This window comes from Haladaptatus halobius (genome assembly GCF_020618475.1).
Taxonomy (GTDB): Archaea; Halobacteriota; Halobacteria; order Halobacteriales; family Haladaptataceae; genus Haladaptatus; species Haladaptatus halobius.
Genome location: NZ_CP085336.1, coordinates 1 through 115,343, shown reverse-complemented (window position 1 = coordinate 115,343; position 115,343 = coordinate 1). Strand labels below are relative to the sequence as shown.

Annotated in this window: 95 protein-coding genes and 8 pseudogenes (1 of these 103 running past the window's edge); 52 read left to right on the top strand and 51 right to left on the bottom strand. The window is 52.4% G+C overall.

Going from position 1 to position 115,343, the window contains the following annotated elements; translation table 11 throughout:
- The 7 genes from LIW51_RS17195 to LIW51_RS17165 all read left to right on the top strand — a co-directional run.
- On the top strand, nt 1–771 hold the 3' portion of the coding sequence (locus tag LIW51_RS17195) for a 3-hydroxyacyl-CoA dehydrogenase family protein (protein ID WP_227377695.1). It extends 105 nt beyond the left edge of the window; the window shows 771 of its 876 coding nt (coding positions 106–876); the start codon falls outside the window, past its left edge; the stop codon is at nt 769–771.
- An 8-nt stretch (nt 772–779) separates the two neighbouring features.
- Nucleotides 780–1,595: an enoyl-CoA hydratase/isomerase family protein gene (locus LIW51_RS17190; RefSeq protein ID WP_227377694.1), complete on the top strand. Its 816-nt coding sequence runs from the start codon at nt 780–782 to the stop codon at nt 1,593–1,595.
- Between the two features lie 199 nt (nt 1,596–1,794).
- On the top strand, nt 1,795–3,444 hold the full coding sequence (locus tag LIW51_RS17185; protein ID WP_227377693.1) for an acetate--CoA ligase: 1,650 nt from the start codon (nt 1,795–1,797) through the stop codon (nt 3,442–3,444).
- Between the two features lie 244 nt (nt 3,445–3,688).
- On the top strand, nt 3,689–4,189 hold the full coding sequence (locus LIW51_RS17180) for a hypothetical protein (protein WP_227377692.1): 501 nt from the start codon (nt 3,689–3,691) through the stop codon (nt 4,187–4,189).
- Complete coding sequence (locus LIW51_RS17175; protein ID WP_227377691.1) at nt 4,189–5,691, top strand: UbiD family decarboxylase; 1,503 nt, start codon at nt 4,189–4,191, stop codon at nt 5,689–5,691. The genes LIW51_RS17180 and LIW51_RS17175 overlap by 1 nt, the downstream gene beginning before the upstream one ends.
- Nucleotides 5,688–7,073 (top strand): UbiD family decarboxylase, encoded by a 1,386-nt coding sequence (locus tag LIW51_RS17170; protein ID WP_227377690.1) that lies wholly within the window; start codon nt 5,688–5,690, stop codon nt 7,071–7,073. The genes LIW51_RS17175 and LIW51_RS17170 overlap by 4 nt, the downstream gene beginning before the upstream one ends.
- A gap of 3 nt (nt 7,074–7,076) precedes the next feature.
- Nucleotides 7,077–7,985 carry an MBL fold metallo-hydrolase gene (locus LIW51_RS17165; protein WP_227377689.1) on the top strand — a complete coding sequence of 303 codons (909 nt, stop codon included), beginning with the start codon at nt 7,077–7,079 and terminating at the stop codon, nt 7,983–7,985.
- A 16-nt stretch (nt 7,986–8,001) separates the two neighbouring features.
- Here the strand turns inward: LIW51_RS17165 and LIW51_RS17160 are convergent, their stop codons facing one another.
- On the bottom strand, nt 8,002–9,417 hold the full coding sequence (locus LIW51_RS17160; RefSeq protein WP_227377688.1) for a zinc ribbon domain-containing protein: 1,416 nt from the start codon (nt 9,415–9,417) through the stop codon (nt 8,002–8,004).
- The gene (locus LIW51_RS17155) at nt 9,414–10,589 is read right to left on the bottom strand and encodes a thiolase domain-containing protein (RefSeq protein ID WP_227377687.1); all 1,176 of its coding nucleotides are present in this window, start codon (nt 10,587–10,589) and stop codon (nt 9,414–9,416) included. The genes LIW51_RS17160 and LIW51_RS17155 overlap by 4 nt, the downstream gene beginning before the upstream one ends.
- Before the next feature lie 112 nt (nt 10,590–10,701).
- Here LIW51_RS17155 and LIW51_RS17150 point away from each other — a divergent pair, with 112 nt between their 5' ends.
- Both LIW51_RS17150 and LIW51_RS17145 read left to right on the top strand, forming a co-directional pair.
- Nucleotides 10,702–12,153, top strand: a complete 1,452-nt coding sequence (locus tag LIW51_RS17150; RefSeq protein ID WP_227377686.1) for an aldehyde dehydrogenase family protein — start codon at nt 10,702–10,704, stop codon at nt 12,151–12,153.
- A gap of 229 nt (nt 12,154–12,382) precedes the next feature.
- Nucleotides 12,383–13,537: an acyl-CoA dehydrogenase family protein gene (locus LIW51_RS17145; RefSeq protein ID WP_227377685.1), complete on the top strand. Its 1,155-nt coding sequence runs from the start codon at nt 12,383–12,385 to the stop codon at nt 13,535–13,537.
- 357 nt (nt 13,538–13,894) lie between these two features.
- Here LIW51_RS17145 and LIW51_RS17140 read toward each other — a convergent pair whose 3' ends face one another.
- Entirely contained in the window at nt 13,895–14,749 is an 855-nt protein-coding gene (locus tag LIW51_RS17140) for an enoyl-CoA hydratase/isomerase family protein (protein WP_227377684.1), read from the bottom strand.
- Nucleotides 14,750–14,825: 76 nt separating this feature from the next.
- Here LIW51_RS17140 and LIW51_RS17135 point away from each other — a divergent pair, with 76 nt between their 5' ends.
- Nucleotides 14,826–15,260: a pyridoxamine 5'-phosphate oxidase family protein gene (locus LIW51_RS17135; protein WP_227377683.1), complete on the top strand. Its 435-nt coding sequence runs from the start codon at nt 14,826–14,828 to the stop codon at nt 15,258–15,260.
- Here the strand turns inward: LIW51_RS17135 and LIW51_RS39935 are convergent.
- Genes LIW51_RS39935 through LIW51_RS17115 form a run of 5 tightly spaced genes read right to left on the bottom strand, consistent with a single transcriptional unit; the run spans nt 15,257 to nt 17,706 of the window.
- Nucleotides 15,257–15,442, bottom strand: coding sequence for a PaaD-like zinc ribbon domain-containing protein (locus LIW51_RS39935; RefSeq protein ID WP_438267385.1), 186 nt, complete (start codon nt 15,440–15,442; stop codon nt 15,257–15,259). The two genes, LIW51_RS17135 and LIW51_RS39935, sit on opposite strands and share 4 nt — an antisense overlap.
- Nucleotides 15,443–15,447: 5 nt before the next feature.
- Nucleotides 15,448–16,212 (bottom strand): Phenylacetic acid catabolic protein, encoded by a 765-nt coding sequence (locus tag LIW51_RS17130; protein WP_227377682.1) that lies wholly within the window; start codon nt 16,210–16,212, stop codon nt 15,448–15,450.
- Nucleotides 16,209–16,418 (bottom strand): phenylacetic acid degradation PaaB family protein, encoded by a 210-nt coding sequence (locus tag LIW51_RS17125; RefSeq protein ID WP_227377681.1) that lies wholly within the window; start codon nt 16,416–16,418, stop codon nt 16,209–16,211. The genes LIW51_RS17130 and LIW51_RS17125 overlap by 4 nt, the downstream gene beginning before the upstream one ends.
- Nucleotides 16,415–16,789 carry a metal-sulfur cluster assembly factor gene (locus LIW51_RS17120; protein WP_227377680.1) on the bottom strand — a complete coding sequence of 125 codons (375 nt, stop codon included), beginning with the start codon at nt 16,787–16,789 and terminating at the stop codon, nt 16,415–16,417. The genes LIW51_RS17125 and LIW51_RS17120 overlap by 4 nt, the downstream gene beginning before the upstream one ends.
- Nucleotides 16,786–17,706 (bottom strand): Phenylacetic acid catabolic protein, encoded by a 921-nt coding sequence (locus LIW51_RS17115; protein ID WP_227377679.1) that lies wholly within the window; start codon nt 17,704–17,706, stop codon nt 16,786–16,788. Before LIW51_RS17115 ends, LIW51_RS17120 begins: the two co-directional genes overlap by 4 nt.
- A gap of 363 nt (nt 17,707–18,069) precedes the next feature.
- Here LIW51_RS17115 and LIW51_RS17110 point away from each other — a divergent pair, with 363 nt between their 5' ends.
- Together LIW51_RS17110 and LIW51_RS17105 are read left to right on the top strand one after the other, a co-directional pair.
- Nucleotides 18,070–18,552 carry a GNAT family N-acetyltransferase gene (locus tag LIW51_RS17110; protein WP_227377678.1) on the top strand — a complete coding sequence of 161 codons (483 nt, stop codon included), beginning with the start codon at nt 18,070–18,072 and terminating at the stop codon, nt 18,550–18,552.
- 2 nt (nt 18,553–18,554) lie between these two features.
- On the top strand, nt 18,555–18,836 hold the full coding sequence (locus LIW51_RS17105; protein WP_227377677.1) for a 2Fe-2S iron-sulfur cluster-binding protein: 282 nt from the start codon (nt 18,555–18,557) through the stop codon (nt 18,834–18,836).
- A gap of 571 nt (nt 18,837–19,407) precedes the next feature.
- Here the strand turns inward: LIW51_RS17105 and LIW51_RS17100 are convergent.
- From LIW51_RS17100 to LIW51_RS17085, 4 genes are all read right to left on the bottom strand, one after another.
- A complete protein-coding gene (locus tag LIW51_RS17100; RefSeq protein WP_227377676.1) occupies nt 19,408–21,060 on the bottom strand; it encodes an acetate--CoA ligase in 1,653 nt (550 codons plus the stop codon).
- Between the two features lie 78 nt (nt 21,061–21,138).
- Nucleotides 21,139–21,915, bottom strand: coding sequence for a CoA-transferase subunit beta (locus LIW51_RS17095; RefSeq protein ID WP_227377675.1), 777 nt, complete (start codon nt 21,913–21,915; stop codon nt 21,139–21,141).
- Entirely contained in the window at nt 21,905–22,801 is an 897-nt protein-coding gene (locus LIW51_RS17090; protein ID WP_227377674.1) for a CoA transferase subunit A, read from the bottom strand. The genes LIW51_RS17095 and LIW51_RS17090 overlap by 11 nt, the downstream gene beginning before the upstream one ends.
- 264 nt (nt 22,802–23,065) lie before the next feature.
- Complete coding sequence (locus tag LIW51_RS17085) at nt 23,066–23,908, bottom strand: acyl-CoA thioesterase (RefSeq protein ID WP_227377673.1); 843 nt, start codon at nt 23,906–23,908, stop codon at nt 23,066–23,068.
- A 281-nt stretch (nt 23,909–24,189) separates the two neighbouring features.
- Here LIW51_RS17085 and LIW51_RS17080 point away from each other — a divergent pair, with 281 nt between their 5' ends.
- The 3 genes and pseudogenes from LIW51_RS17080 to LIW51_RS17070 all read left to right on the top strand — a co-directional run bounded on the left by LIW51_RS17080 (nt 24,190) and on the right by LIW51_RS17070 (nt 26,343).
- Nucleotides 24,190–24,966 (top strand): enoyl-CoA hydratase/isomerase family protein, encoded by a 777-nt coding sequence (locus tag LIW51_RS17080; protein WP_227377672.1) that lies wholly within the window; start codon nt 24,190–24,192, stop codon nt 24,964–24,966.
- 173 nt (nt 24,967–25,139) lie between these two features.
- Nucleotides 25,140–25,730 carry a GPR1/FUN34/YaaH family transporter gene (locus LIW51_RS17075; RefSeq protein ID WP_227377671.1) on the top strand — a complete coding sequence of 197 codons (591 nt, stop codon included), beginning with the start codon at nt 25,140–25,142 and terminating at the stop codon, nt 25,728–25,730.
- Nucleotides 25,731–25,837: 107 nt separating this feature from the next.
- Nucleotides 25,838–26,343 (top strand): annotated as a pseudogene (locus LIW51_RS17070) (gamma carbonic anhydrase family protein).
- A 145-nt stretch (nt 26,344–26,488) separates the two neighbouring features.
- On the opposite strand, the gene LIW51_RS17060 reads toward LIW51_RS17070, so the two are convergent.
- The 3 genes from LIW51_RS17060 to LIW51_RS17050 all read right to left on the bottom strand — a co-directional run bounded on the left by LIW51_RS17060 (nt 26,489) and on the right by LIW51_RS17050 (nt 28,775).
- Nucleotides 26,489–26,932: a MaoC/PaaZ C-terminal domain-containing protein gene (locus LIW51_RS17060; protein WP_227377670.1), complete on the bottom strand. Its 444-nt coding sequence runs from the start codon at nt 26,930–26,932 to the stop codon at nt 26,489–26,491.
- A gap of 120 nt (nt 26,933–27,052) precedes the next feature.
- Complete coding sequence (locus LIW51_RS17055) at nt 27,053–28,039, bottom strand: MBL fold metallo-hydrolase (protein ID WP_227377669.1); 987 nt, start codon at nt 28,037–28,039, stop codon at nt 27,053–27,055.
- A gap of 145 nt (nt 28,040–28,184) precedes the next feature.
- On the bottom strand, nt 28,185–28,775 hold the full coding sequence (locus LIW51_RS17050; protein WP_227377668.1) for a hypothetical protein: 591 nt from the start codon (nt 28,773–28,775) through the stop codon (nt 28,185–28,187).
- Between the two features lie 418 nt (nt 28,776–29,193).
- On the opposite strand from LIW51_RS17050, the pseudogene LIW51_RS17045 reads away from it, so the two are divergent.
- The 5 genes and pseudogenes from LIW51_RS17045 to LIW51_RS17030 all read left to right on the top strand — a co-directional run.
- A pseudogene (locus LIW51_RS17045) lies at nt 29,194–29,289 on the top strand (IS5/IS1182 family transposase); the annotation flags it as partial.
- A 243-nt stretch (nt 29,290–29,532) separates the two neighbouring features.
- Nucleotides 29,533–29,799, top strand: a pseudogene (locus LIW51_RS39185) (cupin domain-containing protein); the annotation flags it as partial.
- A 39-nt stretch (nt 29,800–29,838) separates the two neighbouring features.
- Nucleotides 29,839–30,099: a winged helix-turn-helix transcriptional regulator gene (locus tag LIW51_RS17040; protein ID WP_227378259.1), complete on the top strand. Its 261-nt coding sequence runs from the start codon at nt 29,839–29,841 to the stop codon at nt 30,097–30,099.
- 164 nt (nt 30,100–30,263) lie between these two features.
- On the top strand, nt 30,264–30,872 hold the full coding sequence (locus tag LIW51_RS17035; RefSeq protein ID WP_227377667.1) for a trimeric intracellular cation channel family protein: 609 nt from the start codon (nt 30,264–30,266) through the stop codon (nt 30,870–30,872).
- A gap of 479 nt (nt 30,873–31,351) precedes the next feature.
- On the top strand, nt 31,352–31,642 hold the full coding sequence (locus LIW51_RS17030) for a PadR family transcriptional regulator (RefSeq protein WP_227377666.1): 291 nt from the start codon (nt 31,352–31,354) through the stop codon (nt 31,640–31,642).
- 452 nt (nt 31,643–32,094) lie between these two features.
- Here the strand turns inward: LIW51_RS17030 and LIW51_RS17025 are convergent, their stop codons facing one another.
- Nucleotides 32,095–34,056: an archaea-specific SMC-related protein gene (locus LIW51_RS17025; protein WP_227377665.1), complete on the bottom strand. Its 1,962-nt coding sequence runs from the start codon at nt 34,054–34,056 to the stop codon at nt 32,095–32,097.
- Nucleotides 34,057–35,103: 1,047 nt separating this feature from the next.
- On the opposite strand from LIW51_RS17025, the pseudogene LIW51_RS17020 reads away from it, so the two are divergent.
- Both LIW51_RS17020 and LIW51_RS17015 read left to right on the top strand, forming a co-directional pair.
- A pseudogene (locus LIW51_RS17020) lies at nt 35,104–35,289 on the top strand (orc1/cdc6 family replication initiation protein); the annotation flags it as partial.
- 234 nt (nt 35,290–35,523) lie between these two features.
- A complete protein-coding gene (locus LIW51_RS17015; RefSeq protein WP_227377663.1) occupies nt 35,524–36,948 on the top strand; it encodes an alpha-L-fucosidase in 1,425 nt (474 codons plus the stop codon).
- 85 nt (nt 36,949–37,033) lie between these two features.
- Here the strand turns inward: LIW51_RS17015 and LIW51_RS17010 are convergent.
- A pseudogene (locus tag LIW51_RS17010) lies at nt 37,034–38,026 on the bottom strand (aldo/keto reductase).
- Between the two features lie 325 nt (nt 38,027–38,351).
- Here LIW51_RS17010 and LIW51_RS17005 point away from each other — a divergent pair.
- Nucleotides 38,352–39,764 carry an alpha-L-fucosidase gene (locus LIW51_RS17005; protein WP_227377662.1) on the top strand — a complete coding sequence of 471 codons (1,413 nt, stop codon included), beginning with the start codon at nt 38,352–38,354 and terminating at the stop codon, nt 39,762–39,764.
- A gap of 6 nt (nt 39,765–39,770) precedes the next feature.
- Here LIW51_RS17005 and LIW51_RS17000 read toward each other — a convergent pair whose 3' ends face one another.
- The 8 genes from LIW51_RS17000 to LIW51_RS16965 all read right to left on the bottom strand — a co-directional run bounded on the left by LIW51_RS17000 (nt 39,771) and on the right by LIW51_RS16965 (nt 47,645).
- On the bottom strand, nt 39,771–40,952 hold the full coding sequence (locus LIW51_RS17000; protein WP_227377661.1) for an ABC transporter ATP-binding protein: 1,182 nt from the start codon (nt 40,950–40,952) through the stop codon (nt 39,771–39,773).
- A gap of 42 nt (nt 40,953–40,994) precedes the next feature.
- Nucleotides 40,995–41,342 carry an L-rhamnose mutarotase gene (locus LIW51_RS16995; protein ID WP_227377660.1) on the bottom strand — a complete coding sequence of 116 codons (348 nt, stop codon included), beginning with the start codon at nt 41,340–41,342 and terminating at the stop codon, nt 40,995–40,997.
- A 72-nt stretch (nt 41,343–41,414) separates the two neighbouring features.
- Nucleotides 41,415–42,287 (bottom strand): amidohydrolase family protein, encoded by an 873-nt coding sequence (locus LIW51_RS16990; protein ID WP_227377659.1) that lies wholly within the window; start codon nt 42,285–42,287, stop codon nt 41,415–41,417.
- Between the two features lie 4 nt (nt 42,288–42,291).
- Entirely contained in the window at nt 42,292–43,098 is an 807-nt protein-coding gene (locus LIW51_RS16985) for an SDR family NAD(P)-dependent oxidoreductase (RefSeq protein WP_227377658.1), read from the bottom strand.
- 104 nt (nt 43,099–43,202) lie between these two features.
- A complete protein-coding gene (locus LIW51_RS16980) occupies nt 43,203–44,342 on the bottom strand; it encodes an alpha-L-fucosidase (RefSeq protein ID WP_227377657.1) in 1,140 nt (379 codons plus the stop codon).
- Nucleotides 44,343–44,409: 67 nt separating this feature from the next.
- A complete protein-coding gene (locus LIW51_RS16975; RefSeq protein ID WP_227377656.1) occupies nt 44,410–45,273 on the bottom strand; it encodes a carbohydrate ABC transporter permease in 864 nt (287 codons plus the stop codon).
- On the bottom strand, nt 45,270–46,214 hold the full coding sequence (locus LIW51_RS16970; RefSeq protein ID WP_227377655.1) for a carbohydrate ABC transporter permease: 945 nt from the start codon (nt 46,212–46,214) through the stop codon (nt 45,270–45,272). Before LIW51_RS16970 ends, LIW51_RS16975 begins: the two co-directional genes overlap by 4 nt.
- A gap of 3 nt (nt 46,215–46,217) precedes the next feature.
- On the bottom strand, nt 46,218–47,645 hold the full coding sequence (locus LIW51_RS16965; protein WP_227377654.1) for an ABC transporter substrate-binding protein: 1,428 nt from the start codon (nt 47,643–47,645) through the stop codon (nt 46,218–46,220).
- Nucleotides 47,646–47,890: 245 nt separating this feature from the next.
- Between LIW51_RS16965 and LIW51_RS16960 the strand changes: the two genes are divergently transcribed.
- Nucleotides 47,891–48,163, top strand: coding sequence for a hypothetical protein (locus LIW51_RS16960; protein ID WP_227377653.1), 273 nt, complete (start codon nt 47,891–47,893; stop codon nt 48,161–48,163).
- An 8-nt stretch (nt 48,164–48,171) separates the two neighbouring features.
- Here LIW51_RS16960 and LIW51_RS16955 read toward each other — a convergent pair whose 3' ends face one another.
- Both LIW51_RS16955 and LIW51_RS16950 read right to left on the bottom strand, forming a co-directional pair.
- Nucleotides 48,172–49,269, bottom strand: coding sequence for a Gfo/Idh/MocA family protein (locus LIW51_RS16955; protein WP_227377652.1), 1,098 nt, complete (start codon nt 49,267–49,269; stop codon nt 48,172–48,174).
- Between the two features lie 9 nt (nt 49,270–49,278).
- Nucleotides 49,279–50,451 carry an enolase C-terminal domain-like protein gene (locus tag LIW51_RS16950; protein ID WP_227377651.1) on the bottom strand — a complete coding sequence of 391 codons (1,173 nt, stop codon included), beginning with the start codon at nt 50,449–50,451 and terminating at the stop codon, nt 49,279–49,281.
- Between the two features lie 142 nt (nt 50,452–50,593).
- Between LIW51_RS16950 and LIW51_RS16945 the strand changes: the two genes are divergently transcribed.
- The 7 genes from LIW51_RS16945 to LIW51_RS16915 all read left to right on the top strand — a co-directional run bounded on the left by LIW51_RS16945 (nt 50,594) and on the right by LIW51_RS16915 (nt 60,000).
- On the top strand, nt 50,594–51,439 hold the full coding sequence (locus LIW51_RS16945) for a fumarylacetoacetate hydrolase family protein (protein WP_227377650.1): 846 nt from the start codon (nt 50,594–50,596) through the stop codon (nt 51,437–51,439).
- A 122-nt stretch (nt 51,440–51,561) separates the two neighbouring features.
- Complete coding sequence (locus LIW51_RS16940) at nt 51,562–52,341, top strand: IclR family transcriptional regulator (protein ID WP_227377649.1); 780 nt, start codon at nt 51,562–51,564, stop codon at nt 52,339–52,341.
- A gap of 1,234 nt (nt 52,342–53,575) precedes the next feature.
- Nucleotides 53,576–54,250, top strand: coding sequence for a coiled-coil domain-containing protein (locus LIW51_RS16935; RefSeq protein ID WP_227377648.1), 675 nt, complete (start codon nt 53,576–53,578; stop codon nt 54,248–54,250).
- A gap of 84 nt (nt 54,251–54,334) precedes the next feature.
- A complete protein-coding gene (locus LIW51_RS16930; protein WP_227377647.1) occupies nt 54,335–54,745 on the top strand; it encodes a hypothetical protein in 411 nt (136 codons plus the stop codon).
- Nucleotides 54,746–55,459: 714 nt separating this feature from the next.
- Nucleotides 55,460–56,644 (top strand): M24 family metallopeptidase, encoded by a 1,185-nt coding sequence (locus LIW51_RS16925; protein WP_368411815.1) that lies wholly within the window; start codon nt 55,460–55,462, stop codon nt 56,642–56,644.
- Nucleotides 56,645–56,696: 52 nt separating this feature from the next.
- Nucleotides 56,697–57,890, top strand: coding sequence for an NAD(P)/FAD-dependent oxidoreductase (locus tag LIW51_RS16920; protein WP_227377645.1), 1,194 nt, complete (start codon nt 56,697–56,699; stop codon nt 57,888–57,890).
- 496 nt (nt 57,891–58,386) lie between these two features.
- Complete coding sequence (locus tag LIW51_RS16915; RefSeq protein WP_227377644.1) at nt 58,387–60,000, top strand: BCCT family transporter; 1,614 nt, start codon at nt 58,387–58,389, stop codon at nt 59,998–60,000.
- 621 nt (nt 60,001–60,621) lie between these two features.
- Here LIW51_RS16915 and LIW51_RS16910 read toward each other — a convergent pair.
- Entirely contained in the window at nt 60,622–61,560 is a 939-nt protein-coding gene (locus LIW51_RS16910) for an IclR family transcriptional regulator (RefSeq protein WP_227377643.1), read from the bottom strand.
- A gap of 234 nt (nt 61,561–61,794) precedes the next feature.
- On the opposite strand from LIW51_RS16910, the gene LIW51_RS16905 reads away from it, so the two are divergent.
- Nucleotides 61,795–62,253, top strand: a complete 459-nt coding sequence (locus LIW51_RS16905) for a cupin domain-containing protein (protein ID WP_227377642.1) — start codon at nt 61,795–61,797, stop codon at nt 62,251–62,253.
- A 152-nt stretch (nt 62,254–62,405) separates the two neighbouring features.
- On the opposite strand, the gene LIW51_RS16900 is transcribed toward LIW51_RS16905, so the two are convergent.
- Entirely contained in the window at nt 62,406–63,311 is a 906-nt protein-coding gene (locus LIW51_RS16900; protein WP_227377641.1) for an arginase family protein, read from the bottom strand.
- Nucleotides 63,312–64,510: 1,199 nt separating this feature from the next.
- On the opposite strand from LIW51_RS16900, the gene LIW51_RS16895 reads away from it, so the two are divergent.
- From LIW51_RS16895 to LIW51_RS16880, 4 genes are all read left to right on the top strand, one after another.
- Nucleotides 64,511–65,386 carry a ParA family protein gene (locus LIW51_RS16895; RefSeq protein ID WP_227377640.1) on the top strand — a complete coding sequence of 292 codons (876 nt, stop codon included), beginning with the start codon at nt 64,511–64,513 and terminating at the stop codon, nt 65,384–65,386.
- Nucleotides 65,383–65,796: a DUF7970 domain-containing protein gene (locus LIW51_RS16890; protein WP_227377639.1), complete on the top strand. Its 414-nt coding sequence runs from the start codon at nt 65,383–65,385 to the stop codon at nt 65,794–65,796. The genes LIW51_RS16895 and LIW51_RS16890 overlap by 4 nt, the downstream gene beginning before the upstream one ends.
- 518 nt (nt 65,797–66,314) lie before the next feature.
- Nucleotides 66,315–67,628 carry a Cdc6/Cdc18 family protein gene (locus LIW51_RS16885; RefSeq protein ID WP_227377638.1) on the top strand — a complete coding sequence of 438 codons (1,314 nt, stop codon included), beginning with the start codon at nt 66,315–66,317 and terminating at the stop codon, nt 67,626–67,628.
- A 1,354-nt stretch (nt 67,629–68,982) separates the two neighbouring features.
- The gene (locus LIW51_RS16880; RefSeq protein WP_227377637.1) at nt 68,983–69,219 is read left to right on the top strand and encodes a hypothetical protein; all 237 of its coding nucleotides are present in this window, start codon (nt 68,983–68,985) and stop codon (nt 69,217–69,219) included.
- Nucleotides 69,220–69,284: 65 nt separating this feature from the next.
- Here LIW51_RS16880 and LIW51_RS16875 read toward each other — a convergent pair whose 3' ends face one another.
- Entirely contained in the window at nt 69,285–69,542 is a 258-nt protein-coding gene (locus tag LIW51_RS16875) for a HalOD1 output domain-containing protein (protein WP_227377636.1), read from the bottom strand.
- 711 nt (nt 69,543–70,253) lie between these two features.
- Nucleotides 70,254–70,442, bottom strand: a complete 189-nt coding sequence (locus LIW51_RS16870; RefSeq protein ID WP_227377635.1) for a hypothetical protein — start codon at nt 70,440–70,442, stop codon at nt 70,254–70,256.
- An 860-nt stretch (nt 70,443–71,302) separates the two neighbouring features.
- On the opposite strand from LIW51_RS16870, the gene LIW51_RS39930 reads away from it, so the two are divergent.
- Both LIW51_RS39930 and LIW51_RS16865 read left to right on the top strand, forming a co-directional pair.
- Nucleotides 71,303–71,461 carry a DUF7563 family protein gene (locus LIW51_RS39930; protein WP_438267384.1) on the top strand — a complete coding sequence of 53 codons (159 nt, stop codon included), beginning with the start codon at nt 71,303–71,305 and terminating at the stop codon, nt 71,459–71,461.
- Between the two features lie 364 nt (nt 71,462–71,825).
- Nucleotides 71,826–71,993: a hypothetical protein gene (locus tag LIW51_RS16865; protein ID WP_227377634.1), complete on the top strand. Its 168-nt coding sequence runs from the start codon at nt 71,826–71,828 to the stop codon at nt 71,991–71,993.
- A gap of 311 nt (nt 71,994–72,304) precedes the next feature.
- On the opposite strand, the gene LIW51_RS39180 is transcribed toward LIW51_RS16865, so the two are convergent.
- Both LIW51_RS39180 and LIW51_RS16855 read right to left on the bottom strand, forming a co-directional pair.
- On the bottom strand, nt 72,305–72,472 hold the full coding sequence (locus tag LIW51_RS39180) for a rubrerythrin-like domain-containing protein (protein WP_227377633.1): 168 nt from the start codon (nt 72,470–72,472) through the stop codon (nt 72,305–72,307).
- A gap of 125 nt (nt 72,473–72,597) precedes the next feature.
- Entirely contained in the window at nt 72,598–72,885 is a 288-nt protein-coding gene (locus LIW51_RS16855; protein ID WP_227377632.1) for a hypothetical protein, read from the bottom strand.
- 971 nt (nt 72,886–73,856) lie between these two features.
- On the opposite strand from LIW51_RS16855, the gene LIW51_RS16850 reads away from it, so the two are divergent.
- Nucleotides 73,857–74,753 (top strand): NAD(P)-dependent oxidoreductase, encoded by an 897-nt coding sequence (locus tag LIW51_RS16850; RefSeq protein WP_227378258.1) that lies wholly within the window; start codon nt 73,857–73,859, stop codon nt 74,751–74,753.
- Between the two features lie 98 nt (nt 74,754–74,851).
- Here the strand turns inward: LIW51_RS16850 and LIW51_RS16845 are convergent, their stop codons facing one another.
- The gene (locus LIW51_RS16845; protein ID WP_227377631.1) at nt 74,852–75,136 is read right to left on the bottom strand and encodes a hypothetical protein; all 285 of its coding nucleotides are present in this window, start codon (nt 75,134–75,136) and stop codon (nt 74,852–74,854) included.
- 14 nt (nt 75,137–75,150) lie between these two features.
- Nucleotides 75,151–75,372, bottom strand: a pseudogene (locus LIW51_RS16840) (transcription initiation factor IIB 2); the annotation flags it as partial.
- 586 nt (nt 75,373–75,958) lie between these two features.
- Here LIW51_RS16840 and LIW51_RS16835 point away from each other — a divergent pair.
- Together LIW51_RS16835 and LIW51_RS16830 are read left to right on the top strand one after the other, a co-directional pair.
- A complete protein-coding gene (locus LIW51_RS16835; RefSeq protein ID WP_227377630.1) occupies nt 75,959–76,327 on the top strand; it encodes a hypothetical protein in 369 nt (122 codons plus the stop codon).
- Nucleotides 76,328–76,634: 307 nt separating this feature from the next.
- A complete protein-coding gene (locus LIW51_RS16830; protein ID WP_227377629.1) occupies nt 76,635–77,300 on the top strand; it encodes an MBL fold metallo-hydrolase in 666 nt (221 codons plus the stop codon).
- A gap of 580 nt (nt 77,301–77,880) precedes the next feature.
- Here LIW51_RS16830 and LIW51_RS16825 read toward each other — a convergent pair.
- The 3 genes and pseudogenes from LIW51_RS16825 to LIW51_RS16815 all read right to left on the bottom strand — a co-directional run bounded on the left by LIW51_RS16825 (nt 77,881) and on the right by LIW51_RS16815 (nt 80,002).
- Nucleotides 77,881–78,123: a hypothetical protein gene (locus LIW51_RS16825; protein WP_227377628.1), complete on the bottom strand. Its 243-nt coding sequence runs from the start codon at nt 78,121–78,123 to the stop codon at nt 77,881–77,883.
- Nucleotides 78,124–78,168: 45 nt separating this feature from the next.
- Nucleotides 78,169–78,648, bottom strand: a pseudogene (locus LIW51_RS16820) (ImmA/IrrE family metallo-endopeptidase); the annotation flags it as partial.
- A 20-nt stretch (nt 78,649–78,668) separates the two neighbouring features.
- Nucleotides 78,669–80,002: pseudogene (locus LIW51_RS16815) on the bottom strand (cytosine permease).
- A 98-nt stretch (nt 80,003–80,100) separates the two neighbouring features.
- Between LIW51_RS16815 and LIW51_RS16810 the strand changes: the two are divergent.
- Nucleotides 80,101–81,384 carry a cytosine deaminase gene (locus tag LIW51_RS16810; protein WP_227377626.1) on the top strand — a complete coding sequence of 428 codons (1,284 nt, stop codon included), beginning with the start codon at nt 80,101–80,103 and terminating at the stop codon, nt 81,382–81,384.
- Nucleotides 81,385–81,899: 515 nt separating this feature from the next.
- Here LIW51_RS16810 and LIW51_RS16805 read toward each other — a convergent pair.
- The 3 genes from LIW51_RS16805 to LIW51_RS16795 all read right to left on the bottom strand — a co-directional run bounded on the left by LIW51_RS16805 (nt 81,900) and on the right by LIW51_RS16795 (nt 84,312).
- Nucleotides 81,900–82,499 carry a thiamine pyrophosphate-dependent enzyme gene (locus LIW51_RS16805; RefSeq protein ID WP_227377625.1) on the bottom strand — a complete coding sequence of 200 codons (600 nt, stop codon included), beginning with the start codon at nt 82,497–82,499 and terminating at the stop codon, nt 81,900–81,902.
- Between the two features lie 14 nt (nt 82,500–82,513).
- The gene (locus LIW51_RS16800) at nt 82,514–83,026 is read right to left on the bottom strand and encodes a thiamine pyrophosphate-binding protein (protein WP_227377624.1); all 513 of its coding nucleotides are present in this window, start codon (nt 83,024–83,026) and stop codon (nt 82,514–82,516) included.
- Nucleotides 83,027–83,292: 266 nt separating this feature from the next.
- Complete coding sequence (locus LIW51_RS16795; RefSeq protein WP_227377623.1) at nt 83,293–84,312, bottom strand: dipeptidase; 1,020 nt, start codon at nt 84,310–84,312, stop codon at nt 83,293–83,295.
- Nucleotides 84,313–84,652: 340 nt separating this feature from the next.
- On the opposite strand from LIW51_RS16795, the gene LIW51_RS16790 reads away from it, so the two are divergent.
- Both LIW51_RS16790 and LIW51_RS16785 read left to right on the top strand, forming a co-directional pair.
- Complete coding sequence (locus LIW51_RS16790; RefSeq protein WP_227377622.1) at nt 84,653–84,802, top strand: hypothetical protein; 150 nt, start codon at nt 84,653–84,655, stop codon at nt 84,800–84,802.
- Between the two features lie 2 nt (nt 84,803–84,804).
- Nucleotides 84,805–86,271: a sodium:solute symporter family protein gene (locus LIW51_RS16785; protein WP_227377621.1), complete on the top strand. Its 1,467-nt coding sequence runs from the start codon at nt 84,805–84,807 to the stop codon at nt 86,269–86,271.
- A 172-nt stretch (nt 86,272–86,443) separates the two neighbouring features.
- On the opposite strand, the gene LIW51_RS16780 is transcribed toward LIW51_RS16785, so the two are convergent.
- The 7 genes from LIW51_RS16780 to LIW51_RS16750 form a co-directional block, all read right to left on the bottom strand.
- The gene (locus LIW51_RS16780; RefSeq protein ID WP_227377620.1) at nt 86,444–87,151 is read right to left on the bottom strand and encodes a maleate cis-trans isomerase family protein; all 708 of its coding nucleotides are present in this window, start codon (nt 87,149–87,151) and stop codon (nt 86,444–86,446) included.
- 499 nt (nt 87,152–87,650) lie between these two features.
- Entirely contained in the window at nt 87,651–89,681 is a 2,031-nt protein-coding gene (locus LIW51_RS16775; protein ID WP_227377619.1) for a hydantoinase/oxoprolinase family protein, read from the bottom strand.
- Nucleotides 89,678–91,429 carry a hydantoinase B/oxoprolinase family protein gene (locus LIW51_RS16770; RefSeq protein WP_227377618.1) on the bottom strand — a complete coding sequence of 584 codons (1,752 nt, stop codon included), beginning with the start codon at nt 91,427–91,429 and terminating at the stop codon, nt 89,678–89,680. The genes LIW51_RS16775 and LIW51_RS16770 overlap by 4 nt, the downstream gene beginning before the upstream one ends.
- 42 nt (nt 91,430–91,471) lie before the next feature.
- A complete protein-coding gene (locus LIW51_RS16765; RefSeq protein WP_227377617.1) occupies nt 91,472–92,491 on the bottom strand; it encodes an LLM class flavin-dependent oxidoreductase in 1,020 nt (339 codons plus the stop codon).
- 1,299 nt (nt 92,492–93,790) lie between these two features.
- Nucleotides 93,791–94,570 carry an IclR family transcriptional regulator gene (locus LIW51_RS16760; RefSeq protein WP_227377616.1) on the bottom strand — a complete coding sequence of 260 codons (780 nt, stop codon included), beginning with the start codon at nt 94,568–94,570 and terminating at the stop codon, nt 93,791–93,793.
- A 55-nt stretch (nt 94,571–94,625) separates the two neighbouring features.
- Nucleotides 94,626–95,756, bottom strand: a complete 1,131-nt coding sequence (locus tag LIW51_RS16755) for an ABC transporter ATP-binding protein (protein WP_227377615.1) — start codon at nt 95,754–95,756, stop codon at nt 94,626–94,628.
- An 80-nt stretch (nt 95,757–95,836) separates the two neighbouring features.
- Nucleotides 95,837–98,059, bottom strand: a complete 2,223-nt coding sequence (locus LIW51_RS16750) for a glycoside hydrolase family 31 protein (protein ID WP_227377614.1) — start codon at nt 98,057–98,059, stop codon at nt 95,837–95,839.
- 243 nt (nt 98,060–98,302) lie between these two features.
- Here LIW51_RS16750 and LIW51_RS16745 point away from each other — a divergent pair, with 243 nt between their 5' ends.
- The 6 genes from LIW51_RS16745 to LIW51_RS16720 all read left to right on the top strand — a co-directional run bounded on the left by LIW51_RS16745 (nt 98,303) and on the right by LIW51_RS16720 (nt 106,784).
- On the top strand, nt 98,303–100,573 hold the full coding sequence (locus tag LIW51_RS16745; RefSeq protein WP_227377613.1) for a glycoside hydrolase family 3 N-terminal domain-containing protein: 2,271 nt from the start codon (nt 98,303–98,305) through the stop codon (nt 100,571–100,573).
- A 107-nt stretch (nt 100,574–100,680) separates the two neighbouring features.
- Nucleotides 100,681–101,943, top strand: a complete 1,263-nt coding sequence (locus tag LIW51_RS16740) for a mandelate racemase/muconate lactonizing enzyme family protein (protein ID WP_227377612.1) — start codon at nt 100,681–100,683, stop codon at nt 101,941–101,943.
- 343 nt (nt 101,944–102,286) lie between these two features.
- Complete coding sequence (locus LIW51_RS16735; RefSeq protein ID WP_227377611.1) at nt 102,287–103,267, top strand: YeiH family protein; 981 nt, start codon at nt 102,287–102,289, stop codon at nt 103,265–103,267.
- Between the two features lie 129 nt (nt 103,268–103,396).
- The gene (locus LIW51_RS16730; protein ID WP_227377610.1) at nt 103,397–104,713 is read left to right on the top strand and encodes an ABC transporter substrate-binding protein; all 1,317 of its coding nucleotides are present in this window, start codon (nt 103,397–103,399) and stop codon (nt 104,711–104,713) included.
- A 141-nt stretch (nt 104,714–104,854) separates the two neighbouring features.
- The gene (locus tag LIW51_RS16725) at nt 104,855–105,838 is read left to right on the top strand and encodes a carbohydrate ABC transporter permease (protein WP_227377609.1); all 984 of its coding nucleotides are present in this window, start codon (nt 104,855–104,857) and stop codon (nt 105,836–105,838) included.
- Nucleotide 105,839: 1 nt separating this feature from the next.
- Nucleotides 105,840–106,784 carry a carbohydrate ABC transporter permease gene (locus LIW51_RS16720; protein ID WP_227377608.1) on the top strand — a complete coding sequence of 315 codons (945 nt, stop codon included), beginning with the start codon at nt 105,840–105,842 and terminating at the stop codon, nt 106,782–106,784.
- A 410-nt stretch (nt 106,785–107,194) separates the two neighbouring features.
- Here LIW51_RS16720 and LIW51_RS16715 read toward each other — a convergent pair whose 3' ends face one another.
- Nucleotides 107,195–108,100 carry a dihydrodipicolinate synthase family protein gene (locus LIW51_RS16715; RefSeq protein WP_227377607.1) on the bottom strand — a complete coding sequence of 302 codons (906 nt, stop codon included), beginning with the start codon at nt 108,098–108,100 and terminating at the stop codon, nt 107,195–107,197.
- 88 nt (nt 108,101–108,188) lie between these two features.
- Here LIW51_RS16715 and LIW51_RS16710 point away from each other — a divergent pair, with 88 nt between their 5' ends.
- Nucleotides 108,189–109,667: an aldehyde dehydrogenase family protein gene (locus tag LIW51_RS16710; protein WP_227377606.1), complete on the top strand. Its 1,479-nt coding sequence runs from the start codon at nt 108,189–108,191 to the stop codon at nt 109,665–109,667.
- A 39-nt stretch (nt 109,668–109,706) separates the two neighbouring features.
- Here LIW51_RS16710 and gfo6 read toward each other — a convergent pair whose 3' ends face one another.
- Nucleotides 109,707–110,792, bottom strand: coding sequence for a D-xylose 1-dehydrogenase Gfo6 (gfo6, locus tag LIW51_RS16705; protein WP_227377605.1), 1,086 nt, complete (start codon nt 110,790–110,792; stop codon nt 109,707–109,709).
- A gap of 97 nt (nt 110,793–110,889) precedes the next feature.
- Between gfo6 and LIW51_RS16700 the strand changes: the two genes are divergently transcribed.
- The gene (locus tag LIW51_RS16700) at nt 110,890–112,077 is read left to right on the top strand and encodes a threonine synthase (RefSeq protein ID WP_227377604.1); all 1,188 of its coding nucleotides are present in this window, start codon (nt 110,890–110,892) and stop codon (nt 112,075–112,077) included.
- Nucleotides 112,078–112,165: 88 nt separating this feature from the next.
- Here the strand turns inward: LIW51_RS16700 and LIW51_RS16695 are convergent, their stop codons facing one another.
- Nucleotides 112,166–115,240 (bottom strand): FAD-binding and (Fe-S)-binding domain-containing protein, encoded by a 3,075-nt coding sequence (locus tag LIW51_RS16695; protein ID WP_227377603.1) that lies wholly within the window; start codon nt 115,238–115,240, stop codon nt 112,166–112,168.
- Nucleotides 115,241–115,343: the final 103 nt, after the last annotated feature.

The window sequence follows — 115,343 nt, the reverse complement described above, 5'->3', positions numbered from 1 at the left end:
CTTCTCGATGGTGTCGAGTCGATTGAGTCGAACCTCAACGGCGCCATTGAACGGGACAAACTCACCGAAGGGGAGAAAGTAGCCGTGTTAAACAGAATAGAGACAACGATATCGCTTGCAGACGCTGTAGCAGACGCTGATCTGGTCGTTGAAGCGGTGCCGGAGGATCTAGATATTAAACAAGAAACGTTTGACGATGTCGCGAAACATGCTCCGGCAGACGCGATCATCGCGACGAATACCTCTTCAATTTCTGTGACGGAGATTGCAAGCGTTCTCGATAACCCGGAGCGAGCGATCGGTCTCCATTTCTTCAACCCAGTACACATCATGCCATTGGTTGAGGTTGTCGTCGCCGAGCAAACGAACCAATCGACCGTCGAGTCTGCCACTGACTTCGTCGACAATATCGATAAGAATCCAATTGTCGTGCGTGACTCGGCCGGGTTCGCCTCATCCCGCCTGGGTGTTGCGCTTGGCGTTGAGGCAATCCGAATGGTCGAGGAAGGAATCGCTGATCCGCGCGACATTGATAACGCAATGAGCCTTGGATACAATCATCCGATGGGGCCACTTGAGCTTACTGACGTAGTCGGTCTTGATGTCCGCCTAGATATCCTGAAGTACTTGCGTGAGGAACTTGGTGAGCGATTCCGGCCTCCTCAATTATTGCGGCAGAAAGTTCGGGCTGGTAACCTCGGGAAAAAGACCGGCGAGGGATTTTATGTTTGGCAGGACGACGAAATCTCCGGAGTTAGCGGAAAGCGGTGAGATAACTGATGACTGATCTCGAAAACACCGTAACGGATTGCGAGTCTGTCAAAGTCACGGTGGGTGAGCGAGTTGACGGCGTCGTTACTGTAACGCTGTCGCGGCCCGCCGCGCGGAACGCACTCAACACACAGATCCGAGACGAATTGGCGACAGTGCTCGCTACCATTGAGCAGGATAACGCGTGCCGAGTGGTCGTTGTGACCGGGGACGACGAGGCTGGGACGTTTGTGGCCGGAGCCGACGTGAAGGAACTCCGCGAGCGGAATGCCATCGAACAGCGCGAAGTAAGCAAGCGTCCGCGCATCTACGAGCGTGTGGCGAACCTCTCGAAGCCTGTGATCGCTCGAATTAACGGACACGCGCTCGGTGGTGGCTGCGAATTGGCGCAGGCTTGCGATATTCGGATTGCCGCGGAGAGTGCGAAGCTCGGTCAGCCGGAAATCAACCTCGGACTCATCCCTGGGGGTGGCGGAACGCAACGTCTTTCGCGATTAGTGGGTGAGGGTCAGGCTATGCGGCTAATTCTCTCCGGGGAGCTCATTGATGCTACTGAAGCTGCCAACATTGGACTTGTTGATGAGGTTCATTCCGACGACGATCTTGACAAAGCAGTATACGGTCTGGCTGAGTCCATAGCCAAGAAAAGTCCAGTCACGTTGGGGTTCGCCAAGACTGCAATCCAAGCCAGCAGTGAAATGGAGATGAAAGCCGGGATCGAGTATGAAGCGGAGTTGTTCTCACAGTTGTTCGCCACGGAAGACAAGGATGAGGGTATCGACGCGTTCTTCGAGGATCGTAAACCCGAGTGGAAAGGTCGATAGAGATTAATTTGATCCGTTGAGACGCACAACCACTCTATGGTTTTTCGAAAATTCCGTTATAGAACACATCCATTGCCGTTAGCAGGCCATGATGGCAATAATGTGTTGCAAGACGACATTTCAGAGATGGAAAAATCTTCTCTGCCCTCACTATCTACCGCAAGCTATTTCATGGTTAACTAGGTTCATTTAGTTGGCTATGCAAGCGAATATCCCACAGGGATACCTCCCAAGTGCGGATACGAGTCCGAATTTCGTTCACACACTACCCGAAGTACACTACCCGCAGAAAATCAACGTTGCAGCCGAACTTGTGGATTCACATGTCGATGAGGGACGAGGAAGCAACGTCGCAATTCGGTTCGGGGACAATGAATTCACCTACAACGACCTACAGAAGCAGATAAATCGTCTTGGTAACACTCTTTTGAGTAAAGGCGTCGAATCGGGCGACCGTGTCATTGTTCGCTTCTCAAACCGGCCTGAAGCGATCATCTCTTGTCTCGCAATCCAGAAGATTGGGGCAGTAGCACTCCCCTCAATGAAGCTCCTCAGAGCGAAGGAACTGACGCATATCGTTAACGATTCGGAAGCGAAAGTTGCTATCGTCTATGATCGGCTACTCGACGAACTTGACGTGGCGCTCAATGATCTCGACACGCTTGAGGAGGTAATCGTTGTCAATCAGTCAAATGCTGAACACGACCATGAAGACTACGACAAACTGCTCAAAAGTTCGTCTACTGACCTTGATCCGCACCGAACAGACCGCGATGATCTCGCGCTCATGCTCTACACCAGTGGCACCACTGGTCGGCCGAAAGGGACATTCCACACACATCGTCAGCTGCTTGCAACGGCCGATGGTTATGCGCGATATTGTCTTGAACCGACCGAAGACGATGTTTTTGGGGGGAATTCACCGCTTCCGTTCGCATTCGGTTACGGAGCTCTCGTCACATTCCCCCTACGGTTCGGTGCGACGACAAGCCTCGTCGAAGATGCGAAGCCCGAACAATTACTTGAGACAATTGAGAACCACGGCATTACAGTTCTCTGCTCAATTCCAACGGCCTTCAACCAAATCCTCGCGAAGTATCCAGACGGTGCGGAGCAGTATGACGTGTCGTCGCTTCGGGTTGGAATGAGTGCAGGCGAACCGCTGACGCCAACGACTTTCGATAATTTCGAAGAACAGTATGGTATCACGTTGCTTGACGGTATCGGTACGACGGAGATGCTCCACGTCTTCGTCAGCCACCGGCATACAGGGGATATCGACCCAGATGCAACCGGATTTCCAGTACCGGGGTACGAATGTAAAATCGTCGATCCAGATACGTATGAAGAGGTTCCTCGGGGAACGCCAGGCTTATTAGCGGTTCGTGGGCCGACCGGTATGACCTATTGGAACCGTCCCGATAAACAGGATGAAGTCACCGCTGACGGATGGTCTTTGCCGGGGGATATATTCGTTCAGCGAGAGGATGGACGCTTCAAATACAAATCCCGACGTGGTGATCTCATCATCTCCAGTGGCTACAATATTCCGGGGCCAGAAGTCGAGAGTGTACTCGAAAGTCACGATGCTGTCGCAGATGTCGCTGTCGTTGGCAGTCCAGATTCAGAGCGGGGACAAATTGTCAAGGCCTTCATTGTCCCAAGTCCCGATACTGAAACCGGTGAAGCGCTGGTCGCGGAACTACAAAATCTCGTCAAAACTACTCTGGCACCATACAAATATCCACGAGCAGTAACCTTTGTCGAGAATCTTCCTCGAACAGAAACAGGGAAAATACAACGGAAGAAACTTCGGGATCAAGAACGAAAACTACAGTCTACTCAATAGGAAAATCGCCATTTAATACAACTATTATAGAATGATAAATTAAATAAAGAACTATAGATAGGAAGTCTTCGTTCTTAAGAATTTACACTACACAAAGGTTCCAAATATCACTATCGCGAGTGACAGATATATTTTGGATTGGCCGATCATTGGATCTGGCGCTGTAGGAAGAACTTATGTACCGTCACACAGTGGTGTCTGACATGTACTGGATCTCGTCCTCAATCGATGGGAGGTGGGGACAATGACCGCTGCGTATACCACCTCTGAGGAATACCTCCCAGAGGATCCCAAAGGCGAGGTTACGCTCCAAGTGACTCATAAAGAGACAAAGGAGATCTTTACGACGCGAGCACGTCTGGCACAGAGTTCCGATGAGCTAGCTAACCCTGAACAACTTACAGTCGTCCGTGGTCCCCATGAGAGTGTCGAGGAACAGTGGTACATCGAAATATTGGAAACGGACATCGATGACCTAGAAATCAATCGAGAAGTACTGTGGGAATGTATCAAACGGAGCCGCGAGGAATCTAATATTATTAATGCTCGATCGGACGAGCTTCGAACGCTGCTGCTCTATTTAGTTGAAACGAATAGTTATGGATCTGTTTCAGAAGCCGTCCGTGGGTTGCTACGAGACCATCTCTCCGATCAATTTCCTGAACTCGTCGATGAATATGTTGACGTTCGGACGGAATATGAGCGTGAGGAGATATCTTCTCAGTTAGGAGGTCATAGAGAATAATGAGTGTTGAAAGTTTTCGCGACTACCTTTCGCTTCTCGATGATATAGATGAAACAACACGGGTATCGAAACCTATTTCGTGGAATCTTGAGGCAAGCGCGGTCACGATGATGGCAGATCTTACTGATGCCAATATTCCAGTATTTGAGACGGTTGAGGATCAGAAGTTAGCAAATGCGCGCCTCGTCGGAGATCCGTATCGCGGTGAACGATATCGACCATGGGATCGGGTTGCTGCCGCCCTCGGTCTGCCCACGGGATTGACTGGTGACGAGTATTACGATACGGTCATGAATCGACTCCGCTCACCGATTCCTCCAACGACCATCGATCGTGAATCTGCTCCGTGTAAGGAGGTAGTTCGGACAGACTCAGAGATTAATCTGTTTGAGTTCCCATGGCCATACATACACGCTGGAGACGGTGGACGGTACTCCAACCTGCACACAGTGATTACAACTGATCCTGATTCGGAGTGGGTGGACTGGTCGTACCACCGTACGATGATTCATTCCCCGACGAAGGCGAGTGTTCTCTTACTTGCCGGGGAGCAGACGCCAAATCTCTACTATTATAAGTACGAGCGACGCGATGAGCCAATGCCGATCGCAATCGCTATTGGGGCAGACCCAGCTGTTTACTTTTCGTCGGTCATGTGGATTCCAACTGGGCGCAATGAGGCAAACTTTGCAGGAGCATTGAAAGGTGAACCAATCGAATTAGTTGAATGTGAAACGAATAACCTCCTTGTGCCAGCCAGTGCGGAGATTGTTATTGAAGGGACAGTACAACCTGGTAAACGGCTTGACGAGGGGCCGTTCGGTGACTATTTTGGGTATATGCATGGTCCTCGACGTTCAATGCCTGCATTGGAAGTAGACGCCATTACACACCGAAAACATCCGTATATCCCTTTTTGTGTGGAAGGTATTGGAGTAGGCCATACATTTAATTCAAGCACGACGATGGAGGTGAGTTGTGTTGGCCCTGATGCGACGCTCGGGCTCCAGACTGCTGGGTTCGATATTGAAAAATGTGTTCCATGGCGATTCACCCCGCGAACGGCATATACGGTCTCCACCAAGAATCCCCGGCCAGGTTACCTCCACGACCTCGCAAACTTCATCTTCACGACATGGGGGATGCTCCATATCGACTTCTTTGTCTTCGTCGACACCGATGTCGATCCACTAGATCAGCGCGCCGTTCTTGAGGCGATCGCGATTAACGCCGACCCCGATCGAGATTTTCACCAGTTTGGCGTCGAGACGATGCCGAAAGTACCGCTCAACATCTACCAGACTCCCGAGGAGAAAGGGAATATCGAGACTGGAACCTCTAAGACGAAGACAGCGAAGGCATACATCGACGCCACTAGCGACACTTCGCAAGCACCATCGGCATACCTTGACGACAACGAGGTTGTCCATGAAGCTCGCAAAACTCTCGAGAGCGCTGGCTTGTCGATTACCACGGAGTCATCACAGGAGAATCACCAATGAGCTTCAGAGAACATATATCGACGCTCAATTCGAATGGGGATCTATTGAACATCGAACAGAATGTTCATTGGGCCGACGAACTACCGGTTATAGGAGCAGAGGCAGCACGAGAGAACGGTCCAGCGATTCTCTTTGAAAAGGTCCCCGGGAAGACACGAGTAGTGAGTGGAGCGTACGGCGGGCCAGATCAGATGATTCCACGAAAGAAAACCCCATGGTCGCGGCTCGCGATGGCTATCGGATTGGAGAGCGACGTACCGTACGACCAGTTCGTCCGTCAACTATCGAAGGCACCAAACGACGATTCCTTACCACCACAGGGATCGCTCAAAGCGACACCGGCTGAGGTCGATCTTTATTCGCTTGGACTGCCAGCAGTCTCTGCGGGAGTACCAACGATCACTCTTGGACTTCTGGCGGTATCCGTTGAGGGGGAGACGACGTGGGCACCCGTTCGAGCGCTCGTCGACGGTCACGAAAGTCTGATAGCCTCCATCCCCTCATCTCTCGCAACACAGCTCTCATCTGGTGTCGATGTCACCGTGGCTCTCGGCGTACCAGCGTCGTGTCTTATCGCTGCCGAACTACGTTGGATGGGCGAGACGAGAGCGAGTGACCCTCTGGAGACGGCTTGGTTGTACGACGATATAGAGATTGCCGATGGATTAGGTGGTGCAATTCCCGCGAGCGCCGAAGGAATTATTGATGGAACTGTATCCACTATCGACAGTCGGCAGACGAGTCCGACCGAGGGATGGGAGAAGGCCACGGAGACGACGACCCTCGAAATTCGCGTTACCGGACTTGCCTTACGAGACGAACCGATACTCCCCTTCTCACCGGTCGGCGCACCGCTTTCTGACGATATTCACCTCGCGAGTATCGTTGAGTCGGTGCGATTGCTTCGTCGAGTGAATAACTATTGGGGCGTAACGCCAGTAGAATGGATTTACCTCCCCGTAGAAACACGACTCGGCATATGTCTCGTGGCGACTGAAATCCTCTATGCTGGATTTGAGTGGCAGCTCGCTAACACCCTGTTTTCGTTCTCACGGCTATTCGACAAAGTACTCATTCTCGATGAAGATACACCACCAGGGGATCTTGCGAGAGCGTTCGACGATATGTGGATTAAAGCTCACCCATCGCACGACTGGCACTTCAGTGAACCCCAAGCTCCAGCCGCCACAGCGACTACCTATAGACGTGACGGAACGACCGGCTCGCGATTATTCATTGACGCAGCGTGGGATCCACGGTGGGACGATGAGTTCATTGCACCGCGGGTTGACTTCGAATCATCGTATCCAGAGGAAACGAGGTCGTTCGTCCGAGACAACTGGGAAGAGATGGGTTTCTCAACTGACTCAGGAGGGTCATAACAGATGTACCGAATCGCCGTTGGCGAAGGCAGTCCCGAGGGGACGAATAGTGCATACGTCTTCCCCGATCAGGGAGTAGTAATAGACCCTGGGCCACCAAGCGACATCGCTTGGCAGCATCTACGGAATGGACTCAAAGATGTTAGTTTACAACTGAATGATCTCCATACGATTTTCGTATCACATTGGCATATTGATCACATTGGACTTGCACCACGATTGGCTGATTTGACTAATGCTACCATCTTCATGCATGAGGCAGATGTTCCGCTGGCTGCGGAATACAAGGTTGAACGTGAGCGGCGGATCAAGCGTGATACGCGTCATCTCAAACGATGGGGAGTACCGGAGGATGTCACGCAGTCAGTACAGGATCATGATACGCCGTCTCCATTTCCAGATCAGGTCCCTGTTCAGGCGCTCTCGAATGGCGATCAAGTCGCAGGTTTCGAAGTGGTACACACCCCTGGTCATACACGTGGCCATGCAGCATTTGCAACGAATGAACAAATTTTCGTTGGCGATGCTGTTCTTCCGACGTATACTCCGAATATTGGCGGTAGTGATACACGTACCAAACGACCTCTCGAAACGTATCGTCAGACGCTCAATCGGCTACAAACGCGGGAGGGAAGGGCGTATCCCGGGCATGGTACAGAAGTCTCACTCAGGAGCCGCATTAATGAAATCATCGCTCACCATGAGAAGCGTTCAGAGCGTGTCTTGACGGTCGTTCAGCGGGATGAACCGGTCACACCGTGGGATGTTGCGAGAATCCTCTTCGGAGAGATGAGTGGGATCCACATCAAGATGGGTGCCGGCGAGGCGGCTGCGCATCTTACAGCACTATCCGAATGTGGCTGTCTCCGGCGTATCGACGATAATCCGCAGACGTTTACTTCAATAAACTAGAATAAGACGAGTAGGGCTACGATTCAGTCGGTATGAATTTCACGCCGTACCGAGGAACGCCCTCTTGTGTATATATTTTGCGGATTAGCGCCCGGACTTCGTTCCCGACTTCGATCGCATTGGGGTCTGTGTCCGTAAGTTGTGCCGGGAGTGTGACGGTCTCCTCATCATCGACTCCAAGTTCGACAATAGCAACACCGTACTCCCCGTCTCGACGCTGCTGCTCGGTAAACTCCGGTGGTGCACCACCCTGTCCAATTACTGTTACTGCGCGAACCATTCCTGTCCGAGGGAGTTCGACTTGTTCGAACTCAATATCACGGTGACATTCAGGGCATGTTCCTTCCGGCGGAAACGCGAGGGCGCGGCACTCCGGGCATCGTCCTGCTAAGAGGCGATACCGCTGATCGAGTGTCCGCCGCCAAGAGGGAAGGCTGACATGCGCGCCGCCGCCTGATACGTCGACCGTTCCAATGTATCCTCGCTCACGAAGATACGTGGAGTATGAGATCTCCTCGGTATCAGGAACACCGCCAAAATCACCGTCAATCCCTCCCCGAAACAACATCGCAGTCGCACCGCCGCCACTTCCGAAGAACACTGCGAGCGTCTGTTCGTTACCCTCAACCGACGAGAAACTATTGACCAACCCGAACGGAACGCCGGCGGCACCCGCGTCACCGATTTCGTTGACAACTGTGCCCTTGGTCACAGCTTCTTCATCGATTGATATTCCGCTGATAACACGCGATGGAAAGCGAGCGTCGGGTTGGTGTATTGCCGCAGCACTCACTTCGTCAAGATCGCTATCAAGTTGTGAGACGGCCTCTGTTACACACTGTCTGACTTCTTCACGCTCATATGACGTTATTTCGAGCCCCTCAATCGCATCACTACCTCGTTCTCGGTATCGGATACCTGGGAGTTCGTCGGCGAAACTAGCCGTCGCAAGGTGTTCGACCGTCGGCGAATCCGTAACGAGAAAGGCCGCAGCACCGGCTCCGAACGGGTGATCCGTGTCAGCTGGCTCACCTCGTGGCGCATCCGAGGCAATAACGAGAGCCACACCGTCGGCGTCGAGTGCGGAAGCGAGCGCTGACGCTCCTGCACGAGTACTTTGCGTGAACATCCGTGCTGACACTGTTTTAGGAAGACCGAGCATCCGAATGAGGCGCGGAATGAGTTCTTCCTCCGCAAGTGGCGGAGTGGTTGTCGCGAAATGGACTGACGTGATGGCGTCAACATCGACGGTACTCTGATCGAACATAGTTTCAACTGCTTCGATGGCCATTGTCAATGCGTCCTCGTCCGCCGCAGGAACCCGCTTGGCCTCGATACCAGAGCCATCATAGTGACCCCACGATTCGGCGACAGTTTCTGAACTGATTTGGAAACGAGGGAGATAGCTCCCCATCGCCGCGATTCCTCTCATATTGTTCCCCCCACCGTGCGTTCGAACAGATGGACGGTCGCACTTCCCCCGCTCCCACCGACATTATGCGCGAGTCCATAGCGCGGATCTTCGACTTGCGTATGGGCATCGCCTTGGAGCTGTTCGAATACTTCGACAATTTGGCCGGTGCCAGTCGCACCAATGGGATGGCCTTTTGACTTCAGACCCCCACTCGTATTAACCGGCAATCGACCGCCAGGCTCCGTCTCCTTCTCGCGAAGGAGCTGCCCTCCATCGCCGCGTTCACAGAACCCCAAATCTTCGTACGCCATGATCTCTGCGATGGCGAAACAGTCGTGAACCTCCGCGAAATCAATTTCTTCAGGGCCGATATCAGCATCATTGTACGCGCGTTCAGCCGCTCGCGCACTTGCAGGGATACCAGTGAATGTATCACGTTGAAACAAGCCAACTCGGCCACTTGAGGCACCCATACCAGCGACACGGACTGCGGTTTCGCTCATTTCCCGAGCAATCTCCTCATTCGCGATCAGTACAGCACTCGCGCCATCCGTCGTTGGGCAACAGTGATAGAGATTGAGTGGATCGGCGACGGTCGGTGCTGCCATCGCATCCTCGAGAGTACACTCAAATCCTAGTTGTGCATTCGGGTTTGATGCTCCATTACGATGATTTTTCACCGCAACTCGGGAAAGATCTTCAACGGTTGTCCCATAGGCAGCCATATGTGCGCTCGCCATTTGTGCGTACACGCCTGCAAACGTCGTACCTGAAAGTCGCTCCCACTCTGTTTCGCCGCTCACACCGAGCCACCACTTCGTATGGTCAGAACTCATGTCCGTCATTATTTCGTACCCGCCCGCCAATACGAGGTCAGCGAGACCGGCTCGAACGGCAGCAACGGCGTTTCTAAATGCATAGCCACTCGCAGCGCACGCGTTCTCTACTCGCGTTGTCGAAATCCCGTGAAGTCCGATGTGCTCAGTGACGGCTGGACCACTCAGACCGAGCTGTCGTCCGCCAACTCCGAGTGTTCCAATAAACGCCTCCTCAATTCGATTTCGATCAATACGGGTATCGATACTGTCGAGTGCGCGATTGAATGCTGTCTCGAACAGGGATCGATAGCTCTTGTCGGGGAAGGATCCAAACGGTGACTGGCCAGCCCCGATAACATATGCCTCTGTCACACCATTACAATGGAAAAGCATGGTAAAAAACACATGGGGAATGGCACGATCCACTATATAAAATGTGGCCGGAACCCCAACTGATTATAGGGTTGAGTGTCAATAGCACGATGTGAGTTACTCAGGTCCGACAGAGCTGTATATCGACGGAGAATGGACATCGGCCGACGACGAGACAACCATTGAGACGCTCAATCCGGCGACTGAGGAGGTATACACGACAGTTGCGAAAGCGGGTGAGAAAGACGTCGAACATGCCGTTTCCGCAGCTAAACGGGCAGTCGATCGCGATAGTGAGTGGCGCCAGCTCGCTCCCGGAGAGCGTGCAGATTATGTCAGAGAGTTCTCGGCCGCGCTTGACTCGATGCGGGATGAAATTGTCTTGACAGAGTCATATGATAATGGGAAAACACCATTTGAGGCACAGATCGACGTCGAGACTGCAATTAATACATTCCAGTACTATGCTGGCTGGGCCGATAAGATCGAAGGTGAAACGATCCCTGTCCCGGGAGATCGCCTTGATTATACCCGTCGTGAACCGATCGGGGTGACCGGTCATGTAGTTCCTTGGAACTACCCGTTCCAGCTTGCCGGACGAAGTCTCGCACCGGCACTCGCTTGTGGAAACTCCCTTGTGGTAAAGCCGTCAAGTACGACCCCACTTACGGCGCTCTATTATGCAAAAGCTGCCGAAGAAGCAGATCTCCCAGATGGCGTCATAAATGTCATCCCTGGCTCAGGAAGTGACGCCGGTGCTGCGTTAGCATCACATCTAGATGTCGACCATATTGCATTTACTGGAAGTACAGGTGTTGGAAAGGGTGTGATGGAGAGCGCCGCGAATAACATCACAGGAATCACGCTTGAACTCGGTGGTAAGGGCCCAAACATTGTTTTTGAGGATGCTGATATTGAGGCTGCGGCGCGGGGTATTCATAACGGAATCTTCATGAATGCCGGTCAGATGTGCTGGGCAGGGTCACGACTCCTCGTGCATGAGGATATTCATGATGAAGTCCTTGATCTAGTGGCGACCCGTGCTGAACAGACGCCTCTCGGAAGCGGTATTGATGATGACGCCCGAATGGGTCCAGTTGTAAGCGAGAGCCAGCGCAAAGAGATCCTCGAATATATTGAAATCGGGAAAGAAGAAGGGGGAACGCTGGTGACCGGGGGTGGTATCCCATCTGAAAAAGATCGGGGGTACTTCGTTGAACCGACGGTGTTCACTGACGTCACAAACGACATGACCATTGCTCGTGAGGAAATCTTTGGGCCGGTTCTTTCGGTAGTTACGTTTGAGGACGAAGAGGAGGCTATTGAGATTGCTAATGACTCTCCATATGGCCTCCTCGCTGGCGTCTGGACGTCTGATTTGACTCGCGCACACACCGTCGCAGAATATCTTGACTACGGGATGGTGAGCGTCAACGAGTACCCGGTCACGTTCCCGCAAACTCCCTTCGGGGGATACAAAGATAGCGGATATGGTCGTGAGCAGGGCCGTGAAGCAATCAACGAGTACACGCAAGTGAAAAACATCAACGTCAACCTTAGTTAGAGTTCAACTGAATCAAGAGATTTGTATCCAAACTCGTCGATTGTGATTCACTCGCTTCCTTCCGGGGCAAGGCTTTCCGAGATTCCTTGATGCTCTCCGCAATTTAGATGACTGTTGATCTCCAGTTCTTGACCGATAACAGTGGCAGTCATCTACTACTGAACAAGTCCGAGATCTCTCCCACACGAAAGGGTGAAGTTTTAGCCCCTGCACTGGACTACATGAGTATATGGCTCTCATTGAGAGTGCGCTATCAGCAGAGAATCGAGAAGTGCGCGATCAGGCAGCCGAGTTTGCAACGGAGGTCGTCGCCCCACGTGCAGAGGAAATTGAGGAAACCGACGAGTTTCCACGGGATGTGATGGAAGCTGCTGGAGATTATGGGCTTCTCGGTATCCTCCTTCCAGAGAAGTATGGCGGACTGGATTCGGATTTCGTCTCGTACTGTCTGGCAGTCGAGGAGGTTGCCCGGGAGAGCGGTGCCGTCGCAGAAAGTATTCAGGGTCACACATTCGCCACCGTCCCAATTGCACAGTTTGGCACGGAAGAACAACGTGAGACATATCTTCCCGCGATGATCAATGGCGAGGCTGTCGGTGCAATGTTACTGACAGAGCCAGGAGCAGGCAGTTCACCGTCCGAACTTGAGACCGTTGCCGAAGAGCGTGACAATGGCTATGCTATCTCCGGCGAGAAAGCCTTTGGCACGAATGCCGGCATCGCTGATGTTCATCTTGTCGTCGCACGTGTGCGGCCGACGCCAGATGATTCTCACGGCGTGAGTGTCCTGCTTGTACCAGGTAGTGATGAGGTATCCGGCTTTGAATTCGGTCGAACAGAGTTTATGGGTATGCGCGGCCATGTTACTGGTGACTCATCGCTCGATGATGTTATCGTTCCTAAAAACGCACTCCTCGGTAATGTCGGGCAGGGATTCCGTCTTGCAATGGGAACCATCGATATGGCTCGAACAGGGCTTGGGGCTATTGGTATTGGAATCGCCGGAGCAGCGTTCGACTGTGCAATCGAATATGCGAGTGAGCGCGAGCAAGGGGGGCAATCAGTTGGAAACTATCAAGCCGTTCAGGTGCTCATCGCCGAGATGGACGCTCATCTCGAAAGTGCACGTCACCTTGTATATGACTCTGCGACCATGATCGCTGACGAGAAAGGCGATACACGCGCATCCAGCAAGGCGAAGTTCGTCGCGAGCAACGCTGCCGAATTCGTGACACGTAACGCCATTCAAATCCATGGAGGGAAAGGATACAGAAAGGATCTCCCGCTAGAACGGTACTACCGGGACGCCAAAATACTGAGCATCATCGGCGGAACAAGCGAAATCCAGAAGACAACAGTCGCAAGTGCTGTGCTCGGAATCTAATTGACACTGCTCAAAATGGTTGGGACATAACTTTCTCTCTCGATTTTACCCGCAATGGGTTTTTGCTTCACTGAGCCCGTATTTCTAGGCGTTTTTCTATATAGCCTGCAGTCGTCCCCCGTGGAAGGATTCAGGGTGTTCACTTTCCACCCACTTATTTCCGTAAGAAAATCAGGTATACACGTGAGCGCTGCGTTCTCCGCACAGCACGTCAGGCGCTCATTGATGATGGGACTCGATCTCTTTGGTTCTCTGTTTCAGCTATGGGACTGATTGACACTCAGCGCTTGCCAGAGCGAGGTTGATCTATGGGACAGATGATCTGGATGGGTGTCCAGAGGGATGTCTTCCATTGGATCAGCGTTCGGATTCGACTTTTGAGAGTTCTTTAACGTCCTTGTCGCCAAGCTCGGCTTCAACGAAGTCTGGGTCACGCTTTTCAAGGAATGCAGCAATACCTTCCTTCGCACCAGGGGTCTCGAAGAGCTGATTCTGGAGTTCACGCTCATGCGCAAGGGCATCCCACAGGGGGAGTTCCATTCCTTCGTTGACGGCGAGTTTGTCGAAGCCGACTGCTTTGTTCGGGAGTTGGGCGATCTCATGCGCAAACTCAAGTACTTCCTCTTCCGCTTCACCCACTTCAGTGAGTTCGTCAAATAGCCCAATTTCGTGTGCTTCTTCGGGGGTAAGCGTTTCACCGCTAATCATCATTTTGAGTGCTTTCGACCGACCGACGTAGCGGGGAAGGAGTTGCGTCCCTGCTTCACCGGGGATGAGTCCCAAGTCAACCTCAGGCACGCCAATATTGTACTCGTCATCGTTACCGATGTACCGCATGTCACATGCGAGGGCAAATTCGAGACCACCACCCATGCAGTGACCGTCGACGGCGGCGATAAACAGGGTGTCCGTCGTCCGCATCTTCATGATCGCTTCCTTGCTCGTCTGACTCGCTTTACCAATGTGGCTGCCACTTTCCTCTTGTAGCACCTCAATGTCAAAGCCGGTCGAGAAGAATCGGTCGTTCGCGCTGGCGAGGACGGCAACACGGACATCCTCGTCGAATCGAACACTCTCGATGGCCGACTGAAGTTCGATTATCATATCGAGGTCGTGGGCGTTCGCCGGCGGTCGGTCGATACGAAGGATTCCCACATGGTCATCCATCTCAGTACTGAAGTTCTCTAACTCGAGGTCAGCGAATGACTCCATACACTAATTCAGTTATCACCCACCCATATATAAGTTTGGTAGGTAGACTGAAGAGCTTCAGCCACCAATTTCCGATGTGACCCGAGATTACGACAAAATCGCACTTACCCAAGATGAGCGAGCAGAGTTACTCGGTCAGATGCCAGTGATGCGATTTGCAAGCATCGGATCTGACGGACTCCCGCACGTTGTTCCTGTAGCCTTTGCAGAGCTCGATGGAATGCTCTGTTTCGAAACCGACAATGACGCTGTCAAGACGAAGAACGTCAGGGCGACAGGAAAAGCCGCGGCGGTTGTTGATGCAGGTGCCGACGATTACTCACAACATCGAGGAATCATGCGGCGCGGAGATGCCTCAGTAGTGAATGACCGTGAAGTCGAGAAAAAGATTGAACGCGCACTTTTTGGGACGGTTAAGTCCGTTCCGGGTGCCGGCGGGCACAAACGGGTCAAAATCGCACTAGAACCAAACTCGGAGATTTCGTGGGACTTCCGAAAGTTGCCGCTCTAGCGGCCTGTGTCTGGCCGCTTGCCGTCATACTTGAGCCGTTCGAACATAGTTTGACAGTTATGACAGTAATACTGGGCTTTGGAAATCTCCGACCCGAATGCAGACTCTCGCTCGACGTCACTCGACCTACAGAAGGGACAGGTTGGTTCGAATGCGTCTTTCCCAGTCGAAGGCTCATTCATGGCACTCATTCCACGGCGAACTCCTTGTTCTGGACACCTGTTAAGGAGTCAACAACCGATTGACTAATCACTCCATTTTCGACTCGCCGCCGGGTAGCATCCCACTCGTCGGGTGGTGGAGCCTCCCGATTGACATCGTCAAGTGAAACGGCCATCCCATCAAAGAGCTTCTCATAGTGGGACAGTAGCGCTGTTCGTAGTTCCGCGGCGGATCGGTCTACGAACCCCGCTTGAACGAGAGGATCCGAATCGGTGTTGTAGGACACTGGACCGATGAACACCAATGTCTTCGACAGTGCATCCTTGAAGGCCGATTCCAACTCATTAGGCCGATTTCGTGCGAGCGTCGCCAAGCGAGCATCATGGTATTCGAGGTGGAAGTATTCGTCCTCACCTATCTTCTCGACTAGTCCTGTGAAGTCATCAGACGTGATCGAATCGAGCAAATACCAGGCTGCGCGATCTGCCGTAGCGACTGTGGTAAGGTGCTCGACCCAGGTTTCGCTCGACGTGTCTAATGTCGTTGCATTCCTGAACTCATTGAGCTCACGATCTCCTTCGAGCCAGTCGGTTTCCCGACCCTGTTGTTCGAGGAGACGAATCAGTTGTCGGACATGACCAACTTCATCCTGAGCAGCACTGGCACCGCCGATATCATCTTCGAGTGACGGTCCCGTTAACATCCACTCTGCATAGCGGTGTGAGAGTAAGAGTTTCGTATCAGTGATTGCTTGTACGTATTCCACTGCACCCTCCGGCCATTCGTTCATGCATCCACCTCAGGGGTTGGTGCTTTGTGATCACCAGTAACCTCCAGGAGGTCATCCTCTGCGACTACTGCTAGATAGTTCCAGTCCTCCTCGTCAAATGTCGTCTTAGCATATGACTTGGCTAATCGGCCGTTATCGGCTTCAACACGACCGATATGAATGATGTCACCACCGGGTTTGATTTGGGCGAATACTTCGTATCTCATAGGCTAATTCCTGCGTCACGCATTTTTTCTCGGACATTCGGTTCAAGCATGTCTTTCGACCAGACGGGATCCCAGACGATGTCGATCGTGACGGATGTGACTCCCTCAACCGGACGGAGCATACTTTCGATATCGTTTTGGATGAATTCGTATGCGGGACATCCCATGCACGGGAACGTCATTTCGACGGTTACATCGCCGTCGTTCTCCCGGATATCATAGATCATGCCCATCTCAACGAGACTGACGGGTATGTGTGGATCCGGAATCTCGTCGATGAGACTCCACAGTTCCCGTTCAAACGTCGACGTATCCTCGCCCGGACCTATGGTAATTCCATTAGCGTCCCCGACTGCAGTGTGCGTGCTCACGCCAAGCCCTCCAGTTTCCCAGATTGGATCATGTTGACGTACTTCTCGTTTGCCGGACCGCGCGATCGCCAGCGATCGATCACGTCAGACCACGAAATGGGCTCGTCAAACAGCCATTCCTTGTTCTCCTCGTCGAAAGCAACTGGAAGATCATACTCAAGGGCGTACTCGTCAGTCTCTTCGTCGTAATGAGCTGGGATTTTAAGGTCGAGTTCGTTGCATAGCGGAACGGTTCGTTCCATCCAAGCTTGCCGGAGTTCATCGTTGGTCAACCCCTTGATTCTATAATCAATCTGATCATTGTGCTTTTTCTTGTTATCGGGGAGACCGAACCACTCAATCGCGATCGGGAACATCCAATCGACTGCCTCTTGGAGCTTTTGTTTCGTTTTATCGTTCTTCGTCGCGAGTCGACGCATCCATGTTTCACCGTGTCGCAGGTGGAATTGCTCTTCCTTACTCACCTTCGTCAATGCGCGTTTCCACGGTGCGTACGAGGTATTTTCGTGGACATCGCTGAGGAGAACGATACCAGCTCGATCGAATAGACCGTGGGCAGTGACGAGTTCAGCGAAGTTGTCGATGTGTTGGTCAAAGCCGTAGGTGTTCCGGAACTCATGAGGGTCGCGACCGTAGACTAACTCCTCACGGCTCATGCCCAGGTCTTCAAGGAGGCGATAGGCGATGTGGCCGTGGCCAAGTTCGTCCTGAATCACGCTCACACAGGATGTCCGGGCGTTCAGACTGGGTGCATTCAACGACTGCTCGTAGTACGCTGGGGCACTCATTAGCTCCGTGTCCCCAGACACTTTAAGGATTGTTTTCAGCGCATCGAGGTAGCCATCCGTCATTTCTTCGGTCGATTCGATCATCCGTCCGTTTTGCAGTTCCTCTTTGAACTGCTGTTCGCTAACCATCTTACGTCCCTCCTTTCTTGGATTACCGACGCGCACATATAATACTTGCTATGGTAAACCATGTGTCAGCCAGAACTACCTGCTCGTACGACTTGAGGCAACGGACAGCCGGTGAAACCACAGCATCAATCTCCAGACACCATCTAATGGCGTTATTGACTCTCACGTCCGTACATACCCGTTCTGGCGGATAAATAGCGTGGTACGGGCGACACTCAGGGAACACTCAACTAATTTCGAACGCAAATTCGATCTCCCACCGAGCACTCTCACCTTGATCCTTAGTAACCGAGTAGAGCACCTATATGGAATCTAACATCCTTTGGGGGCAACTTATTTATCGCATGTGTTTGACTCCTATATATGGAATTCACAATCAGACTTGCAGATGCTCAGGATGGCGACGCCCTCCTTGAATTGTGGCATGGATTTACGGATCATCTCTCCAAGTACGATGAGCGATATCGGCATAAGGAGAGTGCTGACGAACGGTGGCTCTCTTACTTTGAGAACCAATTGGTTGACTCAAAATATGGTACGGTCGTCGTCGCAGAAGTTGATAACGAACTTGTCGGTGTCGCTGAAGCACGAATAATGGGGAACCATCCCATCTTTCGGCTTGAAGACCATGGGCACATCAACGGCCTCTACGTGATAGAGTCTTACAGGGGTGAAGGAATTGGACGAGCACTCCTTGAGACTGCCGAGGAGTGGTTTACCACTTCACCTCGTGATGTGAATTTCTATCGCATCAATGCTATCGAAGGTGATGCAAAAGCACAGAAGAAATATTCAGCACTTGGGTTCACCCCCGTCGAACATATCTTCGAGAAACAGCTAGAGTGACAATGGTTGAGACTCATAACGTAGAATTCGTCAATGAAGATGTCATGATAGAGGTTCCCGAGAATCAGCCGATTTTGGAGGCTGCAGAGGATTCCGGCCTCGAACTCCCATATCAGTGTCGAATGGGAGTCTGTGGAGTTTGCTCAGGCATGGTCATTGAAGGAGAAGTTGATCAAACAGAAGGGATGTTTCTCTCCGACACAGAGCGCGAAGAAGGGTACGTGCTCACGTGTATCGCGAAACCACGATCCGACGTGAAAATCGAGACGAACACCGGTCCGTAGTAGTTTCCAACTCCATTGATTTTCTGTACTTACGAATTTGAGCTAGATCTGTGTTTTCAGCAATGTTTACGTTCTCTGTTTACACCAGTCTCGAAATCTATCTGTTCAAATTTCCTAATCAGGGCCCTTCGCGAATGGATCTTCCATTACATCACTATGGCTGTAACGAATGAACGTCACACTCGCGAGAATGGATTACAGCGATAGTATTGTAACGGTCCTCTTGCGGTATTTAATGTTTGATAATGGTATATAGGACGAGTTGCGCCTTCTCTCCTCCCCAGTCGTAAACAAAACTGTAATCAAATTTTGTAAACGGGCATAACAAGGTCGAAAACGGTGTTTTCAGGTGGAGACGGTACCCGGAGGTCACCAAGTACGTTTGTAAGATTAGGATTCTCGAAAATACCTTATACGTGAAATAATCCTGGAGAACAGGGTTTCAGTGCTATCTTGGCAACTACTGTCCATCCATACGTGTAAAGGAAGTGAACTGATCGTTACTAATTCTCCACAAACACCGACAGCCAGGCTAACATGCTCCTTTCCAATAGCATAAAAAGAGCTCCGCTCAGGCTGGTTCGTCAACTTGGCTTTGTTCTTCTTTCCGGAGCTTTACTCGCTGTATTTTCCCTGTTTCCGTACGAGGGAGTTCATCGAGAAATTGAATTTCTCGAGGGTACTTGTACGGTGCGAGTGTGTTCTTGACTCGGTTTTGTAGTTCCGCAATGAGGTTGTCATCTGGATCGAAATTAGGAGATGGAACGATGAACGCCTTGACGATTTGTCCGCGCTCTGGATCTGGACTGCCTATTACAGCGACTTCACCTACTGCGGTATGTCCTTCAAGTACACTCTCGACTTCTGGCCCCGGAATATTATAACCACTGGAGATGATGAGATCGTCACGACGTGACTTGTATTCGAAGCGTCCATCCTCTCGCTGAACGAAGATATCCCCAGGAAGACTCCAGCCATCGATCACAACTTCATCCTGTTTCTCTGGGCGGTTCCAATAGGTCATACCGGTTGGACCGCGAACCGCTAATAAGCCTGGCGTCCCTCGTGGAACCTCCTCACCGGTATCTGGATCAATGATCTTACACTCGTACCCGGGTACCGGAAATCCGGTGGCGCTTGCGTCAACTTCGTCCGTTTGGCGATGACTAATGAAAATGTGGAGCATTTCCGTCGTTCCGATTCCATCGTAAATCTCTATACCATACTCCTCCTGAATCTGCTCAAACGTATTCGGAGTTAGCGGTTCGCCGGCACTCACTCCGAGTCTGAGCGATGAAACGTCGTACTTCTCGGGTCCCTCAGGATGCTTTGAAAGAAGCTGGTTATATGCGGTTGGGATCGAACAAAAAATGGTGATACCATGGTTCTCGATAGCTTCTAAGAGCGTCTCTGGAGTGGCGTTTTCGACAAGACTAGTACTCGCACCGAACCGAAGTGGGAACGTCACAAGGTCACCATATCCATAGGCAAATGGGAGCGGTGGATTGCCGCCAAAGACATCTTCCTCCGTGGGGGAAAGACAATACCGTGCATACGTATCGGCCGTTGCGAGTACCTGTCTATGGGTATGAATTGCCCCTTTCGGCTGACCTGTAGTTCCGCTCGTATATAACATGAGTGCGAGATCATCGCAATGCGTATCATATGCGTTAAGCTCGCGAGAGGCATCCTCCATCAGATCGTCATAGCTATGAAAATCGTGATCAACATCAGTTCGCTCTGCAACCACAATTTCCTCAAGCGTCCTGAGATCGTCTGTTGCCTGTTCAATCTCGTTCAGCAGATCATCATACACTATGACCGCCGTTGCTTCAGCATCGTTGATAATGTACGTAAGCTCCTTCGCTCTAAGGAGTTTCATCGAGGGAAGCGCTACTGCCCCAATCTTCTGTGTAGCCAGGCAGGAGACAATCGCTTCTGGACGGTTCGTAAACCGAATTACAACTCTATCTCCTGGTTCGATACCCAAGTTTAGAAGGGAGTTTCCCAGTCGATTAATCCGCACTTGGAGTTCTTTATATGTAATCGTCTCATCTTCAAAGTAGATTGCAACATTTTCTCCACGTCCTTCTTCCACATGTCGATCCACCAATTCCGTTGCGGCGTTTATTTGCTTGGGGTAGTGAACTTCTGGTATCGCGTGTACCAAGTCTGGACTGTCGGGATCGTCCGGTAGGTACGTCTGTGGGATATTGTCTTGCATAGCGCCAGGTGATTGATTATGGTTTCAGGGCAAATAACTTGCGGTTAGAACCGGGCAACGGTTACAAGAAAACAACTATTAAGTCCAAAATCCTTCAGGATCGAATTTGCGAATTAGCGATAGCTCTCCCTCCGTAGGCTCAGGTGTCTCCTCGACCTTCCCCTGCCCAACATCGGCTGTCGTCTGCAATTCCCAAGGAAAGTCGGCTTTCACTTCGTTAACCGACACGCCTGGATGCGTCGTTTTGAGAACGAGTTCGCCGTCATGGAAACCGAACGTCGACTTTGTAGTGACTAGTACGTCAGGGCCCCCTCCTGGTACGTCGTTCTCAGTCCGCCACTCTTTACCCTCTCCGTATCCGGGGCTAGTATTGTAGTGGACTTCTTCGACGAACCGGCGGGATTCGTGGGCCATCAGGATCACAGTTCGGCCAGCCATGCACGCAATGTCACAAGCACCGCCGCTTCCCGGGAGTCGGATTTCTTGCTCACTAGCCTGTACTCGTGTTGTATTTAAGTTGCCGCGTCGATCAATCTCAGCACCGCCGAGGAATCCAACATCAACATCACCCCGTTGTAATCGGCTCATGATGTCGATCATATCCGTTGTCGCAACGGCACAATTGAGGTTCGGGAGGTCGCACATTGTATGAATAAATCCATCTGCCGGAGCATCACGTACAACACCGCTTTCAAAGACTGAGAGTGCATTCGGCGCATGGGTGCTAACGGCCAGCTGGAATGCAATTAATGGGAGACGCATCCCGACGAATGCCACGTCTCCATCCTCAATCTCACGGGCCGCAGCGCTCACCATCAGTTCTCGGTCAGTATATTCGTGATCGTCACTGGCCATAATTCACCTCCGCAGCGGGACAATCGACGGATAGTGAGAGATCCGCGTCTACCTTTTCGTAGTATTCCGCACGCGAATCAACATCATACACCCACTCTGTAACCCATTCCTCATACGCTGAGTGACTTTCGGTCCACTTGTAGTAGTCAAGGAAGTACTGGTTGTCACGGTTATAGTAGCCGGCTACCGGTGACGGATGAGCTCCGTGTGGCACCTCAACGACGGCGGTCACTTGGTCGCGAGTGATGCTGGTTCTGCTTGGGTCACTCTTGATCACCGACGGCTCGACGATTTCTTCAGTGGTCAAGATCACGCAATCTGCTGCCTCGATAGCAGGATGAGTAATTCCAGTGTTGCCCCAGAAGTGAGCGTCGCCGTATGGATCAGCTCGTTGTACATGAACAATTGCCCAATCTGGGGCGATAGCTGGAATGAGAACCACGGACTCTCCTTCGAAGGGATCTTCGGTTTCAATGAACTGGTTGTTCTCTTTGAGAATGTCGCTCCCCAATAACGATCGTGTTGGGAGGTAGGGCACGCCCATCCCAGCTGCCTTTAGCGCAAGTGCAATGCTGAAATTTGAATGGTTCTCGACTGTGAGATTGTCGCTCTCGACTGCTCGTCGGAAACAATGGCCAGTGCCTGTACTTACATTCCCAATCCATGCAGCGCGAATGTGTTCTACTAACCCAGCCCCAATTAGCTGGTCGAAAAGCACATCACTGATCGGGCCAATCAACGTGAGGTCCGAAATTCCCTGTCGAATTAGCTCATGGCCAGCGGCAAATGGTATTGCATGTTCTAGTGCCAACCCAAGGGCAACGGAACTGCCGGCCGTAATATCAGCAATAGCATCGCTCATGCTGGCTATCTTATCCCTTGACATACGCGGTTTACTACTCGACAATCGTATATAAACCCCTCCGCTGCTGAATTCGTGGTAGCCTCTTGGTCTTGAAGTTGTTTTCAAAGAAGCGTGCACTGTTTACCGAAGGGTCGAAAATCAACATAGAATTCAACCAAGTCTGGCAAAACCGTTTGATCGCCATACTACAATAATGAGGTGAGCCAATTTGAGAAGAACTCCAGCTTTGCTGAAAATCTATTCTGATTTTATGCAGTAGGAGATCCACCCGCAGAAGATGAGTGTTTATGCCGTAAACGGCGTGAGCATCGCCTCATCAAACGGTACAGGAGTACCCGACCGATTATAACAGCCGTATTCGGTGACACCTTTGATGTTGGTTTGACCATTGCTGGACAACTCATGGGCAATGCGAATTGTTTCACGTTCGACCGCTAGTACGTCACATGTAACAGTTAGTGTCGACTCGAACTGCACGGGTGCCTTGAATTCCCAGTTCCAGTTGCGAATGCGATACGGCTGTTTTTCCCCCTGTAATTCGGTAATGCTCATTCCTTGTTCACTGAGATATTCTTCAAGGGCAATATCTGCAAATCGTGGATATTCTTCGAAATAGGCTAACTCCGCCCCCTCGATATAGGGACTACGAATCGGGAATGTCGATGAAAACGACGGGAGTTCTTTGTTTCCACTGGTTTCCGTACTTGGGCCGACAGTGGGATTGCAATCCACACAAGCGTCAGTAAAGGTCGAGCGAACCCCTTCGGGAAGTGGTACTGCAGTTCCAGTTGGCGAAATAGTTACATGGGTCATTTGCGCTGTTGCCAGATGTTCACCGTCACTGTTTACCATCTTGTATACCAGTTCCACGCTTGAGTCCCCGACGCTCCGTGGAACTGTTTCGACAGAGATAGTGTCTCCCACGGTGGGATAGCGCTCGACCGAGGTGCTAACGACTACTGGTGCATAGGGAATACCATCGGCAGCAAGGATTTCTTCAAAGGGGTAGTCAAACGCCATGGCTACCTCTTGGGTGGAAATTAACTGCCAATCGAAGAACTTCGCGCCGTGAACTAGCGACCCAGCAAGATCACCGAAACGTACTCGGTGATTGGCAATGGTTTGCATATCACTTCGGTACCTCATCAGGCACTACTAAAGTATAGAAAACGGCAAACAATACGAGATCGTCCCTAAGCATACGCTTGCGATCTACAATGCAGCATTGGTCAATAGTTGATTCAGTATCGAAAGAGCGGTTTTCGTGGACACTACAAGATGACGGTAAAGAACTCGTCTTTAGTGTTGACTGAGAGCCTTGTTGCCTTTGTCTGTGATATTGTTTCGAAGTGAGATAGACTACCGCTCAACACCACAGAATCATATAGGGTGAGTACGGAATAAGGAGTATGCAGTTTGAAACGCTCGACCTAACGATTTCGGACGGAGTTGCAACGGTCCAATTGGATAACGAACCGGTGAACACGATTAGTCAACAAGTTCGCCACGAGCTAGCAGATGTATTGGAAGTACTTCGGGAAGACAGAATACGAGTGGTTGTGTTTTTAGGCGCTGAGGATGTGTTCTCCGTCGGTGCTGATATCGGATTATTCGAAGAAGCCCAAGAGTGGACAACACAAGAGTTCCGGTCGAATTCGCGGATTCTTGGCCGTGTATTTGATGGGTTAGAACAACTCGAAAAACCAGTCATTGCAGCCATCAATGGCACCTGCGTCGGCGGCGGACTCGAACTCGCATTGGCATGTGACGTTCGAATTGCATCGCCTGACGCTACTCTTGGCTTTCCCGAACATAATATCGGTCTCATTCCTGGACTTGGTGGATGTTCTCGCTTTGTTCAGCTCGTTGGGCCTGGAAAAGCAAAAGATCTTATTTTCACCGGAGAATTGTTCGATGGAGAACAAGCACTTGAGTTAGGTGTTATTGAGCGAATTGCGGAGGACCCAGCTCATGCCGCTCAAGAATACGCACACGATCTTCTCCAGCAACCACCACAGGCCCTCGGATTAGCTAAGCGTGTCATCGATACTGCTTGGAACCAGGACACTCAAACAGCAAGTTTACTCGAGTCGCTAGCTCAGAGCACTCTTCTGGAAACACGGGATCATAAGGAAGGAATAGAAGCGTTTCGAGAAAAACGAGATCCCGATTTTACTGGTAATTAGGCAAGATCGGTCGGTGTTTCTTTGTTCGGATTATGAACCGAATATAACGGCGTTAGTAGTAGTAATATGATAAACTGGGAATTATCCTGAATTGCTATGATAGAATCCTGGCAAAAATAACCGAGACCATAACACATATATTTCGTTGTTGTCAATCATGGGTGTGTTGGACCATGGCACAAGATAAATCAGTCAATCCTGGAATCTTCCCCCTACTACTGTTCGGTTATTCACTTGCCGTTTTAGGGGCTGAACTACTGATAGCACCTGACGCAGCAGGCGCATTAGTATTCGCTATCTTCATAGCGGCAGTAGGTGAAAGTATTGGCGGTCTATGGGAAATTTCGCAAGGCAAAACCTATATCGGTTCAGTAGTTGCAACATTTGGAATCTGGTTGTTCGGTCTCTTTATGCTTGAAACGGTAGGTCATGTATTGCATTTGGTGACGCCGCAAGCAATGGCAACCTACTTCCTTGCACTTCTCGTTCCGATTGCACTCCTGGGATATCCAGCCTTTAAAAATCAAATGGGCTGGCAGATTCAAGGGGCGTTCATATCCTTGTTTCTACTAGTGTTGTTCGCCGGTATAAACTTTATACTCTCGAATGCTACTCTCAATATTGCTGCTGGCGCTTCTGCATGGCTATCAGCACTATGTATTTGGTGGCTTGCCGCAGAAGATATCTTAGGAATTAGTATGGAAACAGAGATAGAAAAAGAAGCAGAGATAGAAAAAACACCCTCAAAAACGGTTGATACATAGCAACCTGAGTAAACTGATAATGAACTCGCTTGAATAACAACCACAGTAAAGACATCCTCGCTTATCCGTCGATAAGACTTTATCACTTGGTCAGTGTTAGTCAGAATATGCAAGAAGCGATTTTCGGCATGGAGCCAAAAGTAGCTGAGTCTGCATTTGTTTCAAAGATGTCATATTTGATTGGAGATGTTACAGTAGGAGAACGGTCCAGTCTTTGGCCTTTCGTTTGTTTACGTGGTGATGAAAAGAATAATCCAACGACAGTTGGCGAAGAGTGCAACATACAAGAATTCACGATGCTCCATGGGCATCGATTGGGGATGAAGTATCCATCGGCCACAATGCAGTTATTGATTATGCAACGGTCAAGAACCATGCACTTATTGGGATGCAAAGTACAGTTCTCCATGGTGCAACCGTCGAGTCGAACTGCTTAGTCGCGGCGGGAAGCGTCGTCCTGCAGGATCAAACAATTCCAGAAGGGCACCTAGTATACGGAGCCCCTGCTCAAACACGGCCTTTGACTGAGAACCAGAAACAAGAGATATCGCGAGTTCATCAACACTACGTTGACTTCGGTCGGAGTTATAAGGAAACTGGTCGATTTGAATAGTACCTTGATTTTGAGTTTTATTAGCATCATCGACGTGCCAGTCGCTGAACCGATCTTCTGGGTTTACAGTAAATTCACTTCCAGAGCGATGTCTGACATTGGTCTTGATCTCTACCTCCACCATCATACGCAAAAGAGTCAACGATTATTTGCGTGAAAAAATATTCGTTCCACGCCAGAATACTACTTCATCGTCATCTTCGTTTGTTCCCAGCACTTCGATCTCTATGTATCCTCGATCATCGTGTGATTTTGATGCTGTTTTTTCAGTAATTAGACATTTTACATTCACTGTGTCTCCTGGTTTAACAGGATTTGGCCACCGTATTTCATCAAGGCCGAACGATCCAAGCGACGCAGTATCGTTCAAAAACCGGTCCACCAATAAACGCATACACGAGCTCGCGATATACAAGCCATTCACGATGATGTCATTTTGTAGTGTGTCCATAGACACTTCTTCGTCACGGGGGAGTAGTTCTGGGTGCCACTGTTCTGCGAATTCTAATTGTTCCTTTCGTTCGGCCGTAAAACTCCCAAGTTCGTGAACTTCACCGACATCAATATCGTCGTAGTAAAATTCCCTCATCAAACTAATTCATTGCCCCTCGTTACCAAAAATCTTGGCCAAACCATCAGTCCGAGTACTCGTTTGAGATCTTGTAGTCTACCTCAATGGAGGGTGCAATCGAGTGGAATATGTTTGAAATTACTCAATCTCGTTAAAGAGATCTTTAAGATGATGTTTTGTGTCCGATTTCGTCGCATATGCACCGTCGTCCTCGGTTAGAACACCATTTTTAGTGAGATGATGGAGGTGTGCGTAAGCTTCACCTGGGCCGTGAAGAATGTGAACCCCACTGAGATCGCCAAACAGTTCCGCACTGACTGTCCATGCGTCGGCAGCGGTATACTTATTGAGCACTTCGATAACGCGTTGACTCCGCTCGTGATGGTGATCGATAATCTCTTGCGCTCGTGCTGCCGGATCGGTAATGAGATGGCGGTGCCCGGGATACGCTCGCTCAAAGTCAGCATCTTGAATACGAGAGAGTGTCGTAAGATATGAATCAAGCGGATGCGATACGCGTACGTCTGCTCCGCCAACGTTTGGCGTATAATGGGGTAATAGTGCATCGCCAGCAAACAACGCCGTTCCGTCTTTATCTTCGAATGCATAGCCGATATGACCAGCAGTATGTCCCGGTGTATGGACGACAGTGAGCTGTTTATTACCGACAGTGATAACATCACCGTCAGTGTGTGTGGTTAAATCGGCAGGTTCACCACGAAGTTTGTCATGATGTTTAAAGAAGTCCAGTAGTTCACGGCGTGCAGTTGTCGGCATCCCCCAGCGGTCAAAGAATTTGTGTTGTGTCTGACGGAATTGGTCAACCGCCTCTGACTTACGTGCAATTAGTGGTGCATCTGCGGAGTGCGCATGGACGGTTGCCCCACTCTCACGTTGCAAGGTACCTGCAAGGCCAATATGATCCTCATGTAAGTGTGTCAAGAAGATGTGATCGAGATCAGTCACAGTCAGGCCATGGTCGGCAAGTCCTGTCCGAAGTGCATTTTCTGTTTGTGGTGTTGAGACACCTGTATCGATGAGCGCGATCTCGTCACCGCGGAGCAGATAGGTATTATTCTTTCCCTCGAACTCCGTATTGCTCAACTGGATTGCGTCGACAATCACGAGTTGAGAGAGGTATTGAACTGATATAATAGTCCTGGAACCGGCTAGTGTAGGAAGTTCATTGTTGTCCCGTATGAATTTTTCTCTTATAGACATACGGTTTTTAACGAACTCGATTATGATTTTGATTAGGAGATTCGGAAGACTATCCGACTTCACACAACGCCTCTGCAACAGATAATTCCTTGGCAGGAACCATATTGGAATGAGAATCAAATAAATATTCATCAATCGATAGATCCTCTACCACATTCTCCTCAGGATCTAACCACCGAACATCCCGCTGGAATACATGAGTCGGTGCAACGTTAGTCAGAGCCGAATTTGAGCGATATTGACACGGGCCAGTAACAATACCAGGGATGAGATGGTTATCAAAGTTCGCTAGAACTATCGTTCCTAAACGAAGATCTTCAACAAACCGAATAATTGACCCAGCAACCTTTGCAGCGTAGTGTCGGGGAATGGGTTCAAGAATTCCATCTGGACGAATCATCGTGTCTCGAAGGAACTTCCATTCAAATATCTCATCGAAAGGTGCTATTGCCTTTGTAGTAATTGCTTTTTCAGAGACAATCGTGTCATCCGATGTGATCAGTTGTATGCTACTGCTGATACCACCATCTGTTACGGAGATCAGGCCGTGTTCCTTCCAAGTAGATTCTAACAATGAGACGTAGTTTCCTTTTCTATTCAACGGACTTACTTTGAATATTGAATTGTTTTTGGGTTTCATTGTCTTGACTCCCTCAATGATTCAAGCAGAGGACCAAACACGACTCTCGGATAACGGACAACCTTTCGCATTGTTTAGTGGGTTAGTTATCTTCTTCCCTGAGCAGCGTCAGTTACTCCAGTCACGATGAACATCGCGGACTATCCTAATGAAGGCTTGCCTCTTTTAGATTGGAAGTCCGTCACCACAGCTTCTTAGACCTCTATGCATGATGTAGTTAGGACTTGGCCTTGATCGCAGAAGTTGCGACTGGCCCTCTCAATGCATGAGATCGTTCTAAGTTAGATGGAAACAGGTGAACCGACTTCCGTTTCTTTCTCAATTCTACCAAACATAGTCGGAGGGACTTAGATATTTTAGCTGCATGGCTCCATCGAAATTCTCGGAGAGTTACAGATTCAGCCGGTAGGTTGACTGGATGCAGGTCCTCCCAAAGTCGCAGTTACTGCGGTTCGTTGAGCAGATACTCCACTTGGCTCGCCGGACTGTCGCGCGGTATTCCTCGAAATCCTCGCTGGTGGGCCAGCAGAGTGGACGGCAGCAGGTTTTACTGCGATTGTTATGGCTCGAATGGAGAATATCCTAATCGCGCTCTGTGTGGGCGTCATCACTGTAATCGACCTCCGGACGGCAGGTCTGTGACCCACTCTTGGTCTTTACTGTAGACCCACGACGTCCGCAGGAGGTCCTGTCGTGAACAGGGGGGCGCTACAGAAACCAAAAGTCGTTATCAGATAAGCCAACAAGATAGGGATACATGGAAGACGATCCTCAGTTACCGGACTGGGTTCACAATCTCCGTGAAGACGATTCAGGGCTTTCACGCGTACTCGGAGAGGGATTGCATGCGGAGATCTTCCCCGGCAGTAACTCAATGCTGTCAATCGTGAGTATCGACCTGCACTCCGAAGGCGACCTACCAAGTCATCCGGAAGAGCAGTGTGGAGTATTACTCGAGGGAGAGTGCGTACGTGTTCAAGATAGCAAGGAAGTCCACGTCGAGGCAGGCGACTTCTGGCACAAGCCCGCGGGCGTCTGCAACGTCGTCGAGGCTGTCGAAGAGATGGGGGCGAAGAGGAAGCTCATCGTCCTCAACGACCTACGTGACGGTGAAAAGCGATTCAACGAACTCAAGCGCTCAACGGGCGCGAGCTCCTACACACTCTCGCGTGTGCTTGATGATTTGGAGGAGGAAGGGTTCATCGAGAACCGAAAGGAGTTCGAATCGCCGGTCGCAAGCTACTACACCCTGACCGAGAAAGGCAGTGCGCTTTGTCCCGTATTCGATGCATTAGACGAGTGGGGCGAAGACTGGCTCGCATAGACTCGCGATGCTTTCAGAAACGGTGGTTAGTCGCATACTGCTTACACCGTCCAATATCCCACACATCACTACTGACATCGCAGTGCTCAAGATATTTGGTCACATAGGCGAAGACAGTGATTCGGAATCTCATCACAGTTCTGTTCGGCGATCCATTTGCTGTTATGAACACGATCGGCTTGATCGCGTTTGCACTTGTCGGATCGGCTAAGGCAATCCGTGAGAAGTTCGATCTATTCGGGATTACCGTCGTTGGTCTGGCGATGGCATTTGCTGGTGGGACGACACGGGATCTCCTTGTGAGTCGAGTCCCACTAGCACTTCAGTCACCAATCGAAATCAGTTTGGGTCTGCTTGGAGTCGGCTTAGCGATTGCGTTAAGCGCCGTCCTACCGTCTCCGGATACCCATCCAATTACTCTCGTCTCGGACGCTATCGGGCTCGCTGCCTTTGCTACAACTGGTGCTATCGTCGCAACCGAGGCGAACGTTTCAGCATTTGGTGTCGTCGCTATCGCAACAATCAACGCAGTGGGAGGCGGTGCTTTTGCAGATATTCTTCTCGATCGCTCTCCGTTTATCCTCTTTGACGATTTCTATGCGAGTTGTGCAGTGTTGGGCGGGAGTACGTACTGGGTAGCGATGAGTGTGGGAACTGTGGGGAGCACCGCTGCCGTAATGTGTGCGGTAGTGACCGTTGGGACACGGTTAGTAGCAGTTACGTACGACTGGAATCTCCCCACAGCACAGAAATTAGGACTGATACGTAGCTGAACTATTGATAAATAGTGGGACGGATGCTCCTGTATTGGGATTCTCGTTCGGATTGCAGATCAGATGACTGGCTTGTTCACCACATCACCTCTAAATCGAGCGCCTATTGAATACGAGATACAACCTCTGTATTTAGCGGGAGCCACCAAGCACTGGAGAATCACCCACCGATCACAGCACTCGAACAGAAGGTTTCAATCTAGCAGTGCCTGTTTAGCGGATTTTCCTCGTAGATGCCTCTATTTGTGAATCCGGCCGTTGTCCTCCGAGCACCGACGTCAATTAATCAGGTGGATCGAGTCCCTGCTGTTCCCACGTCACTACCATCGTTGTAAGTGTCTCGTGAATTCGGACTCTGGTTTCTGACCGGAGTCCACCGAAGATTTATCGAGACCATCTGCAGCCAACTGGTCAGCCGATGACCTCCAACATACCGTAACTGATTTTATGAATACGTGACAATAAATAGTGGGAGAACAATGCACGATCTGACTGGCTTTCAACGTGACCTCTTGTACGCCGTGATGGGGTTGGACGATCCACACGGACTTGCCATCAAAGATGACCTCGAAGAGTACTACGAAACGGAAATCCATCACGGGCGACTCTATCCAAATCTGGATACACTCGTCGACAAAGGGCTGATTGAGAAGAGCGAAAAAGATCGCCGGACGAACATCTATACGCTGACTCAGCGTGGCCAGCGAGAAATCGAAACGAGAAGAGACTGGGAACAGCAGTATCTCGGGCAAGAAGTTACAACAGCCTGAGAACCCTGTTTCGCATCCATCCTTTCGGCAACCTCTACGCCATCAATTAAATCCTCGTTCTGCCACAACACGAGCGTTTCAGCAAAACAGATTATACTCCATCGAAACAGTCGTAATTCGTGGAACCGATTAGAGATAACGCCAGTTTGGAGTTGATGAGTGGTTCTCGACGCTACTCTATTCACGGGCGACTTCTTTGAGACGGTAATACTGAGAGCGGCGCCCAATGGAATGCCGACGAAAGCGAGTGCCAGTCCCAGTGTCAACGTGACAGAAAATCTATCGGGCTCTTTGAATTCGTCCCAGGTATAGACTGTATGTCCTCCCTACAGAGAACAAATATTTACTAAATATATTCCCGGTTAGCCAGCAAAATGAAATATGATTTTATACATTATTCAGGTATAATTCTGTCTTTGATTAGATAAGTAGTGGCAGAATTTTGGCGTTAACTAAATCTCGGTCACTCGCTCATATGCATCGTCAAGGGCGGCTGCGTCCTCAGGCAACAGGGCAGCGACAAGATACCCGGCATATTCGCTAAAGTAATCGACGAGCGTCGCAATCCGATCCGAGTCGATCGCTTCCAACGAGTCAAGCAGAATGAACGGCACGTCCTCATAGACCTCGTGCGCTAGGTATCCGGCAAGCGCGAACACCAGCCCGGTTACTTCACGCTCACTCTCACTTAAATGCTCAATTGTGTCCTCATAGGCAGTTCCCGACTCTGTACTCCGAATCACGTGGAGCGAGAAGACACTTTTCGTGACCTTCCGTCTCCCCTCACGGACGTCTTGCTGTGTCCGTTCGATCCAAATGCGCTCGAGATTCGCATAGTCAAGCAACTCAAGCACCGTCTCCATATGGGTGTTGAACTCGTCGACTGCATTCTGCTCAATTTGTTCGATGCGAGTGCGGAGATCAGCCAACTCCGCTTGAATTTCCTCGCGTTGTGCTTCGAGTTGCTCTCGTTCCGCGAGCTTCGCATCAATCTCCTCAATTTCCGCTTCGACATCGTCCAGATCGGATTCGAGCCGTTCGAGTTCGAATTCAAGTTGATTTGCTTCCTTGTGAAGATCGAGGACTTCACTGTAATCTTCCTGTTCGAGTGCTTCGACTTCATCCTCAAGTTTCTCGATATCATCGGTCAGGTCAGCACGTTCGGATCTAAGGTCCTCAAGACGGTCTTCACGATCCTCAAGTTCATTGTTAATCTGGGAGAGTCGTCGCTCGGTTTGCTCGCGTTCACGCTGTTTCGTCTCAAGGTTAGATTTCTCACGTTCGAATTCGCTGATTTCGGAATCCAATTCGGAACGCTCGCCAAGCGTATCTTGCCGAAGCGTACGAAGTCGCTCGAGGGTTGCTTCGATTTCTTGTTTGTCGACTTCCGTCCCACACGTCCAGCACACAACCGTTTCAGAATCAGCGACAAGCTGATCGGTAATCGACCCGTCAGAGCCCTCATCAGTGGTGGTCGTCGGCGCGAGGGCGCTTCGCACATCGGGGCTCGTCCCTTGGAGCATTTCTTCGTTGAATTGGATGATCGTTTGTAATTCGCTGAGCGTTGAACTGAGCTGTTGTTTGCGCTCGCGACGCGTTTGGATTTCCTGCTCGATTTCGGCCGTTTCACCTGCATCATCTGGAAGCTGTTCCTGTTCCGTCTCTAATTCAGCAAGTTCGTCCTTGAGCGCCTCGATACTATCCTCTTCAGTACTGATTTTGAAGCGAACGCTTTCGAGCGTAGAGCGGGTTTCGCGGAGCTCTTCAAGTTTTTCGTCGAGTTCGGCTTTTTCATCTCGTGTCTCGCTGATATCCGTATCAGCCTCCTCGAGCTCGGTTTCTTTTGCTTCGAGCTCTGCCTGTTTATCTTCGATTTCCGTTTCGAGACGCGTCCGTTTTTGCTCAAGATTAGGGTGCTGCTGTTTGAGTGAGTCCAGAGTCTCGAGTTCGGTATCGATCTGCTGCTTTTCGGTTTCACACCGGTCGATTTCAGCTTGGATCGTATCGGTGTCGACGGGACGCATTATTAAGTCACGCAGATCATCATCGCGAGCGACGGCCCGACGTGCTTCGTTTGACTCGAGCAAAAAGGCAAACAGCTCGGCGAGTTCTGTATCGTCGAGATACGGATTGCCACTCATCTTGATTACGCCATTTGTGCGGGTGAGTGTGCGTGTATATGTCTCGTCGTCGATTGTGAGTTCGACTGATCCTTTATCCGCATCACCTTTGAGTGTCACTTGGTCACTCCCAAGAGCCGCCATAATCGCCTGGAGAAATGACGTTCGATTGGTTGCGTTCCGGCCCATGAGGACCGTCACTCCGGGGGAAAACTCCACGTCAGTATGGTCGATTCCGCCGATATTACTTGCGCTCAACTCAATGTGGTGCTGATCCTGCTGTGAAATTTTCATATCGTGATTAGCGATCTGGAGATTATAAATGGATGCTGGCTGAAGGCAACGTGCAACTAAGGTTTGTCCTTCCATCTACGTTTAGTGAAATCAGTCAGCCCAATCACAAGCCTCTAAAACAACTTCTGGCACTTTTGCTCAATACTCGGCCAACTATGTCTGCCTCAAGGCGCTAATCGCGGCAGAAAATCAGCCTCTGGTTGTCAATGGGTAACAGTGTGCTTCTGGAGAGGACGTTGTGGTAATTTTCACCTTTAATTATAATTTAGCATAGAAATTAATTGGATTTTATGAGTGGAATCACAAGCAGCGATTCAAAATTTATTACTCAATTTTAGAATGCAGTCGGTATGCACTCGTCCATGAATAAGTGACATTGAACTGCTCGTCGACAAGCCGTTGTACAAGTGGGATACTCCATTCTTCAGCGTCGTAGCCGGCATTTGCAGGTGACTTATGAAGTAATTATAAGATTTCGGATTGTTCCTCATGACCGAGTTTCAGTGGGCGACCCGGGCGGGGCTTATCCCGGGCTGCATTGCGGACGGCTTCCTCTTCGAATCGTTGGAACCGATTTATACACGGTTTTCCGTGGGTACCCGTATCACTCGGGTAAGTCCGTTTGAGAAACGCCTTGTTTGTCGGCGATTGCGACCATGAGCCGCTTCGGCACTTGGCCATCACCCATGTTATCAAGCACATTTTGGACTCCGGTTGCCGAGACGCTCTTTAAGATAGGTATCATGGTAAACAACGAGAATACCGTGTAAATAATTTTGAAGAAGTGGATCGTTTTGGATACCAATTTCCAATCTTCTGAATCTTATTGGTTCTCTGAATATAGACCTGAATAGAAGGCGCGCATCAAATCAAGGGTTGGATGCGCATGCCTGTCCTAGATAGGCGAAGTATCGAGTTAAGCAGCGATCTCACCATAGTTTTGAGTCTTCCCCTAAGGGATGTCGGTCATTGTGATCAAGCAATTGAGGCAAGCTGAGGCGACCAAGGTGCGTTGAGAGAGCCACCACATACCGTGACTGACGGGCTTACTCGTTGGTCGAGTCGGACCGGAAAAGTCAGGGGCCCCATTCGGGAACCTATCTTGAGTTCACATTTGGCGAGAATCCGGAGACCATCATTGAGACGCCCCGGGAAGATATGCGACTCGACGACGCCAACGATGACGAACTTCGTGCCGTCGATCTCGCACAGCATTTCAAAGCTACACTATAACGAGCCAGGCTCCGATCTCAATCAATTTAGCATAGAAATATGGATACAGATAAATTTACCTTCAGCGAAGTAAAACGACGTAATTTCCCGTTCAGTAATAGTTTCAGCCACCGTCAATCCAGAGATCACAGAAACGAGGTTACAAGCCTTTACCGTCTGCTGGAATTCGCTTGACTAAACACGATACGTTTTCAATACTAAACTTATTTGTATCCACAACTGTATGATTCTACTATGGTGGATTATTCACCAAGTTGGGAGTCACTCGACCAACACGAAGTTCCCGACTGGTATCACGACGTGAAATTAGGCATCTTCATCCATTGGGGTGTTTATTCAGTCCCAGCGTGGGCCCCCGTCGACGCTGAAATCGGTGGCGAAAACGCCTCACCCTACGCTGAGTGGTATCCCTACTACATGTATGAAGAGGGATCGCCGACGAAGGAGTACCACGAAGGGACGTATGGCGAAGACGTGGAATATGCTGACTTCATCGAGAACTTCACCGCCGAGAACTGGGCTCCCGATGAGTGGGCGGACTTCTTCAACGAGATCGGGGCCGGCTACGTCGTGCTTACGGGAGAACACCACGACGGCTTCCCGCTATGGAACTCACATTACACGAAATACAACGCCGCCGAGATGGGACCCGAGCGTGACATCGTCGGTGATCTCGCTGAGGCCGTCCGTGATCAGGGACTTCGATTCGCCGCCTCTTACCACGCTAACTACAACTACTATCAGCCTGGTTTCGACGGCCAGTTCGGTCACCCCGATTACGAGAAGGGCGGTCCCGCTGAAGAACAGGGTGGACCGGGGTCAGAGTATGTGGACTTCATGAACGCCAAGCATCGAGAATTGATCCGCAGGTATGATCCCGACATGCTCTGGTTCGACGTGCCTAAGGCCGACAGCGAGCACACGCACGCAACTGAACTCATAGCTGACTATTACAACCGCGCCGAGGAGTGCGGCCAAGAAGTCGTGATCAACGACCGTGCTTCGACCGATGCCATTGGGCCGACTATCGACATTGAAGGAAACCGGCGGGACAACGACCAATACCACGGCGACTTCATTACACCCGAATACACCTCTTACGACGAGATTCAGGACGTGAAGTGGGAGTGCTGTCGAGGGATAGGCCACTCATTTGGGTACAATGCTGTCGAGGAAGAGGACGATCATCTCTCGGCTGCAGAGCTAGTTCACTCATTCGTCGACATTGTCTCAAAGAACGGCAACCTCCTCATCAACGTCGGCCCGAAAGCCGATGGCACGATTCCAGGCTTGCAGCGAACTCCGCTCTTGGGACTGGGTAAATGGCTCAAGGTGAATGGCAAGGCGATTTTTGGGTCACGGCCGTGGATCGTCGCAGAAGACGACGAGAGTGACACCGAGGTGCGTTACACCCACCGTGACGGTAATCTCTATGCAATCGCACTCGACTGGCCTGGCGACGAACTGACTCTCTCAGTTCCGGCCCACGTCGATTTCGACAAAATTCCAGAGACGATACTGTTGACCGGTGACGGAAGTTATCCACTTACCGCCTTTCTCACTGATAACCGACTCATAGTCGAACTCCCGGAGCAACCCGATCACGAATACGCGTATACGCTTTGCTTTGCCGGCGTCGATAACCCACGTGAACAATAGGGTTTTCCCTTTCTATTGTTCCGCTGCTTACTATCTCGCATTTCGACCGAAGCGACACCTGAGAGTGTCTGTTTAGTGACGCCGACTACAAAAGGTCAGCCGACCAAGCGGGATCAATCGGAGCTTCCAGCCGTTTGATCTCGTCGTCGGATAGCGAGATGCTGAGTGCGCGGACGGTCTCATCGAGCTGATCTATCGTCTTCGGACCGATGATGGGTGCGGTAACCACATCCTTGTGTAACAGCCAGGCGATACTTATCTGGACAGGCGAAGCGTCATGGTCGTGAGCGATTTCACGTAGAACGTCGAGGACTGCCCAATGCTCCTCAGAGAACTCCTCGGCGGGCGTGACTCCTTCCTCTGCCATTCACGACCCTTTCGGTGGTTCATCCGTCCGCTCGTACTTGTCGGTGAGGAAGCCTCGGTACAGCGGCGACCATGGTATGACACCAATTCCCTCGTCAGCACAGACCGGCAGCACATTCTCTTCTTCGTGACGTCGAGCGAGACTATACTCAGGTTGCATGCTCACGAATCGTTCACGGTGTTCGACATCGCTCGTGTATAGTGCCTTGGCGAACCGCCAACCAGCCATCGAACTGGCGCCGATGTACCGAATCATACCTTCATCGACAAGATGATCGAGTGCCGACAAGGTCTCCTCGATCGGAGTCTGTTCATCCCACCGATGAATTTGATAGAGGTCTATGTAGTCGGTGCCGAGGCAGCCGAGGCTTACTTCAGCTTGATCCAAGATGTGCTTGCGCGAGAGTCCCTGGCTGTTCGGACCGGTATGCATCTGCCCATATACTTTTGTCGCGACGACGAGTTCGTCGCGTTTGTACTCTTTGATGGTGTTGCTGACGATGAGCTTGCTATCCCCCGTTGAGTAGATATTCGCCGTGTCGAGGAAGTTGATTCCGTGATTGACCGCGCGGTCGATCACGGCTTTACTGGCTTCCTCGTCGATAGTGCAATTATACGGATATGTTGGTCGCCAGCCGCTGCCGAAGTTCATCGTACCCAGACAAAGCCGCGATACTTCAAGACCTGTCTCTCCAAGCGTAATATACTCCATTGTTATCTCACTTCTAATTACTATTTTGTTGATCGAGGCTATAAATTGAGTGATCTTTCGTTTGCGATGGTCAAGCAGTCGCAGATCACGAGTATCTCGCTGATGATTCCCAGGAATTGTCCTGCGGGACAATCTCTAAGGAAACTGTCTCGTATAATTGGTGTCGGCAAACTCAATGGGCAATAGGCTTTTCGGACCAATTACCGATACCTAATTCCATCTGATATTGTATTACTAATTTGACCAAATCTGCTAAACGGAACATTGTTGCTAGAAGTGGGATTCGAACGAAAGCTACTTTGTCTGGCATGTGTATCGTCAGCATATGTCGGAATATAAGCCGACATGGGAGTCGTTAGACACCCATGCACTACCAAAGTGGTTCCGTGACGCAAAATTAGGCATCTTCATCCACTGGGGCATCTACTCGGTTCCGGCGTGGGCACCCACCGACGCCGAGATTGCCGGTGAGAACGCCTCGCCGTACGCTGAATGGTATCCTTACTATATGTATGAAGAGGAGTCCCCGACAAAAGAATATCATGAGGAAACTTACGGCGAAAATGTCGAGTATGCCGACTTCATTGAGGATTTCACCGCTGAAAACTGGGATCCTGATGAGTGGACATCACTTTTCACAGAAGTCGGAGCCGGTTACGTCGTTCTAACTGGCGAACACCATGATGGTTTCCCACTGTGGAATACTCATTACACAAAGTACAACGCCGCCAAGATGGGACCCGAGCGCGACCTCGTTGGAGATCTTGCCGATGCTGTCCGCAATTACGGTCTACGATTCGCAGCTTCTTACCACGCTAACTACAACTACTATCAGCCTGGTTTCGACGGCCAATTCGGTCACCCGGACTACAAGAAGGGTGGACCCAGCGAGGAACAAGGCGGACCGGGGTCAGAGTACGTCGACTTCATGAACGCCAAGCATCGGGAATTGATCCGCAAGTACGATCCCGACATGCTCTGGTTCGACGTACCCAAGGCCGATGGTGACCATTTGCACGCCCAGGAATTGATCGCCGATTACTACAACCGCGCCGCTAAACGTGGCCAAGAAGTCGCGGTCAACGACCGTGCTTCGACCGATGCCATCGGCCCAACCATTGACATCGAAAATCGTGATACAGAAGACACACACGGTGATTTCGTCACGCCAGAATACGCGACCTTTGAGGAACTCCGCAACGAGCCGTGGGAGGCAAATCGCGGTATCGGGCATTCCTTCGGCTATAACGCTGTCGAAGACGAGAACGACTATCTCTCGTACGAGGAGTTGATTCACTCATTCGTCGATATCGTCTCGAAAAACGGCAACCTCCTCATCAATGTCGGTCCGAAAGCTGACGGTACGATCCCGAAAATACAGAAGGAACGCCTTCAGGCACTCGGCAATTGGCTCAAGGTGAATGGCAAGGCGATTTTTGGGTCACGGCCGTGGATCGTCGCAGAAGACGACGAGAGTGACACCGAGGTGCGTTACACCCACCGCGACGGTAATCTCTATGTAATCGCACTCGACTGGCCTGGCGACGAACTGACTCTCTCAGTTCCGGCCCACGTCGTTCTCGACGAAGCTCCAGAAACGAAGTTGCTGACCACTGACGGTGATCATTCACTCACCACCACTCTCGCGGACGATCGACTCTCAGTTAAACTTCCAAAACAACCGGATCATGATCACGCGTACGCAATCCAACTGGTCGGAGTCGATAACACGCGCTGAGCCATCCTAATCATCGTTCTGTCCGGCAGCGAACGAAGATGAGTCTTGGAACTCGGCTGCCTCGGCCTGAGCTGCCTCGGGTGGGTCACGGTTTTTGATCGCCTTGCCGGTTTGGCCGTCGAAGAGGTGAATTCGGTTTTGGGGGAACACCACGTCGATTTCTATATCTTCTCGAATGTATTCCTCGCCGTCAATGCTCGCTGTGTATGTCTGACCGCCGACCGTGAAGTAAACATACGACTGGTCGCCCAGTGGTTCAACGACATCAACCTCAACGGTGAAGATGTTTTCGTCGCCACGAGCGGCGACACGGATATCCTCGGGACGAATTCCCAACGTGAGGACGTCTGCAGCGTCGGCGATGGACTCCGAAGTCGCCGCATTGAGGGAGTACCCGAACTCATCGTGAACCAGTGTCCCCATATCTCGGTTCTGAGACACCTCAAAGAAGTTCATAGACGGCGATCCGATGAAACCGGCGACGAAGCGGTTAGCGGGGAGGTGATAACACTCTAGGGGCGTCCCGATCTGCTGAAGTTCGCCATCGTTGAGGACGGCAATTCGATCGCCCATCGTCATCGCCTCTGTTTGGTCGTGAGTGACGTAGATCGTCGTCACATCTAGATCAGCCTGCAAGTTCTGTAACTCAGTTCGCATCGTAGTCCGGAGTTTAGCATCCAAGTTCGACAGCGGTTCGTCCATCAAGAATAATTCAGGGTCTCTGACAATTGCCCGCCCGAGTGCGACACGTTGTTGCTGTCCGCCGGAAAGTTCACCAGGCTTCTTTTCGAGCAAATTCTCGATTCCCATCATTTCCGCAGTCTTCTCGATATGTTCGTTGATTTCGGCGGCGGACAGATCCGTCCCCATCTTAAGCCCGAACCCGATGTTTTTGCGCGAGGTCATGTGAGGGTAGAGCGCGTAGTTCTGAAACACCATCGCAATATTTCGGTTGCGCGAGCGTTGATGCGTGATATCGGTTCCGTTGAGCGAAATGGTGCCTTCAGTTACCGATTCGAGACCGGCAATACATCGTAACGTTGTCGATTTACCACAGCCAGAGGGACCGACCAGGACAAGAAATTCACCGTCTTCAATCGAAATCGATAGGTCATCAACGGCGACAATTGCTGTCCCGGACTCATCACCGAACCGTTTAGTCAAGTTCGCTATCTTAAGATCGCCCATAGCAAAGATATTACTGTAGTTGGTGATAAATCTTGTTCCTTGCTATACCATCTCACCCTTGGAGAGCGTCCAAATACACTCCATAAACGGAATTGGTTCATCCTCATTGTCCACGTCGACGCCCTCGGATTTAAACTGGGCGACGTAGCGTTCCCACTCTTCGACCGCCTCGTCACCGTCGACTTCCTCAAGGTAGGTATCGATATCTTCGGCTTCGAGAATACAAACGGCAAGATTGTCCCGAACGTACAGTTCGAATTCCGTAGCCCCGCCTCGTTCCATCGCCTGCGAGACACCCTTTGGGACGTTTTCGTGTGCTTCGAGATACTCCTCTCTGTACTCGGGGTCAATGCGCTGAATATACACCGCTCGTTCTGTGTTCGATGACATACCAACAGCAACGGAAGAGTCACTAAAGAAAATTGTGTCAGCCAGAAAACCCAATTCACTCCTCCGTCAGGATTACACCTCGTGAACACGTTCAAACGTCCGGTGTGAGAGATACGAGATATCACGCGCGGAGAGAAACGATGCCTCCTCAATCCACGAAAGGCAGTCCTCGTAACTTGCCCAGTCGTCCATCCATGGGTAGTCTGAGCCGAGCATCAAACGCTCGGAACCGAACCACTCAACGAGGGCATATACGTAGCCGTGCAAGTCCTTGTAAGGCCACTCGTATTTGGCTGAGCGCGGAAGGGAGCTCACCTTGACGGCGACATTCTCACACTCGGCCACCGATTCGAACGCCGCCCATGGAGACGTGTCGGGCGCGGTCGTCTCGTCCGGGAATGCCATGTGATCGATGACGAATTGCACGCCCGGATGCTCCTCGGCGATCTCTTTTATCATTGGCAGTTGCTCTGCCTTCGGGAAAATGAACACCGACGTATCAAGCGCCATGGCCTCTTCCCAGACCGTTTCGAGCGCATCATCAAGGATCCAGTTGGCCGTCCGATCCAATTCTGTCGGGTATTCGGCGTATTCGAGGCAAGCGTGCATACGCACGCCCAACATTCGATGGTGGCCGACGACGCGCCGGAGATCCGCGCGCACCTGCTCAGGATCATTCTGGAAAAAATCCACGAGGCCGACACCCCACAATCTGTTGGGGAAAGTCTCAATGGCTCGCATTGTGTACTCGTTAGCGCGTATACTGCGGCCGTACAGCGGAGTCGTGACGACTACACTCTCATCGACACCATTCGAATTCATGTCCGTGATCAAATCACGGGCGGTGTATGGGCCGTCCCATCCCGGTGGCAACACCTCGGCCTGCCATGGGAGTTCTTCGGTGTCCGTTCCCCATGCATGTGTATGTGTATCGATAAATCTCATCGAATCACTCCAGGTTGCCGCCGCCGCTGACGCGTAGAATCGTGCCAACGACGTATGACGCTGCATCGCTGGCGAGATACAATACCGCGTTCGCGAGGTCTTCCGGCTGTCCGACCCGGCCGAGCGGGCGTGCCTCGCCCCATTCCCTGAGTACGTCCTCGGGCGTCCGATCGGGATCGTCCTCTGCAATCATCTCGGCTTCGTAGTGCAGTTGGTAGGTCTCGGTCACGTCCGTCGAGATAGCGTTCATCCGAATGCCGTGCTCGGCAATTTCGTGGGCCATTCGCCAAGTGAAACCGTTGATCGCTGTCTTTGTGATGCCGTATAAGCCGCGGCGGCCGGTTCGCCTATCCCCGGTCTGACTGGTGTGATTGACTATCGAACCCTCGATTCCGTGTTCAATCATGTGGGCCGCTACGAGCTTCGAGGCGTAGTACTGCGCCCTGACGTTCACATCCATGGCGAAATTCCAGTCCTCGATCGACGCTTTAACAAGTGATTCCTCGTGGGGCCAGACTGCAGCGTTGTTGACCAACAGGTCTATCTCGCCGAACGCGTCAATAGCCGTCTCAATGAGGGCCTCAATTTCGGCGAGATTGGTCATGTCTGCTGTGACGCCGATCACTTCACCCGTACTTCGCTCGTTGAGTTCCTCGGCGACCTCGATCACATCTCCTTCCGTTCGAGAATTGACGACGACATTCGCACCCGCGTCGACAAGCCCTTTTGCAATACCGTGACCGATTCCCTTCGTAGAGCCGGTGACGATAGCCGATTCACCGCTGTAGTCAAACGTAGTGTGGCCGACCATACGAGAAGCATAGCGTGTACTCCCAAGAATCCACCGGTGTATCGAATGGAAGGCAGAATCGATCAGGACAATACGAAACTGTCACTGGAAGCAGTGCACTGCGCTCAGTCGGGATACCCTTCGTACTCGATTCGGTCGCCGACCGCGCGTAGCGTCTCGACATCCTCCGGATCGAGCCGGCCGTCAGGGAGCGATCCGACGTTCATCAGCAGGTTGTATCCGTCAGACAACGTCGTCGAGAGCTTCTCCCACACCTCATCGACATCGCGGTGCATTCCCTCGGCCGCCTTCGCATATCCCCATGAGGTCGAGACTTGCTGCTGGCTCTCGCCTCCCTCATCGCCGAAGCCCCACTGCCCAGCCATCTCGTCGCGGTATGCTTCGCCAGGAATCATCGTTGTGCACACTTCACCGAGTACATCACGTTCGCCCGGTTTATGTTCGGGCGTGACGAAGTCCTCCGTTCCGGTGACTCCCTCCTTGTAGCTGATTAGCGTCTGGGGTTGACAGTCACGGATTGTCTCGTACAGTGATTCGAGGTCGAATGCCTCGGCGAATCTATCAGTGTCTTTTTGGGGGAGATAGGACGGATCAAGCCAGATACCCGCAATTGGACCGTACTCGGTTAGCAACTCCGTTATCTGAGATTCGAGGTAGTCGAGGTAGATGTTGAGGTCGTGGCCGGCATCCGCGTAGCATCCGGGTTGCTCATCGTAAGCGGGACGAACCGGATCGCCCCACTCGTTACGGTTTGGGGCATGCGGGTGATGCCAGTCGTAGCCGTGCGAGTAGTATAGAAAGAGTCCCATACCGGCCTGCTGACACGCTTTGGATAATTCTGCGACGAGGTCACGTCCCGCCGGTGCTTCGACAGTCGTATAGGTGGTGTAATCGCTGTCAAACAGACAGAACCCCTCGTGGTGGCGGGCGGTGAATGTGATGTAGTTCATCCCGCAGTGTTGTGCAAATTCGACGATCCGTTCGGCGTCGAATGACTCCGCAGTGAAGTAGTGCTGGAGTTGCGCGTAGTCAGCGGGTTCGATCCGTTCGTGATACTGAACCCACTCGTGGTTGCCAAGCAGCGAGTACAGCCCGTAGTGAAGGAACAGACCGTACTTCGCATCGTCGAACCACTCGTGTGAGGCTTGACGGGGGTTCTCTTCATATCGCTGTGCGTGCTCATTTAGGTACCTAGGGGCTGACGAGATCACGTCTGTATCATGTGGGGCACTCTCAATAGTCATTCCGATTTCTCCAACCGAATCGAGAGATCAAGAGCGAAGGGTATCGAGAATGAGTCGACAAAGTCAATTATCCCTTTGTCGTCCCCATCGAGATACCGCGCATGAACTGCCGCTGGAAAAGCAGGAAGAAGATCACGGTCGGTGTTACCGCGATGACAATCCCAGCAGCGAGTTGCGCCCAATCACCGGCGTACTGACCCTGAAAGGCCATGAGACCGGCCGGTAGTGTCCGCTTCGCGTCGTCGGTGATGAAGATAATAGCGTATAGGAACTCATTCCAGAGGAAGACGAACTGGTAGATAGCGACGGCTGCCAATGCAGGCACTGAGAGTGGCAGGTAGACACGGAAGAAAACCTGAAACTCGGTACAGCCGTCCATGCGAGCGGCTTCGGCGTACGTGTCCGGGATCGTGACGAAGAACTGCCGCAACAGGAACACCGAGAATGGAAGACCGAACGCTACGTACGCGAAGATGAGGCTGAAGTATGTGTTCAACAGATTCAGCGCATTCATGATGGTATAAAGCGGAACGAGCAACACCTGCGGCGGAATCATGAACCCTGCCAGAAAGAACACCAGCATGAAGTCATCAGCCGGGAAGTCGAACTGGACAAGCGCGTATGCCGCCAAACTCGACAGCAACAGGATCAACGCGAGACTGATAGAGACGACGATAACGCTGTTCATGAAGTACTGATCGAACCCGCCGGTTGTCCAAGCGGTGGCGTAATTTTCGATTTGGAAGTCCTGAGGCAATGCCAGCGGATTGGTGAAGATCTCAGTCTTCGATTTGACACTTGTCACGAGCAACAACAGCACTGGGACGAGGAACACGCCCGCCACGACAAACACGAACAGGGCCGAGAGCTTATCGAACAACTCGACGGCAATATCTCTAATCGGCTCTGCGGCGTCCGTATCTACACTCATGGGTTTGCACCTCCAGCCTCGCGATCACCCAGGCGCATGTTTAGCAGCGAGAGCACGAGGACGATTACGAACAGAAGGACACTGATGGCCGCGGCTTGTCCGAAGTTCGACTGGAGAAACGCGTTCTTATAAATCCAGGTGACCATTACTTCGCTTGCGTGTCCAGGACCTCCCCGTGTCATGACCCAGACATACACGAACGAATTGAACGAACCGATAATGGTATAGATGGAGATGAAGATGGCGACCGGCTTTAGCAGCGGCAGCGTAACATACCGAAAGCGCTGTAGTGGCCCTGCACCGTCCATACGTGCCGCCTCGAGCAAGCTCTCGTCAATGCTGTCGAGTCCAGCAAGCCAGAGGACGACTCGGAATCCAGTCCACTGCCACGTCGCCACGATGATAATGGCGTACAGCGCAAGACTCTTACTGCCGAGCCACAGCGGGTTCCAATCCATGCCAATTTTTTGGATAGCAGTGTTTAGAACCCCGTAAGACGGGTTGTATATGTATCCCCAGATCATCGAAACTGCCACCGCCATGAGCGTCATCGGGAGTAGATACACGACCTGGAAGAACTGTCGAAAGCGGTCTGAGAGGCGATAGATGGCGAGTGCGAGCGCCAACCCGATGCCCGCTTGCAGGATGAGGCTCCAGAACGCAATCTTCACATTATGCCACAGCGACGTGCTGACGACAGTATCTGAGATGGCCGTGACGAAGTTCTCAACGCCGTTGAACGACATGTCGCCTAATCCAGACCACTGGAACGTACTTAGCCCAAATATGCCCAGAGCCGGCAGTACCAAAAACGGGAGATAAATTAGGAGCGCGGGAAGGAGGAACAACCAGTGAGGGTTGTCCTCGATGAAATTTCTTGTCGTCTCTATCGCTGAAGAGGCGGTGTCCGAAATGTTGCTCCCTGATTTTTCAGTGCTCATGATTCACTTGAGGTTCGAGAGCGCCTTCTTGTTTGTTTTTTGGGCTTTCTGCAACAGTTTTGGCGGAGAGGCTCCGGTGAACAACTCCTGACCCGCCGACAGCAACGCTTCGGTTGTCTCTGGGAGGAAAGCGACATCGAACACCATTCCGACCGCGTCGGCGGACTGTAGCTGGTCAACTGTGGCTGTAGTCGTCTTCTGACTTGGTGACATTTCTACCTCGTCGTACACGTCAGTTCGCGTAACGGGTGAACCAGTAATTTCGAAGAAAGCTTTCTGCGCGTCGAGACTACCGAAGAAGCTAGCGAACTTTTTGACGTTAGCTAGGTGCTTGTCGCCACGCTTGGCAGCTTGGGAACTGATGGCGACCGTAGAATTGGGCACGACACTCATTCGCTCGTTCTTACTGTTCTCATACACGTCTTGGAAGGCCGGCCACCACATATAGTCCATAGCGTCGGGAATTCCAGCGAAGCTATCGGGAGCCTGTGAGGAAATGATCTCGCTGACCCAGGTCCCCTGGTGCCAGAAGCCTGCCTGTCCATTGAAAAACAGGGAAGCGGCCTCGTTGTTATTTAGAGAGTTGATATCTTTATTAAAATAACCGTCGTCGTACAATTTTTTGAGTCGCGAGAGAGCGGTCTGGAAGGGTTTGTCGGTTAGGGACGCGCCTTTCAACCCGTATGCCGCGTTATAGTAATGGTCGACGCCAGCTGCCTTGATCATGAAGGCTGAGACCCAATGGCCAATAGTCCAGCGGTTTCGGTTCCCACACTCGATCGCCGTGTAGCCGGCATCAGATAGCTTTGAACAGATGTCGAGGAACTCGCTCCATGTGATGTCCGTCGCGTGCTGAAGTCGTTTTGGATCGACACCAGCGTCGTTGAGCACGTTCTTGTTGTACCAGATCGGAATACCCGCTAGATCGTACGGGATGCTATACATCTTTCCGCCTTTGTTACGCCAGGACAGAATTTCTCCTTTTTTGTACTTCGTCCCGCGAATCCCGTCCGGAATCTGGGCTTTTTGTTGCTTATTAGAAAGAACTCCATCTAGTGGAATGACGTTCCCGTTGCGGACGTAGCGGCCGAGGCGATTTGGGCCAGGCCAGATGTAAAATAGATCCGGGGCCTCGTTCGTTCCAAGCGCATTTGATATCGCCGACTTGTAGGGTGTGTTCTCATACTTCGTTTGTTCGACTTGGATGCCCGTCTGCTCTTCGAACATGCTCTCAAGCTTTTTAGTAGCTTCTTTGGCAGTACCCTGAACGGCGAGGTTCCACCACGATATCGCGTTAGAGTTGCCACCCCCACCGTCACCGCTGCTTCCACCGTCGCCCTCGGAATTGCTATCACCGGAGCATCCTGCAAGACCGATCATTCCAGCCGCACCAATGGTTCTGAGGGCTCGTCGCCTCTCTTCGTTAATCATAGACGAGTCAAATTTAGACATAGGGGTAAATGAATCTTTCGTAATTAGTATAATATATTCCATGAATATTCTGTTATTGTCTCTGAGCATTAGTCATTAATCGATCAATCCCAATGAACAGCTACCTGAAGGACACTGTCGATCCACCAACGGCTGAAATACGGTGATTTAATATGGTGGTATAGCTGGAACTCGATATTGCGCCTTGAAAACCAAAATCGAATTAGCGGAGTTCACATACCCAATTGAAGACGTCGGCATCGATCAATATCCGTTATACCAACTACTACAAACTCGTGCTGGTTCTCCTCGACTGTCCGGATACCCAGCCGTCAGTGGACGAGAGCGAGTACTCGGATATAATCGACACCATCGACGCCGACGGCATGATCACAGTGTACGTCAATTCCGGTCTCGGCGTCGACTACGACTGGAACTACATCATGGGAAAACTGATAGCTTCCATATATACGAGTAATGCCTCGCGACGACACTACTTTTGCTCACTATCTAGCTGACTGTCAATTCACCAAGATGTGATCAGGACATCGCGGAGTGGCCGATTCAGTGGGATGTCGACCTGACTTCCGGTGTAGTGAGAGATGTAGAAGCCGACGATGATTTCTAAAGAACGCAGGGCCGCCACACCCGTCGAGTGATTGTTGGCCTCTCCGCCAAGCAAGTCGACGATATGGTTTGCCGCGTTTTCAAACGATCCTTTGTAATCGTCCTCCCAAGTCCACGATTCATCGATTCCCGGTAACGGTGTTTCGATATGTTCACCGTTATTGAGGCGCCAGTATCGCCACTCGCCATCGTCGTTGTTGAGGTAGAGTTTCCCCTTCGAGCCGATGAACTGGAACGTCATCGAAGAGACGTTGCGAGGGATCGTACAGTCGATCGTGACGAAGGTTCCGTCATCCATGACGACGAAGCCGCCACCGCCTGCATCGTCGATTGGTTGGGTTGCGTTCAGCGACTCCGCAGCCTCGTTTTCACCGTTAATAAAGCCTCCAATGGTTTTCGCTCGAGCGTCCAGTAAGTAGACGAGGGTGTCGAGTAGATGCGTGGAGTTGCGAAGGAGCTCCATCCGGAACTGCGCCGAAACTGAGTGAACATCTCCGAGAATGTCTTCCTCGTGAATGAGTCGATGGAGTTGTTGGAGCTTATCAGTGAACCGGAATGAGTGGTTCACCACGAGCTCGGTGTCTGTCTTCTCACAGGCGGCAATCATCTCTTTCGCGTTCGTTACCTGCGAGTCAATCGGTTTTTCACACCAAATAACCGAAGGCGATGCCTCTGAGTGGGCTGCGTCGATGACGTGGCGGTGGTGGAGAAACGACGGAGTACAGGTCGAAACCACGTCAAGGTCTTCGGCCTCGAGCATAGCCTCGTGACCGTCATAGCGTCTCCCCGCCGAGATATCCCATGCTTCACCGAAGCGTTCTAGTTTCTCTTCATCAACGTCAGCAACCGCAACCAGTTCGATGTCGCGAGCTGCGTCGTACCCGCCGGCGTGACTGGCACGTATCTTCTCTTTCCCAATCGCCTCCGCGTCATGCATTCCGAGGATACCCATGCCGGCAATACCGCCAGTCCCAATAATTCCAGCTTTATAAGTCATGATCAATAGTTATTCGTAGATATGGACGCTTCCCGTCTGATTGTCCGTGATATAACTCCAATTATATTCAACGCCGAGACCAGGTTCATCCGGAACGGGGACTGTGCCGTCCTCGACATTCTCGATCATGTCCGAGTAGGCACCCTCGTAGACGGGAGGTTGGGTGTTCGCACACTTTGGATGTACGAGTGCAAGTTCATAGTAGTTTGCGTTCCGAACGGCCGCGATACAATGACGCTGGGCTGGCCCAGGGGCGTGGAATTCCACATCAAGCCCGTAGCCCTCTGCCATGTGGGCGATCTTCATTGCACCAGTGATTCCCGCGTCGTATTCAGGATCGGCACGGACGAAGTCGGTCGATTCGTTCTGGACGAAATCAGAGTGAGATTCTAGCCCTCGAATGTGTTCCGTTTGTAGGATAGGCGTATTTAGTTTCTGTGCGAGTTTGCGATGAGCATGTTGGGAAATGCCAGCGTCGCGGAAGGGATCCTCGTACCAGTAAAACCCCTCTTCGTCGAGTGCCCGTCCAACTTTGAGAGCATCGCCGAACGTCTCGTACTCGCAAGCTGGGTCAAGCATTAGATCCATTTTATCGCCGACGCGCTCACCGACTGCGTGAACAGCTGCTATCTCGCGATCGATTTTTCGGGATGCATCACTCCCTCCCCAACCGTGAATTTTGTAGCCGTCGAATCCTCGATCGTAACATTCCTCGGCAAAATCGGCGAATGCTTCTGGCGAGTCGAGACCACCATTTTCGTCGCCGTGGTATGTTGAGGCGTAGGCAGGGAGGCGCGTCCGATACGTTCCGAGTAGTTCATGGATTGGGGCGTTGTAGTACTTTCCTGCGAAGTCCCAGAGCGCAATGTCAATAGGGCCGATTCCCATCCGATCGTACTTCCGTAATGCGCGTTTCACTTCACTCCAGTGCTTTTCGCGTTGGAGCGGGTTCTTCCCAACGAGATAATCGGCGAACATATTCCACTGGGCGGCAGCCGGCGAATTCCCTCCAACGTATTCGCCAGTGATACCCGTATCAGTGTGGACTTTAATCGCGAACAGTTTCCGCTCGGTGGTGGTTCCCGGCTCGTAGACGAGATTGAACCCGGCTTCATCTGTCCCGACGTCTTCGAGCGGGTACTTGAATTCTACACTTTCTATACGGGTGATTGTCGGACCCATATAACTACCATATTGAAGCGCTATGATAAAAGTATTCACCAAATAGATGTCATCATCCGTATAGCGAGAGACGGCAAACGAGAGAGGATTACCATTGTTTCGGAACGAACCTTTAAGTCACAGCTACTAATTTTTGATGACGATGCAATTCGTTCGCTACACAGCCAGCGGGAATCCCCAGTGGGGCGTCCTATTAAACGGAAAAGTGTATGCACTGAATGCCCTCCCGACAGGCACGCCAATACTTTCCGAGATTGGCGACGTGAGTTACCGCCAAGCCATCCGGCGTGCAGTTGAAAACGAGGCACTCCCCGTTCTCGACCATGGGAATATTTCGCTTCTCGCCCCGATTCCGAAGCCGGGCAAGATAATCTGTGCCGGGATGAACTACCATGACCACGCCGAAGAGCAGGATGAGGAAATTCCCGAGGATCCACTTCTGTTCGCGAAAGCGCCGACAACCGTGACGAATCCAGGCAGCCCTATCGTCCACCCGATTGATGTGGAGGAAGTCGACTACGAGGTTGAGCTCGGCGTAGTCGTTGGTCGAACTGGGCGACGCATTGACGCCGGCGAAGCTGATGACTACGTTGCGGGATACACGGTCATCAATGACGTAAGCGCGCGCGACGCACAGTTCAGTGATGGTCAGTTTTTCCGTGGGAAAAGCTATGACACCTTCTCACCGATGGGTCCCACACTTGTTGCGGGTGATGAATTCGACCCGAACGCGGTCAATGTCGAACTCCGCGTGAATGGAGATATAAAGCAATCCTCGAACACTGAGGAGTTCATTTTCGATGTCGGGGAGCTGATTTCGTACATCAGTAATGTTATGACGCTTCGGCCAGGAGACGTTATCTCAACCGGGACTCCCGGTGGTGTCGGTATTTTCCGCGACCCGCCAGAACTTCTCGAACCTGGCGATGTGGTCGAAGCTGAAATCGAGGGTATTGGAATTCTCGAGAACAGTGTCGTAGCTGAGTAATCTTCCCCGTACAAGCCCATCATTCGTTTTCAGCTCCGTTCTCGTCGAATCAATACGGTTGCTAGGTATTCAGCATTTGTGAACAGGTTTTATATAATACGATAACATCAGTCACGGTACGAATGAGCGAAAACTCGAATCGGGCAAAAAACCCTGTGAAGTCCACAGTGACAACCTTTAGGATTATTGAATCACTCAAAGAGCTAGACGGAGCACGAGTTACAGAACTTGCCCAGCATCTCGACCTGCCTAAGAGTAGCGTTCATAATTATCTCAGCACCCTCGAACAGGAAGAATATGTCATTAAGCAAAATGGCACATATTTCGTCGGACTTCGGTTCCTCGACCTTGGCGCACAAGCACGAAGCAAGCTCCCTATTTACGAAATCGCGAAACCTGAGGTTCGATCCCTAGCGGAGGAGTCGGGCGAACTCTCGAACTTGCTCGTCGAGGAACATGGCAAAGGTGTCTATCTTCATCGCGCAACCGGTGAGGACGCTGTGAGGGTCGATGCAGACACCGGTCAGCGCGTCCATCTCCACAACACGGGTCTTGGGAAGGCCATTTTAGCCCACCTTCCTCAAGGACGAGTAAATGCAATCCTCGACAAACATGGGATGCCGTCAACCACTGAGAATACTATTACCGATCGCGAGACGCTCTTTAAGGAACTCGCTGAGATTCGCGAGCAAGGGTTTGTATTTGACCGCGAAGAACGGCTCAATGGACTCCGGTGTGTAGCTGCACCTATTCTAAATAAAGACAATCAGATCGTCGGAGCCGTGAGCGTCTCAGGGCCGACAAGTCGGATGTCCACTGAACGATTCTCTGAGGAAATTCCTGACCTCCTCCGCAATGCAGTCAACGTTATCGAACTCAATATCGCCTATCGAAAATCCTAGTTTGCGCGAAATCGCCTTTTTCTAGTTGTCCCTCCTGATCCTTACGACGGGTACTGGCATCAGAATTCCTGAAGAACTGTTTGTGCTTAATATCGGTGGGTTCATTAATGACGAACAAACAGAAATATTCTCTAATCTCGACCTTCCTTTACGAACCTTTGTTTGCCAAAGATGAACAACTACGATTCACTCCCTTCTAACCTAATAACTTGGGCGGAAAGCGCACTTGGAACGTAATTCCATGGTTTGGTAGTTGATTTACTTTTGTTTTTAAGAGTATTTTCCTTCCTGACCGTTTTTCCTTCTGTTGTTCAGAGATATCGATAGCCCAAGTTAGTTTATCATTAATGAACTACCCGTCGTTAATACTGAATTAGATATTTGTTATCCAATCATTTTGGCATTCTTTCCTTGAAGTACTCAGTCGAAACGCGCCCTCAACCGTTGGAGGGCCCTTTACATAACTATACATGTAATCGAATTATCGTGCTACCATTTATGTGAATCAAAGACCAATAGACAAGCACGAAGTACAGAGAAATTTTAAAGAAAATGTTGGAATACTAAACCACAGCGATGGACAGTGAAAAGGATTGGACATCAATAGGAGATGCACTCATACTTGCCGGTGCTGATGCCAAAGTTCCTACGCCCCCCTTTTTCGCCTTACGCCTCTTAACATATCTTTGACGTACCAGAGCTTGGGCAATTGCTCACAAGACCATTAATGGGCTTCCGCGACTCGAAAAGGAACAGAGGACTCAATGATAAGTAGTCCATTTCCTGTGGCGATACAAATAATGTATTGGGGCTGTCCGTGAAGCTCCTCGACAAAGGTGGTAATGACCGTTATATCAATGTTAACTGATTCAACAACTTGGGTCAACCTTCGGGTTCGATTTTCTTGCCTAGCATTACAGTAGTATGCTTGTAATGGAACGAGGATGGACTCAAACCTTAGCGAGTAGAGGAGGACAACAGATTTTGTACACCAAGATTTGGCTCAAGCAGACCGGAGTATCTGGAATATCGACAGTTTTGCTATATTGGAGAGACGAAGTCGGAAAAGGCCGAACTTGAGAAGAAACTCGACGAACTGAGCGACACCCGCTCGCGCCTCGAAGATGTCCGATTTAAAATCACAACTGAAGAAGAGAGCATCGAAGCCCTCGAAAACGAAGCGACCGAACTCGACACGGAGGACGCCGATCTCTCTGATTCACCGGATGAGGACGTGGCAGTTCTCGATAATCAGATCCAGCAGCGCCGTGAGCGGAAACAACGGTTCAACTCGACGATGGCCGAACTCCAGACAATCATCCAGTTCAACGACGAGATGCTCGAGGGGACGAGTCCTGAACTGCGTGACGCGCTTCAAACAGACGATGCGTCTGCATCGTCAAATGACTCAATCACTGACCAACTCGTCGAAGATACGGAGACGGTGGTCTGTTGGACATGCGGCACGGAGGTCGAAAAGCGAACCATTGAAGAGACGATTGACCGACTGCGTGATCTTCGGCAAGAGAAACGCGATGAGCGCAACTCGATCGAATCAGAAATCACAGACCTCCAAGACGAAAAACAAACACTCGAGGAGGCACAGCGCCAGCGTGAGCAGACTGAGCAACGACGGCACCAACTCGAATCCGAACTTGAGGAGCGGAACATTCGGGTCGAAGACCTCCGTGAGACCCGAACCGACCTCACAGACGAGATTGAAGCCCTCGAAGACGAAGTCGAAGCACTCGAAGAAGAGGAATACAGTGACGGGCTAGATCTCCATAGAGAGGCGAATCAGTCGAAGTTCGAACTTGGGCGCCTCGAATCTGACCTCGAGAGTGTAGAGGAAGAAATCACGTCCATCGAGTCCCAGGTTGCCGAACAGGAGCAACTTGAAGCGCAGTGAGAAGCGATTCAAGATGAACTCGCTGATCTGCGGACACGTATCGACCAGATTGAAGCGAATGCCGTCGACCAATTCAACGGACATATGGAGATCGTCCTCGACATCCCTGATTATGCGAATCTCGACCGCATTTGGATCGACCGAGTCGAACGTGACGTCCGAGAGGGACGCCGAAAAGTCACGAAAAGCGTGTTCGACTTGCACGTGATCCGCAGTACAGAGTCGGGGACGACCTACGAGGATACGATCGACCATTTGAGTGAGAGTGAGCGAGAAGTTACTGGGCTCGTCTTCGCGCTTGCCGGCCATCTCGTTCACGATGTGTACGAGAAAGTGCCGTTTATCTTGCTCGACTCGCTCGAAGCGATCGATTCCAATCGGATTGCGACGCTCGTCGATTACTTCAGCGAGTACGCGGGGTACCTCGTCGCAGCACTGCTCCCCGAGGACGCAGCGGCCCTCGATGACGAGTATGAGCGAGTGACTGAAATCTAATACCACAAGTAAGCAATTCGGGATTCGATGTCCCCTTGTCGATTGAGGATTTTCTTTGGTTCTTTTCGAGATTCGTGGCGTAGCAATACCCGTTTCGTATCGATAGAACATGTATGGAAAATGTAGAACACCGTAACGTCGACGTGTCGCTCGGCAGCCATGACTTCTGATAAACTTTTACGCATCGTAAACGGATAAGAAGGGGAATTCAATATTACTATAAAGAGATGATAGTGCCAAGGACGCCGAAGAGTGTGTACCCGCATAATCAACTGAAACGTCACATTCATGCTTTCTGCCCGGTAAAGGTGCGACTTCGTGACGGTGACTGTGGCATTGACCGCGCCCCGCCAATCCCCTACGTTCCGAACCGAAGGAAAGACAGTTCGTTCGAGAACCACGTGGAAAGTTAGATGGATTAGCAAAGTTCGATATGAGAAAGCTGCGGTCGGTTCCTTCAGCGTAGTGTTACGGTTCGAGAACTGAATAGGTCAAAAAACGCCTCTGGTACACGTTCCTAGCCTTCCCAACGATCATAGCATGGTGTCGTAATAGTTACTCAAGAAGATTCTACACTTATACTCCTACTCATTGTAACAGTTTATAGTCACTCATAGTCGTCTTCCAAGAGTAGCCTCGTCAACGCGAATGACGAAGAGAATCATTTCCGAATTATACAAAGGATTTATATCGGATAGTTACCCATTTGTTATCATGGCTCAGTTAGCCAGGCAGCCGTTTAGCAGGGGAGAGTATCGAGACCGTCTCCACGAAACGCAACGTCGAATGGAAGATCGGGGATTGAATGTACTTTTGATAACCGATCCCGCGAACATATTTTACCTGTCGGGATACGATGCGTACTCCTTTTACGTACCCCAAATACTGCTCGTGACGCCTGACCGAGACCAGCCTGTCTGGGTCGGTCGTGACCAGGACTACACCTGCGCCACGGAGACGACGTGGCTGGACACCGACAACATCGTCGTTTACTCTGACGAATACGTCGATTCCGAAAAGCATCCGATGAGTTTCGTCGCCGACATCCTCAACAACTGGGGGCGAGCGGACACGACCATCGGTGTCGAGATGAAATCTGATTACTTCTCCGCCCATGCGTATCACGAACTGTCGAGAGCGCTTCCCGACGCGACGTTTGAGGACACGACGAAATTCGTCAACTTCATTCGGATGGTAAAGAGCGACGCAGAAGTCGAATGCCACCGTCAAGCCGCGAAGATATCCGAGCAAGCGATGAAGCAAGGTATCGACACCATCAGTGCCGGTGTAAGCGAGTCCGACGCCGCAGCGACCGTATACGAGGCGCTCCTCGAAGGAACCGACGAGACCGGAGGCGACTATCCCGCGATTGTCCCGCTGATGCCCTCTGGCAAAGGAACCGGTTCACCCCATCTCACGTGGACGAACGAAAAGTACGAGGAAGGAGAACCAGTCATCCTGGAACTCGCTGGCGTGGTAAATCGGTATCACTCTCCCCTTACGAGGACGATTTTCCTGGGAGAACCACCGGAGCAGGTTCGTACTGCCTCCCAGATCATCGTGGACGGCATCGAAGCGGCTCTCGATGCCGTCGAACCTGGCGTCACCTGCGAAGAAGTCGAGCAGGTGTGGCGAGAACGAATCAAAGGGACGATAGTCGAGAAAGAATCGCGAATTGGATACTCGACCGGAATCGGATACCCGCCGTCCTGGGTCGAAAAGACGGCGAGTATCCGACCTGGAGACCAGACGGAGTTACAGCCGAATATGGTGTTTCACATGATTCCCGGTGTCTGGTTCGACGATTACGGCATCGAGATCAGCGAGTCGTTCCTCGTCACCGAAGACGGAGCCGAAGTCCTCGCCGACGTGCCGCGAGAATTGATCGTCAAGAACTAACGAACTGAAGAGCAAACGACCACAACGAGCACTAAACGGAGCACTAGACAGTATGAGCGTTTCACCCGAACTACCCGAGGCGACGGACATCACAATTGTCGGTGGCGGTGTGATCGGCGCGAGTATCGCGTATTTCCTCACCACTCAGACCGACCGAGACGTTACGCTCGTCGAAAAGGATTTCATCGGAGCCGGTTCGACGGGCGATTCGTCGGCCATCATTCGACACCACTACGGCGACCAGGAGATCTACACCAAAATGGCGTGGTGGAGTCATCAGTTCTATCGACACTTCGAATCCGAACTCGACGAGCCGATTGCATACGAGGAGAATTCACGAGTCGTGTTCGCCGAAGAAGGCTCTGACGACGCCGAGTACGCGGAAGATGGGTACGACATCCTTTCCCAACACGATATCCCGGTCACGAGACACGAGCACGATGAGTTCGACGAACGGTACCCGATGCTTGACCTCGACAAGTTCGACTTTGCGGTTAGTGACGATACTGCGGCCTACTCGGATGGAACGGATGTCGCGTCTGGATTCGCACGTGCGGCCGGGACACGCGGCGCAACCATCGTCACCGGAACGGCAGTAGAAGGATTCAATGTCGAAGACGAATCGATCACCTCTGTCGAGACGGACGAGGGAGCAGTATCGTGCAACGACGTTGTGTTGGCTGCAGGCCCCTGGACGCATCGCTTGGCGGAACAGTTGGATGTCGAACTACCGGTCACGCCCTCGCGCGAACGGGTCGTTATTCTCGAACCGACCGAGGAATTCCTCGAAAAATACCCCGACGGCGTTCCGACGGCCGGTCTCCCCGGTGGGTACTACACCCGTTCCGAGTTCGGTGGCGGCGTGCTGATTGCGACCCATCACTCCGGGGAGGAGTGTGACCCAGACCAGTACGATAACCTGCCGAACGAAGACACGCTGCTCGAACTCCACGAGACCCTCTCGGAATACGTTCCCGAACTCGATGACGCCGGAATTCAGGGACGATATAGTGGCGTATATTCGAACACGCCGGATCACGACTTCATCCTCGACCAGTGTGGGCCAGAGGGATGTTACGTCGCTGCTGGATTCTCGGGACACGGGTTCAAACAGGCTCCAGCGGTCGGCCGTCTGATGTCGGATCTCGTCTCGTCCGGGGAGTCAGACCTAGTCGATGTCGAGTATTTCTCACTTTCCCGGTTCGATTCCCACGAAAACGGGCACGGTGGCGGTATCGAATACTGACCCTTAGATAATCACCCCTTAGACTGCTTTCGAATTATATAAACAGATATTTTAATGGCTTTATATTTTTCCTATAGGAACTTAGCAACTTTATGGGGGCGAGTTTCTCACCCTGCACTGCGTATAGACGGAGTATTCGGGAGTGAAATACTGACTATGTGGAGATACGAACCTTGTCCGCGGTCTCGGCGTCGCTTTTTATTCAGCAAAACCTATATTCGGTCACTCTCACCGGCAAAGTAGTTAGGTATTGAAATAAAAGACCAGAGATTTGCATCGCTTCAACTATCATTCTTACCAGAATATTACTATTAACTAGGCAAAAAGATTTAAGTTCACTACTCTATTCGTATGGTATGTGACCACACTGCACATAGTGGTCACATAATAAAAATATGGCACTCGAAAAATTTGTAGATCAAAAGAAAAGGCAGTATGATCAGTTAATCAGTGATCAGGCAAAGATCGGCAAAAAGTCGAAATGGGAACCAAATTCATGAGCAGAAAGGATGGAATGGTTAGTGAATTCGTTGATGAAATTGATCCGATTGTATTTGGCTTCGGTGCTGGAATTACGCTCCTCTTTGTCGCTGTTTTCGCTGCGAGTCCGAAGACAGCCTCACACGTCGTAAGCGGAATTAATCAATCAATCTTGGCATACTTTAATTGGGCATTCATGCTCGTCGTTCTTGGATTTGTTCTCTTTCTACTATATATTATAGTTGGTTCTTGGGGAGATATTAAATTAGGGGGCGTATCTCCGGAATACAGCTACCTTTCTTACTTCTCAATGATGTTCTCCGCCGGACTTGCGGCTGGTGTCGTCTTTTGGGGACCAGTAGAAGCAATTATGCATTTTCAGAACGTCCCCCCACTCTACAACGTCCAAGCGAAGTCAGAAGCAGCGATGCCAATTGCAATGCAGTACTCACTATTTCATTGGAGTATAAGTCAATGGTCAGGATTCACAATTATGGGTATTGCTATAAGCTACTTTAGCTACGTCCGTGGCGCACCGCTTCGAGTTTCTGCAGTTCTCACCCCATTTGTCGGTTCCGACAACGTTGATAACATGTGGGGTACACTCATCGAAATCCTCGCCACATTTGCGACACTCGGTGGAGTTGCCACCTCACTGGGATTCATCGGCAGTCAGCTCATTACTGGCGTTGAATTTAAATGGGGAGTTCAGCCTGGTGATTTAGGAGTCCTTTTCGTCGTTACCGGCATGACGGTGCTGTTTACGCTTTCACTAGTGTTAGGTGTTGACCGTGGTATTCGACGCATCGCGAACTTCAATATTGTGGTGTTTGTCGTGTTGATGCTACTCACACTCATTCTTGGGCCAACAGTGTTTATCCTTCAACTAGGTACACAAGCGATGGGCGGATTTGTGGCTGATTTCTTCGAAATGAGCCTCTTTGTTCATGTCTCTCAAAATGGTCAATGGATAAATCAGTGGACAGCATTTTATTGGGTATGGCCGCTATCCTGGTCACCATTCATTGGTTTATTTATTGCACGTATCTCTCGCGGCCGATCAATCCGTGAGGTTGCTTTTACCGGCATTGGTGCAACAGCCTTAGCGACAATCCCATGGTTCATCGTTCTCGGTGGAACTGGTCTCTGGATGCAACATTCAGGTATCACCGACATTCTCGGTCCAGTTAACCAATATGGCGAAGCTGTTTCCGGTTACGTTCTCTTTAATGCACTACCCTTTGGATGGCTATTGACGATCGGATTCATCCTACTTGTAAGCGCGTCCTTTATCACGTCAGCCGACTCAGCGACACTTGCTGTCTCTATGATGACCACTGGTGGAAAGGAACATCCCTCAGCAATTAATCGAATTTTTTGGGGTATTTCGCTAGGCCTCATTACCGCGATTCTATTAATTATCGGTGGTATTGAAGCACTCCAATCGGCCGCTGTGATTACTGGTGGTCCGTTCGCTATCGTTTGTGTCATAGCTACAATCGGACTTATACAAGCATTTGGTAAGGAACGTGGACGGATTCTTCTTCAAGAAGAGACGACGTTCATCGATTGGTCGCTTGATCAAGAACCTAATCAACAAAGATCCTTGAAATCGAACGAAGATGACTAGATCTTATTCGGAGAACTACTCCACCCCATCCGTCATTACGATCTCCCTGAGGATTAGGGGCTATTAGTTTCGATGACACGCTTTGCAGATACGACGGTATCTGCAAGCTTTTAAAATCATTCTGCGATTCCCGTATCTCATCAGAATCGCATGGCGATATTGAGCTCGATGATTCGGTGAACTGCCCCTATCTTAGTACGTCCGCAAGAAAGGCTGTTGAAGGCAAATCCGCGTTTCGTCGGATGAAAAGCTATACGAAGGACTGCTCCAGTACGCATAACGGCTTATCGATTTGGGCGTCACCTTATGAACACTCTCGTACTCCTATCGCGATTGACGGCGACAAAGTACGAATCTTACTCCGATACTTGGGATCCTCTGCGTTCGCACGGAAATGGATGTCGATCGAAGATCAAAACAGAGTCAAACCGACTATTAGCGCAACCGCGACGCTCATCGTTTTTGTTGTCGATAGCAATCGCATCAGAGAAAATTTTAACGCGTTCTTCAAATATTCAAATATTTATCATTCCCCCGTTTCTTAATGAATATTGTCAATACATGATAGCAGATAGATGCCGGTTCATGTAATATATCTTCTGTCTGTTTTTCGACCAGCAGTTATTCAGACGTCGGCTCCCTACCATACATCTTCATAAACTGAGACTCGATTTGGTTTTCGAAATTATTGACCTCTGATTCTAATGTTTCGACCGCTGATCGTCGAATATCTTCGTTGTAATGATATGTAGGGCCACTAAGATTCAGTGAGCCACAAATATCCCCAATAGGTGACGTTACGACCTTTGCTATCGCCCACAGCCCTTCGATCGCTTCTTCTTCACCTATTGCGTAGCCACGCTCTCGAACCTGTTCTAACTCTTCGTACAGCACCCCTTTTTCGGTGATCGTATTTTCAGTCATCTCCGGAAGTCCCCATTGCTGGATTATTCGTTCGACTTTGTCGTCGGAATACTCGGCTAAGATTGCCTTCCCCGAGGCAGTGCTGTGAACATGAAAGAATCGCCCGTCAGTTAGGAAGTGTGAATCATCAGAGAAATTTAATTCGTTTTGAATTGATATAACGTGGCCATTCTCTTCGACAGCAAAATCTGCTTCTAGATTCGTTTTCTCGGTTAGGCTCGCGACGACATCGGCAGCGATGAGATACTCCGGTTTCCGCCGCCGCACGTAATCCGATATGTGGCAAAATTTTGCGCCGGCGTAGTACATGTTGTTCTCCCGAACGAGATATCCGTACTGTTTGAGCGTATTAAGGTGGTTAAGCACAGTACTTTGTGCGAGGTCGAGATCGTGAGCGAGCTCGGTCGATGTCGCACCACCTTCTCGAACGACCGTTTCGATCAGGCGAAGGGATATCTCTGTCGTCGTTAGTATTCGTCCAGTAGTATTCGGTTTCGCCACATTCCACCACCACGCTTCATTAGCATTCACCGTGGAATATACCTTCGGAACATCCATTTTTATTACCATTTCGTGAAATACCGAACGAGCAAGTAGATTCGTTTGGAGTATCGTCTGGGCCTGTTGTTGATTCAAGCAGATACTCACCATTGGATGCCGGAATCCTGTAGTGCCAATTCGTCTATTCGATGCTAGGATGATCGCACAAGTTGAGACTAGGTGTCTCAATGCATACGGCATCGCTTCGATAGATTAGTTTTTAACCGGGATTGATTGAGTGAATCACCCGATCAGTATAACTGTACCTATCAAGCAGAGTATTTTTCTGGGCAAATTATTTGTGGTTACTGTCTCCTTTGAACTACTACGATGAGAAAAACTGAACTCTCGCATCCCGATTCTGAAACACAATCTCGGTATTTTAACGCTCTTTCAGAGGCACTAGGGGCGGACGGGATTGCAGTCAATTACTTTGAACGTGACCCCGGAATGAGCATTGGAGACTGCTACCACCGCCACCGTGAACAAGAGGAAGTGTTCATAGTCCTCTCCGGGACGGCGACGTTCGATACCGCGGACGGTGAGATATCTGTTGAGACGGGGGAAACGATTCGGTTTGCGCCCGGTGAGTGGCAACGAGGCTGGAATAGAGGGTCTGAACGGCTTCAGGTTCTTGCATTGGGAGCGCCTCGTGAGGCAGGTCCGACTGACCTCCGTCGTGAGTGTCCATCATGTGATCAGCGAACCCCCGTGATTGTTGATGAGAGCGACACTGAAGTGATCTTCTATTGTAAGGACTGTGGGACAGAGACTGGCCAGTATACCTGATTCGAGTTTCCGTTCATTGTCGAAATGCCTGTCCCCTGTCTGTAGCGATTCACACGATCCCAAATCGTGGTAGGATACCTTGATCGCCGTTTACTCGAAAGTGTTATAGATGGTTGTCAAGCGCGTCTACAACAACTTCTTCAGAACAAGCATCAGTTGTCTGCGTTATTTCTAAACGCCTTCCGTAGACACTCGACGATACGATCTGCACATTCACCATTAGGGTCGAGATCCGGATCGTAAATCGTGACCTCAAGCCCAATGCATGCTGGAGACGATAGTAATCTCGCGAGTAGTTCAGCAATATCATTAAAAGATGGACCGTCCTCCTCCGGACAATCCACAGCGGGCATCTCTCTCGCATCAACGACATCAACGTCTAAGTGAATCCAAAATCCAGTAGTATTCCGTGCTACAGTTCGCAGGACCTGATCTGCGAGTTGTGAGCTACTGAGTGCGTTCATCTGTTGACTCGTAGTCGTGTTAATTCCTATTTCTGTTAATTCGTCAATATATTCGTCATTCTCACGGACACCGACCACAGACACATCCTCATCACGTACGTAGGGTCCATGATCTTCAAGGCCGACGAGTCGTACATCACCACGTCCAGTAACAATCACAAGGCTCTCACCTCCCGCAGCCCCGATAGCTTTCGCGTGTCCGGGATGCCGGAAATCGCTGTGTGCATCGAGATAGACGAGCCCGTAGCGACCACGACGTTTGAGTGCTAGCATATTGCCGATCAAGATACTGCAATCGCCACCGAGTACTACGATTTGTCGTTCGCTTTGAATCGTTTCAGTGAGCCGATCTGCCAACGTAACTGAATAGTTCGCTATCGACTCTGCATTACGGTCGCCATCGCCGGGTTCCCAGTTGGCACGATATCGCGGCGGGACCAGACTGCCAGCGTCAGCTGCATCGATTAACTCAAGGAGATTCCGGTCACGGACAGCCCAGGGAAGCTTATAGCAACCAGGTACAGTACCATCTTCCGGTGGACTTAATCCAAGATTAGACGGTGCATCGAGAACGACTATATTAGGCTCGGCCATGATAATCTTCCGGATCGTTAGGTCATAACTTCTCTGATTGAACCACCTCTTCGAGGTTCTCTCTGTTCAAGTAGCCGTCGTTATTCGATTTGCATCGCCAGCAGAGATGTTGGATGGGTGAGTGGCATTCTCGCTGGCACAGGCGTGCAAGAACAACGACCCGACATCGTCGTCTCCTCAACCAGCCTCAAATTTGGAGGAATTCAATTTCATATCGCGACATATACTTTATCAACTATCGGATGGCTGTTTCCGGCAGATAGAGCGCTTTTATCGGGTGATTACACTGGAAGTGGTGGTGTGTAGTGTACTTCCGCATTCATCTCTAGGAAGTGGGTTGGGTTGGGTCGGTGCTGTCGGCGATATTGATTTTGTAGTCGACGCCAGCGAGAGCCTACTGCAAGCGGTTTCATAAACCGTCGTATCGGGCTATCAACGAGGAATCCATAGCTTGGCCACTCCTGCCGGTGACGCTAAGAATACGCGACCTATTACTCATGTTCCTAGCCCTGGTTTGAGGTCACGGAGGGATCCATAGTTTATTCTACTGGACGAGATCGAATCGTGCCAGTAACAAAGACAGGACGACGGTTCTGCTACGACTTGTCACCTCATCATGTGACGGCGTACTCAGGAGTCTTGGTGAGATTGTTACAAAGTCTTGGGAGTTCTTTTGAGCAAGGCGCTCTGAAGAGCTGTCTCCCAGTCCCATAGGTGTGACAGCTTCGACAAGGGAGTATACGGGAGCAACTAGTTTCTAATTTGAAAGCTGTTATCGCGTTTCGTGACCCACGAAATTCGTTCGAAGTCACTTACCCCCTACCCGAACATCATTCAATGTGTACGTTCAGTAGCGACCGTTATGATACCCAATGTTGGCATTCATGAATGAACATCATGGTGTTCAGCTAGTACATTCATTAATGAAGTTTAGAACTACCACGACAATCATTCAGTGGCGGTGTTCGATCACAGTGTTCAGTACCTGTTGTAATAGAGTACACCGACTATATACACCCACAAAATACATTCGATGAGTTCGTCAATTAGTTAACTTCTTTAGACACATTCATTGGTTGTGTTCACTGGTGATGTTCACCAGATTCATTAATTGATTGTATTCAGTACATTAAAATGGGAAGTCCAATCATGAATACGTCTGACGTACATTCAAGGTGAATGGCTCTCAAGAGGTGAATATGTTAGCGTACTCAACGTACAGCGAGGCTGGCGGGGTTGGGAAGACCACAACGGCAGCGAATCTGGCTGTAGCGCACGCTCGCGGCGGTCTCAAGCCACTCGTCGTTCCGCTCGACCCCCAAGATGGGGATCTGTCGCGCCTTTTCGATGTCGACGACCAACGAACGGAACCCGTAGACAATATCGTTCGGCATATGATTCGCCGTCCGAAAGGCGACTTCGACGACCTTATCCGAACGGTCGATGGCGTGGACATTATTCCGGAGCATAACATGCTCTCTGACCTCGCTGAGTACCTCCAACGGGAGAAAGACCAAGCAGAGGCGATGGGCGAGGCGTTTGGAATGCACGCGCAATTACTTCGCGTGCTCCGGGAGGCAGGGGTCCCGGACACGTACGATGTTCTCATCTGCGACCCACCCGCAACCGAGGGACCTCATCTCTACAACGCCATCCATGCGACACGGTCGTTGGTTATTCCTGTGGAACCCACCGCGAAGGGCCGAGCGGCAGTCGAGGGACTCGAATCACTCGTGGCAGGTATAGAGGACCAGCTGGATCTCGACGTCGGCGTTCTTGGAGCACTCCCGATTGGCTTCAAGGATACACGCGACCAACGGCTGATCCTCGATGAAATCGACTATCCGGTTCCAGAGGTCATCGGAGAGCGCGCGTCGCTGATGGAAGGGTGTTGGATGCAGCAATGTTCGGCGTTCACCTACGTCCGCGAACACCGTGACCGTCGTCGCGACTACGAACTCGAAACACTGGCGCAATTCGACCGGGTGGCACGCCATTTTGAGAGCCAAGTCGGGCTCGAAGCCCCGAACCCGCCCGAATCGGGCGACCTTGACCACGAGGTGGTGACCGCATGACGGGAATGAAAGAAGGCGCAGGCGAGAATCCCTTCGCAGAGGATTCCACGCCAACCGAAACAGAGTCCGAAGAACAGCCAGACAGCAGCGACACTTCAACGTCTACTGACGACCGAACCGAGACGAGCGACACAAGTAGTTCCAACCAATCATCACGACAGCAATCGATGCAGATTCCGTACAAATTCCGCCGTGACGGTGTCCAAGATGGTCGCAACCGTGTACCGCTCTTCCTGCAGGAGGACACCAAGAGTGCTGAGCGTGACGCGCTTCGGGAACTCGAAGACCGATTTGATGACGACGTTTCCCTGACCGATCTTCGAGAGGCACTCGTGAAGGTCGGACTCCAGCATCTCGATGAAGCCGAGCAACATCTCGAAGAGTGGGGCTATGGGATGACGTTCGACTAACCCGCCATTTTGCTAGTAGACAGATAGCATTCTATTTCCTCGATTCTCAAGACTTTGCCCCCCACACACAGACAGCGGTTTTCAAGTGTTCTTAAGAGATTTCGAGGGGGAAGGAGTTGGTCGCCAACCACCTTTGTTACTTAAATAACTCACGTAACGCCCCCGTCAGACAGCGGTTTTCAAGTGTTAATACGAGCGCCTGCTGTCGATTTTATGCGTCAATATTTCCAGAAATTATTTCCTATACCATAAACTATATACTATAATCTAGTACTAGTCTAGTAGTAGTTTGTGAGTCATTCAGAAAATAGTTCGTCAGTTATTTCATTTGCTTCGGGTACTCAGCTTTCCTGCTTTGCTCACGTGGAACACTTGAAAACCGCTGGGAGGGTGTTCCCCCTTTTATTATAAAGAACGGAGAACACATGAAACACAGGAAAACACGTGAATAAGATTTATTAGAATGCAAATAATCTTCTAGAGCAATGAGTGATTCCATCTTTGCTGACGACGTCGAGTTGTTCAAGAACAGCGAAGTTTTAGAGGAGGATCACACACCGGAACAAATCGTGTGCCGGGACGAGGTTATGGACGAATATGTGGATGTCCTCAAACCAATCTACAAGGGTCGGCCACCGCAGAACGCCTTTCTCTATGGAGACACTGGCGTCGGAAAGACTGCCGTTACAAAGTACCTCATCAAGCAGCTTCGAAAGGATATCACGGAGAAAAATACTGATTTAGACGAAGAGGAGCAGACTGATCTCAAAGTCGTTCGAATCAACTGCCAGAATCTAACATCGAAACGAGAACGAACCTCCTCATATCAAGTCGCCGTTGCACTCGTGAATGAACTTCGCGATCCAGAACATATGATAGCCGCAACTGGATACGCTCCACAGGCTATCTATTCGATGCTCTACGATGAAATCGACAAACTGGGCGGAACAGTTCTGGTTATTCTCGACGAAGTCGATCGTATCGGCGACGATGATACCATTCTCTACGAACTACCGCGTGCTCGTGATAACGAGAAGGTACAAGCTGCCCGAATTGGACTGATTGGAATCAGTAACGACTACACGTTCAGATCAAATCTATCGCCGAAAGTGCGAGACACGCTTTGTGAGTCCGAAATCAAATTCCCGGCGTATGATGCTAACCAACTGCGACGAATTCTTCGGATGCGAGCTGAAAATGCGTTCCACAATACGAGAGTTTTCTCCCCAGCCGATCCGGAGTATAATGAATATGCTTCAGAAGAGCAGCAAGCAGCGGATGAGGACGTGTTTGTGAGTAAGGTGATGGAAAATGACGTCATTCCGCTTTGTGCTGCCTTCGCAATGCGTGAGTCTTCCGGCAGTGCTCGTCGTGCGATACGGTTACTCCGTCGGTCAGGTGAAATCGCTGAGGGGCAGGGTACCTCGCAGATAACGGAGGAGTACGTGCGACAGGCAATGGAAGATCTTGAGTACGGTGATATGGTTGACTCGATCACCGATCAGGACGCACAGAAACAATACATCCTCGCGGCAATCGCAAATCTCTCTGAACAGAATGCCACTCCGGCTCGTGTTAAAACGATATATGCCGCTTACAAGCGTGTCTATAGCCGATTTGAAGGCGAACCACTTGGTCAGCGAGGAATGTACAACCATCTGACTAAATTAGTCATGCTTGGATTTTTGAACCAAATAGAAAATAATACGGGCCGCAAAGGCGGGCAGTATTACGAGTTCGAATTCAGCGATGAAGTCGGCGCTAAGAAAGTCCGAGAGGCGTTCAAGCGAATGGAAACCACATGGCCAAAGGTCAATATCTCGTCAATCTAGTGGCCGGCAAGTTACAGCGAACACTTGAAAACCGGTGTGGGCGTTTTCATACACGAATTTTCTGCGGGTTCAGAATTTAGCGTGGTGATACACTTGAAAACCGGTGTGTCGATTCTTCCCATTCTTGATTACTAATTAGTGCCTTCAGTCATGGAGAAACCAACTAGCTGATACGGAAAACAGCTGTTAGTATACCACTTTAACATCGATTGCCAATCTTCGCATGGCGTGTATCGCTGAGCTCCATCTTCTTCGAATCATCTGATAGTACCACCGTCACACTCACAACTGCAAAGTGTGGTCTCGCTGCTTGATCCATGTTTTGCCAGTCATTTTGAATCGATCGGAAGTTCCATGACGTCATTCGCGAGGAAACTTCTGCAGGATAATTGCGTGAATCCTCTTTCACGATGATTTACCGGTCTCCATCCAGTCGATTCCGTATCTTTCCGTAGAACGGTTTCATTTGAAAACCGGTGTGGGGAGGTAGTCTGCCCATTGAGCATCAGAGTCACTTGCATCGGCCACACCCACCAGCGAACGTGTTGGTTAGAATATTATACTAACTACAGCTTGAAACTCTCACACCTGTTCTCGCCTGATTGTCCCCAGATCCTCCCTACCTGTGCGGATCTCTCTGATGCAATTACGAGCATATTTGGCGCTGGTGTACACGGAGCTCGATCACCGACTTGAAAGCCAGCAGCTTCTACTCTTGGAAGCTGTACCTGATAGCCATTACCCGCAATTTGTAGTGAGGCGTCTGCTACCCGATGAATTGAGACAGTATCCAGAGTAACTGCTGTCACTAGATCGACAAGATTTGGGTCGGTAATACGATCAATGTCGATAACGAGGAGGAGATTATCGAATGCGAACACACGGATGTTCACACGGTAAGCGGTATCGTCGTTGGTTTCTTCGACAAGCCTTGCTGCTCGTGCGGGTTTTGTCACATTAGAGGGCAAATCCATCGCCAGAGCGTTTGATCTCGTTCGCCACTGCTGCATTAGTATATAATGTTAACCAAAGAATGATTGCTTCGCCAGCCGTGCCCTCAGAGAAGTTTCCGCTGGTCGTTCATATTGTCAGTGGAAAGGTCGAGACGTGAATCCACTTACGTGTGCCCGTCTGCATCCAGTTTCACTTCCACTCCGGTTGGCTGACCTCTTTTATCCATCGTCTTCTAAGAAGCGAATGCAGTCATCGTAACCCAATAGACGGCGTGGACCCTGTGCCCCTGCCCATCCTCCCACGCCGTGTGCTCCCCTTGCAACATCACCACCAACACAGAGACGAACGTGTGTTTTGTCCCGAGGATTTACATCATCAGTGCTCGTCTCTAATTATATCGATGATTTCGAATCGGCGACCACCACTCACACCACTTGCGCAAGAAGCGCTCGATGCACTCGTGAACGCTCTTCCGAGTGAGGGAGAGCTCACCTACGAGCACGCGTACGCGATTCTCAAGGACCACGAGGACCTTGAGCAACCTGCTGCCGAAGATATCATCGAACAGCTCTATATGCGTGGCCATCTCTATGAGGTTGAAGGGAAACTTCGGCTCACAGATTACGAATCTGCTTAGCATGGACGATCTCATCACGACGCCCAAATGTGGCTATAAACCTCCACAATCGTACTTCTGACCGGCTATGCGAACGAGGATTTTCCACCAGTACTACGGTGTGCGTTGAGCGGTTCGTAGATGAGGATCGTATTGTTACTGCGGACAGTAACGAGATAGTCATCGATCGTAAATCGCACTTCGACGCCGCTTTCTTTCGTCTTACTTGCTTCAAGAAGCTTTTCGAGGGCGTCTGGGTTCACATATGTATACAGGCTGAGCGAGGTCTGTCCGTTTGGTGGTTGCAACGTGTCGACGAGTGCCTCGATGAGACAGACGGTCAAAGACTGATTTGGCTCAATCGAGTAGGTTGCCGTCAACGCATGTTGGGCTGGAACTCGTGGCCCTGAGGAATTTTCCTTATTTTCAAACCAGCTCGTTGTTTCAGTGGCCAGTATGTTACTCGGCATAGTTTCCAATTATTCTCTATCTAATTGAGTAATAGCCGATCACGCCCAAAACTCCCCGACAGCACAAGAAGAACATGAGATCTAGTATGGTCAATTGACTTGTTGATCGAAGTATGGACTTCCGCGTATACTCTTCCAGAACATTGCGTCGCAGTGATCGGGACCCCTGATCCAGATCCCGTGTTCGGCTTTTTGGACGTGTCTGTCGAACTCGGTTTGCCATGTATTGTATTCAGCGACTTTCGTCGCGTTCGGACAGTGGTGGGTGGTCAAGAGTGTGTTCTGACAGGAGTAGTCATAAAGTTTAGACTGAACATTCAACCAGCCCTGGAATTGTTGACCCGCTCTTGCCTCATTAGTCAAGGCAGTGAAATCCTCAATTCATTGGTCGATCGTACAGTGCATCTGGTCACGTCAATCATCGAAGTCGTTTTGATGACTCCGCTAAGGAGTCACTTGCCGCCATGTTTCGTATTGGACTATTTCTCATCGGTATAGCCCGCACTCTTTCAGAGTCGAAAAACTATCGTAACTTCATATAATTTATCAATTTCAAATCGGATCGTCAGGGAGTGCGTCAACTCCCTAGTCCGTGATGCGCAAGTTACCATCGACTTTGTAGAGATAGCCTCGGAGCAATAATGTTTCAAGGAGATCGTCGGCGAGCAGTTGCTCAACATCATGCGTTCGCAATACTTGTTTCGCTTGCTCGTAGGTAAATGGCTCATCTGGCTCAAAGCGGCCACGAAGATGTGTGAGTGCCTCTTCTGCCATCGGCGATAATGGCGTAGTTTCAGAATCTCGAGGAGACATTATGATTAGGAGGCATTTCGATTTCCACCGAGTTAAGAATTCGGCTCAAACGGGACCGGTTCATAATGTCCCTCTCTTTGTTGTGGATTGCCTGCGATTTCTGCTACCTTACCCACCGATCGCGCTGGAATCACAAGCAATGCAGTCAGACGTGCGTGCGACGTATTTCGAGTGGAACAACGAGGAAAAGGTTGTATTTGCACTGCCGTTATGTGGCCAAAGTAACTAAGAATGTGAGGGATTAACATACTTTGTCGGGTGAGGAAGAGACTTTGGCTCGCTCACAGCGGAACTCATCAATCTCCACCCGACAACGTGGGAGGCGTGCTTTCACATGGCAGATGCGTTCTCACCGGAACCAATCCCACGTTTGAGATGCGGGTTCATCTGCCGAAAGTCGGCGCTCACTACCCTTGCCGCTTTCCAAACAACCTTGCCATCAACTAACATGATCTCCGATGTCGGGATACCTTGTCAAGAGATTCGCCCCGACGAACGTGAGACAACCCAAAGCCCAAAACTACTCACGTTTCGAATTGTCCTAACACCGTCGTCACATATCTAATTACGAACCACCGTCCTTCATAGAACCATGGAAGAAAGACCCACAGCACCGATTATTGTTTTCAGTGGCTCATATTCTGGCGTTTGATTTTGTGATATATTGATAACCTTTTCACGTGTGATTCATTGGCTGGTATATACTTGCAGAGAGAACTTCACGTCGGTTCTTTTGTATGCATGGTTTTTCGGGAGGGACGAATGCTGTGCGTCTAGGGTAAATCAACAGATACTAATAGCGAAATTTGAAAGGCCTAGGTATGCCGGAGTGTCAAAACTGCGGGACATTTGTCACAGCAGATTATGCTCGTGTTTTCACACCTGATGGGATTGATGACCCACGTGTCTGTCCGAGTTGCCCTGATGTTATCCGTGATGGAGCAACCGTTCGAGAAGCTCGATCAAAACGTCGAAACTGACTGATTCTCCCTTAGATCCATCGTGTGCAGCTTTTCTTGCCTTTAAAACCACTGACCCAGGATGGTGAGACCGTGACGATATCAGTGGTAGATTGCATTCGAGAAAAAGTGTGGATACATGAAGTTGTTTGTAGACTCGTTTCAGTTTCACTTCCGCTATGGTTGGCTCAGGACTTTATTCCTTGCGTCTCAAGTAGGGACTGCAGTTAGCGTAATCCAGCAGGCGGCGTGGGCGCTCGTACTCAGCCCAAACCCATCCTTCCACGCCGTGTGCTAATTCCCCTTGTCCCGATGAAGTAAATAGTATCAGAGGGATGCACCGTCCAGGGGTTTACTTGTCGAGAACGCGGATTTTGTACTACCAATGGTTCCAAACGAGAAATCGCCACTCACACCACTTGCGCAAGACGCACTGGACGCGCTCACGACAGCAGTTCCGAGTGAGGGGGAGCTCACCTACGAGCAGGCATCTGCAGCTCTTGCTGGGGGAGAAAATCTTGAACGACCCGCTGTCGAAGATATTATTGAATGACTCTACATGCGGGGGCATCTCTATGCGGCTGAGAAAAAGGCTCTAGCTTACGGATCACTGATTATGACCCTGGATAGGGATGACGGCCTCGGTTGTGAAGCTAACCCGAATTGGCTAGTTATGAAATTTCATTAACGAGTTCATTCTGGAGATTGACATCTGCTGTGCGATTAAATTCATCTGGACTAGGAGTAGTACTCGAACATCCTTTGGAAACAGAGGTGAAATTCATACATGATTCTTGTTTCTGTGCTTGGAGGTTCAGCTTTCGGAGCGGAAGATTCAGATATTGACGTTGATCGAGGCTGCCATCAAGCGTGATCTGTAAGCTCAACACGTTTGAGTCGCCCTCCACACTCAGGACAGATGATATATGACGTCGTAGCTGAGGTTGTTTCACCACAGAGAATACATTCATAGAGTAATTCTCCCGTCTCGGACGTGCGGTACCGGTTGATGAGCGTGTCGAAATTGGGCATCTATCTTTTCCAGGACGAAGGTTTGCGACTCTATCTATAATAATTATTGGCCAGGATCTTGCGAATCAGTGCTAATTGATTCCAAGTACCATATACTAGAAACTATCGACGCAGAATTGCTCCTCTTACTTGAGACTCTCCATTGCGGTGACTCTCGTTCTAATATCATTGATCTGTTCGCCAAGGGTCTCGATGAATGGGGTTGTCTGTGTAGTTGTCACTGCACCCTGTTGCGATGGATCGATCAGATCCGCTTCCTCCAGTTTTCGGAGTGAATAGCGCACTTCGTGATGAGCATAGCCTGATTGATTCGACATTTTTACAATCCCGATCGGTTCATGTTCGACAACCATCTGGAGCACTTCCAGGTGCCGCTTGAGCATGTCCACTTCTTTCTCCACACTGTCGATCATACATGGTAACATGAAACATAGCAAGTTAACCCTTCTCGTCTCGTCAGTGTTTGACTCTCGACAACTAGAGCAACGATTCGAAGCTGGACGTACTAGCTACCGTCGGGCTTCCAGTGGTTCATAGATGAGGATGGTCTTGGTACTGCGGACGACGACGAGATATTCCTCGATCGTGAATCGAACCTTAACGTCACTCTTCTTCTCTGAACTAGCTGCGATAATCTCTTAGAACGCGTCTGGGTTGACATGCTCGTACAAGTAGAGCGAAGTCTGGCCACCGACTGGTGCAGTGACGTCAACGACAGCCTCAACAACACCCAGCGTCGGCGGGCAGTCTGGCTCGATTGAATACGAAGTTGTCAACGTGTGCTGTGGTGGTGGGCTCGGTCCGGAGTGTTCTGTATTGGTTCCGAACCAGCTGGTAGTTTCGATGGGCATTGGTTCACTCTCCCTGGTCACTATTATTACTCAATCAAGTTGAGTAATAGATCCTACCACGGAATTTACTCAAATACCGATACAAACATTCTATCCGCAACAAACGCACTGAAAGTATCTGACCCGGGAATGTTCCCATTAGCTCTTGAGTGTATCATAGCGTTCGTCAACAAGCGTAAAATCCTCAACTCAGGATTTATAAACACAAGTCCCCCAGAGCCCTGTTTGATCAACACATCTTAATCGACGAGTTCGTCAATTTTCACTGCCCAAAATTGTTTAGATGGACGCGGTCTTTGATCCGATCTTTCACGTGATCAGGGTCAGCAACGTCCGTCCAATTCTGGGTGAATTTCATCTCAACTGCCGTATCGCTGCGAATTCCAAGCTCGATGCTCGTGTGTTAACCTTCCATTGTCTGGCGATGATCCCTTTTTATAAAATTACTTATATATTATAATTTTGATTAGTTGAGAACCAGTTTGAGTTCGGCTACCCCTATAATTTTGACTCTGTGCAATAAGCTAGTGACTATGTCTGAGAAGACAGTCGGATTCATCGGACTCGGTATCATGGGCAACCCAATGGCGAAGAACCTCATTGATGCGGGATATGATGTCGTTGGGTACAACCGCTCACAGGAACCAGTGAATGAGCTCGTCGAACATGGTGGTGAAGCGGCTGATTCACCCCAAGATGTTGCCGAACGAGTTGACGTCGTGATTACTTGTCTGCCCGACTCTTCGGTGGTGGAAACGGTCGTTCGTAGTGACGATGGGGTTCTTGCGGGACTGAGTAACGGAATGACGGTAATCGATATGTCGACGATTGCACCGACAACCACTGAGGAACTCGCGGCGGATATCACCGATCAGGGCGCAAACATGCTCGACGCGCCAATCAGCGGTGGCGAAGAGGGTGCAATCGAAGGAACACTCTCAATTATGGTTGGTGGTGACGAGATTGTATTCTCGGAACAGATGGATCTTTTCGATGTCATGGGTGAGACCATCACTCACTGTGGTTCGAACGGTGCTGGCCAAACGACGAAAGCATGTAATCAGATCGTCGTCGCAGCACAGATGGTTGCTGTCAGCGAAGCTCTCGTTTTTGCGGAAAAAGCGGGGGCAAATCTCGATGCTGTCATTGAAGCAATTAGTGGTGGCGCGGCAGGTTGTTGGACACTTGACAACCGTGCGTCGCGAATGATTAATGGGAACTTTGAACCTGGCTTTTTCGCTTCGTATCAGTACAAAGATCTTCGGATTGCAACTAATGCGGGTGAAGCTTTCGGTGCACCACTACCGCAAACGGCGATCGCACACGAACTCTACAAAACGATGGAAACGACTAACCGCGGTCGTGACGACAATTCTGGTGTGATGCAGGTCATCGAGGATCTCGCCGGCGAAGAAGCACGTGTCGACTAAGACGCTCTCTTCCGTTACGTGACGGAGTTCGTTGCTTTCTCAATGACTATAGATCACCTGTTCGAGAGTGATGACATGGTAAAGCAGCCAGTGATTCACTAAGCTCGCGTATCGAAGAAATGATCCTTCTCAGCGCGTTCTCCGCGTTCTCCGCGTTCGGTTAGTGTGTAGACGCCACCACCACGCATACTGATGAGTCTCTGTTCCTGGAGACGGTCACACATTCGTTCGATTTGGATAGGATGTTCATCGATTTCTGCAGCGATATCCATAACGTGGAATGAACCACACACTTTGAGCGTTTCAAGGATTGCAGTCCCAATAATGTCCATCGTTTCGATAGTTTGTCTATTATTCATTGGCATCTTCTGTATTATTGTCATAACCTATACGTTAATTAGACGTCGGCCTGCACATCTAGAAGTTCTTGGTAGTGATCCCGAATGGTAACTTTGCTCACCTGTGCCACCTCGCTGACGCACTGTTGGGTTACTGATTCATTCGTGAGGTGTGACGCAGCATAGATTGCGGACGCTGCGAGTCCTACTGGACTCTTCCCGCTATGCATGCCCTGTTCCATTGCGGTCTTGAGGAGATTTCTTGTAACACGTGCGGAGTCATAGACGATATTAGCCTTGCATTCTAGACAGATTGACTCGTCACTTTCATCCGCTGACGTATCAGCGCGTTCGGTAGCGTCCGCCCGTTCGCAACTGTGGGTTTTGTACATGGGTCAGGTAACTCACTTGTTGATGTCGTGGTGAGTTGTATCAGGAAACGAAGTATAGTTCCTGACGAGGCGATACTGTGCGGGCATAACTAGCAAGATCTTTGTGGATCGAATATATTAGCAACCATTCAATTATCAAATGTTTAGAATCAGATTCTCAGCCTCAAATGGCGCAGATATCTCAGAAATTGTTGCCAGCACGAGATATCGCGATCGATAAGGCTATTAAATCAAGTTCTCCCCCCCGTCTCGATGAACGGTTGTCTCGTGGAGCGACTCAGGACAGCTGAAGATTTTCCTCTGTAACTATCGAATAACCAGATACAGATTACTCTCGGTCGTTCCTCTCCGTTGATGCCACTCTTTATGGCGATTTAAATAAATAACAAAAATTATATAAATACATATCATTATCAAAACAGCTGAACATCAGCAGTCGTTAGGCTTTTAGGACGGGGGACCGGGAAACAGAAGCATGGTTGACGAAGATACCGACAACAGCACTGAGCGTAAGCAAGACTCTACGGATGATCACGACGAATCCGAAGAACAGTCATTCCGTGAGCGCGTCGAGGAAATGCGCGAGAACCGTGGTGAAGAGGATGAGAGGGAAGGTGAACGATCTGAAAGCCCCTTCGGGGGTGGTGGTGGCCCTGGTATGGGCGGCGGCAACCCAATGGCACAGATGATGGGTGGAATGATGGGTGGCGGCCCTCCTGGCGGTACCTCCGGTCAGGAGGTTGGTGGCGAAGAACTCGTTCAAGAAGTCCGTCAGCTTCGTGACGAACTGCGCGATCAGACTCGCGCCCTCAAGCGCATTGCTGACGCACTCGAGGAACAGTAAATCTATTTTACTGTTGAACGGATTGACCATCTCTCACGCCTGAAGACGCAGAAATTCCGGTATGGGATTTCAGTCTGAATACAGTGTCTTTACGGTTTAAAGACACATCCAATCCACGCAGCGTCTGCTGGATGTCAATGTGTAGTTGACTTGTGGCGCGGTCAAACACACTTCATCCGCAGCTGAGTTTTCCTCATCCTCGTGTTCTTTAGAACGACTCTCTACTGCGCTAGCGGTCTGTCTTATCATCTAGCGATCCGATATATACCGAGATTTATGCACGAAGAGTCTGTAGTCACGTATAACCATGTCCGTCACTCACAATGGGCTGGCATTCGAACGACTTGGCCACGCGAGCGTTCGCATCGAAACTGATGACGGCACTGTCATCTATATTGACCCGTGGAGTGATGTACTCGATACCGAACCTGGTGACGGCGACATTGTATTCGTCACGCACGACGACTTCGACCACTACGATACTGACGCCATCGAAGCAGTCGCTGGGCCTGGTGTTACTGTAGCTGCGTATGAAGCAATCGATACGAGTGACCTTGTACTCGATGTAATTGACCTTCCGCATAAAGGCGAGGTAACCGTCGACGGTGTTACTGTACAAACTGTGCCTGCGTACAATGATCCTGAAGGCGAGCACGTTGACGACGATGGAAATCTATTCCACGCCGAGGGCGAAGTGATTGGCCTTATACTAACGATTGAAGACACGATCGTTTTCTTCCCGTCTGATACGGACTTTCTCCCCCACCATGAATCCATTTCTGTTGATGTGTTTATCCCACCTATCGGTGGTCACTTCACGATGGATCGCCATGAGGCGGCGGAATTCGTTCGGAGCGTCGATCCGAAAGTGGTTCTTCCGGTTCACTATGATACGTTTGAGCCGATCGAAACTGACGTCGATGCATTTGCTACCGAATTAGAAGAAGATGGGATCCAAGTCGAAGTATTTTAATTTAACTTGATTAAAAATGATTAGTCTCACTAATTTTAAAATACTTGACATGTGTTAGCTGTCGCATCCCACCTTCTTCTTTTAATTTTGAGTATGTATATTAGTGCTGCCGCACTCAAGACATTGTGTAAGCGTCCCGACTGGTGGATGAGGTACCTCATCCCATGCATCACCCGCTGGCGCCTCTGCACCACACCGAAGGCATTTTAGTCGCGCCGTTTCAGTGATTTTCTCAACCATGGTTGCATCCACTCTCCCATATGTAAAAACGTTTCTCCGAAAAGGACGCTTCAGCGGCTTTAATGGAGCTATCGTAATTGATACTGGCAAAGCATTCTTGGCAAGTACAAAATCCTATTCGTCTCAAGTCGTCAGTCATTCATTAACGTTGTCATGGTTGCACCTCTTCCTTGTGCAAAATCCATAGATAGCCGAGTATGCCTTCGAGCAGGAGGCTCAGTAGCTGGCGAATACGAATCTCATCCTGGCTATCTGACTCTCCTCGCCAACCATGTCTAAATATCCATATATACTACCATCGCACCGATTCCGTATTAAGCGTGGAGCGGAGAGTTGTCAGTCAGTGCTCCGGATCGGTGATGCGGAGCTTGTTTTCGACCTCGTAGAGCCAGCCGTAGTTGAGGAGATGTTCGATTGCATACTTCGCGTCGGCTGGTTCGTCCGGGAACGCTTCATTCGCGAGCAGCAGTTCCTGTGCCCGCTCGTGAGAGAACTCTGCTTGGCGATCGGTGGTCTGCGACGCCAGAATATCATAGGCATCTTCGACACAACCGGGTAGCGACCGCGGTTCATTCCTCCTCATGGGCATACACGCTCGTCGGTGGCTGTTGATTTGTGCCAGAGACGTTTAAAGAGCCGTCTTCTGTCTGCCGCGTGGCTCACACTCATCGACTACTTTGATGATCTCTTCGGCGGTCTGGCTGATTCGGTCTAGCTGATCCTGAATTGTATTTGTATCATCCTCTTGCCACGTCGAGAGGTAGAACGCTGAGCCACTCGTATCCAAACCGACGTATCGACCGACGATGTACGCAACGGCTTCCGCCTCGACTTCGCGTTTCGACCGCTCACACTCGTCGTCAACATCGAAGTGAAGCAGTGCGTGGGCGTATTCGTGAATGAGCGTCACGGCGAGATCAGCTTGGTTCGCAGGGACTTTCGCCTCGACGACTGGCTGGAGATCGTAGAGATTGCGATGTTTGCAGACACCCATCGACTCGCCATGTACCCAGTCGTCATCGTCGACGATACGAACCATCACACCGAGGTCAGCAGCTGCGTCATAGAGAGTGGACACGAGGTTTTCGGCATCCCTGATTGCTTCGGAAGTGTATACGCTAGGGTAATTCACACTCGTCTGGCCCCGTCAGGAACGTGGTGGCCATTAAGCACGCCTGTCCGTTCGAGCGCGTAGTAGCTGATAGCATGGGCAACCATTGCGGCGATGATACCGTTCAGTGATGTGATTCCCGGTAAGAATTTTGATACTGCAACGCCAGGAATCACTGACCCTGCGGTAAAAGTCGCGACGACGCATCCAAAGACGTACGCACCGACCGCAGTCCAGCGAATCCCCACGAACTCAATCTCCTCCATACGAGGCACGTCCAGACGCCACACTAACAGGAAATCAGCGATGAGAACTCCTCCTAGCGGAGGGATGTACTGACCAAGGGTTGAGAGCCACGGAATCAGCAGATTCGCGACGCCAGCCAATGCGAGAACGATACCGATTGTACCCCCGACAAGGACAAACGGACGCTTGCGGTTGAATTCGAACGCTTCGCTGCCGGCGACGCCAAAGGCGTAGGCGGCGTTGTCATTGGTTGTCCAGATATTCAAGATGAGTGCGATGAGACCGACCGCTGCGAGTTCCTGTGCAACTAACACTTCGTAGAGATCACCCTGTGGGGTCACACTATACACCGAACCACCGATGGCGCCGCTTATGAACAAGAAGCCGTTGCCAATGAGGAAGGCGATGAGGCCAGCCCAGAAGCCGACTCGCTTATTTGCAGCGAATCGAGCCCAATTGGGTGCTTGTGTCCCCCCGCTGATAAACGTATGACCAAGCCTCCAACACCCCCTACATCACCGACAGCAATAAGTATCGAGAGGAGGCCGATCACCACCAGTGTCGGCACTGCTATCAACGATAGCTTCTCCATGCCATCGTAACCGAGGTAGGCCGTCGCGAGATGCAGCACGCCCCAGAGGACAATGAGTGCACTGACCCACATCGACGTGTTCACGCCGAAATATTTCGCGGTAGGAACTGCAACCATTGGAATCGTCACGCCGAACCACCCAATCTGGGTTCCACCGAGAAGAAGATCCGCCCACTTCGCACCGAGACGGCCAAACGTGTACCGCGATAGTAACACCGTAGTCAGCCCTGCTCGTGCGGCAATGGCACAGAGTGTGGCAACGTAGATGCCAAGGATGGTGTAACCAACACTCATCGCAGTCATTGTCTGTGTGAAACCGAGCGAGGCTCCGACGTCTGCGCCGGCCCACAGTGTGCCGGCGAAGAATACGAACCCGAGTAGGACGGCTGAGATACTGACTAATCCCTTCCGTTCGTCTTTCGGTACATGATCCACCGGCCAATCCGGGTCGGGAAGATCCTCTTCGCCGACTAGGAATTTGTTAAACCGACTTTGATCCCCTTCAGTTGCCATGTATATGAATAACAATCGATGATTGCTCTTTACTGGTAAATCCTTCGATAAATGGGGAAAGTCGGTACAATTTTAGAGATTGGCAGTGCTTCTATGGCATGAACGATTTTGTCGTGACAGACGGGAGGACGCTCGAAGGAGAGCGCGTCGACATCGAAATACGAGACAGTAACATTGATCGCATAGTCGACGTTGGTGAGGGTGACGCGGAGGCATTCGACGACGACCAGCGATACGATGCTGAGGGGCGACTTGTGACGCCACCGCTTATCGAACCACATATCCACCTCGATGCCACAGGGACTGCCGGCGACCCTCGATGGAATCAATCGGGAACGCTCGCAGAAGGGATCGAAATATGGGCCGATAGAAAGACCAACCTCGAGAAGGAGGATCTGAAAGAACGAGCGACACGCACAGTTGAGTGGTTCACTGCCCATGGAACCACGCGCGTTCGAACACACGTCGACACTACTGAACAGACGCTTACCGGTGTCGAAGCATTGATAGAACTCCGCGAAGAAGTGATTGACCTCGTCGACCTCCAGGTCGTTGCTTTCCCGCAGGACGGCCTCTTCACAGACGAGGATCATCTTGATCTGCTCCACGAAGCAGTTAAGATGGGAGTCGACGTGGTCGGAGGGATTCCCCATAACGAGCATACCCGCGAGGACGGTGTCAAAGATGTGCAGACCGCAGTCGACATCGCTGAGCGTCACGATCTACTGCTCGATCTCCACATCGACGAGACCGACGACCCACAGTCACGATTCACAGAAGTGCTGGCAAGCGAAGCACTCAAACGAGACATGGGGAGTCAAACAACAGCTAGCCATGCGACGGCGATGCATTCCTACTCGAATGCCTACGCGAACAAACTAATTAACCTTCTTGTAGAGAGCGGTGTATCTGTTGTCACAAACCCACCGGACAACGCCGTCCTCCAAGGTCGATATGATGGCTACCCACGACGACGCGGTCACACCCGAATTGACCAACTCCGGGACGCGGGCGTAACCGTCGGCATCGGTCACGACTCCGTTATGGATCCGTGGTATCACTACGGTGTCGGTGACCAACTTGACGCAGCGTTCATCTTACTTCACTACGCCCATATGAGCGGACGTGACGATGTCGCAGCGCTCTGGGAGATGCTCACAGTGGCGAACGCCGAGGTGTTCGGTGTGACTAACTATAGCCTTGCCGAGGGAACAAAGGGTTCGCTTGTCGTCTTCGACAGTCCAGACCAGTTCAATGCACTTCGTACGCGTGCACCCCGAAGACTCGTTCTCAAAGACGGTCGGCTAATAGCTCAGGCGAATCCCGCCGAGACGACTTTATATCGGGGTGATAATAGAAAAAACGTTGATTTCCATCGATAGGGTCTTCTCTTCGGATGCATCACTACATCGTCCCGATCGACGACAAAATTGACCGAACTCCGAGTAACCCTAAAAGACGAGAGTGGTGATACCATTAGTGGCTATTCGGTCATGACCACCGATGAGTTTTCCACCTGATCGTCGAGACGATTCGATTCTCCCCGGATATTCCAATTCCAAAATCGAAAAACGCTAACATACCTTGTGATCAAGTCGTTTCGAGCTGGTTTAGATCTATCTGGTCGGCGAGAGTCTCGAGGCATTTCGTTGGATACTCCGGATACACAGTCACTGGCTTTGGTTGAGTCTGCACGTGGACACGAGTTTGTGGCGTCTTTCGTACGATCGATAGAGGCTCCATACGCCGACGAGGGCGAAGCCGACTCCGACAAGGGGATTCCGAGTTATCCCGATATAGCCACCGATGCCAACGAGTAGCGTTGTCGCCTTTACTTTAGCAGTGATTGTGTCCTGATCTCTCGCAGGTATCCGAGTGCTTGAGGGCCGGTGTGGCGTCACTTGTTTCCAGCCGTCATCGCATCTCGGACTCGGCGTTTGACATGCGCGAAGTCAAACGGCGGGCGGGTATCTGGATCCAGCGGTGCAACCTCACACACGATCATCACCGTTTCATCGGCATCAACAGCCTTGTGATACTCGTCACGGAACTCGTCATTGTCCGTCACGTGGATGGCGGTAACCCCACAATTTTCAGCCACGCCAACGAAATTGGTGGTGTTAGAGTGATTTTCTTGGCCACCTGTCGTGCCATACTGTCGATTGTTGAACAGCACGATGACCATGTTTTCCGGGTTGTAGGACCCAACAGTCGAAAGTGAGCCGAGCGACATGAGCATTGATCCGTCGCCGTCAAGCACAGTGACCGGCTCATCGGTACTCAACGCGAGTCCAAGCCCAACAGGAGTGGTGACGCCCATGGCCCCCCACTGGTAGAAGTTCCGCGCACGATCTTCTACTCCCGCAAGCACATAGGAGGCGACGCCGAGATTCGAGACAATCGCAGCGTCAGGGGTGATTTCGAGGACAATTTCTGTGCAAGTGACTTGGTCAGCAACCGACTCGCGAGCCGGTGCCGGTGAGGATTTCTCTGTCATTGATTCGGTGTGCGTTACTGGTTCTCTTTTTTGTAGCCGGTGACGGTTGTTTCGAGCAGTACTACATACGGGGTGCATGTTGCAAACGCCGTCTCAACCGCCATCTGCGTTCGGTCGCGGACGTCCTCTGGGCGGTCGAGACAGTGGTTACGGACGCCAAGTTCTTCAAGCATTCTCGGGAGACCGTAGCCGCCCGGAATCTGGGCGATATTAAACTCGCCAAGGTCACCGCGGCGCATCGTCATCCCCAAAAGAGGGATACGGGCCGGAATGGCGAGCGATGCAAATGCATTAAACGTGTTCATGAGCCCGCTTGATTGGCAGAGCATCGCTGCGCGTTGTCCGCCGAGCCACGCGCCGGCCGCTACGCCAATCCCTTCCTCCTCGCGAGTAACTAACACGGTGTCGAACGTGTCTCGAGTCTGTACTTCTTCGATTAACGGCATCAGTTTTGTATCCGGCAGATAGACAACGAGTCCGATGCCAGCGGCTTCGAGTCCGTCTGCTGCATCTGTAGCCCAACTCATGATTTACGGATTATTACACGGTAGCCAGATTCCCGCCATGTTAGGAGTTTTGATTCCGGCAACCAATTCTCGAGTAACAGGTGACACTGACTTTACGTGCCGTTGTAACTGGAGAGACGGTGAGCAAGTTCTCGTGGAGCGTTATCTTTCCCGGAACAGAGTAGGCTGTCGCCGGGATCGAGCACTACGGTTTTCCAGAGTGCAAAGCAATCATAACGTCGATACAGGATTTGAGATTGGACGTTTCAGTCCTACAAGAGCCGACTTCAATCCAAAGCCTGTTCGAAGACGCGAACGAAATTCTCCTTTAGCAGTTTTCGAACCTCGATGGGTTCGAATTCTCGATCGAGGAGGGCCCCTGGGAGATTCTCTGCGTCACTATCCTCGCTTAATCCATCTGCAGCAGAGACGTCGATCATGTACGACCGTTCGACGGGTGACATGTACTCTAGGTTGTAGTCGTAGAAATCGAATCCGATTCCGACGTGTTCGACACCGACCACGTCAGCAGCGTGTTCAATGTGATCTACGAATGCTTCGATATCGGGGTCGTCACCGTGAAGGTATGCCTTGAGAGCATTTATGCACACAACACCGCCGCTGTCAGCAACCGCCTGCAGTTGGTCGTCCCAGAGGTTGCGTGGATGATCCCGTAACTTTCGACAGTTCGAGTGAGACGCAATAATAGGCCCGTCAGTGTGATCGACGACATCCCAGAACCCCGGTTCGTTGAGATGCGATACGTCGACGACGATTCCATGGTCGACACACCGTTCAACCGCTTCGACGCCGAACGCTGAGAGACCGCCGGGGTCTCCTGACCGCGTCGGTTCGAAGAACGCACCGTCGCCCGCCATGTTGCGTCGGCTGTGAGTAAGTCCGAGCACCCGCAAGCCCAGACGGTAGAAGGCGTCGAGAATGGCGATATCACCTTTCAAGGGTTCGGCACCTTCCATCCCTAAGATGAGTGTGATCGAGTCGGAGTCGGCGCCGGCGCGAACCTCGCGGGCAGTAGTGGCATTCTCGAGCGCGTCGGTCTGCTCTACTTCGGCGTGAAACGCCTCGGCCATGCGCAACCCAAGCCGTGTCGCGGTCTCACGTGCCTGGTCGGCATCCAAGTAGATGGGCGTGACGCGCATGTCGATTCCCCCCGTTCGCATACCGGGGAGAAACTGGTCCTCGATGATCTGTTTGCCCCCGAGACTGCGTTCGCGGACGACCGTGTAGAGGAGGTCCGCGTGGGCGTCGAACACGCCAACGTCCGTACAGCGGTCGTTGGGTAGCATATGTTAGCCAGACCCACGTCCGGGCGTTAAACGTTTCGGACAGTCAACCGCTCGGTGGCGCAACCTGCACAGATACTCGAGAATCAGAGGAACCACTACCATCCGTCGTTCGATACCGTTAGATATGTCTGCAAAATGGAACCCTACAACGTTTCGTCGTGACTCCCCCAGAAAGTGTCCGCTGAAATGTTCCCCTCTGATTGCATATAACCTCCACTTGTGTCGCTTCAGCCGAATTACGGACAGAATACGTTGATGAGACGGATCTGTAATTGTACACAAGAAAAATAGTAGTGAATATTTTCATAAGCGTGCTCATCATTATCACACGTGGTATAGTATGCCAATAGGAATCGACGTGTACGTCACGGTTATCGGCCTGCTGGTGTGGTCGGTCGCGACCATCGCATGGGCCGTCTGGAAGAACAGACAAGAAGAAGACGAAATTATAGAAGACGAGACTACCGGCCTCACGGAGGCTAACCTGTAATCATGGCTACTAACATCAGCTGGATGTACCTCGGCTGGTTTGTCCTGTATTTGCTGATTGTGCTAGGTATCGGCGTCTGGGGCTGGCGCAACGTCGATGGAATCTCGGATTTCGCGACGACAGACCAGACACTTTCGATGCCGTTGGCGTGGGGGTCGCTGTTCGCATCGTTCATGAGCGCGCTGACGGTCATCGGCGGCATCGGGTACGCCTCACAGTACGGGTGGGCGTTTATGACGCTGTACACTACTGGAGCAATGGGAGGGATGATGTTTCTCTCGCTGACGGCAAAAAAGTGGCAGAATATCCGGGTGAACTCGCTGTCGGAACTCATGGAGGTACGGTACGACTCCCAACTGTTGCGCGCACTGACGGCCGCAGTTATCGTATTTACCTATGCCATCACTCTCATCGCTCAGCTGTTCGGCATCGGCTATATCGTCGAAGGCATCATCGGTATCCCGATGACGGTGGGTATCGCCACCGTGGGGCTGTTCTTTGTTGCTTACACCATCCTCGGCGGGATGATGTCCGTCGCTCGGACGGACATCATCCAAGCTGCAGTGATGGGCGTCGGCGTGCTCATCATGGCGGGCGTCCTTCTCCAGCGGATACTAACTGACCCAGCCAACACCCTCACGCAAAATACTGAGCTCATGAACATCTACGGCGGACAAACGCCGGATAACCTCGCGGTGTTCGCGCTGTTCCTGGTGTTCGGGCTGGGGATTGCAGTCCATCCATACTACGTCCAGCGCGTCATCTCGGCGAAGGACGTCAAGACGGCACGGCTAGTGCCGGCAGTCAACTCGCTCGCTATCGTCCTGTTCTACCTGCTCATCTCAGTCATTGGCATCATCGGTGCCATCTACCTTCCCCAACAAACCGGCGACCCGATGGCGCCCGCCATTATTACTGAGTTGGTGGGTGGTGTGCTCGGCGCCATCGCAATGATGGCAATTCTCGCGGGGGTTCAATCGACGACTGACTCGCTGTTGCACATCGTGGGCGTCTATACGGCCAATGACATCTACGGGCCGTACTTTGCGGACGATCCAGATGAGCGAGAGTTGTTGAAATGGTCGCGCATCTTCACGGGTATCTTCGGTGTCGTTATCGTCGCGTTTTCGACCTACCAGGCATTGGCCGGCGAGATCGCGCTAATCGCCGTCATCGGCGCGTACGCCTGGGGTGTGATTGGTGGCTCGCTGTTCGTCGCCGTGGCGGCGGGGTTATTCTGGAAGCGCGCCACCAAGGGAGGTGCACTCGCGGCCGTCGTCTTCGGTTTCGTTGGCGCCGTCTTCGGTCGGCAGGTCCCGCTTCCAGTCCATGAGATCATCCTAGCAGTCGCCCTCTCGATCGCCGCAATGGTAATCGTTAGCTACCTCACAAACCCGACAGACGATCGCAACCTCGCGCCGATCTTCGAGGACGTCGAGGCTAAGTCATCAATATCGTCCGACGACTAACTCACTACATGGATTCCGTCTTTTTTTGAATACACCCCCTTTGATAGGGTGCCTGATCCCGTCACTGCGTCATGACTGAAACACGAGGCAGGAAGATTGACGTCGACACGGACTGTTCACATCGGATCGGCTACGGGCAGTCTTCGGCCGTGACAGCATCGGGACGTCGACTTCAGCACTCGAACAGGCGCCCGAGTGGTAGGTCTGGTTCAACTCCCACGGTCTGGAGGGCATCCCACAGCGTCGCCTGATTGCTCGTGACGACCGGCTTGTCCAGATCGGTTTCTAACTGCTCGACGATCTCGAAAGTACGGTAGTTGGTACAACTGATAAATACCCCATCCGCGTCGCCGTGGTTCAACATCCGTGCCTGACGGTACGTGGTTTCGGGGGTACGATCACCGATGGCAGAGTTTGCCTCGAGTTCGAGCCCCTGGAGGTCGACTACCTCGTACCCCGCCTCCTGGAGAAACCGCTCTTCCCGCTCATTAAGGTCTTGGATGTACGGCGTCGCGATGGCCAGGGATCGGAGGTTTAGCGCGTCGAACGCTCGCTTGATGGAAGCAGCAGTCGCCACCGCAGGAACGCCCGCACGGTCCTCAATGCGGGTCTCGATTTCCTCGTCGTACCCCGCTCCTTTCACAAGACTTCCGGTCGTACACCCATAGGCAATAGCGTCGACATCTGCGGTCGCGAGTAAGTCCGTACAGCGCTCAACCTCATTTGCCATGTCTTCGAGGGCTTTCGCGTTGGCGTTCTCGAGACGCATACGAGCGGTGTGCAACGACATTCCATCTGGCAGGTGGTTGTAGAACTCGGGCTCGTTCGTTGTGTTCGACGACGGAAGAATAAGTCCGAGGCGACTGCGCCAACCGTACATGCTTACCCGTTCGACGGCGACTGTGATAACTTTTAGCATAGCACTGGCTGGTTGATCTGACGTCCCGCGGGCACCGCGACTCTCGTGAAAGTCATCGACACCTCATCCATCGTTCTCCCCGTCAGGTTCTGGCTCTCGTCCTTGACGCAGAGACGGCAGCCAGCGTAGTCGTCCAGTCGCTCCGTCCAAACAAGTTACGTCTTGCCCGAGGTGCTACTCAGACCCGGCGCAGGATCGACCGGGAGTATGCACGCGTATCGTCAGACACCCTCCTAGTTGGTGACGTCCGACCACTCGAAGTCGCTCGCGTCGATGGTGACCCATGTTGGTCCCGCGCAGTGACATCGATTATGGTCGATAAATTAACGCATTTCATCGTAGGCGTAACATGAAACCTGGGCCATGAGGGCAGGTCGGAATCGGTCATAAGAAACGCAACGTCACGACAGCCACGGCCCTCGGTCGTAGAACGCCGTCTAAACGGAACTCTCGGTCCACCTTATAGCGTGATGATGACGGACCCGGATTCGGATATTTCGGCCATTGTCTCCGGCGGGATGATGGATGTCGAGCCGTTTTCCTCCAGAACGGCCGGGCCGGTAACCGTCTCGCCCGGGCCGAGTGCGTTCCGGTCGTATATTTCGGTCGAGACGTATCCCAAGTCGGCGAAGTAGACGTCGCGCTCACCCTGATACGCGTCCTGATCGCTCCGAGCGAGAACGTCCTCGAGTGGCGCCGTGGAGACACTCCCGTCGACCCGCAATGTGACCGCCTCAAGCGGCTCGTTGCGCATGGCGTGACCGTAGAGCCGCGCGTGCTTCTCGTGGAACGCCTCCGCGATCGTATCAAGTGTGGCCTCGTCGACGCCACCGTCTGGTACGGAAACCGTGAGTTCGTAGGCCTGTCCCTTGTACCGGACGTCGACCGACCGATTAACTCGCGCCTCATCGAGACCGAAGCCTTGTTCGTCGAGGCGATCGGCGAGATCGGACTCAAGTTCATCAAGCTGAGTCTGTATTTCGTCCGCGTTTAGACTCTCGCTCCGATAGGCGTGAGACTCGTCGACACGAATATCCGCGATGAGCAGCCCCCGAGCGGAGAAGACGCCGGGGTTGCGGGGGACGACGACCGTCTCCATGTCCATCTCCGCGGCGGCGGCAGGTGCCTGGAGCGGCCCAGCGCCGCCGAATGAGACGAGCACGAAGTCGGCTGGGTCGTTCCCACGTTCGACGGTCACGCGGCGAATCTCCCTGGCTAGACTGGCGTTGGCTACCTTGATGACGCTGAGTGCCGCCTCTTCGATTGTTTGTCCGAGCGGCTCACCAATCTTCTCCTCGAAAATGTCCCGAGTGTGCTGTACGGCCAACTCCATTTCGCCATCTAGGAAACTTTCGGGGTTGAGCCGGCCGAGTAGCAGGTTGGCGTCGGTGAGCGTCGGCTGTTCGCCGCCGCCGCCGTAACAGATGGGCCCGGGGTCCGCGCCGGCGCTCTTGGGCCCAACGCGGAGCGCGCCGCCCTCGTCGATCCACGCGATGGACCCGCCGCCGGCGCCGACTGTGTTGATATCGATCATCGGGGTTTTCACCGGCAGGTTGTTGATCTCGCCCTCCGTCGACCGGACGAGTTCTCTGTCTCGAACGAGGCTTACGTCAGCGCTCGTCCCGCCCATGTCCATGCCGATGGCGTCGTCGTAGCCCTCTTGTTCGCTGACGCTCTTGGTCGCCACGGCGCCAGCTGCCGGTCCGGAGAGTACCGTCCGGATGGCGCGGTCGGTCGCTTGCGACGTACTGAAGATACCGCCACCAGAGTGCATTACGTTGAGGGGCACGCCGATGCCGCGTTCCTCGATGCCGTCGTCAAGTCGGCTGAAATAGTCCTGGACGGTCGACTTGATCGCTTCATTAAGCACCGTCGTGATCGTCCGGTTGTACTCGCGGATCTCCGGGTGGACGTCCGAGGAGAGCGCGTAATCCATCTTGGGCGCCCGTTTCTCAATGATCTCGCCCACGCGCTCCTCCTGCGAGGTGTTGAGATAGGAAAATAGCATCGAGACGACGATGGAGTCAATGTCCTCCTTGAGGAGGTCGTCGACGACTGCTTCGACGGTATCCTCATCGAGTTCGTCGACGACGTTGCCCTGCGAATCGATGCGCCCCGGTACCTCCTTGCGGAGGTACCGAGGCACGAGGTGCGGCGGTTTGTCTGTCTGCAGATTGTAGAGTTCAGGCCGCGTCTGGTCGCCGATCTCGAGGACGTCTCGGAGCCCCTCGTTGGTGATGAGTCCGAGATCGGGAATTTCGTTTTCGAGGACCGCGTTCGTGCCGACGGTCGTCCCGTGACTGAGGAACGAAAGGTCACTTCCCAAGAGGTCGGTTTGGTCGGTGATCTTGTCGATACCGTTGAGGACGCCCCGGTCGAAGTCTGGCGGCGTCGATGGGGTCTTGGTGATACGAACCTCGCCCGACTCCGCGTCGTAGACGACGACATCCGTGAATGTACCGCCTGTATCGACCCCGATTCGGTAGCTCATTCCTCCGTATCCCCATTAGTTGCGGCGGTCTCGGCCAACTCAGCGCGTTTCTCCTCGGTCGCGACCTCGTCGACTGCCCGGCGCTCGTGGTCGACCACGACGCCATACTCCTCGTGGGCCACCTCCACGCTCACCTTCTCGTTTATCACATCTTCGAGCACTTTCTCGGGCGGTCGCTCCAGAGGATCCCCGTACCCACCGCCCCCTGGCGTCTGTACGCTCGCGACGTCGTTCGGTTCGAGTTGTGTCGTGGATTTCGAACTCACTGTCGTCGGGTCGTCGCCATCCGGGTTGATAATGTATTGTGCCGCGAAGCCGCTTTTACCGCCGAAGAGTCCCCACGGTTTGGACTTGGCGCGGTCGGTGAGCAGCGAAAAGGAAGCCGATTGATCGTAGAACTCCATATCGCGCCGCACGCCCATTCCCCCGCGCGTACGCCCCGCACCCGCGGAGTTCTGAATCAACTCGTACTTGCGGACATAGAGGGGTATCTCGGATTCCAACTCTTCGATGGGGCTGTTTGCGGTGTTCTGGAAGTGGGTCTGAACGGCCTCCATGCCGTCTTTCTCGGCGCGAGCGCCGTAGCCGCCTGCCACCGTTTCATAGTAGACGTACTTCTCGTCGTCCCGCGGGTCGCGTCCGCCGTAGGCAATGTTGCAGACGATACCTTTCGTCGCGGCGACCGTCTCCTCGGGAAGGGCGTCGGCCATCGCCTTCGTCACGAGGTCGCCAGCACGCATCGCTATCTCCCATCCGCCGGCAACGGGGGCGTCATCGACGGGATTGACCATCGTCCCTTCAGGCGTGATAGTCTCGAACGGTCGGTAGAACCCCTCATTCTTTGGCAGGTCTTCGCCAAGCAGGGCCATGATGACCGCCATCGACCCAGCGAATGCCATCGCGGGCGTGCAGTTGAGCGGACCCGTGTTCTGCTCCGCTGTCCCTGTGAAGTCGATGGTCATCTCGTCGTCGTCAACCTCGAGCATGAGATCTAACAGGACAGGTTCGTCGACGACACCGTCGCCGTCCATGTAGTCTTCGGCCTGATACGTTCCATTAGGCAGATCAGAGATAGCCGCCCGAACGCGCCGCTCCGTGTAGTCCAGTAACTCGTCGAGGTACTCGTCTATCGCGTCGGCGCCGTACTCGTCAAACAGGTTACTCAGGCGCTCCTCGCCGATCTTGTTCGCGGCCAGTTGTGCGCGGTAGTCGCCGAGGCGCATGTCGGATCCCCGGACATTTCGCGTGATCAGGTTTAACATCTCCTCGTCGAACTCCCAGTCTCGAATCGCCCTGACACCGGGCATGATGAGCCCTTCTGCGAACAGCTCGGTACTATCATTCGGAATCCCACCGGGTGTCGACCCGCCGATGTCGACGTGGTGCGCTGAGTTCGCCGCATAGCCGGCGATTTCGCCATCGTGGAACAGCGGTGAGATGACCATCACGTCTGGCAGGTGAACGGCTCCCCGGTACGGATCGTTGATAAGAATTCCGTCGCCGGGTTCGAGATCACCCACTCGCTCGCGCATGTTCTGCGGGACGACAGAAACCATCGACCCGACGTGCTGTGGGGCGATGTCGTGCTGGGCGATGTGCCGGAGGTTTGAGTCGAATATCGCGCAGGTGTGATCGCGTCGAATCTTGATGTTGGTCGAGTAGGCGGTCCGCTGTAACGTCACGCCCATCTCCTCGACGATACTCTTCAGTGAGTGTCGAAATATCTCTAGCTCCCCTGCGGTTGGCATCGGCTGTTTGCTCTTGGGCAGCAGTGATAAATCTGTGGTGCGCTACACCCTTGGAGCAACCTCTGAACAGAGGAGATCAAGCTGGTGCATCATATCCTCATGGGACATCCCCTCAAAGTAGATGCGAGTGACGACATGGTCAGCGCCGAGCTCCTCCTCGTACGCGTGGAGCTCCTCGACCCAGTCGTCGGGGGTGCCGACGATGAACCGGTTCTCGATGAGATCGTGCGGGTCGTAGTCATCGTGGATGACGTCGTGGCCGAGGTCGCCGCGCTCCGAAGCCTCGTGTCCCCGGTCCTTGTACTGTTTTTCATAGCCCGAGACGAGATGCTCCTGGGCAAGGTCGACCGCCTCCTCCGTCGTCTCGGCGACGATGCCGTCCCGGAACAGTGGTTGGTCGACGTCGTCGGGGGGGACGCCTCGGTCTGCGAGCATGTCGTCGAATGTGTCGCGTCGCGCGGCGAGGCCCTCCCGGTCCGGCTGCGTGCCCGGGAACCAGCAGTCGACGACTCCCTGCGAGCGAAGCCTGGCGGTCCGGTCGAGGACGACGTCGTGATAACCACCGACCCAGATGCGGGGTCGTGGGGACGACGCCGGCCGCGGCGTACACTGGAACTCGTCGACGCTTCGGAACTCACCGTCGAAGCTCACCCGCTCCTCGCGCCATAAGCGAGAGACGAGCGTGAGGTACTCTTCGTATATCTCGCCACGTCGGTCCCGGTCGACTTCGAAGAGCTCAAACTCGCGGGGGCGGTAGCCGACCGCCGCGCCAAGGACGAACCTGCCGTCGGAGAGCCCGTCGAGGATCGCACCACGCTCAGCGAGTCGAATGGGGTCGTACAGTGGGAGCAGCAGAATGGCTGTCCCGAGGTCGATCTCGTCGGTGACGGTTGCGACCCCCTGGAGTACCGAGAGCGGGTCCGACCAATACTGATCGACCGACGCCTCGTGGTGTTCTTGGAGGAAGACCGAGTCGAGCCCGTTCGCCTCGGCATACTGGACCTCCTCGAGTAGCTCGTCGTAGTGGTGGTCGCCCTGAATCGGCGAGAAGCCGAGGTTCATGTCAATGTAAGCGGGGACACACGGTAAAAGTGTATTGTCTGGTAAAAAATTTGGAAACGAATCGAGGAGGTGGGGTTGATTTGAATTAGTTTGATATGCATTTCCATGGCAGAATTAATACTATATTAAATACATATAATATAAGAATATATAAAATAAATCATTTGAAAAACAGACGATATATGTAAATACGGCGTGAGAATAGTAACAGATGGCGAGTACGATGGTCTCAATTCCTATGTCGAATTAATCGACGGAGATTTTTTTTTGCATTGTCGTTGGTGCGATCTTCGGCTTCCAATCGAATACCTAATTTTAGCACTGAATGAGTGTATACCCGGCATTAGCCTTCAAAATGCAATTCTTAAAGACCAAGAATACCAAATTACTTGCAGAACGTGAATGCCAAGGCGGCAGAGAAACACGTACATATAGAACAGTTTATCTTTAATGTTGATGTGTCTGAGCACGTTGACACCACCGCCGAGAACGACGAGATTCACGCTAACACCTGTATGCTGACCCGATCAGTGACGCGACCAGTGGACTGTTGGCTTGCATATGTTTATATTACAGTCAATCCAATTCACTAGTACATGATCGATATTAACAGATTATATCAATATTCGTTGAATAGTCATTTTCTGTTCACTCTACTGTTCGATAGCGACCGCTATGATAGTCGTGGCTGCCGGCCGCCGAAATGGTGGTCGAGAACGACGGAATGGCCGGTGGGCCTGGATTGGTCCAGCACACAAAAAGAAGCTCACAATAGCCGACTACTCCAACCACCAATCGCGCTCAAGAACGTAAATTTCACTCCAATCAGTCACCGCCATCGAGAAGGTGTTCGTACCATTAAAATCGCTCACATTATTATTCCAACTGACGACGCGTCCACAACAGCGTTCAGTTCTTCTCATGCTTCGTGATGACGATGTCGGAATGATCCTCCCTGCTATCGAATTAGAATTTACCGTCTTAGGTCCACTCAGTAGGTTTCGCGGATTGTCCGATGGTAACCACAGTATTTTGTCCATGATGGATTACAAACCTATAGTTGTAATCCTGATTGCTTGAAACGTCTCAATCGGATCGTTTGTCACCGCAATGCGCCATGTTTCTGTTTGTTCATCCCGGACGTGTGTTTGGTGATTGCAAACACAACGAACGCGTATCGATCTTTTCAACTCTAACACGTATTCACCGAGAATATCCATAGAAAGGCAGTCTATCCCGAGATTTTCCTCATCGCATCACTTTACATCTGCTGTGATTTCGTTTGCGAGAAGCAAAAAGTCAGACGTGAACTGAATTCACTTCGATTACGTTTGCCGCGCTTCGGACAGTTTCTGCCAACTCTTCACGGAACCGTTTCCCTTTAAACCGACTGGTAGGCCCGGAGATACTGATCGCACCCTGAATATCTCCGTTCTTATAGCCGATTGGTGCCGCAATGCATCGGAGTCCAGATAACACCTCTTCGTCGTCATAGGCGACATTTTCTTGGCGAATTATCTCCAAATTGTCAAATAATTCCTCCCGAGTCGTGATCGTGTTCTCAGTGTGTGCGGGCATCCCCTGGCCGTCGATTATCTCCTCGACGTGCTCACGGGAGAACTGAGCTAGAATCGCTTTTCCCAGCGCGGTGCAATGGAGATCCTTTCGTTCTCCTGTATACGAGGCGGTCCGAATCGCATTTTCGCCACGGGCCTTATGTAAATATACACCACGGCCGTGCTCTTCAACCATGAACTGTGCGACTTCCCCGGTCTGTTCGGCAAGCTTATTGACTTCCTGTGCAGCGATGTCGTGAATCGCAACGCCGTTTTTCGCGAACTCGCCAAAATCGACGAACTTGAGGCTAATCTCGTAGTGGTTCTCTCGCTTGACCACGAACTCATTATCTAAGAGCGTCGCCAGATGGGAGTGGACTGTCGCCTTCGAGTAGTCGGTCTCTCGAGCGAGTTCGGAGACCCCTGCACCGTCTAGCTCTCGAAGAACATTCAACAGGTCACACGTGGTTGCCACCGCCTGTATCCGCCGGCCACCTTCGGACGGTGTCGATTGGTTGTTCATAGCGAGCTATACCTAAACAAGCAACTTAATTGTTTGCAATCACCAAACGGATCCGCTACAACTGCTGCGCTGGCTCGATGGAATCGGTCAACGTACTATTCTTGATTGCCTCGCCAGACCGGCTATCGAACAGGTGAATCTTTTCCTCCGGGAAGACGACGGCAATATCGTCTCCAGCGCCGATACGGGTTTCGCCGTCGACACTGAGAGTATAGGTCTCATCACCAATTTCGATATAGGCGTAAGTCACCTCCCCCATCGGTTCCACAACAGCGACCTGCGTTACGATGGCATCCGGCTGAGTTCCGTCGGTCAGTTCGATGTGCTCTGGGCGAATGCCGAGTGTCAATTGGTCAGGTGTTCCCTCGAGCAGTGACAGCGTCTCCTCAGAAAGTTTAAGCTCGAATGCGTCGTTGATTAACCGGCCCTCCTCACGAGTTGTCGAGAGGAAATTCATGGATGGTGAGCCGATGAAACCCGCAACGAACTGATTATCAGGTTGATGGTAACATTCGAGTGGCGTGCCGATTTGCTGCAGTTGTCCGTTATTGAGGATGGCAATGCGATCACCCATGGTCATCGCCTCTGTCTGGTCGTGGGTGACGTAAATCGTGGTAATGTCCATGTCCTGCTGGAGCTGCTGGATTTCCGTCCGCATCTGGGTTCGGAGCTTCGCGTCGAGATTGGAAAGAGGCTCGTCCATGAGGAACACCTCAGGCTCACGGATGATGGCTCGCCCAAGCGCGACGCGTTGCTGCTGTCCGCCTGAGAGTTCCTTTGGTTTCTGGTCGAGAAGATCACTGATCTCGAGCAGTTCCGCCGTCGACTCGACTCGTTCGGTGATTTCACCGTCCGAAAGATTCGTCGTTATCTTCAGTCCGTATCCAATGTTTTTTCGAACCGTCATATGCGGATACAGCGCGTAGTTTTGGAACACCATCGCCATGTCCCGATCTTTCGGTTTGGCATCGGTGATATTCCGACCGTCGAGCCGTATTTCGCCGCTGGTTGTACGCTCCAGTCCAGCGATACATCGAAGCGTCGTCGATTTCCCACACCCAGAGGGTCCAACGAGGACGAGAAAGTCCCCGTTCTCTATTGTGACATTCAATCCGTCGACGGCGATGATGTTGGATTCGCCATCACCGAACACCTTCGTCAAATCGTTCAACTCGAGTTTTCCCATGGTTGCAGTCTTGCCTATAGTGTCTAAGGCCTCGGTATTAAATTCCTTGCCTCGGTATGACAGAGTGCGGCGGTGGGTTGTTATATCACCGCTACAAGCGACCCCGCTGAACGCGTCCACTCGCCCAGTTCTGGGTCGGCTTCGGTATATGATAGGGCGTCGCCGTTGATAACAATCTCTGAGAAGTCGTCGGCATCCACGATCTCGAACTCAAGGCGGGTGGCCGAAAGCAATGGAACCTCTACCTGGAGGGTCTGTTCGTTCGTCTTGATAGACACCATCTCAAGTCGGTCCGCTGTCTCGTCGTAGTAGCGTCCATGTGCTGTCCCGTCCTCGAGAGTGACCTGTAGGATAAGGTCCTCTGGCGTCCCCGGCTGAACGAATTGGGTCGGTTCCTGTTGGGGGATGACGCTGCCTGCACGGACGAAAATCGGCATTGTCTTGAGTGGGCACTCGATGGCGACAGTTTGTTCGCCGTCGTAGCGCTCACCATCCCAGAGGTGGCGCCACTCGCCCCGCGGAAGGTAGACATTTCGGGTCGTCTCGGACTCGAAGACGGGAGCCACGAGCAGATCTTCGCCAATGAGGTATTGGGTGTCGAGTCGGTGAGTTCGCGGGTCGTCTTGGTATTCAAGTACGAGTGGCCGGACCTCAGGGAGACCGGTTCGAGTGGCGACTTCGGCGTAGGTGTAGAGATACGGGAGCAATCGGTAGCGAAGTTGCGCATACGTGCGGAAGATGTCGAGAGCTTTCTCGCCGAAGACCCAGGGTTCCCGTGGCGTCGTCCCGTGACATCGGCTATTGCTTGAGAGCAGACCGAACTGCGCCCATCTGACGTAGAGGTCGTCGCTCGGGGTGCCACGGAAGCCGCCGATGTCGTGACTCCAGAAGGCAATTCCCGAGAGGGAGGCGGACAAGCCACCTCGGAGTGCCGCGGCCATCCCGTTCCAGGAGGTTTGCGGGTCGCCGCCCCAGTGCATCGGGAATTGTTGGCTTCCAGTCCAGGCGGCACGACCCCAGACGAGGGCCTCCTGGTTACCGTTGACTTCGCCGACCGTCTCGTAGACTGCCTGATTATACAGGTATGGATAGAGATTATGCATCACCCGTCCACTCGTTCCGTTATCGAAGAGGGCATCCTCGGGGACGTACTCGCCGTAATCTGTCTTGAACACCGCAACGCCCATCTCGAGGAGTCGCCGGTGTTTCTCTTTCCACCACTCCACGGCATCTGGATTCGTGAAGTCGACCAGAGAGCCTCGATACTCCCCTTGACAAGTATGATCCATCACATACGGCTTTCCGGTTCCGTCGGCGACGAAGTACCCATTCTGTACCCCTTCGAGAAACGCATCCGTGCCGACGGGAACGTGCGGGTGTTCCCACAGAGAGAGTCTGAAGTTCCGCTCGCGCAGGTTCGTAATCATCTCCTCGGGATTGGGGAACTGATCGGTGTCCCACTCGAGGGTGCAGGACTCGCCGGGGGGCATCCAGAACGGGTCCAAGTGCAAGATATCACAGGGAATCTCCTCCTTGCGGAGTCGATCAGCTATCTCCTCGAGTTCGGCCCGCGATTCGTAGCCAAGCCGGGACATCCACGTTCCGAAACTCCACTTGGGCGGCCGGCTCGGGCGACCGGTGAAAGCAGTATATTGGCGGACAATTTCCTTCAATGATGGACCATAGAAAAAGATAAATGCGAACTGATCGTCGTCGACTGAAATAGTACCACTGGCGGTCGATTCGGTGCCGAAATCGTACGTCACTCTGGCGGTCGTATCCACGAGGAGGCCATACCCATTGGTCGAGAGATGGAATGGGATGTTCTTGTAAGCGCGTTCGGTTTCGGTGCCGAGAGGTTCCTCATGCCAAGCCTCAATCGTTCGACCCCGCCGGTCGAATTCCATGAATTGCTCTCCGACGCCGTAAAACTTCTCATCAGGCGCCAACCGGAATCCGGTCCCCGTTTCCGCAATCCGTCGCGGGTTGTGGTTGATTTGCTCCTGAACGCCGCCGAGTGGAGCGACACGGTCTTCCCCGAAGACATCGATATCCTCGTGCTGTTCGGTGAAGACGACGCCGTCTTCGCCTTCGACGTGGAAGCGCCACTTCTCAAGACCAATGACAACGGTGAGAGCGTCAGTGGCGAGATGAAGGGCACCGTCGCGTTCCGCTGCCGTGAGGGAGATGGTCTCTTCGAGGGCCGACTCGTCGTACTTTGGATACGGTCGATCGCAGGGAACCTCGGGATTTGTCTTGAGTTCAAAGCGAAAGGTTCGATCGTCGTAGAATTGAAGAGTCACTGGCCAAGTCCGTTCAGTAGCCTCAGGAGGCCCCTCGACTGAACATTCCAGTCGAACAGTCCTATCCTCAAGATCGTATGATTCGACCGCCGAAACCGTCAGTCGCTCACGTTTCATCGATATCGGGAGTGGTGGGCTTTGAGTAATAAAACTACCTTGTCGAAGTGTCGGTTTGAATCACAAATCTATCGCTAGCCACGATCTATTTATACATATTCACCAATATATTTGCATCAACTATCCATGCAAACGACGAACACGGAACTAGTTACCTCGCTTCTCGCAGACCTCTCCCTCGAGGAGAAGGTGGCCCAACTTGGCACAGTTCGGATTGGATCGCTCCTCGAGAACGGGGAATTCTCTCGGGAACGTGCCCTCAAGACGATTCCACACGGTATCGGACGCGTCACGCGCGTCGGCCGCGAGAGCCATCTCGATCCGACGGCACTCGCGCGCGTGGTCCGTGACATACAGAAGTTTCTCGAAGCGGATACACGTCCAGGAATTCCGGCGATTTTCCGGGAAGAGGCGCTCTGTGGCTATGCCGGCCGGCGCGGCACTGCCTTCCCACAGAGTATCGGGATGGCGAGCACATGGAATCTGACATTGGTCGAGCAGGTGACTGATGAGATATCGGGACAGCTCCAGGCGGTAGGCTGTCAGGCGACGCTCGCGCCGGTGCTCGATATTGGGCTGGATCCGCGGTGGGGACGGATCGAGGAGACCTACGGCGAGGATCCATACCTCGTGGCTTGCATGGGACTCGCCGCAATCGAGGGGTTCCAGGCGGGGAGTTGGGACTCGGTCCTCGCAACCGCCAAGCACTTCGCTGGCCACGGCCGCCCCGAAGGCGGCCGAAACCGTGCCCCTGTGACCGGATCGCTTCGCACACTCAAACAGAATGATCTTCGACCGTTTCGGGCAGCGGTCGAGCGAGGCGGTGTCGAATCGATTATGGCCGCCTACCACGCCGTCGACGGGGTGCCCTGCCACGCTGACAATCGCCTCCTTACAGGAATCCTCCGCGAGGAATGGGGGTTCGATGGTACGGTCGTCTCGGACGGTCGTGGGATCGAACTCCTCTGTGACGACCATCATGTGGTGCCCGATCACGCGAGTGCAGGTGTAACCGCGCTACGTGCCGGTATCGACGTTGAACTGCCCGAGCGTGAATGCTTCGGTGCATCGCTCGTTGAGGCAGTCCGTGAGAAGCGGATTGACAAGGCGTTCGTGGATCAAGCAGTTCGTCGTCATCTTGAGCAAAAATCCCGTCTCGGTCTGTTCGACTCAGCGGTACCGGAGCCTGAACGTGCTAGTAAGATCTTCGATACCGACAAGCAACATCGTCTCGCTCGGAACGCTGCTCGAGAATCGCTTGTCCTCCTGGAAAACGATGGGACGCTCCCGCTCGCCGATGAGGCAACTGTCGCGATCGTAGGACCCAATGCGGATGCACCACGCCATCTCTTTGGCAACTACACCTACGCGGCGGCAGAATCCGACGAGGACGGCCTCGAAGTGATCACGCCACTCGCCGCCATCCGCAATCGACTGGGACAGGAAGCGGTCCGCTACGAACAGGGCTGTAGCGTGAAGGCCGAGGACGATCCGGCCAATTTCGAGTCACACGAATTTGATGCGACTCGGGCTGCCGCCGACGCAGTCGATGTCGTCGTTGCCTGTGTCGGCGGTCGATCCGGCATCGACGTCGAACGGGAAGCGACCGGCACCGCCGGGGAAGGACTCGACCGGACGAGCCTTGGGTTGCCGGGCCACCAGCACGCACTCCTCGAGGCAGTTGCCGAAACCGGGACGCCAGTTGTCGTGGTGCTCATCAACGGTCGGCCACTCTCGCTCGACAGTAGATTCGATGCACCTAGTGCTATCCTCGAGGCTTGGCTTCCAGGACAGGCTGGCGGATTAGCAATTGCAGATGTGCTGTTCGGGGACGTCGACGCCTCTGGGCGGCTCCCTGTATCAATTCCACGGGCGGTCGGTCAGCTCCCCGTCCAATACTGTCGAACGGCACTATCGGCCGACCAGCACTACGTCGACGAAGCCGCTGACCCGTGGTATCCGTTCGGTCACGGGGAGAGCTACACAACATTCGAGTATAGCGAGCTCGACCTCGAAACGAAGACGGTTTCAATGGCCAGATCGATCAACTTCTCTCTCGAGGTTGAAAACACCGGCAAACGGCCCGGTATCGAGGTGGTCCAACTCTACGTTCGCGATCTCGAAGCTAGCGTGACGCGCCCAGTTCGGGAACTCCGGGGCTTCTCTCGACTCTCGCTGTCGCCCGGCGAACGGCGACGGATTTCGTTCTCGCTGCCTGTTGACGCTCTTGCACTCGTCGATCGTGACGCCGAGTGGATGATCGAACCGGGGTCATTCGAACTGCAGATCGGTCGCTCTACGGCTGATATCCGGCTGCGTGAAACGGTCGAGGTAGTGGGGGAGCCGACACCGCCATCGTCGCCAATCGCGTTTTCGGACAGTACCGTCGGGCGGTGACGGGTCCATCGTCGGCGATCGCAATCGATGAACGACACCTGCCCATTCCAATGAGTGGGGGAAACATACCACAAACTTTATTCGAGCTTTCATGCATCGGCTAGTTAATGCACGAGGACGAACCAGAGTACCGTATTCCGCAGGGTGGCGGCGTACCCTGGCGGGACATGGGCATGGATGAATCGCATCGCACTCCCGATCGAGATATCAAGATTACTGACGTGAAGACGATGGCTATCGCCGGAAATTTCACGTGGGGCATCGTCAAGATCGAAACTGATTCAGACGTCTATGGGCTGGGTGAAACCTTTCGTGCTGAGGCTGCGCTTGATATGGCCAGTCGGATGTCGATCGACCTTGAGGGCGAGAATCCACTCGACACAGACCGAATCGTCGAACTTCTCGAACAGCGCTACACCGCCACGGGCCGCGTCGGGCAGGCCGCGTTCACCGCGATCGAGACCGCCTGCTACGACATCAAGGGAAAAGTGTTCGACGTCCCTGTTTACGAACTGCTGGGCGGGAAGTACCGCGACAAAATCAAAATCTACTGTGACACCCACGGCGGGGAGTCCCTCGGCGAGGCAACGGCCTACGACCCGACAGAAGTCTATACGCCGGAGTCGTACGCACGAGCCGCTCGTGAGGTCGTCGACGAGGGCTTTGAGGCGCTGAAACTCGATCTCGATGTACCGACCCATCGATCGTATGACGAGGCCAACCGACGGATGGACAACGAGGCCATCAAGCACAAGGTACGTCTCGTCGAAGCTGTTCGGAACGAGATCGGCTACGATATCGACCTCGGGATGGACCTTCACTGGAACTTCACCGTCGAGACGGCCATCCGCCTCGGCAAGAAACTCGAACCATTCGACCTAGCCTTCCTTGAGGACCCTATTCCCCCTGAGAAATTCGAAGCTCAGAAACGCGTCACTGATGCACTCGATTTGCCGGTTTTGACCGGTGAAAATCTCGTTAAACCACACCAGTTCAACAAGGCTGCGCGAAAGGGCATTTTCGACATCGCCGCTCCAGACGTGAACAAGTGTGGCGGCCTCGGTGAGTATCGCAAAATTGCCATGATCTGTGACTTACACGGTATTCCCGTCGCCTCACACAATATCTCGAGTCCGCTTGGAACCATTGCTGGTGCCCATGCCTCGGCGTCGATTCCAAACTTCCTGATGATGGAATACCACTCTAGGGATGTCCCGTGGTGGAACGACATGGTCACACGTGTCGAGGGGAGCGGGCCGATCCTCGAAGATGGCTATATCGATCTTCCAGAGGGTCCTGGGCTGGGTGTTCGGCTTAACCGTGACCTATGTCGAGAATACCTGACCGACGACTCGGAACTCATCGTCTAAGCTGACGCCATTCGAATTTCACCTGAAAGTAAGCGAGAATGATTCATTCTCATGAAGCGAACCACAATAATGGTAAACGGGTCGGATGAGTAACTCACCGACGCGTAGAGCGTTCACTACTCCGCCAGTCGAGGGAGATGCGCGTTCAGTGCGATGTATCGAGAAGGTAGATTTATGTGTTCGCTGGTCACACAACCGGACAGAGGTTGAGTAGATTGCCGATAACTAGTCACATCGGAAAAATTTGCCGCTTCTGCCGTCAGATCGTCCCCGCTGATCGAGGATGGCGAGCCACGTTACTTGGACTTGGAATCTCGCTTGTCCTCGCCCTAGGTCTGCCCTGATGGCGTTCGACGGCTATCGCGTCCTCCCTGGTCTCGTTGTACTCGGCGCACTCAGCGTCCTAGCGAGGGGACTCGGAACGGCGACGATCGCCAATCCACTCGTGGTAGCGATCAGCCTCGGGGTTGCCGTGGCGGTTCTCGTCGGTGTGCCAAGCTGGGCCGAACCCGGTATCAAGAGATATAAGCTGCTTCTTGAGACGGGAATTGTATTACTTGGCGGAAGTCTCGCTGTTGAGCAACTGGTTTCGACGGGACCGATTATTATCGTTCTCGCGGTGGGCGTGATTTTCATTGGCGTCGTGTTTACCGAGTTCGTCGGTCGACATCTTGGCATCAGCCACGAGATGCGTCCACTATTAGCGGCTGGCGGAAGCATCTGTGGCGTCTCGGCCGTACTGGCCGTTGGGAGTAGTATTGACAGCGACGAGAGCGCGATTACATATGCTGCTGGAACGATCCTCCTTTTCGACGCAGTTACCCTCGTAGCGTTTCCCCTGGTCGGTAAGATACTCGGCGTCCCAGACCGTCTTTTCGGTGTATGGGCGGGGTTGAGTCTCTTTAGTACCGGACCAGCAGCCGCAGTTGGATTTTCGGTCTCCGAGACGGCGGGTCAGTGGGCAACCGTGACCAAACTTATCAGAAACACGTTTATCGGTGTGCTGGCGCTGATATACACACTCAATCACGTGACGAAGACTGGACGAACTAGCGTTTCTCAGATATGGTCGCACTTCCCCAAGTTTCTCATCGGGTTCATCCTTGTGGCACTACTGGCGAATCTGAACGTGCTGGATGCGTCAGTCCGTTCGGCTGTATCCCTCGTTGGTGACTGGTTGTTCACACTCGCATTCGTTGGCCTTGGTATTGACCTGAACCCGCGGCAGTTTCGCACCACGGGAATTCGGCCAATTGCTGTTGTGCTCGCACAATTTGTGACGGTAACAGTACTCGTGTATCTCGCTATTACGGTGCTTCTCTGAGCATCTGAAGAAGACAGCAAGAGATCTATGGACAACCAATCCGTGGGCGTGTACGCCACTACCAACGAATCGTCTGGCAGATTTATGATGGAAAAATATATATGATTAACGTGAATGTATATCATTACCATGGCGTGGGAAGACAGTACAATCAGACGCCGTCAGATTATTAAAGGGGCTGCTGCGGGTAGTACCGCGCTCGTTGCTGGCTGTCTCGGTGGAGGTGATGGCAACGGCAGCGGGAATGGGTCGGCCTCAGGGTCGATCAAATTTGTCCACACTTCCTCGTTTGAGCCGTCGGCGAAGGACTTCAAGAACGCCTACGGCAAGAAAACTGACGCAACCCTAAAAATCCAGTCGACGCCTGCCGAATCGAGTTCGAGCCGAGAGTACTACGTCAACCAGTTTGCCGCCCAGTCTTCATCATTCGATGTCGGAATGATGGACGTGATCTGGCCAGCAGAGTTCGTCAATGCCGGTTGGGCTGCGAAAATCAAGGATTCGAAGAACCACACTGATGCGATGCTTAAAACTCCGGTCGAAACTGCCACTATCGACGGCTCACTTTATGGAATGCCCATGTTCACAGACGCGAACGCGCTCTATTACCGAACGGATTTGCTCAAAGCGGCTGGATACGACAAGCCGCCGTCGACGTATATGGAGCTCGTCAACATGGCCCAAGACATTATGAATCAGTCCAACAAGGATCTTAATGGCTACATCTGGCAAGGTGGTGCTACTGAGGGGCTGACGATCATGTGGCTCAATTGGCTGTGGGGGATGGGCGGCACCGTGCAGGGCGACAATGGCAACCTAGTCGTTAATTCCGAGAAAGGTGTACAAGCCCTCCAGCACGCCGTCGATCTTATCTATAAGCACAAGGTTACGCCCGAAGCAACAGCCTCAAGCGGGACTGACGGCAATCGTCAAACCTTCCAGCAGGGGAAAACGATCTTCATGCGTAACTGGCCGTACGCATATGCTCTCTTCCAGGATAATACACCCGTTACCGACAAATTCGCCGTGGCGACGATGCCGAAATCTGAGGGGCATAAAAACGCGAAAAACTCCTGTATCGGTGGCTGGAGTCTGTTCATCAATAGTTTCTCGAAGAATGGTGCTGCCGCCCAGAAACTGGCAAACTACGTTGGCACCGCCGAGGCCCAAGAAAAACTGGCTGTCGACCGAAGTCGACTTCCAGTCCGTGCTGAACTCTACGAGGACGCATACTGGAAAAAGAGCGATAACGATAAACCAGCGTTCCTTGACCGATTTGGAGAGATTCTCAATCAGACGAGCGCCCGTCCGGCGATTTCAAACTACTCGCAGTGGTCTAACATCGTGTACACCGAGTGCAACAAAGCATTGACACAACAGAAAAGTCCGCAAAAAGCGCTCGACGACGCTCAGAAGCAGATTGACAATGACATCAATAAATCTTAAGTTCGGTTCTTCGTCGACCTGGCGTCGCTATCTCGATCTAGGTGTTTGGCTCCAGCCCAGAGGATAATCAGACGCTTGCTTTCTCACGACTCATGCTATCGTCAGACAAATTTATGGCCTATGAGACCACAACCAAGCGTAATGGTTGACTCAACCACAGGCGAACAGAATATCACCCGTTTCGGTGAGGAGGATCTACGCGGTCGGCTTAGACGCTATCGCGAGCTCCGAATTACCGAAGAAGAGCTCGCTACCGTGTTGTTGATGCCGGTGATGCTCTTCTTGCTCGCAGTCTCGTTTTATCCCATCGTGGACACACTTTGGGCGAGCCTGCATACAGGATACGTTATCCAGTTGCCTACTCAGACTACCGAGTTCGTCGGAATCGAAAACTATCGTAATCTCTTTTCGGACGAGAGCTTCTGGAATTCGCTGGGAGTGAGCCTCTTTTACACGTTCGTGAGCGTCCCGGTCGAACTGGTCTTCGGACTAGGACTGGCGTTGCTCCTCAAAGCCGATTTCAAGGGCAAGTATTTCGCACAGGCTGCGATTCTCTTTCCCTGGGCGTTGCCGACGGTCATCAACGCGAAAATCTGGGCGTGGCTCCTAAACCCCAATTACGGTGTCTTAAGCGACATTCTCGTGCGGATCGGCCTCCTCAACCAGCCGTACCCATTCCTGTCGAAGCCAGATATCGCGCTCTATGCAATGACGGGAATCACAATTTGGAAGACGACCTCGTTTATGGCGCTTATTATGCTTGCCGGGCTTTCAAGCATTCCTGAGTATCTATACGAGTCCGCGCGAATGGACGGAACGACACCATGGCAGCGGTTTCGCGATATTACGCTGCCGTTGCTCAAACCGACCATCCTCGTGGCGCTTATCTTTCGAACGCTCCCCGCGTTCCAGGCGTTTGGATTGCCCTATGGGCTAACCGGAGGTGGACCTGGGGAGGCGACAACGACGCTCGTCCTCTACACTCAACAGGCGGCGTACAACAATCCCGGCCCGACCAACGGTGGGTTTGCTCTCGGCTCGGCAGCAGCGACTGTCATTACCATGATCGCGCTAGTGATCGCGCTCATTTATGTTGCCACCCTCTACGACCCAGAGGTGCGCTAATATGAGCATCGTCGACGCTGCGCGGGAGATGACCCTTGAGGACATCGCACTTTGGGATATCGGCAAACGACTCGGCTTCTACGGTTCTATCTTAGCCATGGTCCTGATCTCGATGTTCCCGGTGTTTTGGATTCTACTCAGTTCCCTCAAACCACCGTCAGAACTCTTTGTCTTCCCCCAGGAATATCTCCCCTACACGATCACGATTCAGAATGGACAGTTGACCATTGTCCAGCAGTTCCCACTCACCCTCGAGAACTACGTCGCTGCCCTCCAGAAACGTCCCGTGGGACGGTATCTGATCAATAGCGTGATCGTCGCTTCGGGGACGGCCATCATCGACGTCATCCTCGGTGCGATGGCTGGCTACGCGCTCTCGAGACTTCGATTCCAGTACAAACTTCACGTTTTGCTCATCATCTTGTTTGCGGCACTCCTGCCATTTATCTCTCGTCTCATCCCGCTGTACAAGTTGGCAATCAATCTTCAGGGTACAGCGATCGGACCGTTCTTCGGGCTCAATCAATATCTGGGGTTGATCTTTCCATATGCAGCCTTCCAGATGCCGTTTGCCGTCTGGATCTTCCAGGCATACTTCAACGAACTTCCCGATTCGCTTGAGGAGGCCGGACTCATGGACGGACTCTCGCGCATTGGCGTACTGTTTCGCATTATCCTTCCGGTGTCGATGCCAGCGATGGCGACAACGGCGATTATCGTGTTCATCTACGCTTGGAACGAATTCCTGTTCGCACTGACGTTCATGACGCAGGATTCAATGCGAACGATTACAGTCGGTATCGCGCTCTTCGGCGGCCAGTTCAACTCCCCCTGGGGAATCATTACGGCGGCAGTCTTCATGTCGCTCGTCCCGCTCATGGTGTTCATGCTTGTCTTCCAGAAGAAGATTGTCGAAGGCATGACAGCCGGCGTTGGCAAGGCCTAGTCGGTTTTGGTTTCACCACTTCTCTCGGGGTACTATTCGTTGAGTATGAGAGTTGCGGCGTCTCGAACACTGGGTGTTCGACGGTGAGACGAAACTTCCAATCAGCCACCAAGAGGTGATTTCGACCGCAGTGGCAACACAGACTAGATGCTCGAGAGAGCTGCAGTTATGGCAATTAGAACTGCGTTGGTAACCTACCTCAGGGAAAATCCCTCTCCAGTATTCATCATGTATTTTAATGAACTATTCAATCCGCCTCGAGTCCTTCACTGTTACCGTGATTCACTCCGTGCAGACGTGGTATTCTTCCCAATCTTCTGGTTCGGCCCTACTCAAGAAATTACGCGGGTTGTTCCTATTCTTGGTTTCAAAACGAGGACTGTGACCGGTCAACACCCAACAGTCAATTGCTACTCGACGATGCTTACGTCGAGCGTCTCCGTAATCCGTTTATGGCACGCGTCGAGTTGTTTCCGCTCTTTCTGCGAGAGCAGCGCAAGCGGTGGGAGCGGCTCACCGAGGTCGAGCCCCTCGAGTTTTACGAGGTGTTTAATGGCCGCTGCCGTTGGAATGTCTTGATAGGCGCTCACAAGCGGCATCACGAGTTCACGAGAGAGCCGTGTGACTGTCCGGTCGTCACCACTTCGGTGGGCTTCATATAATTCAGTCAGCGCTGCCGGGAACACATTTGCTGGTCCCGCGATGAGTCCGTCGATACCGAGATCGAGCGAGGGAACTGCGGTGGCAGTCATTCCGTTAAAGACGACGAATGACTCGGGTGTTGCCTCAATGACGTTATGTTGGTAGATGAGGTCTCCCGAGGTGTCTTTCAGGCCAACGATTGTGTCGCGCTCGGCCAGTGTTGCAACGGTTTCGACAGGAAGTTCGTTACCAGTAAGCGCAGGAATGTTATAGAGCAACATCGGAAGCGGACTCACATCGGCAATCGAGGTGAAGAATCGTGAGAGACCATGTGGAGTTGTATTCAGATAGTATGGGGCGACAACGACGGCCGCGTCGGCCCCGGCATCGGCTGCCGTCTCCATCTTCGCTTGCACCTCCTGCATACTCGTTCCACAACATCCTGCAAGCACCGTGGTCTCCCCGTCGGCAACCGAGGCAACTATCCGAACGACCGTGTCGTGTTCGCTGGCGCTTATGCTTGAGAATTCACCGATCGAGCTTCCTGGGAAGAGGCCGTGAACGCCTCCGTCGATCAACGTGCGAGTAAAAGTTTCGAGCATCTCTTCGTCGATCCCCTGACCATCAGCATCGATAGGCGTGGCCATGGGAACGACTGTTCCCGACAGTTCCATACACCGTAGTAGCCTACCGGCAAGTTATATTTTGGGATGGATTGTACCCGTCGCAAGACTTATTCATTCAGTTCTCAACTGTTTGACCATGAGCCTGGATGTCGCCAGCAGCCTTGATAAGCAGATGCTCATCGCCGGAGAGTGGGTCGACAGTGAAGATCGAAGGGATGTCATCCACCCGTATGACGGGGAGCGAATCGGGTCAATACCAATGGCCGACGCCGAGCAGGTCCGGACGGCCATCGACGCCGCCCAGTCCGCCTTCGAATCGTCTCCTCTCTCAGCTTACCAGCGATACAAACTGTTAACTGATACTGCCGATCACCTCGAAGAACGAGCCGTGAATGTCGCACAGGTCATCACGGGTGAGCAGGGAAAACCAATCACCGAGGCTCGAACCGAAGTCGACCGAGCAATCCAGACTCTTCGACTCTCCGGCGAGCAGGCTAAGCGGATGTTCGGCGAGTATGTGCCCATGGATGCCCAAAAGGGATTTGCCAGAGATCACTGTTTTACCCAGCGCGAACCCCTCGGCGTCGTTGCTGCCATCACACCGTTTAACTTCCCACTCAATCTGATGGTCCACAAGGTCGGTCCCGCGATCGCGGCTGGAAACGCCGTCGTCGGCAAACCGGCCACGAACACACCGCTCAGCGCCATTCTTCTATTTGAGTGCCTACAGGAGGCTATTGAGGACTCGCCTGCGCCGGACGGCCTTGTCAACGTCGTCACCGGCAGCGGCAGGACGGTGGGTGATGAAATCCTCGCTCATGACGTCGTTGAGGCGATCTCCTTTACCGGCAGTACCGCTGTCGGGAAATACCTCGCTGAGAACAGCGGCATGAAAGAGCTGACCCTCGAACTCGGCGGAAACGACCCGACCATCGTCTGGCACGATACCGATGTGGAGGCGGCCGCCCAGCAAGTCGTCGGTGGGGCGTGTGCGAACGCAGGACAAGTCTGTAACAGCGTTGAGCGCGTTATCGTCCACGAATCGGTAGAAGATGAGCTCATCGAGGCGCTTGTCAAAGCCTGTCAGGACCTCACGATCGGCGATCCGTTCGACGAGACGACCCAACTTGCGGCAATGATCAACCGAGGCCAATTCGATGGTGTCGTCGAAATTTACGAGGAGACTGTCGCGCAGGGGGCAACCGTCGAATGCGGCGGGAATTATGGTGGTGAGCTCGGCGAGTGGGTCTTCGAACCCACCGTCCTTTCGGGCATAACCCCGGAGATGCCAGCGGCTAAAGAGGAGACGTTCGGTCCACTGGTTCCGGTCATCAGCGTCGGCTCCTTCGACGAGGCAATCGCCGAAGCCAACAACACGAACTATGGCCTCGAAGCAGGGCTGTTCACCCAGGATATCGACCGGGCAAGACGAGCGGCAAACGAGATCGACGCCGGTGGGGTCAACATCAATACAGCCAGCGGCTTCCGGGCAGATCACATGCCCTACGGCGGGTTCAAGGATTCCGGCGTCGGGAAGGAAGGTATCAAATATGCAGTCGAGCACTTCTCACGTGCGAAACTTGTCGGGTTCCATCAGGGATTCACGGACGCATAACGCTCCTCGGCTATTTTTTTCCGTGGTGTCGACCCTCGCCTACTCGAGGGAGATCCATCGATCATCCGCTGCTCCTTCGTAAATCGACTCCATGATCTCCATGTCGATGCGGCCGTGGTCGCCGTCAGGGTAGATGGGCGCGTCGCTGCGAATGCGGTCGGCAAAATAGTCGAACTCCTCGAGCATCTGATCAACCGGTTCGAGTTCGATGCAGGCACGGCCGTCACCTCGGGAGACGTGGAGCGTCCGGCGTTGATCCTGGAAAAAGGCTGGTTCGATGCGAATCCGTCCTTCCGTACCCGTAACGGTGATCGAACTTGATTGGCGGGCGTTGTGGCTGGCGTAACACCGAGCGGTTACGCCATCGGGGAATCGAAGTGCAAACGAGACCGTCTCGTCGACGTCGGCGAAGGCATCGTGCGTACTCGAGGTCGTCCCGGTGACGGCAATCGGGTCCGTACCGAGGAGGAACCGAGCAGTGTTGAGCGGATAAATCCCGATATCGAAGAGGGCACCGCCACCGGCGAGCCATTCGTCGAGTCGCCACTGGTCGGGATTGGGATCGATTCGGTCGAGCAACCGCTGGGACATCTCCCCGTCGACAGTCATCGGCGTGCCTATGTAGCCCGCTTCAATGAGTTCGCGGGCTCGCCGAACGGCAGGTTCTGTATGCATCCGGTAGGCGATCATCAACTTGATGCCTGCGCTCGCACAGATCGACTCAAGTTCGCGTGCCCGCTTACTGGAGCGCTCCATCGGCTTCTCACAGAGGACGTGTTTCCCGTACTCGACAGCAGTCTCAACGTACTCCATGTGGAGAGCATTGGGAGTGACGATGTAGACGGCATCATAGGCGTCGGCCACGACGCCGTCGTGGAACTGATCATAGGTGATTCCGTGGATTGCACCGTCTGTAGTCTCGACGATTTGCTGTGCCTTCTCACCCGATCCGCTGACGAGTACGGCCGGACTACATCGCTTGCTCGCTTCCAGTGCGGGAAGAACTCGGCCTTTGGTAAACCAGCCGAGTCCAATTACAGCGACTCGAACTGGCTCAACGTCGTTCGCATCAACCGTCTCCCAGTCACGGGCACAGCCGTTGCCGATCACTGTCTCGAGGTCCATGCATCCATCCTCCGAACGCCGTCTAATAAAACCTCGGCGGGAATCACCCCGAACCTGAACCTTTTTTAGCTGGTACGACAGACACACCCTCGTTACCGTGACACGAACAGACAGCCTGGTGAGCCACTTCGAGTGTTACGACTGTGGCCACACATACGACCTAGAGCACACCGAGTTCCCATGTCCCGAGTGTGGAGGAATCCTCGACCCGAAATACGATTACGACGACCTCGACATCTCTCGCGAAGAGATCGAATCCCGAAACGGGTCGATGTGGAAGTATCGCGAACTCCTCCCTATTCTCGATACCAACGATATCGTGTCGATGGGGGAAGGAGTGACCCCGATCGTCGATTGTCCCACACTCGCTGAGGAAATGGGTGTCGCCCGCGTGGTGATCAAAGATGAGGGCCAGAATCCGACGAATACATTCAAAGACCGCGGAGCCTCAGCCTCCCTCTCCGGGGCGTCTCAGCAAGGCATTGACGAGGTCGCGATTCCATCCGCCGGGAATGCTGGCCAAGCGGCGTCAGCCTACGCGGCTCGTGCCGGAATTGACTGTCATGTCGTCCTCAATTATCAATCGAATGATATCCAGAAGACGATGGTCGAGGCTCACGGTGCGGACCTCCACCTTGTCGACGGTAAACTCGACAAGGCTGGCGGGAAGTTCGGTGAGTTACGAGACGAACACGGCTGGTACACTGTCGCGACGTTCCAGACGCCCTTCAGACACGAGGGCAAAAAGACAATGGGACTGGAGATCTTCGAGCAATTCGACTGGAATTCTCCCGATGAAATTTTCTATCCCACCGGTGGTGGCGTCGGCCTGATCGGCATCTGGAAGGCGTACCAGGACCTGGCACAACTAGGCTGGCTTGAGGATGAGACCCCACCCAGCCTCCACGTCGCCCAGTCAAGTGGCTGTGCCCCGGTTGTCGAAGCTATCGACAATCATCGCGACAAGCACGACGCTTGGGAGTGTCCCGAATCCATTGGTCGTGGGATTGAAGTTCCCGATCCGGGCGCCTCTCCCTGGATGCTCGAGGCTGTCTACGAGACCGGTGGCACTGGCGTGGCCGTCTCCGACAGTGAAGCACTCGAGGGAGCTCTAGCTGGAGCAAAACACGCCGGCGTTGAGATGTGTGTCGAGCCCGGTGCTGCTCTGGCCGCGGCCATGCAGATGGCGGAGGAGGGCAAGCTAGACGAAGATGATGAAGTCCTCATCATCAACACCGGGGCCGGAAACAAAGCGACCGGCGCTCTAAGTTACGCCATCGAGTAAACGCCCGCGCACGATAGTCGGACTCGAGTGACATCTAGTATCCGGACTGGATTGCAGCCAAAAGATCGGAAACAGGTTTGGCGGGCACTCACTCAGGGAGGGCAGCCGCGAGAACTTGAATTGGCGTCGGCGGTCCTTGGTCGTCGTTCGGCAAGAGATGACTTGCCCGAGTATCCATATCCATATCCCCGAGTTGCGTCCGACAGGAGGCCCCGGATGCCACGACGACCTCCCCGGGACTGTTCACGAGCTGGTTCTTGAGAATCTCACCGATGGCCGTACTCATTGCGTAGTGTTCGGCCTCATAGCCGAAAGTTCCAGCCATGCCACAACATGTAGAATCGATCGGGTCGACGACATATCCGGCACGTCGAAGAACGCCGACCGCGTGGTGGTCTTTCTTCGTCGCTTTCTGGTGGCAATGGCCGTGGTACGCAAGTGAGATTGGCGCCGCGTCGAAGTCAATCGCCTCGTCCAACCCGAACACGTCGAGATACTCACAGACGCCGTAGGTGTTCTCGGCGAGGGTCTCGACTGCCTCCCCTGAGAGTAGGTCGAGATAGTCCGACTGGAACATCACGGCATCCGATGGCTCGACGAGGATGACGTCCCATCCATCCGCAACGCGCGGGGCGAGCGCCGTGACATTGCCGGCCGCTGTCCGACGGGAGTTCTCGAGGAACCCCTTTGAGTGGGCGGGGCGACCGCTGTCGGTTCGATCTGCGAGGTCGACATGAACGCCCGCGGCCTCGAGGACCCGTATCGCGGTCCGGCCGACGTCAGGATGGCTATAGTTCGTATATGTATCCGGAAAAAGGATCACACGACGTTCGGCTTCAGCTTGGGAAACTTGCGAGCCGCCACGCTCGTAGAACCACTTTTGGAGGGATTCCCGCTCGAACGTCGGCAGCGTCCGATCGCAAGCGATTTCGAGCGTCTGTTCAGCGAGGTATCGAGCTCCAGGAATCTTTGGGAGGACGTTCGAGAGCGGCGCAGTTATGCTTCCGAGGCGGGCAAGGGTGTCGACGTTTGCGAATAGCCTGTCCCGGATGCCTGCGCCCTCCCGCTGGTGGCGTGCGTGGTTCGCCTCGACTTTGAGTTTCGCCATGTCGACGCCACTCGGACAGTCTCTCACACAGCCCTTGCATCCAACACAGAGATCGAGGACCTCGGTGGTGAACTCCTCATCGGTCGGATCGTCGGGCAGGTCGCCACTCATGGCCTGTCGGAGCATGTTTGCACGCCCACGCGTACTCGTGATCTCTTCGTCGGCAGCCCGATAGGTAGGACACATTACACCCCCGGTCGTCTCCTGAGTTCCGCGACAGCCCCCGCAGCCATGACAGAGCTCGACCATCCCTTGCATCCCGTTCTCATTGTCCCAGTTGAGTGTAGGTTCGAATCCGAGATTGAAGTCATAATTACCATCGAACCGAAGATTCTCGGTCATATCGACATCTCCACAGACTTGTCCGGGGTTGAGCAACCAGTCCGGATCGAACGCTGTCTTCAGGTCGCGGAATATCTGCCAGAGTGATTCACCATACAGTTTGCGGTTCCACTGAGTTCGGGCTCGACCGTCGCCGTGTTCGCCGGAGACTGCCCCGCCGAACTCCACAACGAGGTCCGTGACTGCGTCCGAAATGGCGACCATCGCCTTGCGATCCTGGGCTGACTTCGTGTCGATGAGCGGCCGAATATGCAACACTCCAGGCCCGGCGTGGCCATAAAAAGAGGCGAACGTATTCCACTCTTCGAGGGTCTCTTGAAACCGGTCGACGAATTCAGGCAAATGTTCGGCGGGAACGGCGCAGTCCTCGATGAAACTGATGTGTTTGGAATCTGAGGTACGCGAGAGCAAGATTGGATTGGCAGCTTTGCGCATCTTCCAGAACGTGGCTCGCTGGTCGGCCTTGTGAGCCTCCAGAGCCTTTACCGCATACCGTTCATCGTGAGCCGACTGCGTCCTGCAGCCTCCGTTGGTTTGGGTGCGCTTATCTTGGCCTCGAACACGATCATCGACGAGGGCGGCGGTTTTCTCGTGTCCATCCTGTTTGTCGTTCGCATAGAATTCGACGAGCAACGCCGCGTTAGTCCCCGGCGGTAAGAGTGACACTACTTCCTCGAACTCCGGGGTCTCACCCGCTAGCTTGAGAAGCATATCATCTATGAGTTCGACCGCTGCAGGGCCGTGCTCGAGCACGTGACTAACGTCGGAGACTGCGTCGTGCAGGCATTCGTATGTTAACAGTGCAATCGCTTTCGTCTCGGGAATCGGCTCGAGCGAGACCGTGGCCTCCGTGACTATCGCCAGTGTCCCCTCGCTGCCTGCGAGTAGGCGTGCGAGGTTGACGGTCCCTGTTTGGCCCTCCTCAAGTAATCGATCGAGGTTGTATCCTGATACGTTACGCTTGAGTGAAGGATATTGAGACTCGATTTCCTCGACGTGATTGTCAAGAATCGTGAGCACGTGTGCATATATCTGTGGGAGGAGGTCGTTGGCATCGCTGTTTGCTTGGTCCCGTAGTTCCGAAATGCCCATCTCGCCGATCGTCGCAACGGTTCCGTCCGCCAATACAACCTCACAGGACTCAATGTATGCGTCCGTCTTGCCGTACTTCAGGGAATGAGCGCCGGTCGAATTATTTCCGATGGCACCCCCGATTGCACTCCGATCCCCGGAAGCCGGGTCCGGGGCGAATTTCAGGTTCTCGGGGGTGAGCTGTTGGTTGAGATCTTCGAGCACTGTCCCTGCCTGCACGCGCGCCAGTCGAGAATCGGGATCGACCTCGAGTACCGAATCCATATGTCGCGTAAAATCGAGGACAATGGCCTCGTTGACCGTCTGCCCCGCGAGGCTCGTTCCGCCACCACGGGGAAGGACTGGAATCTCACGATCGGCGCAATAGTTCATCACCGAGGCAACTTCTTCGGTAGTCTTCGGAAAGACGACACCGATTGGTGTTACTTCGTACGCAGATGCATCCGTGGCGTACAGTTGTCTCGTATAGATATCGAATCGAACCTCACCATCAATTCGGCCACGAAGATCGTCGACTAGCTCCGGCCGTTCAACATCGTCACCGACGTAATCGTAGTTAGCTTGGTCGTCGAGGGCGAGTGCGATACCGTCGTCTGCTCCCCCACGGTCGTTGAGTGTCATCAGTTGCTACCTGTTTTGCGATGGCCCATCTTTGATTTTCGGGTTCTTTGAAGGTTTGATTTACAGCCTGACTCCTGGAGAATCAGATCGAATTCGAAGCCGT

Excerpts from the sequence above, each read along its gene's own strand:
- LIW51_RS16790 (WP_227377622.1), top strand. The coding sequence starts at position 84,653 with ATGCCAATAGGAATCGACGTGTACGTCACGGTTATCGGCCTGCTGGTG.
- LIW51_RS17035 (WP_227377667.1), top strand. The coding sequence starts at position 30,264 with ATGAACACGATCGGCTTGATCGCGTTTGCACTTGTCGGATCGGCTAAG.
- LIW51_RS17180 (WP_227377692.1), top strand. The coding sequence starts at position 3,689 with ATGACCGCTGCGTATACCACCTCTGAGGAATACCTCCCAGAGGATCCC.
- LIW51_RS16870 (WP_227377635.1), bottom strand. The coding sequence starts at position 70,442 with ATGGCAGAAGAGGCACTCACACATCTTCGTGGCCGCTTTGAGCCAGAT.
- LIW51_RS17110 (WP_227377678.1), top strand. The coding sequence starts at position 18,070 with ATGGAATTCACAATCAGACTTGCAGATGCTCAGGATGGCGACGCCCTC.
- LIW51_RS17165 (WP_227377689.1), top strand. The coding sequence starts at position 7,077 with ATGTACCGAATCGCCGTTGGCGAAGGCAGTCCCGAGGGGACGAATAGT.
- LIW51_RS16905 (WP_227377642.1), top strand. The coding sequence starts at position 61,795 with ATGAGAAAAACTGAACTCTCGCATCCCGATTCTGAAACACAATCTCGG.
- LIW51_RS17115 (WP_227377679.1), bottom strand. The coding sequence starts at position 17,706 with ATGGTTAGCGAACAGCAGTTCAAAGAGGAACTGCAAAACGGACGGATG.
- LIW51_RS16810 (WP_227377626.1), top strand. The coding sequence starts at position 80,101 with ATGAACGATTTTGTCGTGACAGACGGGAGGACGCTCGAAGGAGAGCGC.
- LIW51_RS17080 (WP_227377672.1), top strand. The coding sequence starts at position 24,190 with ATGCAGTTTGAAACGCTCGACCTAACGATTTCGGACGGAGTTGCAACG.
- LIW51_RS16765 (WP_227377617.1), bottom strand. The coding sequence starts at position 92,491 with ATGAACCTCGGCTTCTCGCCGATTCAGGGCGACCACCACTACGACGAG.
- LIW51_RS17090 (WP_227377674.1), bottom strand. The coding sequence starts at position 22,801 with ATGTCAAGGGATAAGATAGCCAGCATGAGCGATGCTATTGCTGATATT.
- LIW51_RS16865 (WP_227377634.1), top strand. The coding sequence starts at position 71,826 with ATGGTTCCAAACGAGAAATCGCCACTCACACCACTTGCGCAAGACGCA.
- LIW51_RS16730 (WP_227377610.1), top strand. The coding sequence starts at position 103,397 with ATGGCGTGGGAAGACAGTACAATCAGACGCCGTCAGATTATTAAAGGG.
- LIW51_RS17140 (WP_227377684.1), bottom strand. The coding sequence starts at position 14,749 with ATGGAGTCATTCGCTGACCTCGAGTTAGAGAACTTCAGTACTGAGATG.
- LIW51_RS16945 (WP_227377650.1), top strand. The coding sequence starts at position 50,594 with ATGCAATTCGTTCGCTACACAGCCAGCGGGAATCCCCAGTGGGGCGTC.
- LIW51_RS16925 (WP_368411815.1), top strand. The coding sequence starts at position 55,460 with ATGGCTCAGTTAGCCAGGCAGCCGTTTAGCAGGGGAGAGTATCGAGAC.
- LIW51_RS16725 (WP_227377609.1), top strand. The coding sequence starts at position 104,855 with ATGGTTGACTCAACCACAGGCGAACAGAATATCACCCGTTTCGGTGAG.
- LIW51_RS17130 (WP_227377682.1), bottom strand. The coding sequence starts at position 16,212 with ATGAACGAATGGCCGGAGGGTGCAGTGGAATACGTACAAGCAATCACT.
- LIW51_RS16920 (WP_227377645.1), top strand. The coding sequence starts at position 56,697 with ATGAGCGTTTCACCCGAACTACCCGAGGCGACGGACATCACAATTGTC.
- LIW51_RS17005 (WP_227377662.1), top strand. The coding sequence starts at position 38,352 with ATGTCGGAATATAAGCCGACATGGGAGTCGTTAGACACCCATGCACTA.
- LIW51_RS16745 (WP_227377613.1), top strand. The coding sequence starts at position 98,303 with ATGCAAACGACGAACACGGAACTAGTTACCTCGCTTCTCGCAGACCTC.
- LIW51_RS16775 (WP_227377619.1), bottom strand. The coding sequence starts at position 89,681 with ATGAGCTACCGAATCGGGGTCGATACAGGCGGTACATTCACGGATGTC.
- LIW51_RS17105 (WP_227377677.1), top strand. The coding sequence starts at position 18,555 with ATGGTTGAGACTCATAACGTAGAATTCGTCAATGAAGATGTCATGATA.
- LIW51_RS16785 (WP_227377621.1), top strand. The coding sequence starts at position 84,805 with ATGGCTACTAACATCAGCTGGATGTACCTCGGCTGGTTTGTCCTGTAT.
- LIW51_RS16965 (WP_227377654.1), bottom strand. The coding sequence starts at position 47,645 with ATGATTAACGAAGAGAGGCGACGAGCCCTCAGAACCATTGGTGCGGCT.
- LIW51_RS16825 (WP_227377628.1), bottom strand. The coding sequence starts at position 78,123 with ATGAGGAGGAATGAACCGCGGTCGCTACCCGGTTGTGTCGAAGATGCC.
- LIW51_RS16805 (WP_227377625.1), bottom strand. The coding sequence starts at position 82,499 with ATGACAGAGAAATCCTCACCGGCACCGGCTCGCGAGTCGGTTGCTGAC.
- LIW51_RS16760 (WP_227377616.1), bottom strand. The coding sequence starts at position 94,570 with ATGAACAACCAATCGACACCGTCCGAAGGTGGCCGGCGGATACAGGCG.
- LIW51_RS17025 (WP_227377665.1), bottom strand. The coding sequence starts at position 34,056 with ATGAAAATTTCACAGCAGGATCAGCACCACATTGAGTTGAGCGCAAGT.
- LIW51_RS16830 (WP_227377629.1), top strand. The coding sequence starts at position 76,635 with ATGTCCGTCACTCACAATGGGCTGGCATTCGAACGACTTGGCCACGCG.
- LIW51_RS16955 (WP_227377652.1), bottom strand. The coding sequence starts at position 49,269 with ATGACTTATAAAGCTGGAATTATTGGGACTGGCGGTATTGCCGGCATG.
- LIW51_RS16855 (WP_227377632.1), bottom strand. The coding sequence starts at position 72,885 with ATGATCGACAGTGTGGAGAAAGAAGTGGACATGCTCAAGCGGCACCTG.
- LIW51_RS16755 (WP_227377615.1), bottom strand. The coding sequence starts at position 95,756 with ATGGGAAAACTCGAGTTGAACGATTTGACGAAGGTGTTCGGTGATGGC.
- LIW51_RS16915 (WP_227377644.1), top strand. The coding sequence starts at position 58,387 with ATGAGCAGAAAGGATGGAATGGTTAGTGAATTCGTTGATGAAATTGAT.
- LIW51_RS17030 (WP_227377666.1), top strand. The coding sequence starts at position 31,352 with ATGCACGATCTGACTGGCTTTCAACGTGACCTCTTGTACGCCGTGATG.
- LIW51_RS16890 (WP_227377639.1), top strand. The coding sequence starts at position 65,383 with ATGACGGGAATGAAAGAAGGCGCAGGCGAGAATCCCTTCGCAGAGGAT.
- LIW51_RS17040 (WP_227378259.1), top strand. The coding sequence starts at position 29,839 with ATGGGGGCGAAGAGGAAGCTCATCGTCCTCAACGACCTACGTGACGGT.
- LIW51_RS16740 (WP_227377612.1), top strand. The coding sequence starts at position 100,681 with ATGCACGAGGACGAACCAGAGTACCGTATTCCGCAGGGTGGCGGCGTA.
- LIW51_RS17050 (WP_227377668.1), bottom strand. The coding sequence starts at position 28,775 with ATGAAACCCAAAAACAATTCAATATTCAAAGTAAGTCCGTTGAATAGA.
- LIW51_RS17015 (WP_227377663.1), top strand. The coding sequence starts at position 35,524 with ATGGTGGATTATTCACCAAGTTGGGAGTCACTCGACCAACACGAAGTT.
- LIW51_RS17100 (WP_227377676.1), bottom strand. The coding sequence starts at position 21,060 with ATGCAAGACAATATCCCACAGACGTACCTACCGGACGATCCCGACAGT.
- LIW51_RS16930 (WP_227377647.1), top strand. The coding sequence starts at position 54,335 with ATGGAGATCGTCCTCGACATCCCTGATTATGCGAATCTCGACCGCATT.
- LIW51_RS16980 (WP_227377657.1), bottom strand. The coding sequence starts at position 44,342 with ATGACTATTGAGAGTGCCCCACATGATACAGACGTGATCTCGTCAGCC.
- LIW51_RS16970 (WP_227377655.1), bottom strand. The coding sequence starts at position 46,214 with ATGAGCACTGAAAAATCAGGGAGCAACATTTCGGACACCGCCTCTTCA.
- LIW51_RS17095 (WP_227377675.1), bottom strand. The coding sequence starts at position 21,915 with ATGGCCAGTGACGATCACGAATATACTGACCGAGAACTGATGGTGAGC.
- LIW51_RS16695 (WP_227377603.1), bottom strand. The coding sequence starts at position 115,240 with ATGACACTCAACGACCGTGGGGGAGCAGACGACGGTATCGCACTCGCC.
- LIW51_RS16995 (WP_227377660.1), bottom strand. The coding sequence starts at position 41,342 with ATGTCATCGAACACAGAACGAGCGGTGTATATTCAGCGCATTGACCCC.
- LIW51_RS17125 (WP_227377681.1), bottom strand. The coding sequence starts at position 16,418 with ATGAGATACGAAGTATTCGCCCAAATCAAACCCGGTGGTGACATCATT.
- LIW51_RS17075 (WP_227377671.1), top strand. The coding sequence starts at position 25,140 with ATGGCACAAGATAAATCAGTCAATCCTGGAATCTTCCCCCTACTACTG.
- LIW51_RS16710 (WP_227377606.1), top strand. The coding sequence starts at position 108,189 with ATGAGCCTGGATGTCGCCAGCAGCCTTGATAAGCAGATGCTCATCGCC.
- LIW51_RS16835 (WP_227377630.1), top strand. The coding sequence starts at position 75,959 with ATGGTTGACGAAGATACCGACAACAGCACTGAGCGTAAGCAAGACTCT.
- LIW51_RS17170 (WP_227377690.1), top strand. The coding sequence starts at position 5,688 with ATGAGCTTCAGAGAACATATATCGACGCTCAATTCGAATGGGGATCTA.
- LIW51_RS16950 (WP_227377651.1), bottom strand. The coding sequence starts at position 50,451 with ATGGGTCCGACAATCACCCGTATAGAAAGTGTAGAATTCAAGTACCCG.
- LIW51_RS17060 (WP_227377670.1), bottom strand. The coding sequence starts at position 26,932 with ATGAGGGAATTTTACTACGACGATATTGATGTCGGTGAAGTTCACGAA.
- LIW51_RS17085 (WP_227377673.1), bottom strand. The coding sequence starts at position 23,908 with ATGCAAACCATTGCCAATCACCGAGTACGTTTCGGTGATCTTGCTGGG.
- LIW51_RS17190 (WP_227377694.1), top strand. The coding sequence starts at position 780 with ATGACTGATCTCGAAAACACCGTAACGGATTGCGAGTCTGTCAAAGTC.
- gfo6 (WP_227377605.1), bottom strand. The coding sequence starts at position 110,792 with ATGGACCTCGAGACAGTGATCGGCAACGGCTGTGCCCGTGACTGGGAG.
- LIW51_RS39180 (WP_227377633.1), bottom strand. The coding sequence starts at position 72,472 with ATGCCCAATTTCGACACGCTCATCAACCGGTACCGCACGTCCGAGACG.
- LIW51_RS17185 (WP_227377693.1), top strand. The coding sequence starts at position 1,795 with ATGCAAGCGAATATCCCACAGGGATACCTCCCAAGTGCGGATACGAGT.
- LIW51_RS39930 (WP_438267384.1), top strand. The coding sequence starts at position 71,303 with ATGCCGGAGTGTCAAAACTGCGGGACATTTGTCACAGCAGATTATGCT.
- LIW51_RS16940 (WP_227377649.1), top strand. The coding sequence starts at position 51,562 with ATGAGCGAAAACTCGAATCGGGCAAAAAACCCTGTGAAGTCCACAGTG.
- LIW51_RS16845 (WP_227377631.1), bottom strand. The coding sequence starts at position 75,136 with ATGACAATAATACAGAAGATGCCAATGAATAATAGACAAACTATCGAA.
- LIW51_RS16770 (WP_227377618.1), bottom strand. The coding sequence starts at position 91,429 with ATGCCAACCGCAGGGGAGCTAGAGATATTTCGACACTCACTGAAGAGT.
- LIW51_RS16990 (WP_227377659.1), bottom strand. The coding sequence starts at position 42,287 with ATGAGATTTATCGATACACATACACATGCATGGGGAACGGACACCGAA.
- LIW51_RS17000 (WP_227377661.1), bottom strand. The coding sequence starts at position 40,952 with ATGGGCGATCTTAAGATAGCGAACTTGACTAAACGGTTCGGTGATGAG.
- LIW51_RS17160 (WP_227377688.1), bottom strand. The coding sequence starts at position 9,417 with ATGAGAGGAATCGCGGCGATGGGGAGCTATCTCCCTCGTTTCCAAATC.
- LIW51_RS16720 (WP_227377608.1), top strand. The coding sequence starts at position 105,840 with ATGAGCATCGTCGACGCTGCGCGGGAGATGACCCTTGAGGACATCGCA.
- LIW51_RS16975 (WP_227377656.1), bottom strand. The coding sequence starts at position 45,273 with ATGAGTGTAGATACGGACGCCGCAGAGCCGATTAGAGATATTGCCGTC.
- LIW51_RS17175 (WP_227377691.1), top strand. The coding sequence starts at position 4,189 with ATGAGTGTTGAAAGTTTTCGCGACTACCTTTCGCTTCTCGATGATATA.
- LIW51_RS16985 (WP_227377658.1), bottom strand. The coding sequence starts at position 43,098 with ATGGTCGGCCACACTACGTTTGACTACAGCGGTGAATCGGCTATCGTC.
- LIW51_RS16735 (WP_227377611.1), top strand. The coding sequence starts at position 102,287 with ATGGCGTTCGACGGCTATCGCGTCCTCCCTGGTCTCGTTGTACTCGGC.
- LIW51_RS17145 (WP_227377685.1), top strand. The coding sequence starts at position 12,383 with ATGGCTCTCATTGAGAGTGCGCTATCAGCAGAGAATCGAGAAGTGCGC.
- LIW51_RS16900 (WP_227377641.1), bottom strand. The coding sequence starts at position 63,311 with ATGGCCGAGCCTAATATAGTCGTTCTCGATGCACCGTCTAATCTTGGA.
- LIW51_RS16850 (WP_227378258.1), top strand. The coding sequence starts at position 73,857 with ATGTCTGAGAAGACAGTCGGATTCATCGGACTCGGTATCATGGGCAAC.
- LIW51_RS16780 (WP_227377620.1), bottom strand. The coding sequence starts at position 87,151 with ATGTACGGTTGGCGCAGTCGCCTCGGACTTATTCTTCCGTCGTCGAAC.
- LIW51_RS16800 (WP_227377624.1), bottom strand. The coding sequence starts at position 83,026 with ATGAGTTGGGCTACAGATGCAGCAGACGGACTCGAAGCCGCTGGCATC.
- LIW51_RS16895 (WP_227377640.1), top strand. The coding sequence starts at position 64,511 with ATGTTAGCGTACTCAACGTACAGCGAGGCTGGCGGGGTTGGGAAGACC.
- LIW51_RS39935 (WP_438267385.1), bottom strand. The coding sequence starts at position 15,442 with ATGAATGAGCCTTCGACTGGGAAAGACGCATTCGAACCAACCTGTCCC.
- LIW51_RS16880 (WP_227377637.1), top strand. The coding sequence starts at position 68,983 with ATGATTTCGAATCGGCGACCACCACTCACACCACTTGCGCAAGAAGCG.
- LIW51_RS16715 (WP_227377607.1), bottom strand. The coding sequence starts at position 108,100 with ATGGAACTGTCGGGAACAGTCGTTCCCATGGCCACGCCTATCGATGCT.
- LIW51_RS16795 (WP_227377623.1), bottom strand. The coding sequence starts at position 84,312 with ATGCTACCCAACGACCGCTGTACGGACGTTGGCGTGTTCGACGCCCAC.